General features: G+C 75.0%; 74 protein-coding genes and 5 tRNA genes. 36 read left to right on the top strand and 43 right to left on the bottom strand.

Going from position 1 to position 87,568, the window contains the following annotated elements; translation table 11 throughout:
- Positions 1-110: 110 nt before the first annotated feature.
- Entirely contained in the window at positions 111-716 is a 606-nt protein-coding gene (locus ABD345_RS25375; RefSeq protein WP_344554924.1) for a hypothetical protein, read from the bottom strand.
- Positions 717-1,146: 430 nt separating this feature from the next.
- Between ABD345_RS25375 and ABD345_RS25370 the strand changes: the two genes are divergently transcribed.
- The gene (locus ABD345_RS25370; RefSeq protein ID WP_033251932.1) at positions 1,147-1,356 is read left to right on the top strand and encodes a DUF5703 family protein; all 210 of its coding nucleotides are present in this window, start codon (positions 1,147-1,149) and stop codon (positions 1,354-1,356) included.
- 113 nt (positions 1,357-1,469) lie between these two features.
- Here the strand turns inward: ABD345_RS25370 and ABD345_RS25365 are convergent, their stop codons facing one another.
- The 3 genes from ABD345_RS25365 to ABD345_RS25355 all read right to left on the bottom strand — a co-directional run bounded on the left by ABD345_RS25365 (position 1,470) and on the right by ABD345_RS25355 (position 4,491).
- The gene (locus tag ABD345_RS25365) at positions 1,470-2,324 is read right to left on the bottom strand and encodes a chaplin (RefSeq protein ID WP_344554922.1); all 855 of its coding nucleotides are present in this window, start codon (positions 2,322-2,324) and stop codon (positions 1,470-1,472) included.
- A gap of 358 nt (positions 2,325-2,682) precedes the next feature.
- Positions 2,683-2,925: a chaplin gene (locus ABD345_RS25360; RefSeq protein WP_344554920.1), complete on the bottom strand. Its 243-nt coding sequence runs from the start codon at positions 2,923-2,925 to the stop codon at positions 2,683-2,685.
- A gap of 243 nt (positions 2,926-3,168) precedes the next feature.
- Positions 3,169-4,491 (bottom strand): M20/M25/M40 family metallo-hydrolase, encoded by a 1,323-nt coding sequence (locus ABD345_RS25355; protein ID WP_344554919.1) that lies wholly within the window; start codon positions 4,489-4,491, stop codon positions 3,169-3,171.
- 268 nt (positions 4,492-4,759) lie between these two features.
- Between ABD345_RS25355 and ABD345_RS25350 the strand changes: the two genes are divergently transcribed.
- The 5 genes from ABD345_RS25350 (at position 4,760) to ABD345_RS25330 (ending at position 14,062) form a co-directional block, all read left to right on the top strand.
- Positions 4,760-4,847 (top strand) — tRNA-Leu (locus ABD345_RS25350).
- Between the two features lie 184 nt (positions 4,848-5,031).
- Entirely contained in the window at positions 5,032-8,490 is a 3,459-nt protein-coding gene (locus ABD345_RS25345; protein WP_344554918.1) for a DUF4132 domain-containing protein, read from the top strand.
- Positions 8,491-8,593: 103 nt separating this feature from the next.
- Positions 8,594-10,165: a hypothetical protein gene (locus ABD345_RS25340; protein ID WP_344554917.1), complete on the top strand. Its 1,572-nt coding sequence runs from the start codon at positions 8,594-8,596 to the stop codon at positions 10,163-10,165.
- A 169-nt stretch (positions 10,166-10,334) separates the two neighbouring features.
- Entirely contained in the window at positions 10,335-12,206 is a 1,872-nt protein-coding gene (locus ABD345_RS25335) for a flavin monoamine oxidase family protein (RefSeq protein WP_344554915.1), read from the top strand.
- 206 nt (positions 12,207-12,412) lie between these two features.
- Entirely contained in the window at positions 12,413-14,062 is a 1,650-nt protein-coding gene (locus tag ABD345_RS25330; protein WP_344554913.1) for a translation initiation factor 2, read from the top strand.
- A 16-nt stretch (positions 14,063-14,078) separates the two neighbouring features.
- Here ABD345_RS25330 and ABD345_RS25325 read toward each other — a convergent pair whose 3' ends face one another.
- The 5 genes from ABD345_RS25325 to ABD345_RS25305 form a co-directional block, all read right to left on the bottom strand.
- Complete coding sequence (locus ABD345_RS25325; RefSeq protein ID WP_344554911.1) at positions 14,079-16,289, bottom strand: AAA family ATPase; 2,211 nt, start codon at positions 16,287-16,289, stop codon at positions 14,079-14,081.
- 60 nt (positions 16,290-16,349) lie between these two features.
- A complete protein-coding gene (locus ABD345_RS25320; RefSeq protein ID WP_344554909.1) occupies positions 16,350-17,270 on the bottom strand; it encodes a hypothetical protein in 921 nt (306 codons plus the stop codon).
- Positions 17,271-17,356: 86 nt separating this feature from the next.
- Positions 17,357-17,872: a SigE family RNA polymerase sigma factor gene (locus tag ABD345_RS25315; RefSeq protein ID WP_344554907.1), complete on the bottom strand. Its 516-nt coding sequence runs from the start codon at positions 17,870-17,872 to the stop codon at positions 17,357-17,359.
- Between the two features lie 143 nt (positions 17,873-18,015).
- Entirely contained in the window at positions 18,016-18,711 is a 696-nt protein-coding gene (locus ABD345_RS25310; RefSeq protein WP_344554906.1) for an SMI1/KNR4 family protein, read from the bottom strand.
- Between the two features lie 120 nt (positions 18,712-18,831).
- A complete protein-coding gene (locus ABD345_RS25305; RefSeq protein ID WP_344554905.1) occupies positions 18,832-20,283 on the bottom strand; it encodes an MFS transporter in 1,452 nt (483 codons plus the stop codon).
- Positions 20,284-20,458: 175 nt separating this feature from the next.
- Between ABD345_RS25305 and ABD345_RS25300 the strand changes: the two genes are divergently transcribed.
- A complete protein-coding gene (locus ABD345_RS25300) occupies positions 20,459-21,280 on the top strand; it encodes a TetR/AcrR family transcriptional regulator (RefSeq protein WP_344554904.1) in 822 nt (273 codons plus the stop codon).
- A 114-nt stretch (positions 21,281-21,394) separates the two neighbouring features.
- Here ABD345_RS25300 and ABD345_RS25295 read toward each other — a convergent pair whose 3' ends face one another.
- From ABD345_RS25295 to ABD345_RS25285, 3 genes are all read right to left on the bottom strand, one after another.
- Positions 21,395-22,810 carry a glycoside hydrolase family 16 protein gene (locus tag ABD345_RS25295; RefSeq protein ID WP_344554903.1) on the bottom strand — a complete coding sequence of 472 codons (1,416 nt, stop codon included), beginning with the start codon at positions 22,808-22,810 and terminating at the stop codon, positions 21,395-21,397.
- A 75-nt stretch (positions 22,811-22,885) separates the two neighbouring features.
- Positions 22,886-23,419, bottom strand: coding sequence for a hypothetical protein (locus ABD345_RS25290; protein ID WP_344554902.1), 534 nt, complete (start codon positions 23,417-23,419; stop codon positions 22,886-22,888).
- A 3-nt stretch (positions 23,420-23,422) separates the two neighbouring features.
- Positions 23,423-23,674 carry a hypothetical protein gene (locus tag ABD345_RS25285; RefSeq protein WP_344554901.1) on the bottom strand — a complete coding sequence of 84 codons (252 nt, stop codon included), beginning with the start codon at positions 23,672-23,674 and terminating at the stop codon, positions 23,423-23,425.
- Between the two features lie 319 nt (positions 23,675-23,993).
- On the opposite strand from ABD345_RS25285, the gene ABD345_RS25280 reads away from it, so the two are divergent.
- Positions 23,994-24,143, top strand: coding sequence for a hypothetical protein (locus ABD345_RS25280; protein ID WP_344554900.1), 150 nt, complete (start codon positions 23,994-23,996; stop codon positions 24,141-24,143).
- 19 nt (positions 24,144-24,162) lie between these two features.
- Here ABD345_RS25280 and ABD345_RS25275 read toward each other — a convergent pair whose 3' ends face one another.
- Entirely contained in the window at positions 24,163-24,759 is a 597-nt protein-coding gene (locus ABD345_RS25275; RefSeq protein WP_344554899.1) for a TetR/AcrR family transcriptional regulator, read from the bottom strand.
- Between the two features lie 201 nt (positions 24,760-24,960).
- Between ABD345_RS25275 and ABD345_RS25270 the strand changes: the two genes are divergently transcribed.
- Positions 24,961-26,103 carry an acyl-CoA dehydrogenase family protein gene (locus tag ABD345_RS25270; RefSeq protein ID WP_344554898.1) on the top strand — a complete coding sequence of 381 codons (1,143 nt, stop codon included), beginning with the start codon at positions 24,961-24,963 and terminating at the stop codon, positions 26,101-26,103.
- A 36-nt stretch (positions 26,104-26,139) separates the two neighbouring features.
- Positions 26,140-26,901: an SDR family NAD(P)-dependent oxidoreductase gene (locus ABD345_RS25265; RefSeq protein WP_344554897.1), complete on the top strand. Its 762-nt coding sequence runs from the start codon at positions 26,140-26,142 to the stop codon at positions 26,899-26,901.
- A 1-nt stretch (position 26,902) separates the two neighbouring features.
- On the opposite strand, the gene ABD345_RS25260 is transcribed toward ABD345_RS25265, so the two are convergent.
- The 6 genes from ABD345_RS25260 to ABD345_RS25235 all read right to left on the bottom strand — a co-directional run bounded on the left by ABD345_RS25260 (position 26,903) and on the right by ABD345_RS25235 (position 29,959).
- The gene (locus ABD345_RS25260; RefSeq protein WP_344554896.1) at positions 26,903-28,108 is read right to left on the bottom strand and encodes a leucine-rich repeat domain-containing protein; all 1,206 of its coding nucleotides are present in this window, start codon (positions 28,106-28,108) and stop codon (positions 26,903-26,905) included.
- A gap of 39 nt (positions 28,109-28,147) precedes the next feature.
- Positions 28,148-28,220 (bottom strand) — tRNA-Trp (locus ABD345_RS25255).
- A 12-nt stretch (positions 28,221-28,232) separates the two neighbouring features.
- Positions 28,233-28,305, bottom strand: a tRNA-Gly gene (locus tag ABD345_RS25250).
- Between the two features lie 25 nt (positions 28,306-28,330).
- Positions 28,331-29,755 carry an SDR family NAD(P)-dependent oxidoreductase gene (locus ABD345_RS25245; protein ID WP_344554895.1) on the bottom strand — a complete coding sequence of 475 codons (1,425 nt, stop codon included), beginning with the start codon at positions 29,753-29,755 and terminating at the stop codon, positions 28,331-28,333.
- 41 nt (positions 29,756-29,796) lie between these two features.
- Positions 29,797-29,873, bottom strand: a tRNA-Ser gene (locus tag ABD345_RS25240).
- Positions 29,874-29,884: 11 nt separating this feature from the next.
- Positions 29,885-29,959 (bottom strand) — tRNA-Val (locus ABD345_RS25235).
- 216 nt (positions 29,960-30,175) lie between these two features.
- Here ABD345_RS25235 and ABD345_RS25230 point away from each other — a divergent pair.
- Both ABD345_RS25230 and ABD345_RS25225 read left to right on the top strand, forming a co-directional pair.
- Complete coding sequence (locus tag ABD345_RS25230; protein WP_344554894.1) at positions 30,176-31,189, top strand: SDR family oxidoreductase; 1,014 nt, start codon at positions 30,176-30,178, stop codon at positions 31,187-31,189.
- A 58-nt stretch (positions 31,190-31,247) separates the two neighbouring features.
- Positions 31,248-31,619, top strand: coding sequence for a low affinity iron permease family protein (locus ABD345_RS25225; protein WP_344554893.1), 372 nt, complete (start codon positions 31,248-31,250; stop codon positions 31,617-31,619).
- A gap of 93 nt (positions 31,620-31,712) precedes the next feature.
- Here the strand turns inward: ABD345_RS25225 and ABD345_RS25220 are convergent, their stop codons facing one another.
- Together ABD345_RS25220 and ABD345_RS25215 are read right to left on the bottom strand one after the other, a co-directional pair.
- Positions 31,713-33,362, bottom strand: a complete 1,650-nt coding sequence (locus ABD345_RS25220; protein ID WP_344554892.1) for an alpha-amylase family protein — start codon at positions 33,360-33,362, stop codon at positions 31,713-31,715.
- Positions 33,359-35,272 (bottom strand): glycoside hydrolase family 13 protein, encoded by a 1,914-nt coding sequence (locus tag ABD345_RS25215; RefSeq protein ID WP_344554891.1) that lies wholly within the window; start codon positions 35,270-35,272, stop codon positions 33,359-33,361. Before ABD345_RS25215 ends, ABD345_RS25220 begins: the two co-directional genes overlap by 4 nt.
- 261 nt (positions 35,273-35,533) lie before the next feature.
- Between ABD345_RS25215 and ABD345_RS25210 the strand changes: the two genes are divergently transcribed.
- Complete coding sequence (locus ABD345_RS25210; RefSeq protein ID WP_344554890.1) at positions 35,534-37,330, top strand: AMP-binding protein; 1,797 nt, start codon at positions 35,534-35,536, stop codon at positions 37,328-37,330.
- Between the two features lie 79 nt (positions 37,331-37,409).
- Here ABD345_RS25210 and ABD345_RS25205 read toward each other — a convergent pair whose 3' ends face one another.
- The 4 genes from ABD345_RS25205 to ABD345_RS25190 form a co-directional block, all read right to left on the bottom strand.
- Positions 37,410-41,447 carry an SAV_2336 N-terminal domain-related protein gene (locus tag ABD345_RS25205; protein WP_344554889.1) on the bottom strand — a complete coding sequence of 1,346 codons (4,038 nt, stop codon included), beginning with the start codon at positions 41,445-41,447 and terminating at the stop codon, positions 37,410-37,412.
- Complete coding sequence (locus tag ABD345_RS25200; RefSeq protein WP_344554888.1) at positions 41,440-42,378, bottom strand: AAA family ATPase; 939 nt, start codon at positions 42,376-42,378, stop codon at positions 41,440-41,442. The genes ABD345_RS25205 and ABD345_RS25200 overlap by 8 nt, the downstream gene beginning before the upstream one ends.
- Positions 42,378-44,261, bottom strand: coding sequence for a vWA-MoxR associated conflict system protein (locus tag ABD345_RS25195; RefSeq protein WP_344554887.1), 1,884 nt, complete (start codon positions 44,259-44,261; stop codon positions 42,378-42,380). The genes ABD345_RS25200 and ABD345_RS25195 overlap by 1 nt, the downstream gene beginning before the upstream one ends.
- Positions 44,262-44,500: 239 nt before the next feature.
- On the bottom strand, positions 44,501-45,466 hold the full coding sequence (locus ABD345_RS25190; protein WP_344554886.1) for an alpha/beta hydrolase: 966 nt from the start codon (positions 45,464-45,466) through the stop codon (positions 44,501-44,503).
- Positions 45,467-46,121: 655 nt separating this feature from the next.
- Here ABD345_RS25190 and ABD345_RS25185 point away from each other — a divergent pair.
- On the top strand, positions 46,122-46,787 hold the full coding sequence (locus ABD345_RS25185) for an HD domain-containing protein (RefSeq protein ID WP_344554885.1): 666 nt from the start codon (positions 46,122-46,124) through the stop codon (positions 46,785-46,787).
- Positions 46,788-46,815: 28 nt separating this feature from the next.
- On the opposite strand, the gene ABD345_RS25180 is transcribed toward ABD345_RS25185, so the two are convergent.
- Positions 46,816-47,379, bottom strand: a complete 564-nt coding sequence (locus tag ABD345_RS25180) for a hypothetical protein (protein ID WP_344554884.1) — start codon at positions 47,377-47,379, stop codon at positions 46,816-46,818.
- A gap of 177 nt (positions 47,380-47,556) precedes the next feature.
- On the opposite strand from ABD345_RS25180, the gene ABD345_RS25175 reads away from it, so the two are divergent.
- Entirely contained in the window at positions 47,557-49,686 is a 2,130-nt protein-coding gene (locus ABD345_RS25175; protein WP_344554883.1) for a SpoIIE family protein phosphatase, read from the top strand.
- Between the two features lie 4 nt (positions 49,687-49,690).
- Here the strand turns inward: ABD345_RS25175 and murQ are convergent, their stop codons facing one another.
- Both murQ and ABD345_RS25165 read right to left on the bottom strand, forming a co-directional pair.
- On the bottom strand, positions 49,691-50,680 hold the full coding sequence (gene murQ, locus ABD345_RS25170; RefSeq protein WP_344554882.1) for an N-acetylmuramic acid 6-phosphate etherase: 990 nt from the start codon (positions 50,678-50,680) through the stop codon (positions 49,691-49,693).
- A 30-nt stretch (positions 50,681-50,710) separates the two neighbouring features.
- Positions 50,711-51,205, bottom strand: coding sequence for a hypothetical protein (locus ABD345_RS25165; protein WP_344554881.1), 495 nt, complete (start codon positions 51,203-51,205; stop codon positions 50,711-50,713).
- 160 nt (positions 51,206-51,365) lie between these two features.
- On the opposite strand from ABD345_RS25165, the gene ABD345_RS25160 reads away from it, so the two are divergent.
- From ABD345_RS25160 to ABD345_RS25150, 3 genes are all read left to right on the top strand, one after another.
- The gene (locus ABD345_RS25160; RefSeq protein WP_344554880.1) at positions 51,366-52,322 is read left to right on the top strand and encodes a hypothetical protein; all 957 of its coding nucleotides are present in this window, start codon (positions 51,366-51,368) and stop codon (positions 52,320-52,322) included.
- Positions 52,323-52,485: 163 nt separating this feature from the next.
- Positions 52,486-54,237, top strand: coding sequence for an arginine--tRNA ligase (gene argS, locus ABD345_RS25155; protein ID WP_344554879.1), 1,752 nt, complete (start codon positions 52,486-52,488; stop codon positions 54,235-54,237).
- Between the two features lie 274 nt (positions 54,238-54,511).
- Positions 54,512-56,065 (top strand): ArnT family glycosyltransferase, encoded by a 1,554-nt coding sequence (locus ABD345_RS25150; protein WP_344554878.1) that lies wholly within the window; start codon positions 54,512-54,514, stop codon positions 56,063-56,065.
- A 7-nt stretch (positions 56,066-56,072) separates the two neighbouring features.
- Here the strand turns inward: ABD345_RS25150 and ABD345_RS25145 are convergent, their stop codons facing one another.
- The 5 genes from ABD345_RS25145 to ABD345_RS25125 all read right to left on the bottom strand — a co-directional run bounded on the left by ABD345_RS25145 (position 56,073) and on the right by ABD345_RS25125 (position 59,459).
- Positions 56,073-57,023, bottom strand: a complete 951-nt coding sequence (locus ABD345_RS25145) for a DUF5996 family protein (RefSeq protein WP_344554877.1) — start codon at positions 57,021-57,023, stop codon at positions 56,073-56,075.
- A gap of 171 nt (positions 57,024-57,194) precedes the next feature.
- Positions 57,195-57,461: a DUF6193 family natural product biosynthesis protein gene (locus tag ABD345_RS25140; RefSeq protein WP_344554928.1), complete on the bottom strand. Its 267-nt coding sequence runs from the start codon at positions 57,459-57,461 to the stop codon at positions 57,195-57,197.
- A 24-nt stretch (positions 57,462-57,485) separates the two neighbouring features.
- A complete protein-coding gene (locus ABD345_RS25135) occupies positions 57,486-57,956 on the bottom strand; it encodes a hypothetical protein (protein WP_344554876.1) in 471 nt (156 codons plus the stop codon).
- Between the two features lie 131 nt (positions 57,957-58,087).
- A complete protein-coding gene (locus ABD345_RS25130; RefSeq protein ID WP_344554875.1) occupies positions 58,088-58,258 on the bottom strand; it encodes a hydrophobic protein in 171 nt (56 codons plus the stop codon).
- 115 nt (positions 58,259-58,373) lie between these two features.
- Positions 58,374-59,459: a cation diffusion facilitator family transporter gene (locus ABD345_RS25125; protein WP_380275566.1), complete on the bottom strand. Its 1,086-nt coding sequence runs from the start codon at positions 59,457-59,459 to the stop codon at positions 58,374-58,376.
- A gap of 207 nt (positions 59,460-59,666) precedes the next feature.
- On the opposite strand from ABD345_RS25125, the gene ABD345_RS25120 reads away from it, so the two are divergent.
- Positions 59,667-60,098, top strand: coding sequence for a hypothetical protein (locus ABD345_RS25120; protein WP_344554874.1), 432 nt, complete (start codon positions 59,667-59,669; stop codon positions 60,096-60,098).
- A gap of 42 nt (positions 60,099-60,140) precedes the next feature.
- Here the strand turns inward: ABD345_RS25120 and ABD345_RS25115 are convergent, their stop codons facing one another.
- The 6 genes from ABD345_RS25115 to ABD345_RS25090 form a co-directional block, all read right to left on the bottom strand.
- Positions 60,141-61,805: a condensation domain-containing protein gene (locus tag ABD345_RS25115; RefSeq protein ID WP_344554873.1), complete on the bottom strand. Its 1,665-nt coding sequence runs from the start codon at positions 61,803-61,805 to the stop codon at positions 60,141-60,143.
- Positions 61,806-61,809: 4 nt separating this feature from the next.
- Positions 61,810-62,709 (bottom strand): class-II aminoacyl-tRNA synthetase family protein, encoded by a 900-nt coding sequence (locus ABD345_RS25110; protein ID WP_344554872.1) that lies wholly within the window; start codon positions 62,707-62,709, stop codon positions 61,810-61,812.
- Between the two features lie 16 nt (positions 62,710-62,725).
- Positions 62,726-63,460: a 4'-phosphopantetheinyl transferase family protein gene (locus tag ABD345_RS25105; protein WP_344554871.1), complete on the bottom strand. Its 735-nt coding sequence runs from the start codon at positions 63,458-63,460 to the stop codon at positions 62,726-62,728.
- Positions 63,457-64,332 (bottom strand): hypothetical protein, encoded by an 876-nt coding sequence (locus ABD345_RS25100; protein WP_344554870.1) that lies wholly within the window; start codon positions 64,330-64,332, stop codon positions 63,457-63,459. Before ABD345_RS25100 ends, ABD345_RS25105 begins: the two co-directional genes overlap by 4 nt.
- Before the next feature lie 5 nt (positions 64,333-64,337).
- Positions 64,338-64,685: an acyl carrier protein gene (locus ABD345_RS25095; RefSeq protein ID WP_344554869.1), complete on the bottom strand. Its 348-nt coding sequence runs from the start codon at positions 64,683-64,685 to the stop codon at positions 64,338-64,340.
- A gap of 221 nt (positions 64,686-64,906) precedes the next feature.
- Positions 64,907-65,839 (bottom strand): 3-oxoacyl-[acyl-carrier-protein] synthase III C-terminal domain-containing protein, encoded by a 933-nt coding sequence (locus ABD345_RS25090; RefSeq protein ID WP_344554868.1) that lies wholly within the window; start codon positions 65,837-65,839, stop codon positions 64,907-64,909.
- Positions 65,840-66,012: 173 nt separating this feature from the next.
- Here ABD345_RS25090 and ABD345_RS25085 point away from each other — a divergent pair, with 173 nt between their 5' ends.
- The 3 genes from ABD345_RS25085 (at position 66,013) to ABD345_RS25075 (ending at position 69,232) form a co-directional block, all read left to right on the top strand.
- Positions 66,013-67,266: a glycosyltransferase gene (locus ABD345_RS25085; protein WP_344554867.1), complete on the top strand. Its 1,254-nt coding sequence runs from the start codon at positions 66,013-66,015 to the stop codon at positions 67,264-67,266.
- 203 nt (positions 67,267-67,469) lie between these two features.
- Positions 67,470-68,426, top strand: coding sequence for an ATP-binding cassette domain-containing protein (locus tag ABD345_RS25080; protein WP_344554926.1), 957 nt, complete (start codon positions 67,470-67,472; stop codon positions 68,424-68,426).
- A gap of 41 nt (positions 68,427-68,467) precedes the next feature.
- Positions 68,468-69,232, top strand: coding sequence for an ABC transporter permease (locus tag ABD345_RS25075; protein WP_344554866.1), 765 nt, complete (start codon positions 68,468-68,470; stop codon positions 69,230-69,232).
- 72 nt (positions 69,233-69,304) lie between these two features.
- Here ABD345_RS25075 and ABD345_RS25070 read toward each other — a convergent pair whose 3' ends face one another.
- Together ABD345_RS25070 and ABD345_RS25065 are read right to left on the bottom strand one after the other, a co-directional pair.
- Complete coding sequence (locus tag ABD345_RS25070) at positions 69,305-70,261, bottom strand: methyltransferase domain-containing protein (protein WP_344554865.1); 957 nt, start codon at positions 70,259-70,261, stop codon at positions 69,305-69,307.
- 69 nt (positions 70,262-70,330) lie between these two features.
- Complete coding sequence (locus ABD345_RS25065) at positions 70,331-71,473, bottom strand: alpha-hydroxy acid oxidase (protein WP_344554864.1); 1,143 nt, start codon at positions 71,471-71,473, stop codon at positions 70,331-70,333.
- A gap of 188 nt (positions 71,474-71,661) precedes the next feature.
- On the opposite strand from ABD345_RS25065, the gene ABD345_RS25060 reads away from it, so the two are divergent.
- The 12 genes from ABD345_RS25060 to ABD345_RS25005 all read left to right on the top strand — a co-directional run bounded on the left by ABD345_RS25060 (position 71,662) and on the right by ABD345_RS25005 (position 83,496).
- Positions 71,662-73,068, top strand: coding sequence for a class I adenylate-forming enzyme family protein (locus ABD345_RS25060; RefSeq protein ID WP_344554863.1), 1,407 nt, complete (start codon positions 71,662-71,664; stop codon positions 73,066-73,068).
- A 164-nt stretch (positions 73,069-73,232) separates the two neighbouring features.
- A complete protein-coding gene (locus ABD345_RS25055) occupies positions 73,233-73,499 on the top strand; it encodes an acyl carrier protein (RefSeq protein WP_344554862.1) in 267 nt (88 codons plus the stop codon).
- Positions 73,499-73,834 (top strand): acyl carrier protein, encoded by a 336-nt coding sequence (locus ABD345_RS25050; protein ID WP_344554861.1) that lies wholly within the window; start codon positions 73,499-73,501, stop codon positions 73,832-73,834. The genes ABD345_RS25055 and ABD345_RS25050 overlap by 1 nt, the downstream gene beginning before the upstream one ends.
- Positions 73,831-74,949 carry a beta-ketoacyl synthase N-terminal-like domain-containing protein gene (locus tag ABD345_RS25045; RefSeq protein ID WP_344554860.1) on the top strand — a complete coding sequence of 373 codons (1,119 nt, stop codon included), beginning with the start codon at positions 73,831-73,833 and terminating at the stop codon, positions 74,947-74,949. The genes ABD345_RS25050 and ABD345_RS25045 overlap by 4 nt, the downstream gene beginning before the upstream one ends.
- 138 nt (positions 74,950-75,087) lie before the next feature.
- The gene (locus tag ABD345_RS25040) at positions 75,088-75,693 is read left to right on the top strand and encodes a beta-ketoacyl-[acyl-carrier-protein] synthase family protein (RefSeq protein WP_344554859.1); all 606 of its coding nucleotides are present in this window, start codon (positions 75,088-75,090) and stop codon (positions 75,691-75,693) included.
- An 80-nt stretch (positions 75,694-75,773) separates the two neighbouring features.
- Positions 75,774-77,414 carry a class I adenylate-forming enzyme family protein gene (locus tag ABD345_RS25035; RefSeq protein WP_344554858.1) on the top strand — a complete coding sequence of 547 codons (1,641 nt, stop codon included), beginning with the start codon at positions 75,774-75,776 and terminating at the stop codon, positions 77,412-77,414.
- Positions 77,411-78,679: a beta-ketoacyl-[acyl-carrier-protein] synthase family protein gene (locus tag ABD345_RS25030; RefSeq protein ID WP_344554857.1), complete on the top strand. Its 1,269-nt coding sequence runs from the start codon at positions 77,411-77,413 to the stop codon at positions 78,677-78,679. The genes ABD345_RS25035 and ABD345_RS25030 overlap by 4 nt, the downstream gene beginning before the upstream one ends.
- The gene (locus tag ABD345_RS25025; protein ID WP_344554856.1) at positions 78,676-79,677 is read left to right on the top strand and encodes a VOC family protein; all 1,002 of its coding nucleotides are present in this window, start codon (positions 78,676-78,678) and stop codon (positions 79,675-79,677) included. Before ABD345_RS25030 ends, ABD345_RS25025 begins: the two co-directional genes overlap by 4 nt.
- Before the next feature lie 17 nt (positions 79,678-79,694).
- A complete protein-coding gene (locus tag ABD345_RS25020; RefSeq protein ID WP_344554855.1) occupies positions 79,695-80,672 on the top strand; it encodes a phytanoyl-CoA dioxygenase family protein in 978 nt (325 codons plus the stop codon).
- Complete coding sequence (locus tag ABD345_RS25015; RefSeq protein WP_344554854.1) at positions 80,669-81,637, top strand: thiamine pyrophosphate-dependent dehydrogenase E1 component subunit alpha; 969 nt, start codon at positions 80,669-80,671, stop codon at positions 81,635-81,637. The genes ABD345_RS25020 and ABD345_RS25015 overlap by 4 nt, the downstream gene beginning before the upstream one ends.
- Positions 81,634-82,596: an alpha-ketoacid dehydrogenase subunit beta gene (locus tag ABD345_RS25010; RefSeq protein ID WP_344554853.1), complete on the top strand. Its 963-nt coding sequence runs from the start codon at positions 81,634-81,636 to the stop codon at positions 82,594-82,596. Before ABD345_RS25015 ends, ABD345_RS25010 begins: the two co-directional genes overlap by 4 nt.
- Before the next feature lie 117 nt (positions 82,597-82,713).
- On the top strand, positions 82,714-83,496 hold the full coding sequence (locus ABD345_RS25005; protein ID WP_344554852.1) for a DUF3050 domain-containing protein: 783 nt from the start codon (positions 82,714-82,716) through the stop codon (positions 83,494-83,496).
- A gap of 120 nt (positions 83,497-83,616) precedes the next feature.
- On the opposite strand, the gene ABD345_RS25000 is transcribed toward ABD345_RS25005, so the two are convergent.
- Together ABD345_RS25000 and ABD345_RS24995 are read right to left on the bottom strand one after the other, a co-directional pair.
- A complete protein-coding gene (locus tag ABD345_RS25000; RefSeq protein ID WP_344554851.1) occupies positions 83,617-84,831 on the bottom strand; it encodes a globin domain-containing protein in 1,215 nt (404 codons plus the stop codon).
- Between the two features lie 149 nt (positions 84,832-84,980).
- Positions 84,981-85,526: an RrF2 family transcriptional regulator gene (locus ABD345_RS24995; protein WP_380275546.1), complete on the bottom strand. Its 546-nt coding sequence runs from the start codon at positions 85,524-85,526 to the stop codon at positions 84,981-84,983.
- Positions 85,527-85,760: 234 nt separating this feature from the next.
- Here ABD345_RS24995 and ABD345_RS24990 point away from each other — a divergent pair, with 234 nt between their 5' ends.
- Positions 85,761-87,287 (top strand): carboxyl transferase domain-containing protein, encoded by a 1,527-nt coding sequence (locus ABD345_RS24990; protein WP_344554850.1) that lies wholly within the window; start codon positions 85,761-85,763, stop codon positions 87,285-87,287.
- On the top strand, positions 87,284-87,538 hold the full coding sequence (locus ABD345_RS24985) for a hypothetical protein (protein WP_344554849.1): 255 nt from the start codon (positions 87,284-87,286) through the stop codon (positions 87,536-87,538). Before ABD345_RS24990 ends, ABD345_RS24985 begins: the two co-directional genes overlap by 4 nt.
- Positions 87,539-87,568: the final 30 nt, after the last annotated feature.

The raw sequence follows: 87,568 nt of genomic DNA, 5'->3' as shown, positions 1-87,568 counted from the left end.
CCTGGGCGGCCCGGGGCGGTGCTGGGCGGCCCCGGGCGGCTCGGGGCGGGTGCGGGGCGCGGCGGGGCCGGACGCGGGCCGCCGCCCGGGGCGGGCGGCGGCCGGGCGGCTCAGAGCTCGTCGATCTCGTCGTCGTAGACCTCGCTGACGTCGAAGCGGCAGATCAGCAGCTCCGGGTCGGCGCCGTCGAACGGTTCGGGCAGCCACTCGCCGGGGTCGGACGGGTCGGCGGCCGACACCCACAGCGTGGAGTCGCCCTCCTCCAGGCCGAACTCCTCGGCGCGGGCGGCGATCTCGTCCGGCTCGTACTCGCCGAACAGCACGCCGATCGCGGCCGTCACCTCGCCCTCGGCGCCCGCGCCGGGCGCGAGCGACTCGTCGACCCGTTCGGCCTGGGCGCGCAGCCGCTTCGGGTCGGCGATCAGGTAGTCCCGGCGGATCAGCACGCTGATCGCCTCGGGGTGCTCGGGGCCCTGGTAGCCGGACCCGGCGTCGTCGCCGGGGATCTCGAACGGGGTGACCTCGTCGTAGACCTCGTAGAGGATCTGGTCGTAGGCGATGGCTGCCGCCGCGAGCTCCTCGTACGCGTGGACGACGACCGGATCGCCGGGTTCGGTGGAGCTGGAGACGGCCTGCAGGTGGCGGTCGATGGCGGCCTTGACCGCCTCTGCGGCGGCCCGTACCTCGGTGATGGTCAGCTGCGCGGCATCAGACATGGTGCAGACGCTATCCCCACCCGGCGACGACACGCACAGCGGTTGTCACCTACAGCCGCTAAAACCGGGCAAGTTCACCCCCGATGTCCGTTCCGGGTGCTTCTGCGCCCACCGCCGCGGGGCGTTTCCCGACCCCGTCCCGACCGGGCTCCGCTCGGGTTCGCGCCCGTCCGGCTCCGGGGGGACGGGTTCCGCTTCGGCCCGCGCTCCGGCCCGGGCCGCCGCCGCGGGTCGCCGGACCGGGGTCGGGGGCGCGCATCGGCGCGGTCCGGCGCGGGTATCCCTTCCGGTAGCGGAAAACTGATTGACGATCAGCTCGGGCCGGGGCGAGGCTCGGACCGTCCGTGCGGACGGGCCGTACCCGAACCGGCCACCTGTCGGCGACGCGCCGTAGGCTTGCAGGCAGCACAGCAGCGGAGGAGACGCCTTGATCCCTACCAAAACGGTCCGGCTTCCGGAGTACGAGTACCAGTCGCTCCGCCTGCCGCGCGGCACCACCAGGAACGCCGCGCGCCAGCTCCTCACCGAGCACGCCGAGTACGGGAACTGGGAGCTGGACCGGCTCCGGCTGTTCCCCGACGGCAGCCGCACGGTCCGGCTGAAGCGGAAGATCATCCGGCAGGTCCGTTCCACCTGGTAGCGATCGCCCTCCGGGAGCCACCCGGGCCCGCGCCCGGGCACCCCACCGCCTTCCGTGCGGTGGGGTGCCCGGGCGCGGGCGTGCGGTGCTGCGGCCGTCCGGCGCCGCCGGTGTCAGCGGCGGGCGAGGGCCCGCGAGCGGCGGTAGAGCACGCCGCCGCCGAGCAGCAGCGCGATCCCGGCCGGGGCGATGACCTCCAGGCCGGACGCGCCGGTGGAGGCCAGCTGCGCCTGGCCCGCGACGGCGGGGGCGGCGGCCCGGGCCTGGGTCACGGTGGCCGGGGTGGCCGGGGTGTTCACCGTGGTCGTGGTGCCGGGGGTGGTCGGGGTGGAGGGCTGGTCGCCGTTGGGGCCGCCGTTGCGGTCGGTGGGCGGGGTGCCGTGCTCGCCGCCGGTCTGCTCGGGCGGGCAGTCGTGGCCGGGGGGCTGGGTGCTCGGCGGGGTGGTGGTGGGCGGGGTGGTCGGGTGCTGGTGCTGGTGCGGGGTGCCGGCGTTCGCGCAGTCGTTGCCGAACGCCGGGTTGCCGAGGCCGACCACGCTGACCGAGTTGCCGCAGGCGTCGACCGGCGCGGCGATCGGCACCTGCACGTTGTTGCCCGAGGCGACGCCGGGCGAACCGGCAGCGGTGCCGCTCGCGCCGGCCCCCGACCCCGCGTGGCCGCCACCGGTCTGCCCGCCGCCGGCCTGCCCGCCACCGGCGTGGCTACCGCCGGTGTGGCCGCCCGCGCTGACGTTGGAGCAGTCGTTGCCGTACGCCGGGTTGAGCAGGCCGATCAGGTTGATCGTGTTGCCGCAGGCGTTCACGGGGAGCTCCACCGGAACCTGCACCGCGTTCCCGGAACCCACGCCTGGCGAGTTGACCGCCGCACCGTGCGCGTCGGCGGTGGCGTGGGCGTAGCCCGCGGTCGAGGCCAGCACGCTGCCGGTGGCCATGGCCGTGAGGAGGCCCTTCCTGGCGACCTGTCGCATTGACTCCCCTTGGTTTCTCGCTCGATGGTCCGGACCCGATCGAACGGCGCCGGATTTCCGTTTCTCCGGAATCCGGGGCCGGACGTCGATCCGATAGTCGGAATTGCCCGCCGCGACGGCGGCAGCACTACTTCAACGACCCTTAACGGTGAAGGTTGAGCCATCTGCAGTCAGTTCATCCGATCGGGTGAGCTGCGGCTTTGCCCGGGAACCGCGCCGTTCACCCGACCGGGCGGCGAACGGGTCGGCGCCGCCCCGCGCGCCCCTCCGGACACGCGTCCGCCCCCGCGCGACACAGGGGTCGCGCGGGGGCGGGAACTCGGGGTCGAGCGGCCCGTCGGTCAGTGACGGGACCGGCTCAGACGTTCTGGCAGGCGTTGCCGAACGCGGGGTTGAGCAGGCCGATCACGCTGATGGTGTTGCCGCAGACGTTGATCGGGACGTGCACCGGGATCTGGATCAGGTTGCCGGAGAGCACGCCCGGGGAGGCGACCGCCGAACCGTCCGCACCGGCACCGCCGTGCGCCGAGGCGACACCGGCACCCGCGAGCACCAGGCCACTGGTGGCGGCGACAACGGCAGCGATCTTCTTGGCCTTCATCTGAACTGTTCCTCCTGGTCGTTTCCAGCCCGTTCCCCCGGGCTGCACACGGAAGAACGAAGCCTCCGGGGCCGGGACACGGGGCCGGAACCGCATTCACCCGTTGAAGTGATCAAGCGAACAGGTGATCGCCATTTCGGATGCTCGAAAGCTCTGATGCTGGACGGACTAATCCGACTTCCGCCGCCCCGCACCCCGTGTCCCGCCCCGGCGGGGCGCCGCGCCCCGGCGGGCGCCGCCCGGTCAGGCCAGGTCGATGAACCGGTCCAGCACCCGCACGCCGAACTTCAGGCCGTCCACCGGCACCCGCTCGTCCACGCCGTGGAACATCCCGGCGAAGTCCAGCTCCGGCGGGAGCTGGAGCGGCGCGAAGCCGAAGCAGCGGATGCCGAGGTCCTGGAAGGACTTGGCGTCGGTGCCGCCGGACAGGCAGTAGGGGACGGCCCGGGCGATCGGGTCCTCGGCGCGCAGCGCGGTCTGCATGGCCTCGACCAGGGGGCCGTCGAAGCTGGTCTCGATCGCCTTGTCGTGGTGCAGGCTCTCGCGCTTGACGCGCGGCCCGAGGACGCTGTCCAGCTCGGCCAGGAACTCCTCCTCGTAGCCGGGCAGGAAGCGGCCGTCCACGTGCGCGGTGGCCTGGCCGGGGATCACGTTCACCTTGTAGCCGGCGCCGAGCATGGTCGGCTGGGCGGTGTTGCGCAGGGTGGTGCCGATCATCTTGGCGATGCCGCCGAGGATCCGCAGCGTCTCGTCCATGTCCTCCGGGTCGAGCGGGACGCCCAGCGCGTCCGAGAGCTCGTCCAGGAAGGCCCGGACGGTCTTGGTGATCCGCAGCGGGAACTCGTGCCGGCCGAGCCGGGCCACCGCCTCGCACAGTTCGGTGATCGCGTTGTCGTTGTTCTCCATCGAGCCGTGCCCGGCCCGGCCCTCGACGGTCAGGCGCATCCAGTGCATGCCCTTCTCCGCCGTCTCCACCAGGTACAGCCGGGCCTGGTCGTTGACCGTGAAGGAGAAGCCGCCGACCTCGCCGATCGCCTCGGTGACGCCCTCGAACAGCTCGGGGTGCCGGTCCACCAGGAACCGGGCGCCGTAGGTGCCGCCGGCCTCCTCGTCCGCCAGGAACGCCAGCACCAGGTCGCGCGGGGGCTTGCGGCCGGTGCGCAGCCGGTCGCGGACCACCGCGAGGGTCATCGCGTCCATGTCCTTCATGTCGACGGCGCCGCGACCCCACACGCAGCCGTCGGTGATCTCCCCGGAGAACGGGTGCACCCGCCAGTCGTCGGCGTTGGCCGGGACCACGTCGGTGTGCCCGTGGATCAGCAGGCCCGGCCGCGACCGGTCCTCGCCCTCGATCCGCACCACCGTGGAGGCCCGGCCCTTGGCCGACTCGAAGATCTGCGGCTCCAGCCCGAACTCGGCGAGCTGCTCGGCCACGTACTCGGCCGCCTTCCGCTCCCCCGGACCGGATCCGTCGCCGTAGTTGCTGGTGTCGATCCGGATCAGGTCCCGGCAGATCTCCGCGACCTCCGACTCCGCCGTCACCACGCGCTCGCTGCCCACGCTCATCGCTCCCACCTCGTGTCTGCCCGCCCGGCGCGGCTGCGGCCCGCGCCGCCCCGACCCCAGCCGGGGGCCGCGGGCACCGTCCCGCCATCCTCCCCCCAGCACCCGCCCACTCCCAAGGGCGTGTCCCCCCGACACTCCTTACCGCCGCCCCCACCACCCGCTTTCGAAGCCCCGGCCGCCCCCGCGCCCCCGGTTTTGGGTCCGGCAGTCGATCTTTGCTACTGTTGTCCATGTCAGCGCGGGGAACACCCCACGCGGACGACACCCGGTCCGGGTGGCGGAATGGCAGACGCGCTAGCTTGAGGTGCTAGTGCCCTTTATCGGGCGTGGGGGTTCAAGTCCCCCCTCGGACACCAGCTGAGACCCCTGTTGATCAGGGGTCTTTCTGCGTTTCCGGCCGCACTGGCCGAGGGCGCGCGGGTCGTCCGCGTCCGCGCGCTTGCCGCTTCCTCGTTCCGGTGGGCGGGAGGGGGTGTCGGGGGGCGTCGCTAGGGTTCCGGCTGTCGATCATCGGATGGTCAGGGCGCGGAGGAGTGGGCTGTGCGGCGCTGGGAGCTCGTCGGGGACGGTTCTGCGGGGTTCGGGGAGGCGGCCGTCGAGGGCGCGGAGGTGCGGGAGGCCGGGGCCGCCGGGGACACGGTGCCGGTCGGGGCGGGCGAACTGCCGGACGAGGAGACCTTCGTGCTGCCCGCGGCCTGGCGGCGGGCGGTGCTGCCGCGGCGCGGGGGCCGGGTGCCGAAGGTGTCCCGGCCCGGGCCGGAGGCGCTGGAGCGGGAGCGGCGGCGGATCGCCGACCGCGGGGACTGGGTGGAGCGGGTGCTGGACGCCCCGGCCTCCGACCCGGAGCTGGTGCGGGCCGCGCGCGCCTACCTGGACGGTGCGCCGGACGCGGTGGGCGCGGCGGCGGTGGCGAGCATGCTGCCGACCCCGTGGGGGGCCGAGCCCGCGGAGCACGCGCTGTTCGGCGACGTCTGGACGGCCCGGCACGGGTTGGCCTTCGCGGTGCGCGCGCTGCTGGAGCGGGACTCGGTGGAGACCCACTACGAGCAGTCCGGGCACCGGACCTCGGACATCGCGCTGCGCCCGCGGACCGTTCACCGGCTCCACCACGAGAGGACGCACCTCCCGGCCGAGGAGCGGGTGCGCAGGCTGCTCGCCGCCGCTCCGGAGCCGGAGTACCGGGCGGCCCTCGCGGTCCTCGCCGAGCACCGGGGCACGCCCCGGCGCCGGGCGCTGGCCTCCTACCTCGCCCCCGGCGTGCCCGGCTGGCTGGACGAGTGCCTCGCCGACCTGCCCCACTACGGCGACGACAAGGGGCAGTTGCAGTTGCAGCTGCTGTACTCCCTGGACGACCCCGCGCAGGTGGAGGCGTTCGTCCAGGACCCCTGGACGACCTGGAACGGCTGGACGGCACAGCTGGTCGCGACCGTCGCCGACAGCGTCGGCACGGCCGCCGTCCCGCTGGTGGGCGAGGGGTTCAAGCTGGCGTACGGGACGGACAGGAACCGGGATCTCGCCGCCGCGCTGGCCGGGTTCCCGACCGACGAGGCTTTCCGGCTGCTGCTGGCCAGGCTGGACGACAGGGCCGTCCGTCCGGCGCTGCTGGAGGCCGCGCAGCGGTACCCGGTGCGGGCCGTCCGGCTGCTGGCCGAGTCGGCGGCGCGGGGCGGGCAGGACGGGGCGACCGCCCGGGCGCTGCTCACCACCCACGTGCTGCTGCACCGGGAGCTGCTGCCGCGGATCCTGCCGCTGCTCGACGACGCGACGGCCGCGCTGGTCGCGGAGCTGGACGGCGTCCGCCCGCAGGCCGCCGAGGCCGGTCCGGAGGCGCTGCCGCCGCTGCTGGTCTCGCCGCCGTGGACGCGGCCGCGCACCCGGCGCGAGGTGCGGGTGGTCGAGGGCCTGCGGCCGGACGAGGAGGTGCGGTTGGTCTGGCGGGCCGGTGAGCGGGAGCGCTGGGCCCGGACCGACATCACCGGGGGGCAGTACCCGGCGGACACCGACTGGGCCGCCGAGGCGAGGACGGTGCTGGGCGAGTCCCGCGGCCTCTGGTCCCCGGTCCGGCTGCTGACCCAGGGCCCGGCGGAGGTGCTCGCCCCGTTCGTCGCCGACTGGCGTCCGGCGGACCTGTGGCGCGGCGCGGAGTACCTGCCCGCGGTGGTCGCCGAGTACGGCCCGGCGGCGCTGCCGATGGCGCTGCACGTCGCCCGGGCCCAGCCCGCGAACCTCGCGCCGCTGCTGCTGCCGTTCCTTGAGGTGCGGGCGGCCCGGCAGCTGGCGGACGGCCTGGTGCGGCTCAAGTCGGTGCAGCCGACGGCCCGTTCGTGGTTCGCCCGGCACGGAACGGCGGGCGCGCTGCTGCTCGTCCCGGACGCGGTCGGTCCGACCGGGCGGGCCCGGGCGGGCGCCGAGCAGGCGCTGCGGTTGGTCGCCGCGGACGTCGGCGGGGCGGAGCTGCTGGCCGCCGTCACCGCCCGCTACGGGGATCCGGCGGCGGAGGCGGTCGCCGAGGTGCTGGCCGCCGACCCGCTGGAGATCGCGCTGCCGGCCCGGATGCCGGTGCTGCCGTCCTGGGCGCGGCCCGCCGTCCTGCCGCAACTGCTGCTGCGCGCACCGGTGGAAGGGTCGGAGGCCGCGCTGCCCGCCGAGGCGGCGGGGCACGTGCTGACGATGCTGGCGCTGTCCAAGCCCGGTGAGCCGTACCCGGGGCTGGCGGTGGTGGCGGAAGCCTGCCGGGCCGACGGGCTGGCCGCGTTCGGCTGGGCGCTGTTCGAGCAGTGGCAGCAGGCCGGGCTGCCCGCCAAGGAGAGCTGGGCGCTGCACGCGCTGGGGGTGCTGGGCGACGACACGACGGTGCGCCTGCTGACGCCGGTGGTGCGCGAGTGGCCGGGGCAGGGCGCGCACCAGCGGGCGGTGGAGGGGCTGGACGTGCTGGCCGCGATCGGCACCGACGCCGCGCTGCTGCACCTGCACGGGATCGCGCAGCGGGTGAAGTTCAAGGCGTTGAAGGCCCGTGCGCAGGAGAAGATCGCCGAGGTGGCGGAGGGCCTGGGCCTGACCGCCGAGCAGCTCGGCGACCGCCTGGTGCCCGACCTCGGCCTGGGCCCGGACGGCAGCACCGTCATCGACTACGGCAGCCGGACGTTCACCGTCGGCTTCGACGAGCAGCTGCGCCCGTACGTGAAGGACGCCGACGGCAAGCGCCGCAAGGACCTGCCGGTGCCCGGCGTCAAGGACGATCCGGAACTCGCCCCCGCCGAACGCAAGCGGTTCGCCGCCCTGAAGAAGGACGCCCGCACCCTGGCCGCCGACCAGATCCGCCGCCTGGAGGCCGCGATGGTCACCGAACGCACCTGGAGCACCGAGGAGTTCACCACGCTGTTCGTCGAGCACCCGCTGGTGTGGCACCTGGCCCGCCGACTGGTCTGGACCGTCGACGGCACCGCGTTCCGGGTCGCCGAGGACCGCACCTTCGCCGACGTCCACGACGAGCCGTTCGAGCTGCCCGCCGACGCGACCGTCCGGCTGGCCCACCCGCTGCTGCTGGGCGAGGAGCAGGTGGCGGTGTGGTCGGAGCTGTTCGCCGACTACGAGGTGCTCCAGCCGTTCCCGCAACTCGGCCGTCCCGTCCACCGGTTCACCCCGGAGGAGGCCGCCGCGAACCGGCTGCACCGCTTCGAGGGCCGCACCGTGCCGGTGGGCCGGCTGCTCGGGCTGACCAAGCGCGGCTGGGAGCGCGGCGCGCCGCAGGACGCCGGGGTGGAGTGCTGGTTCTCCAAACGGCTCGGCGAGGGCTGCCACCTGGTCATCGCGCTCGACGAGGGCATCGCGGTGGGCATGGTGGACGCGTTCCCCGATCAGACCTTCCAGACGGTCTGGCTGGACTCCTCGCCGGGCAGCTACTGGGGCAGCCGCGAGTACCCGCTGCGCTACGGCGACCTGGACCCGGTCACCGCCTCCGAGCTGCTCGCCGACCTGGAGGAGGTCACCGCCGGGTGACGCCCGGGGTGCGGGCCCCGGCGCGGGCCCGGGGCCCCGGCACGGGGCGAGCCGAGACGCTGCCGTGGCCGGGACGTGACGCGGCGTCGGGAGACTCGTGCCCATGCGAAACGACGGGGGGCGGGTGCTGCGCTGGGCGGGGCACCCGGGGACGTTGCTGGCGGTGCTGGTACTGGCGTTCAACGACCGGGTGGGTAAGCGGTGTTGGCCGGGGACGGTGACCGGCAAGGCCAGTGACGTGGCGTGGATGCTGGCCGTCCCGCCCGTCCTGGCGCTGCTGGCCTCGGCCGTGCCGCGGCTGCGCGGGGAGCCGGCGGCCCGGCTCGGGGTGGCCCTGACGGCGCTGGGCTTCGGGTGGGCCAAGTCCTCCGTCGCCGGGGCCGAACTGGCCTCCCGCGGCTGGTCGGCGCTGACCGGCGTGCCGAGCCGCACGGTCGCCGACCGGACCGACCTGCTGGCGCTGCCCGCGCTGGCGGTGGCCTGGTGGCTGTGGCGGCGCAGCGCGCACCGGCGGCCCGAGCTCCCTGAACGCCCCGGGCCCTCCGGCCGTCCCGACCGTGCCGTGCGTCCTGTGCGTCCCCGGCTCCGGCGGCCGTCGCGGCGGGCGCTGGCCCTGCTGACGGTGCCGCTGGCGGTGGCGTCGATGGTGGCGACCTCGGCGGCGGACCGGCCGCAGCCGCGGCTGTGGAGCGAGGACGGCAAACCGGTGGCGTACGACGGCCGGCGCTGGACCAGCGACGACGGCGGTCTGAGCTGGCGTTCCGACCCGGGCGGCGGGAAGTCCACCGAACCGCCCGCCGACGCCCCCGCCGCGGCGGACGGGCAGTGCCTTCCCGAGCAGCCGCAGGTCTGCTTCCGGCTGCTCGGGTACGGGCTGCCGGTGGAGATCAGCCGGGACGGCGGGGCGAGTTGGCAGGAGGACTACTTCCCGTCGACAGCGGTGCGCGTCCCGATGGCGGGGGCGCCGACCGCGGGGGCGCCGGGAGCGCCGTCCGCGGCACCGCCGACGCCGGGCGAGCTGGTGGTCGTGGCCGCCCCGGGCGGCGGGCACACGGTGGTCGTGGGCTACCCGCTGAACGGCCTGCTGGTGCGGAGCACGGACGGCCGGTGGAGCGAGGGCTCCCTGCCGCCGCGGCCCGAGGCGGACCGGGCGGACGGCGTGAGCCACCTGCTCGCGGGCGCGCTGGTGTCCTTCGTGGCGGGGCTGGCGGCGCTGCTCACCGGTCTGGGCGCGCGCCGCCTGCGCACCGCCGTCCGCCCGTTCGACCCGCCGCACCTGCCGTGGCTGCTGGCGCTGCGCGGCGCCCTGCCGTTCAGCTGGCTGTCCGCGGCGGCGGCGCTCCTCGGCCAGCACCGGCTGCCCTGGCCGCTGCCGGTGCTCTGGCCGCTGTCGGCGGCGGCGCTCGCGGCGACGGTCCTGCTGTGGCGGCGCCCGCCCGCCTCCGGCCGGGGCCCCGGGACCACGGTGGGCATGCTGGCGGTGGCCGCCCTGGTCTGCGTCACGACCTTCCTGAGCGCGTTCCTCCCCGACGGCTCCCGGCTGTCCTGGGCCGCCTCCTGCTGGTGGGCCACCTGCTACGCCCTCCTCGGCGGTCTGGCCACCGCCCTGATCGGCGTCCTGACCCGGCCCCCGCGCAGCCCGTACCCCCCGCTTCCCGGCTCGTTCGGCCGGTAGACGCGATGCCGGCCCACGCCGACGCCCCCGGGTGGACGCCGCTCCGGGAGGGGTGAGCGGGTGGGGCGCGCGCCGGGGTGTGCTTCGAGCGCCCCCGTGCGGGTGAGCGCGGGTCGTTCGTGGGCGGAGCTGGCGTGTCGGGCGGGTGGGCGCTGCCAGGGTGTGGCGGGTGATCTCTCGACGTGGATTGTTCCTCGCCTCCGGCGGTGCGATGACCGCCGCCGCCCTGGCCGGCCCCGGGGCCGGCCTCTCCCGGGCCGCCGGTGCGGCCGCCCCACCGCCCGACCCGGCCCGCCAGGAGGCGGCGCTGACCATGGCGCGCCGGATCCTGCTGACCGACGCGGACCACCGCGACCTGACGCTCGACTACCTGAAGCTGCTGACCGGCCGTCAGCGGCTGCGTCCCACCGCGTCGCGCGAGGTGCTGGTGGTGGGTGCGGGCGTGGCGGGCATGGTGTGCGCGCGGCTGCTGCAGGCGGCCGGGCACAAGGTGCGGGTGCTGGAGGCGAACCGGAGCCGGGTCGGCGGCCGGGTGAAAACCTTCCGCGGCGACCTGTGGCAGGACCCGCGGCTGCACGCGGAGGCGGGCGCGATGCGGATCCCGTCCAGCCACGTGCTGACCCTCGCGCTGGCCGACCACCTGAAGGTGCCGCGCCGCCCCTTCCACCTGGTGGACGTCCCGCCCGAGCCGGACCTGGTCTCCGGGGACGCCCGGGTGGTCTACAAGTCGTGGACCGGCGAGGAGTTCGCGACCGGCACCGCGCCCGCGTACACCGCGCCCAAGGGGCTCGGCGGCCGGCTGGTGCACGTGAACGGGCAGACCGTCAGCAAGGCGGCGTACGCGGCCGACCCGCGACCGGTGAACAAGAGCTTCGGCTGGGACAGCGACCAGACCACCGGCGCCGCCTTCGACCGCGCCCTGGACACCGCCCGCGCGTACACCATGGTGAAGAACGGCGACGGCTCCTGGAGCGACAAGCCGATCGAGCAGCGGGTGACCGGCATGGCGCAACTGCTGTACGACCTGGACGGCTACTCGCTGCTGCGCTACCTGCAGGAGAGCGAGGGCTGGAGCGACGCCCAGGTGCAGGCGGTGGGCACGCTGGAGAACCTGACCAGCCGGCTGTCGTACGGCTTCCTGCACTCGGTGTTCGACGCCTCGGACATCAACCCGGCGGTCACCTACTTCGAGTTCAGCGCGGGCACCGACGCGCTGACCGAGGCGCTCGCCAAGGGCCTGCCGATCGAGCGCGGCAAGGTGGTCACGCAGGTGCGCCTGGTCGACGGCGGGGTGACGGTGGTCGCCGAGCCGGAGACCGGTCCGGAGGACGAGGCGTGCGAGGGCGCGGTCGGCGGCGACCGCTGCGAGTACCGGGCGGACGCGGTGGTGCTGGCGGTGCCGTACGCGGCGCTGCGGCACGTCGACTTCGACCCGATCCTGCCGTACGGCAAGCGCCGGGCGATCGCCGAGCTCAAGCACGACACCGCGCACAAGGTGCTGGTCGAGTTCACCGAGCGCTGGTGGGAGTGGGACGAGGACGCCTGGCGGGCGAAGCTGGGCGCCGACTACCGGCCCGCCCCGCACGGGGACGCGGTGGCGGCGGTCGGCGGCGGCTGCGTCTCGGACGAGGCCAGCCGGTTCGTCTACTTCCCCTCGCACCCGAGCGACGACGGCGCGCCCGGCGGCATCGTGCTGGCCGCCTACAACTGGGCCGAGGACGCGCTGCGCTTCGACGCGCTGACCCCCGCCGACCGGCACACCGAGGCGCTGGACCACCTGGCGGGCCTGTTCGGCGAGCGGATCCGCCGCTACGCCACCGACCGGCACGTGTCGCAGTCCTGGCTGCGCAACCGCTGGGCGCTCGGCGAGGCCGTGATCGAGACCCCCGGCCAGCTGCTCAGCCTCGGCCCGCACGTCCCCGCCCCGGTCGACGGGCGGCTGTTCTTCGCGGGCGACCACTGCCAGCCGCGCTACCACGCGTGGATCTCCGGCGCGATCGCCTCCGGCACGGAGGCCGCCGTCCAGCTCACCTCCGGCTGACGGCTGACGGCTGACGGCTGGCTGCTGACGGCTGACGCCCGCTCAGGGCCCGCCCGACGGCCGTCCGCCGGGCGGGCCCTGACGCGCGTTCGGGCCGCACCGGCCCCGGCTCCCACGCGACCCGCACCGGCCCTGACGCGCGTTCGGCCCGTCCGGCGCCGGGCCCCGGACGGGCGGGCCGCCCGGGGCGCCGATAGCATCGGCCCATGCCTGACGCCGCCCGCCACCAGCGGTCCTCGGTGCTGCTGGCGTTCCGCTCCGCGGTGGCGCTGAACCGGCTGCTGGACGTGCTGCCGGTGTTCGAGGGCGACCCGCGGATCGACCGCTGGTTCACCCTGGTGCCCGGTTCCCGGTTCGGGACGGACGCGCTGGCCGCGCTGGACCGCTCCGGCGCCCGGGTGGTGGACTTCGACGAGGCCCGCGGCCGGCACTTCGACCTGATCCTCTCCACCAGCCCCAAGGGCGAACTGACCAGCCTCTCCGGCCGGGCCCGGGCGCTGCTGCCGCACGGCGCCGGGTTCAACAAGGCGCTGGCGGACGAGGGTTCGCCCCGGCTGCCGTCCGGCCTCGACCCGGCGTTCCTGCTCGCCGCGGGCGAGCCCTGGGCCGACCTGCACGGCCTCGGGCACCACGAGCAGCTCGCCCGGCTCACCGAGTTCTGCCCGCCCGCCGCCGCCCGCGCGGTCGTGGTCGGCGACCCGACGCTGGACCGGATGCGGGAGTCGACCGGCCGCCGCGACACCTACCGGGCCCGGCTCGGCGTCGGCGGGCGGACCCTGCTGGCGGTGCTGACCACCTGGGGCCCGGAGAGCCTGCTGGTGCGCCGGCACGGCCTGCCGCTGGAGCTGGCCCTGCACCTGCCGGTGGACGAGTACCGGGTCGCCCTGGTGGTGCACCCCAACGAGGTCAGCGCCCGCACCCCCTTCGACCTCGCCGAACAGCTCGGCCCGGCGCTGCGGGCCGGCCTGCTGCTGCCCGCCGCGCACCAGGAGTGGGCGTCCGTCCTGGTCGCCGCCGACGCGGTGCTCACCGACCACGGCTCGACCGCGCTGTACGCGGCGGCGCTCGGCCGCACCGTCGTCCTGGACGGCTACGACGGCGGCCGGGAACTGCTGCCCGGCACCCCGATGGCCCGGCTGCTGGCCGCCGCGCCGCGCTTCACCGGGGCCGCCGACCTGCCCGGCCTGCTGCGCGCGGCCGCCCCGCCCGACCCGTCCCGGGTCGCCGCCGACGCCTTCGCCCGCCCGGGCGAGGCGCTGCCGCTGCTGCGCGCCGAGCTGTACCGGCTGATCGGCCTGCCGCCCCCTGGCACGCCACTGGCGCCCGCACTGCTGCCGGACCCGGTGGCCTCCCGGCCACCGGACCGGGCGCTGGCGGTGCGCGCCGGGGTGGACGGGCGGCGGGTCCGGGTGGAGCGCTTCCCGGTGGCCACCGACCTGCCGGTGCACCACCGGGCCGCCCAGCACGGGGCGGCGGGCCTGACCGAGCAGCGCGGCGCCGAACTGCTGTGGCGGCGGCCGGGCACCGGCCGCTGGTCGGCGGCCGGCTGGGCCGCGCACGTCCTGGACGAACTGCCGTCCTGCCGGGCCGCCGCCGCCCTGCTCTCCCCCGGGCGCTGCCTGCTGGTGCACCGCCGGCTCGGCGCGTTCGCCCTGCGCGTCCCGCCGCACCGCGCGGACGGCCGGGTCGCCCGGGTCGACCCGGCCGCGGCGGCCTCCGCCGCGTACGCCTGGCTGGTCTCCCGGCCGCACCCGGCCGGTGAGCTCCCGGTGGAACTCACCTGCGCGGTGGGCCGGTCGACGGCCCGACTGGAGCTGACGGCGGCCGGGCCGGAGGAGCTGGACGCCGAGTTCTGACGACGGGCCCCGGGGGTCACGCCCCGGTCGGGTCGCCGCCGGTCGGGTCGCCGCCGTCCGGCTCCCCGCCGTGCTCGGCGCGCAGGGCCGCGGCACGGGCCCGGTACCGGGCGGCGGCTTCGGGGCGGCCGGTGCGGTCGGCGAGTTCGGCGTACTCGGTGCTGATCCGGGCCTCGTCGTGGCTGGAGCCGCGGGCCACCGCGTCGGCCAGGGCTTCGACGAGCAGGGGCTCGGCCTCCTGGTGGCGGCCGAGCCGCCGCAGCGCCCGGGCCAGGCCGAAGGCGGTGCGGGCGACCAGCCGGGCCCGGCCCGGCAGGGCCGCGAACTCGGTGCGGGCCTCGGCGAAGAGCGCGGCGGCGGCGGGCTGGTCGTCGGCGGCGGCCGCGGTCTTGGCGAGCTGGTAGGTCTGCAGGGCGGCGCCGTACGCGTTGCCGATGCCGAGCTGGATGCCGCGGGCGGTGGTGAAGTCGGTGCGGGCGGCGGCGAAGTCGGCGAGCGCGGCCGCCCGGTCGCCCTGCCGGAGGGCGGACTCGCCGCGGGCCAGGGCGAGTTGGCCGCGGAAGTCGATCGCGGAGCCGGCCAGCCTGCGGTGCGGGTGGGAGTCGTCGAGCAGGTCGGCCAGCGCGGCGGCCCGGTCCAGCGCGGCGGCGGCCTCCTCGAAGCAGCCCTGCTCCCACAGCGGGCGGGCCAGCATGCTGCGGGTGCGGACCCGGGACGGCAGGTGGCCGGTGCGGTCGGCGGCGGCGACGGCGGTGCGGAAGGCGTCCACCGCGTCCGAGCGGTGACCCTCGACCGGGCCGTCGGGGCCGTCGGCGCCCCCGGCGTGCCGGGGGTGGTCGAGGAAGTGCGTCCACAGCGATTCGGCGAGCGCGACGGCGTCCTCGTCGCGGCCGCTGTCGTGGGCGAGGCCGACCGCGCCGTACAGGGCGTGCCGGTTGGCCTCCATCCAGCGCAGCGCGTCGGTCCGGCCGGTGCCGAGGTCGGCGTCGGGGACGCCGGGCAGCGGCGGGAGTTCGTCCTGGACGGTGGCGCGGGGGCCGGCGGCCAGCAGGTCGGCGCGGGCGGTCTGGCGGCGCAGCCAGTGCAGCAGCCGGGCCCGGGCGGCGTCGCGTTCGGTGCCGGCCGGGTCGGCGGTGCGGCCGGTGCGGCGGGCGTGGGCGCGGACCAGGGGGTGCTGGCGGTAGCCGCCGGAGCGGTAGTCGAGCAGTCCGGCGGTGAGGAGTTCGGCGAGGGCGTCCTCGGTGTCGAACATCTCCCGGCCGAGCAGGGCGGCGGCGGTCGGCAGGATCACGAACGGGCCGGGGCACTCGGGCAGCAGCCGGTACAACCGGGCGGCGTCCGGGCCGAGTTCGGCGTAGGCGGCGTCCCAGACGGCTTCCACGGGCGTGTTCCCCCGCTCGTGCAGGTCGGCGGTGAGGCGTTCGGTGAGGGCGGCCAGGCCCCGGTGCGGGTACTTGCGGGCGAGTTCGCCGGCCACCTCGGCGGCCTTCGGCAGTCCGCCGCAGGCGGCGGCGAGCGCCCGGACGGCGGCCGGGTCGGCGGCGGCCGGGTGCCGGCCGTCGAAGAACAGGCCGAGCAGTTCGGCGGTCTGCTCGGTGCTGAGCGGGGCGAGCGCCAACTCCCCGGTGGCGGGGCCGAGGTCGTACAGCGGGCCGTGGCTGGTGACCAGGACCAGGCTGCGGGCGGAGGCGGGCAGCAGCGGTTCGGCCTCGGCGGCGCTGCGGGCGTTGTCGATCACCAGCAGCAGGCGCTTGTCGCGGGTGCGGTCCCAGAACTGGCGGACCAGGCCGCGGAAGTCGCGGCGCAGCCACTCGGGTTCGACGCCGAGCGAGCCCAGCAGGTCGATCAGGACGGCGGCGAGGTCGGTCAGTCCGTCGCGCCGGTACTCGTCCAGGTCGAGGTAGTGGGCGCCGTCCGGGTAGCGCGCGGCGAGCCGGTGGCCGGCCCGGACGCACAGGGCGGTCTTGCCGACGCCGCCCAGGCCGGTGACGGTGAGGATCCGGGGGCGGGTGCCGTCGCCGTCCGGGGCGGCCTCGGCGGTGGCGGTGATCCGGCGCTGCTCCTCGGCGCGGTCGACGAAGTGCGCCTTCTCCGGCGGGAGTTCGAAGGAGGGCCGGTGGACCAGCACCGGTGCCTGGTGGACGTGGACGGCGTCGATGCGGTGGGCCTGCACCAGGTGGTCCACCCGGGCCCCGCCACCGACCACGTTGTGCGTGTGCTCGCTCACCCGGCCCACCCTACGCGTTCGGGCGGGGGCCGACCGGTGGTCCGTGGAAGTCCGCCGGGCCTACGAGTGGTCGGCCTCGACCGGGCGGTAGTACTCCCAGCTCGGGCTCTCGGCGAGGGCGCGCCAGGTGTCGAGGGCGATGGGCGGCTGCAGCTGCCCGTTCCCGACGATCACCCCCCGGTTGTCGACCGTCCCGCAGTACTCGGTGAACCTGACGACCAGGCCGCTGGGGCGCCACACCGCGACGCGGTAGCCGTAGATGCCGTAGGCCGGGATGTCGTCCGCCTCGACCATCTCCCAACTGCCGTCGGGCAGGTAGCCGTAGGTGCAGATGCGCTGGCGGTTGCCGCTGACGGGGGTGGTCCGGTCGCACTGGAACTGGCTCTGCAGCGCGGAGAGCGGGGCGGCGGGCCCCGGGAAGGGCCGGTCGGCCCGGTGGAGCGTCAGCTCCAGGGCGCCCTCGCGGTGGTCGGCGTCCCGGTAGAGGAAGAGCGCCCCGGCGAAGGACGGCCAGCTGTGCCGGATCGCCGCGGCCGGGCCCGGGCTCATCTCCTCCAGGTTCTTCATCGCGCTGCTCTCGGTGAAGTCCTCGAGGTCCTCCTCGGCGAGCTTCCCGGTGGGAGCGGGCCGGCCGAGCGGGGCGAGCTCGGGCAGTTCCAGCGGCCCCCCGGTGCCGGCCCCGACACTGCCGGTGGCGCCGTCGGACGGCCCGCCGGACGCGGGGGCGGTCGGCGGGGCGGCCGGGGCGACGGCGGGGCGCGGGGCGGCCTCGATCAGCGGGAGGCCGAGGTCGGCTCCGACGAGGGTGACGGCGGCGACGGCCAGTGCCGTCCCGGCGATCCGCAGCCGCCGGGCCAGTCGGCGGCGGCGGCCGCGCCGGCCGCTCTCGGCGACGATCACCGCGACGGGCACGCACAGGTCCTCGACGCTCGTCTCCATGAGGGTGGAGAGCTCCAGGTCCAGGTCCGGGTCCGGGTCCAAGGTTCCGATGCCTTCCGTACGGGCAGGTGGGTGTCGCGCTGATCGGGCGGGCGGGCGCGGGGGTTCGGAGCGTAGTGGGCGGCGGGTCAGTCCTGGAGCAGCAGGGCCCGGTCGGGGCCGAGGATGGTGCGCAGGCGGTTCATCGATCTGGAGTTGAGGCTCTTGACCGCGCTGACGGTGAGGCCCATCGCCTCCGCGGTCTCCTCCAGGCTGTAGTCCTCCAGGTAGCGCAGCACCACGACCGCCCGGTTGCGGGGCGGCAGTTGGCGCAGCGCGGCGATCAGGGTGACCCGCAGGGCGGCCGAGCTGCCCTCCTGCGCGCCGATCGACGGCTCCTCGGGGAACTCGTCGACCGCGAGCTCGGTGGAGCGGCGCAGCCGCCGGTGCGAGAGGTAGCAGCGCAGCAGCACCTTGCGGGCGTACGCGTCCAGGCCCGCCGCGCCGTCGCGCTGCAGCCTCCCCCAGACCGGGTAGAGCTTGGACAGCGCGGTCTGCACCAGGTCCTGGGCCTGGTGCCAGTCCCCGCACATCAGGTACGCCAGGTGGAACAGGCGGCGTGCCCGGCCGGCCGCGAACTCGTCGAAGCCGAGTTCCTCGGTCATGTGGTCCCCCGGATGGAAAGGTGTTTCGTCGACGTCCTGAAGACACGTCGCGGGCGGCCGGGGGGTCGCGGGCCGGGGGTAAAGACTCGGTAACGATGATCGGCGACGGGGCCGGGCGGACCCGGCGTCAGCTGAACGGGGCGTCAGACCTCCTGGGCTCGGCGCCCGGTGGGCGCGGGCCGGACGTCGACGCTGATCCGGGAGCCGTCGGGCAGGTCGCGGGCGGCGTGGGCGAACGGGCCGCGCACGCGCATCGCGGCGGCGGCGTCCTCCGGGACCAGGTTGTCGTGGGCGTACTCGCCGCCGAGGGCGAAGAACCGGCGCGGGAGCAGCCGCTGGTCGACCGGGAGCGGGCCGTTGGCCTGCATGTAGGCGTGGGCGAAGGAGTGCGCGCCGCGGACGTCGGGGTCGGCGAGCAGCCAGTCGGCCCAGTCCTCCAGGCTGCCGCCGAGGTCGGTGACGGCGGCGGTCTCCGGGTCGAAGCGGACCACCCGGGTGCCGTCGAGGATGCCGAACTGGACGCCGAAGAGGTCCTGCCCGAAGCAGAACACCTGGTCGGCGAGGCCCTGGTAGCTGGACTTCCAGGCGTCCTCGCCGTTCCACTCCAGCAGTTCGGGGCCCAGTCCCTCGTCGCCGACCCGGTAGACCTGGATGCCGCCGTTGAAGGCGAAGAAGCCGTTCATCCGGCCGAGCAGCGCGGCGAGTTCGGCGAACGGGCCGTCGGCGGTGCCGAAGTCGAGGTCGACGCCGGGGCCCATCGGGCCGCGGGCGAGTTCCAGCAGCCGGTCGAGTGCGCCGCCCGGCGTGCCCGTGGTCCCCGTCGTGCCCGTGGTGCTCATGGTTCGGTCCGTGTCCGTTCCCCGGGGCCGCCCGCTGCGGCCGACGCCTGCGACGATACCGGGGAACGATCAAGTCCCCTGGCAGGAAACTCCGTTCGGCCCCGCGCGCGGACCGTGCGGTCAGGCGCCGCCCGGGCCGGTCCGGGCGCCGACGGGGCGGGTGACGGCGAACAGGCCGAGCAGCACCGCGAGGGCGCTGAACGCGGCGGCGGCCGTCACGGCGGTGGCCAGGCCGTGGGCGAGGTCGGCCCGGGCGGGGTGCGCGGTGCCGTGCACGGCGCGGCCGTAGCGGGTGACCAGGACGGCGACGCCCAGCGAGAGGCCGACCTGCTGGACGGCCTGGAGCAGGCCGGAGGCGGCGCCGGTGTCCCGGGGGGCGAGCCCGGCCAGGACGGTGGTGTTGAGCGGGACGAAGCCGAGGCCCAGGCCCGCGCCGAGCAGCAGCAGCGGTCCGAACAGGCCGCTCCAGTAGCCGTCGGCGGGGCCGGTGGAGGCCAGCCACAGGCTGTCGGCGAGCAGCAGCGCGGCGCCGGTGACGATCAGCGGCTTCGCCCCGAACACCGGGATCAGCCGGGGCGCGCTGCGGGCGGCGGCGAACTGGGCGAGCGCCAACGGCAGGAAGGCCGCCCCGGCGGCCGGCGGGCCCAGGCCCAGGCCGTCCTGGACGTACAGCGACAGCAGGAAGTAGCTGCCGCCCATCGCGGCGAACAGCAGCAGGAAGATCGCGTAGGCGGCGGAGCGGTCGCGCCGGGCGAACAGCCGGAGCGGGATCAGCGGGCGGGCGGCCCGGGCCTGGACCAGGACGAAGCCGGCCAGCAGGAGGGCGCCGAGCAGCAGCGGGACGACGGTGGCGGGCGCGGTCCAGCCGGCCGAGGAGGCGTGGATCAGGGCGTGGACGACGGCGGTGATGCCCGCGGTGGAGGTGAGCGCGCCCAGCAGGTCGGGGCGGCCGGGGTGCCGTTCGGTCTCCGGGAGGTGGCGGCGCGCCAGCAGGACGGCGGCCAGGCCGATCGGCACGTTGACGAGGAACACCAGCCGCCAGGAGAGCGTGGCGAGCAGTCCGCCGAGGACGAGTCCCAGGGTGATGCCGAGCCCGGCGACGGTGGAGAACACGCCCAGCGCGCGGTGGCGTTCGGGGCCCTCGGGGAAGGTCACGGCGATCAGCGAGAGCGCGGCGGGCGCGGCGAACGCGAAGCCGACGCCCTGCAGGGCGCGGGCGGCGATCAGCACCCCGGCGTTCGGGGCCAGGCCGCCGAGCAGCGAGGCGGCCACCGTGACCAGCAGCCCCGCGGCCAGCGTCCGGCGGCGGCCGAGCAGGTCGCCGGCCCGGCCGCCGAGCAGCAGCAGGCCGCCGAAGGCCAGCGAGTAGGCACTGAAGACCCAGGCCAGGCCGCCCGGGGAGAAGCCCAGCCCGGCCTGGATCCGGGGCAGTGCGATGTTCACGATGTTGCCGTCGACGGCGACCATCAACTGGCAGGCGACGATGACCGCCAGCGCGCGCCCGCCCGCCCCGGCGGGTCCGGGCGGCAGGGTTCGTTCGACTACGGAGGAATGTGGGCCTCGGACGGTCACGGCGGTCTCCCGGAGGGCAGGACGGGGGGAGCGCCGAGGGCCAGGCCGCGGTCGACGCTTGTAGACTTTTCGATGGTAGGGACGGCCGGAGAATTGGTCAACGAGCGTTGAAACACGGTCGCCACCGTGGCCCGCGCGACGACCGGAGCCGGGATGGGGCAGGACAGGAGACGACGTGACCACACCCGAGCGGCCCGGCGGCCGGGGCACCCGCACCCGGCAGGCGATCCTGGCGGCGGCCCGCGAGCTGTTCTCCGAACTCGGCTACGAGCAGACCACCGTGCGCACCGTGGCGCACCGGGCCGGGGTCGACCCGGCACTGGTGATGAAGTACTTCGGCTCCAAGGAGGGCCTGTTCGACGCGGTCTCCGAGCTCACCCTCTCCTTCGGCGGCGCGCTCTCCGGGCCCCCCGAGCAGCTCGGCGAGCGCCTGCTCGGGCACGTGCTGGCCGACCTCGACGGCCGCCCCGACCGCAGCCTGCCGGTGCTGCGCTCGATGCTGACCCACCCGCAGGCCGCCGAGGCGGTCCGCTGCGCGGTCGCCGACCCCGGCAACAGCCCGGTCGCCGACGCCCTCACCGGCGAGGACGCGCAGCTGCGCGCCACCCTGGTCGGCACCGTCGCGCTGGGCCTGCTGGTCTCCCGCTACCTGCTGCGCGTCCCCGAGGTCGAGCAGGCCCCCGCCGAGCAGCTCACCGCCCTGCTCGGCCCCTGCCTGCGTCCGCTGCTGACCCCGCCCGGCCCCGACGCCCCGGACGCCCCCGCCGCCCCTGCCGCCCCCGACTCCCCCGCCGCCCCGGCGGGCCCGCTGCGGGAGCTGGCCGCCGCCGAGGCCGAGCGGCGGGCCGCCGCCGAGCGCGTCGACCGGCTGGCCCGCGCGGCGCTCGCCGCGGGCGCCTCCTTCGCCGAGGTGGGCCAGCTCCTGGGCATCACCCGCCAGGCCGCCCGCAAGCGCTGGCCCCGCGAGGAGAGCACTCCCACTCTCACGACAACCTAGGTTGTCACTCTGCCCTCCTGCTGCCATGACAACCCGGGTTGTCGCAGGACGCGCGAGCGGGGCGGTACCCGGAGGAGTCCTCCGGCGTACCGCCCCGCTCGGAGCGTCGGTCGCTCAGACCTGGGGCCGCCAGACCCGCAGGTAGTCCGCGGCGGCGGTGATCGCGTTGTCGTCGGACGGCGAGGGGTGCCAGTAGCCCGCGCAGATCGACAGGTTGAGGATCAGGTAGGCGCTCCAGTTCGGGCCGGTGCCGGTGTGGTCGGAGAAGACCAGCTTGTGGTTGATGTACCAGTCGTTGTTGTACGCCCCGTAGTGGACGCCGATGCTGACCCAGGCGCCGGGGTAGATCTCGTCGGCGTCGGTGTAGTACGTGCCGGCGCTGTTGATCCGGTTGGAGAGCTCCAGCAGGTTCGGGTTGTCCGGGTGGTACTCGAAGGAGTCGATCTCGTTGCCGCCGTCCTTCCAGGTCCACAGCGCGGGCCAGGCGCCGTTGCCGCTGGGCAGTTGCAGCCGGACCTCCGCGTAGTCGCCGGGCCGGACCTGGAAGCCCTGCTGGGTGTACTCGGTGGTGAGCAGGCCGGTGTCCCAGGACTGCTTGCCGTTCTCCAGCCGGTTGGCGCCGGGGGTGGCGGTGAAGGTGTTGGCGCCGTTGGCGGTGCTCAGCGCACTGGGCTGCAGCCAGTCGAGCTTGTCGTCGTCCGGGTTGTGGTTGCCGTACTTGTACGCGCTGGTCCGGTCGTCCTCCCAGGTGGTGCCGAGCAGCGGCGGGTTGCTGAAGTTCTCGTCGAACACCAGGTTCCCGGCGGGGATCGGCGGCTCCGGCGGGGTGACCGACTTGCTGACGGTCAGGGTCTTGCTCGGCAGGTTGTGGTACTCGCTGCCGATCCGGTACCAGCCGAACTCGGTGTAGGTGCCCTCGGGGAAGCTCCGGGGGGCCGTGGTCAGGACGTAACCCTGCGGGCAGATCCGCACGTTGGCGGCGGTGCCGGGGAAGTCGAGCACCTGCTGGTCGGCGTCCCGGACGCCGATGCCGACCTCGTCGACGTCCAGACAGGCGGTGGAGTTGACCGCGAGCGTGCCGGTGACCTGGGTGTCGGCGACGGCCTTGGTCGGCACCAGGGCGAGCTGGCGGACGGTGGGCGCGGCGACGGTCAGGGTCTGGCTGGGCAGGTTGTAGTACGTCGAGCCGATCCGGTAGAAGCCGAACTCGCTGTACGTCCCGGCCGGGAAGCTGCGGGTCGCGGTGGTCAGGGTGTAGCCGCCGGGGCAGATCCGGGTGCGCCCGGCCGAGCCGGGGAAGTCGAGGTTCTGCTGGTTGGCGTCCCGGACGCCGACGCCGAGCTCGTCGACGGTGATGCAGGTGGAGAGCGAGCCGACCGAGAGCGTCGCCGCGACCGGCGTGTCCGGCAGGGCGCTGGTCGGGGTGAGGCTGCGCTGCTGGATCCGCGGCGCGGCGGAGGCCGGCGCGGCGGGCAGCAGCGGGACGACGAGCAGCAGCGACAACAGCGCTACGCGGCGGGGCAGGGACACGGAGCTCCGATCGGCCGTCGAAACGGGGGGTGCGGGAGGAGGGAGGGGGTGCGGGTGCGGTGACCGGGCACCGGACTACTCGACGTCGATGGTGAAGGCGCGGGTGGGGACGCTCCGGGTGGGCCGGTCCGGGTCCTGGACGGAGACCACGCCGCCGGAGAGCCGCTGGCCGGGCCGCACGTCGTCCGCGATCCGCAGCGGGAGGATCACCGTCGCGGTGCGGCGCAGCGACAGGCCCTTGCGGAAGTCGCAGGTCAACTCCCGTCGCGCGTCGTCGTACTGGCAGCTGTCGGGGAAGACCCTGCCCTCCACCGTGACGTGCTTGGGCAGCCTGACCGTGGCGTGGAAGTGGTCGCTGACCTCCTTCGGGCCGAGGTTGGCCACCAGGGCCCGCACCACGGTGAGGCCGCGCACCTTGGTGCGGTCCACCGACACGTTCACCACCTGCAGGCCGTCCTCGCTGTTCGGGGCCCGCTGCTCGTCCGCGCTGACCGCCGCGCGTCCGCCGAGCGGCGGCACGCCGGACGCCACCGCGGCGGTCCCCGTCCCGGCCACGCACAATGCGGCCGCGATGCCGATGCGCCACCAACCGCGCCGACCGATGCTCACCGTTCAACCACCTCCCGTCGTCGTCAACTCCCGGCAGGATCGGCCGTTCTCAGGGGTGACGGCGCGGCGACGCACCGCCGCCCGGGCACGAGAACCCGTGCGGCGGACATAGGTCGGACTATCCGAAAGGAGGATCCGGCGACGAGTTCGCCGCCGCGCCTTCCCGTCGGCGGCGATCGCGGTGGGGCCCTGTTCGGTGTGGCCGTGGCGGCGGCCGCCGTCCCGGGCGTAGCGGATGTCGTCGGCGAACAGCACGGCCGACGCGTCGCCGCTCCGGCGGTCGAAACCGGCGTCCGGGGAAGGGGGTTGCCAGTCGGTGGGGCTCCCGTCCGCGGTGTCGACCCCCCTGCAGGACATCCGTGTCGTGGAGGCGGACGACCGCCTGCCGCATCAGCCGGTCGCCGCCGGTGGGCACCGCGCGGCGTCCCCCGCCGGTCGGGGCGTTCGGGGCCGGCCGGTCCAGCGCAGCCGCCGGGCCCCCAGGTCGACCGTGTCCAGCACGGCCGGGGCCGGTCGCGGGGCCGCTGCCCCGGGCCGCTACCGGGGCGCGGCGGGGGCGGGGCACACTGGGGGCATGGAACCCACCGAGCCCGAGGGCGGCGAGCCCGCCTGCTTCCTGAACCTGGTCTGCGAGGAGTGCGGCAAGGTCCGCGAGCACGGCCGCTGCCCGCTGTGCGAGCCCGCCGTACCGGCGCCCGGGCCGGCGCCCGCGCCGGAGGGCTGACCGTCCGGGCCGGTGCGGCTCAGCGCAGCAGGCCGTGCAGCAGCAGTTCCGCCAGGTGCCCGTACGCCTCGGCGTCGGCCAGGCCGGTGGCCTCGGCGACCCGGCGCTGCTGGATGCGCACCATCACCGAGCTGATCACGTCCGCGGCGAAGGCCACGTGGGTCTCGCGGAAGGCGCCCGCCGCGACGCCGTCCTCGATCAGCTGCTGGACCTGGCGGGCGGCGGCCCGGGTGTTGCGGCCGTAGACCTCGGCGGCGGGTTCGAAGGCGGCCAGGTCGTCGAAGAACCGGGCCGAGCCGGGGGCGAGCTCGGCGGAGACGGCGCGCAGGTAGGCGGCCAGCCGGGCGGCCGGGTCGGTCTCGGCGGCCAGCGCGGCACCGACCCGGGCGGTGGCCTCCCGGAAGAAGTGCACCACGGCCGCGCGGACCAGCTGCTCCTTGGAGCCGGCCAGGCCGTACAGGGTCCGCTTGGAGCAGTGCAGCCGGGCGGCGAGGTCGTCCAGGGTGAACCGGGCGAAGCCCTCGGCCACGAACAGCGCCACCAGCTCCTCGAAGAGCGCACTGCGGCGTGCGGCACCCCGTCCGGTGGGCCGGGGGGCGACTGCGCGGTCGATCACCCCGCCAGTATGACAGTCGGGTCCGCCCCGGCTCCCGCCCGTCCACGCCCCGGGCACCGTTCTCGCCACCGTTCTCGCCACCGCTCCCGTCCGCCGCCCGGCGCCGCCGGGCCCGGCGCTCGGGGACTGCCCCTGCCGGTCCCCCTGCGCTACGCTGACCGGTACTGACGTACCGCTTTGCGTACCGCTTGGAGCCGGAACATGGCCGTGGATCGCTTGCTGCCCACCGAGGAAGCCGCCGACCTGATCGCGTTGACCCGTGATCTCGCCGACCGGGAGCTCGCGACCAGGGTCGCCTCCCACGAGAAGGAGGAGCGCTACCCGGAAGGGCTGTTCGCGCTGCTCGGGCAGGCGGGGCTGCTGGGCCTGCCCTACCCGGAGGAGTTCGGCGGCGGCGGGCAGCCGTACGAGGTGTACCTGCAGGTGCTGGAGGAGCTGGCGGCCCGCTGGGCGGCGGTCGCGGTGGCCACCAGCGTGCACACCCTGGCCTGCCACCCGCTGACCGCGTACGGCACGCCCGAGCAGCGGGAGCGCTGGCTGCCCCGGATGCTGGCCGGCGAACTGGTCGGCGGCTACAGCCTGTCCGAGCCGAACGCGGGCTCGGACGCGGCGGCGCTGACCTGCCGGGCCGAACCGGTGGAGCGGGGGTACCGGATCACCGGCACCAAGGCGTGGATCACCCACGGCGGCCGGGCCGACTTCTACGCGCTGTTCGCCCGCACCGCGCCCGGCCCGCACGGGGTGTCCTGCTTCCTGGCGCCCGGGCAGGTCGAGGGCCTGAGCTTCGGCCCGCCGGAGGAGAAGATGGGCCTGAACGCCGTGCCGACCACCGCCGCGTACTGGGACGGCGCGCTGCTGGAGCGCGAGCGGCTGATCGGCACCGAGGGCCAGGGCCTGCCGATCGCCTTCTCGGCCCTCGACTCGGGCCGGCTCGGCATCGCGGCCTGCGCCACCGGCCTGGCCCAGGCCGCGCTGGACCAGGCCGTGGCGTACGCCAACGAGCGCACCACCTTCGGCCGCCGGATCGTCGACCACCAGGGCCTGGGCTTCCTGCTCGCCGACATGGCGGCCGCCGTCGACTCGGCCCGCGCCACCTACCTGGACGCGGCCCGCCGCCGCGACCTGGGCCGCCCGTTCAGCCGGCAGGCCAGCGTGGCCAAGCTGGTCGCCACCGACGCCGCGATGAAGGTCACCACGGACGCCGTGCAGGTGCTCGGCGGCTACGGCTACACCCGGGACTTCCCGGTCGAGCGGTACATGCGCGAGGCCAAGATCATGCAGATCTTCGAGGGCACCAACCAGATCCAGCGCCTGGTGATCAGCCGCCAGTTCGCCGCCCGCTGACACCGAACTCCCCTCCACCGAAAGGGCTTTACCGCCATGCAGCTCTCCGGAACCGCCGCTCTGGTCACCGGCGCCGCCTCCGGCCTGGGCGCGGCCACCGCCGCCCACCTGGCCTCGCTCGGCGCCACCGTGTACGGCCTCGACCTGCCGAAGGCCGTGGAGTCCGCCCCCGCGCCGCCCGACGGCGTCACCCTGCTCGGGGCGGACGTCACCGAGGAGCAGCCGGTGCGCGCCGCGCTGGAGCGGATCGCCGCCGACGGCCGCCCGCTGCGGCTGGCGGTCAGCTGCGCGGGCGTCGCCCCGTCCGCCCGGGTGGTCGGTCGGCGCGGCCCGCACGACCTGGACCTGTTCCGCGGCGTGCTGAACGTCAACCTGGTCGGCACCTTCAACGTGATGCGGCTGGCCGCGGAGGCGATGTCCGGGCAGGAGCCGGACGCGGCCGGACAGCGCGGCCTGGTCGTCAACACCGCGTCGATCGCCGCCTTCGAGGGCCAGGTCGGGCAGATCGCCTACGCGGCGTCCAAGGCGGGCGTGGCCGGGATGACCATCACGGCCGCCCGCGACCTGGCCCAGTACGGCATCCGGGTGGTCACCGTCGCCCCCGGCATCGTCGACACCCCGATGATGGCGGGCTTCTCCGAGGAGGTCCGCTCCGGCCTGGCCGCGACCGTCACCTTCCCGCAGCGGCTGGCCCGCCCCGAGGAGTACGCCCGGCTGGTCGCGATGATCGCCGAGCACGACTACCTGAACGGCGAGACCATCCGGATGGACGGCGCGCTGCGGATGGCCGCCCGCTGACTCACCGCTCCGGCGCGGCGGCGGTGCGGTGGACGCTGAGCACCGCCGCCACGTCCGGCGCGGGCACGGGCGGCGGGACGGCCGCGCTGAGGGTGCCCAGCCGGTGCCGGACGGTGGCGGCGACTCCCTTGCCGAGCAGGTAGCGGGTGGGGGTGGCGGCGCCGGCCGCGTGGTCGAGCAGGCGGTGCGCCTCCCGGCTGCGGACGCCGGTGTGGCTGAGCACCAGGTGGTCGAGGCGGTGCGGGGCGGCGGCCAGCGCGGCGCCGATCCGGTCGGCGGCGGCCAGGTCGATCCGGTTGTCGGCGGCGCCCAGCACGTGGGCGGCCGGGACCCGGCCGAGGTCGAGCAGTTCCACCCCGGCGGCGGCCGCGGCGGTCGTCAACTCGGCTGCGGCGTCCGGCCCGAGGCCGGAGCTGGCCAGCGAGAGGCGGCGCAGCACGCCGTGCGGGGCGGTGCGCAGCGCGGCGGCGAGGGTGCGCGCGCCCGGGTCGCCGAGTCCGGCGGCGGAGGCGTACAGCTCGTCGGTGGCCCCGGCGGCGATCAGCCGGGCGAGCTGTTCGGCTCCGGCCGGGCCGAGCGGGTTGCCGCTGACGTACAGCCGCTGGAAGTGGCGGCCGCCGGCCAGCAGGGCGTCGGTGAGTTCGGTCAGGCCGGCCGGGTCGAGGCCGGTCTGCACCAGGTCGAGGGTGCGCAACCGCTCGGCGGCGGCGACGAGTTCGGCGGCGGCCCGGCCGGCCCGGATGCCGAGCGGGTTGCGCTTGAGCCAGAGCGCGCGGACGGTCTGCGGGGAGGCCCGCAGCCGGTCGGCGATCCGGCAGGCCCCGGCGGCGGTGATGCCGTTGCAGCCCAGGTACAGGGTGCGGACCGGGGTTCCGGCGGTGCGGACGGCGACCGCGTCGGCGCCGTCGTCGCCGAGGCCGTCGGTGCCGAGCAGCAGGTGCCGGACGGGGGCCTCGCCGTCCTCCGCGTCCTGCGCGCCCTGCGTGCCCTGGGCGGATTCGGCGAGGGCGTCGGCGACCAACTGGGCTCCCTGCGGGCCGAGTTGCTGCTTGCACAGGTCGAGTCGGCCGTCCGGGAGAGCGGTGCCGGCCGGGAAGTCGATCCGCCGGTCGGTGCCGGTGCCGGTGCGCAACCAGGCGATCAGCGGGGCGAGTTCGGCGGCCGGGCGGGGCACCACCGACGGGACTCCGGCGAACTCCTGGGCCATTCCCGCTCCTTGCGGCTCATCGCTGAACGTTCCCGGGAGTGGGGCCGGTCGGATTCGAACCGACGTCCTCCGGTTTTGGAGACCGGTGCGCCTGCCTCTGCGCTACGGCCCCACCCCTGGGCGACGGGGCCGGTCGGATTCGAACCGACGTCCTCCGCATTGGCAATGCGGCGCGCCTGCCGCTGCGCTACGGCCCCGTCGCGGTGATGCTAGACGCCGCGCTCACCACTCCGCCACCAGATAGTCCTTGAGGAAGACGCCCACGAACGGCTCCCCGGCCTCGCCCCGGACGATCGGGTCGTAGACCCGGGCCGCGCCGTCGATGATGTCCAGCGGGGTGCGGAAGCCGTGTCCGGCCAGTCGGGACTTCTTCGGGGCCGGGTTCTCGTCGGTGATCCAGCCGGTGTCGACCGCGCACATGTAGACGCCGCGGGTGGCGAGTTCGGCGGCGCTGGTGCGGGTGAGCATGTTGAGCGCGGCCTTGGCCATGTTGGTGTGCGGGTGCCCGGCCGTCTTGTTGCGCACCTCGAACCGGCCCTCCACCGCCGTGACGTTGACGATGTAGCGGGAGGGGTGCGGGGACGCCTCCAGCAGGGGCAGCAGCCGGTCGCAGAGCAGCGCCGGGGCGAGCGCGTTGACCAGTTGGGTCTCCAGCACCTCGGCCGGGTCGAGGCCGCCGAGCGTCGCCGACCAGGAGTTGTCCGGTGCGGTGTCGGGCAGCAGCCCGGCCTCGTCGACCGTCCCGGCGTCGAGCCCGACCGGCAGCAACGCGCCTGCGCCGGGGGCGAGTTCGGCGGCGGGCCAGGCAGCGGTGAGCGCGGGCATCGGGCGGAACCCGGGCGCGTGGCCGACCTGCGCGGGCACCGGGCCGTGCTCCCCGGCGGCCAGCAGGGCGTACGACTCGGGCGGGCGGCGCAGGGTCTGCGCGGCGTTGTTCACCAGGGCGTCCAACGGCCTTCCCTCGGACCGCAGTTGCTCGCACAGGCCGAGCACCTGGCGCGGGTCGCGCAGGTCGATGCCGACGATCCGCAGCCGGTGCAGCCACTGCTCGCTGCCCTCGGCGGCCCGGAAGCGGGTGAGGGTGTCGTGCGGGAAGCGGCTGGTGACGATCAGCTCGGCGCCGTCCCTGAGCATCATCAGGGCCAGTTGGAAGCCGATCTTGACCCGGCCGCCGGTGAGCAGCACCCGGCGGCCGGTCAGGTCGGTGCTGAGCGCGCGGCGGGCGGTGTGGTCGGCGGCGCAGTCGGGGCACAGCCGGTGGTAGAAGCCGTCGAGCTGCCGGTAGAGCCGCTTGCAGACGTAGCAGCGCTGGGGGCGGGCGAGTTCGCCGATCGGGACGTGCCCGTCGGCGGTGGGCAGCGGGGCGTCCTCGCGGCGGGCGGCGCCGCCGGTGGCGGTGGCGCCGACCAGGGCGGCGTCGGCCCGGGCGGCCTCGGTGCGGCGGGTGCGACGGCGGGCGTGCCGCCCGTCCCGGACGAAGGACTCGGCGCCGCGCTCGGCCCGCAGCCGCACCGGGTGGTCGGCGGGCAGCAGCCACAGCCGGCCCAGCGTCCGCTCGAAGGCGGCGAGTTCGGCCTCGTCCGGTGCCTGGGGCGCCCCGGGTGCCGATCCGTTCGGCTCCCGGGGGCCGGGCAGGGGCGTGCTCATCGGGCGGTCCTCCGGAAGTGGTGGTGCGGGGCGACGGGCGGTGGTGGGCCCGGCCGGATTCGAACCGGCGTGCTCCGCACGAGCAGTGCGGCGCGTCTGCCGCTGCGCTACGGGGCCCGTCGTGGGGCCTCCCGGGGGCCGGATTCGAACCGGCGTGGTCCGCGGTGTGATCGCGGCGCGTCTGCCTCTGCGCCCACGCCCGGGAGGTGACAGTGATCATAACGGCAGGCTGCGAGCGGGCGGAACCGGGTTTCCGCCACCCCTCGCGCTCCTCGTCGCCGCCCGTCGCGCCCGGTCGGGATCCGGTGGCGCGACGGCCGCCCGGAGAACGGCACGGACGGCGGCACGGACGGCGGCGCGGACGGCGGCGCGGACGGCCCGGCCGGTTTGCGGTGCGGAGGACCGGACACACCACAGGGCATGACCGCACCCACTTCACGCGTCGTGGTGATCACCGGCGCCAGTGCAGGAATCGGGCGGGCGTGCGTCGGGGCGTTCGCCGCGCGCGGCGACCGCCTCGCCCTGATCGCCCGGGGCAGCGCGGGGCTGGAAGCAGCCGCCGCCGAGGCCCGGAAGGCCGGTACGACGGCCGTCGTGATCGAGGCCGACGTCAGCGACCCGGAGGCCGTCGAAGCCGCCGCCGAACGCGTCGAGCGCGAGCTCGGCCCGATCGACGTCTGGGTGAACGACGCGTTCACCTCCGTCTTCGCGCCCTTCAGCGAGATCTCGGCGGAGGAGTTCCGCCGGGTCACCGAGGTGACCTACCTCGGCTACGTGTACGCCACCCGGGCCGCGCTGAGCCGCATGCTGCCCCGCGACCGGGGGACGCTCGTGCACGTCGGTTCCGCCCTCGCCTACCGGGGCATCCCGTACCAGAGCGCCTACAGCGGGGCCAAGCACGCCCTGCAGGGCTGGCACGAGGCGCTGCGCTGCGAGCTGCTGGCCGCCGGTTCGGGGGTGCGCACCACGATGGTGCAGATGCCGGCCGTGAACACCCCGCAGTTCGACTGGGTGCTCTCCCGGCTGCCGAAGCGCGCCCAGCCCGTCCCGCCGATCTACCAGCCCGAGGTGGCGGCCCGAGCGGTCGTCCACGCGGCGGACCACCCGGGGCGGCGCGAGTACTGGGTGGGCGGCAGCACGGCGGCCACCCTGATCGCCAACGCGGTGGTGCCGGGGCTGCTGGACCGCTACCTGGCCCGGACCGGGCTCAGCTCCCAGCAGACCGACCAGCCGCGCGGCGACGACGACCCGGCCAACCTGTGGGAGCCCGCGGACGACCGGGAGGACCACGGCGCGCGCGGCCGCTTCTCCGACCGGTCCACCGCCCGGAGCCCGCAGCTGTGGGCCACCACCCACCGGGGCGCCGTCGCCGGGGCCCTCGCCGCCACCGCGGCCGCCGTGGCCCTCGGCACGTACGCCGGGCGTCGGCGGTGACGGGCGCGCCCCGACGCGGGGCCGACGCACCGGCGAGCCGTCGGGCGGGGAGGGCGGCATGACCGTCTTCCCGCACCCCGCCGAGCGCACCGACGGCGGGCGGGGCCGGTTCGAGCGGCTGGCCGAGGCCGCGTCCAACCTGAGCAGTTCGCCGGTGTTCTCGGTGTTCTGCCTGCTGCTGGTGGCGGGTTTCTCCGTGGTGCACGCGCTGGGCCTGTCGACCGAGTGGCAGATCCTCGCCGGTGACGTGATGACCGCCGTCACCCTGGTGCTGCTGGCCCTGTTGAAGAACGCGGAGCGCCGCGCGGAGCACGCGCTGCAGCGCAAGCTGGACGCGATCGCCGCCGTCCTGCTGGAGCAGCACGCGGGCGACGGCGACGAGGCGCACCGGGAGCTGCGCGAGGCGATCCGGCTGGAGGAGCGGGTCTGAGCGGCGGCGCCGGGCCGGTTCCCCGGCCCGGCGCGTGCGTCAGGACTCCCCCGCCCGGCGCGTGCGTCAGGGCTCGCCGACCCGGCGCGTGCGTCAGGGCTCGCCGACCCGCAGCCAGCGGTAGCCGTACGGCGGCAGCTCGACGCGCGGCGCGCCCGCCGCCCGTTCGACGGTGGCCCCGGTGAGGATGTCGGTCAGCGGGCCGTCCGGCACTCCGGCGGCGGTGGCGGTGACCGTCCGGTCGGCGAAGTTGTGCAGCACCAGGACGGCGCCGTCGCCGGTGGAGCTGAGGTGGGCGAGGACGGCGGGGTCGCCCGGGTCGAGGATCTCGCAGTGGCCCCAGGCCAGTTCGGGGGCCTCGCGGTAGCCCTGGACGAAGGAGCGCATCCGGGCCAGCAGCGAGTGCGGGTCGTGGGCCTGGTCGCGGACGTTGACGTGTTCGGGGCCGAAGGCGCCCCCGGGCAGCGGCCGGGGGTAGCGGGCCGGGTCGGCGTCGGAGAAGCCCGCCGTCGGCTCGGGGGTCCACTGCATGGGGGTGCGGACGGCGAGCCGCCCGTCGGCCTCCAGGTTCTCGCCCATGCCGATCTCCTCGCCGTAGAAGAGCACCGGCGTGCCCGGCAGGGTGAACAGCAGGCTGTAGGCGAGTTCGATCCGGCGCCGGTCGCCGCCGACCATGGGGGGCAGCCGGCGGCGCAGGCCCCGGCCGTAGAGCTGCATGTCGGCCGCGGGGCCGAACGCGGCGAAGACCTCGTCGCGTTCGGACTTCGAGAGCTTGTCGAGGGTGAGTTCGTCGTGGTTGCGCACGAACGTCGCCCAGTGCGCGTTGCGGGGCGGCTGCGGGCGTTCGCGCAGCGCGCCGGCGAGCGGGGCGGCCTGCTGCCTGGCCATCGACAGGTACATCCGCTGCATGCCGATGAAGTCGAAGCACATCGTCAGCTCGTCGCCGCCCGAGGCGGGGTCGCCGAAGAACCGGAGCGTGTCGTCGTAGGGCAGGTTGACCTCGCCCAGCAGCATGGCCTCGCCGTTGCGGCGGCCGAGGAAGGCCCGCAGGTCGGCCAGGTAGGCGTGCGGGTCGGGCAAGTGGTCGGCGTCCACCTGCCCGGCGGTCTCCAGCAGGAACGGCACCGCGTCGACCCGGAACCCGGACAGGCCCAGCTGCGTCCAGAAGCCCATGATCCGCGCTATCTCGTCGCGCACCTCGGGGTTGGTGATGTTGAGGTCGGGCTGCTCCTTGTAGAAGCGGTGGAAGTAGTACTGGCCGGTGGGCTCGTGGTACTGCCACAGGCTCTGCTCGGCGTCGGGGAAGGTGATGTCCTTCGGGCCGTCCTCGGGCGGGGTGTCGCACCACACGTACCAGTCGCGCAGCCGGGCGTCCCGGCCGGAGCAGGCGTCCTGGAACCACGGGTGGTGGTCGGAGGTGTGGTTGACGACCAGGTCGGCGATGACCCGCAGGCCCCGGTCGCGGGCGGTGCGGACGAACTCGGCGAACTCGCCGAGGGTGCCCAGCCGGGGGTCGACGGCGTAGTAGTCGGTGATGTCGTAGCCGTCGTCGCGTTCGCGGGTCGGGTGGAAGGGCATCAGCCACAGGCAGGTCACGCCGAGCCGCACCAGGTGGTCGATCCGCTGGGTGAGGCCGGGGAAGTCGCCGACGCCGTCCCCGTTGCCGTCCTGGAAGGTCTCGACGTCCACGCAGTACACCACCGCGTTCTTCCACCACAGGTCGGCGGTCTCGGTCAGTCTCATCGGGTGTGCTCTCCTTCGGTGCCGGTGATGCGGTGGACGCGCGCCTCCCAGGGCGCCAGGACGGTGCTGGTGCCCGGCCCGGGGCCGTCGGAGCCGTCGGAGCCGTCGGGGCCGTCGGGGCCGTCGGGGCCGTCGGCGAGATCGGCGGGGTCGGCGGGGTCGCCCGGCTCGGGCAGGTTGCCGAGGACGAGTTCGGCTTCCCGCCAGCACGGCGGCAGGTCGACGGGCACCGGCTCGCCGGTGAAGTTCCCGAGGACGAGCAGGGTGGTGCCGCGGTGGTGGCGGGTGAACGCGTACACCCGCTCGTCCTCGGGCAGCAGCGGGGTGAAGTCGCCGTGCACGACGGCCGGTTCGCTGTGGCGCAGGGCGATCAGCCGCCGGTAGTGGTGGTAGACCGAGCCGGGGTCGCGCCGGGCGTCGGCGGCGTTGACGGTGGTGTGGTTCGGGTTGACCGGGATCCACGGGGTGCCGGTGGTGAAGCCGGCGCCGGGCGCGGCGTCCCACTGCATCGGGGTGCGGGCGTTGTCCCGGCCCATGGCGCGCAGCCCGCGCAGCACCCGCTCCGGGTCCTGCCCGGCCGCGAGCGCCTGCGCGTAGTGGTTGAGCGCCTCGATGTCGCGGAAGTCCCCGATCGAGGCGAACGGGGCGTTGGTCATGCCCAGTTCCTCGCCCTGGTAGACGTACGGGGTGCCGCGGTGCAGGTGCAGGACGGTGGCGAGCATCGTCGCGGAGCGGGCCCGGTGGCGGGGGCCGTCGTCGCCGAACCGGGAGACGATCCGGGGCTGGTCGTGGTTGTTCCAGTACAGGCTGTTCCAGCCGGTGTCGGCGAGGCCCTGCTGCCAGCGGGCCAGGGACGCCTTCAGGTCGGTGAGCCGCAGCGGCCGCGGGTCGAACTTCCCGCCGGGGCCGTGGTCCAGGCTGACGTGCTCGAACTGGAAGACCATGTCCAGCTCGGCCCGCGCCGGATCGGTGAACATCCGGGCCTGCTCGACCGTGACCCCCGGCATCTCCCCCACCGTCAGCAGCCGGCCCGGGTGGTGGGCGAACACCTCGCGGTGCATCTCCTGGAGGTACTCGTGCACCCGGGGGCCACAGAGGTAGGACGGCGAGCCGTCGCCGTACGGGCCGTCGCCGCGCAGCGGGCCGTCCGGCAGGGCCGGGTCCTTGGAGATCAGGTTGACGACGTCCATCCGGAAGCCGTCCACGCCGCGCTCCAGCCACCAGCGCATCATCGCGTACACGGCCTGGCGGACCTGCGGCTCCTCCCAGTTCAGGTCCGGTTGCCCGGGGGCGAACAGGTGCAGGTAGTACTCGCCGGACGCCCCGTCGTACGTCCAGGCCGGGCCGGAGAAGAACGACCCCCAGTTGTTGGGCTCGGTGCCGTGCGGCCGGGGGTCTCCCGGGTCGGTGGCCGCGCGCGGGGGGCGCCACCAGTACCAGGAGCGCTTGGGGCTCGCCGGGTCGCGGGACTCCTGGAACCACGGGTGCCGGTCCGAGGTGTGGTTCACCACCAGGTCCATCACCAGCCGCATGCCGCGGGCGTGCACCGCCGCCAGCAGCCGGTCGAACGCCGCCAGGTCGCCGAAGAGCGGGTCGACGTCCTGGTAGTCGCTGATGTCGTAGCCGTTGTCGGCCTGCGGCGACGGGTAGACGGGTGACAGCCACAGCACGTCGACGCCCAGTCCGACGAGGTGGTCGAGGTGCGAGGTGATGCCGTCCAGGTCGCCGATCCCGTCGCCGTTCGAATCGGCGAAGCTGCGGGGGTAGACCTGGTAGACGACCGCGGACTTCCACCAGGTCTCGTCCCCGTCCGTCCCCGTCCCTGTCCCCGCCGCGTTCCCGTCATCCCGGTCCACCGGACCGCCCTTGCCGTACGTGCCGCCCTTGTCGTCCTTGTCGTCCTCGGTCACCGTGCCCGTCCCCTCCGGTTCTCCGCGTCCGCCGCTCCGGTCACGGCCCCTCCTTCCCGCTGGCGCCGAATCCACCGACCCGCTTTCGCCCGGCCGGGGGCGGACACCGGAGGCGGGCGGGGGCGGGGGGCGGCGGGCGTACCCGGTGACATGCGGTGTTGCCCTTGACCGATGATCACAGGAGCTGGCAGCGTGCTGGTGTGCCCGCGGCCGGGCAACGAGGCGGCGGCCGGGGTCGAAGAGGCAGGGACGGACACACAGATGGCACCGGACACGGCCGCCCGACGGGGCTCGGACTCCGCCGCGCACCGCGACTTCCTCGCGGCGCGCGACCACCTGCTGGAGGCGCGCGGCGACCTCGACGCCGCCCGCGCCTTCCCGCGCCCCACCGGCGAGCACTTCAACTGGGCGCTGGACTGGTTCGACGTCCTGGCGGCGGGCAACGAGGCGGTCGGCCTGCGGGTCGTCGACCTGGACGCGGACGGCACGCCGCGGCAGGAGACGGCGCTGACCTTCGCCGAGCTGAGCGCGCGCTCCGACCGCACGGCCGGCTGGCTGCGCGAGCAGGGCGTCGCCCGCGGGGACCGGATCCTGCTGCTGCTGGGCAACCAGGTGGCGCTGTGGGAGGTGATGCTCGCGGCGATCAAGCTGGGCGCGGTGGTCATCCCGGCCAGCACCCTGCTGACGGCGGACGACCTGGCCGACCGGCTGTCCCGGGGCAGGGTGCGGCACGTGGTCGCCGAGTCCGCGCTCACCGGCGGCTTCGCCGGGCAGGAGGGCGACTGGCGCGGGATCGCGGTCGGCGAGCCCGTCCCCGGCTGGACGGACTACGCGGGGGCGGCCGAGCACACCGGCGGCTTCGTCCCGGACGGGCCGACCCGGGCCGAGGACCCGCTGCTGCTCTACTTCACCTCCGGCACCACCAGCCGCCCCAAGCTGGTGCAGCACACCCACCGCTCGTACCCGGTCGGGCACCTGTCGACGATGTACTGGATCGGCCTGCGACCGGGCGACGTCCACCTCAACGTGTCCTCGCCGGGCTGGGCCAAGCACGCCTGGAGCAACTTCTTCGCGCCGTGGAACGCCGGTGCCGAGATCCTGATCGTCAACCAGCCGCGCTTCTCGGCCCGCCCGCTGCTGGACGCGCTGGTCCGCCACCGGGTGACCTCCTTCTGCGCGCCGCCCACGGTGTGGCGGATGCTGCTGCTGGAGGACCTGGGGCAGTGGCAGCCGCCGCTGCGCGAACTGGTCGGCGCGGGCGAGCCGCTCAACCCCGAGGTGGTCGAGCGGATCGAGCGGGCCTGGGGCGTCGCGCTGCGCGACGGCTACGGGCAGACCGAGACCACCGCGCAGATCGGCAACACCCCCGGCCAGCCGGTCAAGCCCGGCTCGATGGGCCGTCCGCTGCCCGGCTACGACGTCGTCCTGGTCGACCCGGTCACCGGCGAGGAGGTCACCGGCACCGGCGTGGACGGCGAGCTGTGCCTGCCGCTGGCGTCCGCGCCGCTCGGGCTGATGGCGGGCTACCAGGGCGACCCGGAGCGGCACGCCGAGTCGATGGCGGGCGGCCGCTACCACACCGGGGACGTCGCGCAGCGCGACGCCGACGGCTACTACACCTTCGTCGGGCGCGCGGACGACGTGTTCAAGAGCAGCGACTACCGGCTGTCGCCGTTCGAGCTGGAGAGCGTGCTGATCGAGCACCCGGCGGTGGCCGAGGCGGCGGTCGTCCCCTCCCCGGACCCGCTGCGGCTCTCCGTGCCCAAGGCGTACGTGATCCTGGCCCCCGGCCACGAGCCCGACGCCGCGACCGCCCGCTCGGTCCTGGCGTTCGCCCGCGAGCGGCTCGCCCCCTACAAGCGGATCCGCCGCCTGGAGTTCGCCGACCTGCCGAAGACCATCTCCGGCAAGATCCGGCGGATCGAACTGCGCCGCCTGGAGGAGGAGCGCCACGCGGCGGCCGCCGGCGCCGCCACCGGCCTCGGCGCCCCCGGCAGCCCGGTCCGGGGCGAACGCGAGTTCTGGGAGGAGGACTTCCCCGGGCTCAAGGACGCCTGATCCGCCGTCGCGCCGCCCCGACGTCGCACCGCACCGCCCCGGCCGGACGCATGCTCCCGCCAGGCTCCGAAGTGCCCGCTCAGCCGTGGAGGCTCAGCCACTTGTGAACGGCGTCCACCCCTCCTCGAACCGATGTCACCGCCGCTGGCACGCCTGCCACGCGGCCGCTGACGGAGTCTTCGGCCAGCACCTCCTCAAGGCCGGGGTCGTCCAGGGCGGGGTGGGCCGTTGTGGTGAAGCGCAGCCAGGTGCGGTTGCTTCCGTCCTCGTCCTCGACCACACACGAGTCGGCCTTGAGCACTTGGCCGGGCTCCCCGTACGGCGGCAGACGCCAGGCCAGGCAGTGCCGTAGCGGTACTCCCAGCAACAGGGCCTGTGCCCCCGTCAGGTAGAGCCGGTGGACCGGTGAGCCCTCACCGAACGGCGCCTCGAGCGGATGCTGTTCCACCAGTCCCACGGCGCGCGGTCCGATCGCGACGATCGAGTGCCGCGGGTGGGAGCTGCGCGCACTGTCCGGGCACCGGCGGAGGGCTTCGGCCAGCCGACCGGCCGTCGGCGCGGTCAGCGGGTGGAAAGCCGGCATCAGCTCCTGGTACGCATCGATCGCAGTCGGTGTCAGGTCCGCTAGCGCGGCTCGGGTCACCGACGAGTGGAGGGAGCTCTCGGGCGTGGCGGCCGACATGGCTAAGGTCCCGTCCGGTCCCAGTACGAGCAGCAGCGCGGCCAGCAGATCGTCCGGATCGGCGGCCGGTGCGAGTGCGTCCTCGTCCGCCTGCACGAACAGCACTCCGCCCGGGCGAACGCCCAGCCCACGCAGTTCGGCCGCCAGGTCGTCGACGGCGTTCGGCGTCCGGCGTCCCTCACTCGTCGCCCGGCCCGGTCCGCCTCGGTGCAGCAACCTGATCACCTCCCTGCCACCACGGCCGGTCAGGCCAAGCCAGTTCTGCGTCCGGCGGTCGTGTTTCGGCTGCGCCATGACAGGCACCAGTTGTGCCACGAAGGCGGCGTGGCCGCTGCGCACCAGTTCTTGGTGTACCTCGTCGGACACGATGACGGCCGTGTCACAGTCGGGGTCGGCGTCCAGGGCCCGGCGCACCTCCGGCAGGTCGCACATGGCGATGGCGGTCGCCTGCCGGGTTTTCCAGCCTTCTCCGCCGTCCGAGGCGGATTTCGCGAGGGCGAGCACCAGTTGGAGCCTCGTCGGTGCAGGGGTAGCCTCGCGGCATTCGCGGGTCAGAGCGGGCAGAGCGGCGGCGAAGGCGAACACCCTCGACCACTCGGTCGGCACGAGCCACGTCACGGATTCTCCGGCGTGGTGTGCCTGGTGCCAGCCGTAGCGGCCGGTCGTCGAGGCGCAGAGCTTCGTGAGCCGCCGAAAGAGGTTCCCCGGAATCGCTCCGGTGCCAGGGACGGCGGTGACCGCCGTGACCAGCGGGATGTCCAGAACCGGGTCCTCCTCCAGCGGCCGGACCGGGACGCGGAGGAACACGATGCACCCGGCCGGGCCTGTCCGGACGTAGTACTCCCTGCCCCGGTCCGCCGAACCGGCGGCTCCGTCGAGCACCAGCGCGAACGTGAACGGTGCTCGTCGGTGGCCCCTGGCCATCATGGACAATGGCGGTGGCGGACTGCTGGTGAGTACTGTCACCTCAATCGGCACGGGGACGCCTCCGCCGTCCCGCCTGAGGCAGAGGAAGTCGGCCTGACCGACCCCGCCGGCCTGTCGGATGACCAGTTCGGGGGCCAGGAAGTTCCTGAGGTCCCCTTCCAGGACATACTCCAGTTCCCTCCAGCCCCTGGCCTGCTCGCTCCCCGGATCCCACTCGTAGGTGAAGGAGAGGAGCGCGAGCAGGACGGGGGGCAACTCGGCCGGGACCGTGTCGCACGCGTCGAGTGCCCTGAGGATTTCGTCGAACGCGTTCCGGACCACCGGGTCGGCCCACTCCGGGACACAGCGGTTGCGCATCACTGCGAGGCGGCCGACGGAACCGCCGACCGCGAGACGGGTGCCGGGCCCGCCCGTGCGGTACAGCCACTCGAAGACCGTGCCGAGGTCCAGCACTGCCGGGCCACCCGGAAGGCCGGTGCGGTGCAAGGCCGTCAGCAGGGCGGGCAGGCTGTCGCCGTGCCGTACCGCGCCCCGTTCGGGCACGTCGACCGTCAGCGTGCCTCGCTGCCGTCCCTGCCTGAAGTCGGCCTCCCAGGCCGTGCCGTTGGCTCCCCGCAGGCTCGTCAGCAGCACCGTGGCGCCGTTCCGATACTGGTCCAGGATGCTCACGACGCGACGGACCAGTCCGTTTTCAACCGGCCCCTGGACGTACACCAGTAGTGCGTCGGGCGAGTCCCGGGTGGCTTTGACGAGCGCGTTCAGCACCCCTTCCGACGCGTCCGGGAGGTGGAGCACGATCCGACACCGCGAGGGATGCAGGTCCCAACCCGCCGGTGAGGTGAGGACCGACATCAGCGCGCGGAGGTCCGTCTGGAGTTCGTGGGGGGTGGCCGTGCCGTCGGGGAGCCCGATGAGGAGGGCGGAACTGCGGGCCGGAGCCGGGAAGTCGGGCTCCGGCCCGCCGACCGGTTCCGTAGCCGGGCGTGGGCGGGGCGGTGCGAGGAGGGCGAGGAGGTCTGCGGAGGCGCGGGCGAACGGACGCAGATCGGGCGGGAGGTCGGTGGTCTCACTGTCGGCGGGAAGGGCGTGCACCGGGAGAACGCGGCCGGTGCGGGGACGGCGAGCGGCGATGTGGCGGGTGATGGCGGATTGCACGGCGTGGGCATCGTGGCGGTTGAGCAGCGGGGCGAGGGCACTGCGGGCCTCGGGGTGGAAGGCGAGGGCGCCGGGGACCCGGGTGTCGAGGAGGCCGCTGGTGATGATGTCGGCGAGGTCCTCGATGGTGGCCTCGGGGACCACCTCCTGGTGGACGAGGCGCAGGAGCGGCAGGCTCATTCGGTGGAACGGACTGCACAGGGCGGCGAGTCGGCGTGCAGCAGGGGTGGCGGTGTGCAGGAAAGCGGCGGTCCGGTCGGCGGGCCCAGGGGTGTCCTCGTCGCTGGGGTCGAAGGGCGAGACGAGGGTGCCGGCAGCGGGGACGAGGACGGCGTCGTAGCCGGCCGGGGCGGTGCGCATCAGACCGTCGGCCCAGCGGCGGAGGGTGAGCGGGGCGAAGGTGAGGGCGGGTAGGGGGATCCAGCCGGTGTCGGGGCCGAAGGCGGCGGTGAGCATCGGGGGCACGGCGTAAGCAAGCTCGGTGTTGCGGGTGGCCGGGCTGCGGTGGCGGGCCCGGACGGCCGGGAGGTCGAGCCCGGTGCGTTTCCAGAGCCGGCTCGGCAACGGGTTGAGCAGGGCGGCAGGTCCGGCGGTTCCCCAGGCGTGGAGGAGTTGCCAGACGGCAGGGTCGTGCCAGTGCGGTCCGGCGCAGTCGGAGATGAGGAGAACGATGCGGCGCCGTTCCGGGAGGTGGCGGGGGTCGACGAGGCGGCCGAGCGCGTCGGTGACGGTGGGCCGGGGGTCCAGGTCCATTCGGAGGGTCCGGACCCGGCGGAAAGCGCCGAGTCCGGTGAGCAGGGTGGTGAATTCGGCGATGGTGTCGTGCCAGAGTTCCATGGTGGGGCTGTGCTCGACGAGGAGCAGGACTTCGAACCAACGTTCTGGTTCGGGGCGGAGGACGGGCAGGAGCTCGCCGGTGCGGGTGTAGGCGTCGACGGTCGCTCCGAGGTCGACGGCGCGCCGGGGGCCGTCCGGGTAGCGGCATTTGAAGGACCTCAGCGAACGGCCGACGTCAAGGGCGCGCGGGAGGGCGCGGGCGGCAGCGATTTCGACGGGAGCGGCAGGGGTGAAGTCCTGCCTGGGGTGATCGGGCGGTTGGTCGTAGAGCAGGGCGTCGGCTGCGGGAGCCGGCTCCCGGTCGGCCGCCGGCACGGGGCCGGGTTCGGGCGGTGGGCCGGGTTCGACGGCCGCTGCGGGCGACGGAGCGGACGCGGACGTGGGTCCGGCGGGCGCCGGACCGTCGGCGAGGGCCGCGGCTGCGAGCCAGAGCGCGTCGGCGACCGCCGCGGCATCGGTAGCGGGCGGTAGGACGGCGGCCAGTGCCGCGATCAGGTCAGCGGTGCGGTCAGGCACCGGACAGGTCCCGGAGCATCAGGTCGAGCAACCGCCTGCGCTGTTCGCCGGTGGGTGCGCCGGCGTCGGTCACCAGGCGGACGGCGTTGAGGAGTTGGTCGACCGCCAGGGTCTCGCCGCGGGCGATCCGATCGGCGAACTCGGTGACCAGCGCGGCCGCTTCGGCGGCGAGCGGTGCGCCGTCCAGGCCCAGGTGAGCGGCGACGGCGCGGTGCAGGGCGGGGGCGTCGGGCCGCGGCATGTCGTAGCGGATGCAGCGTCGCAGGAAGGGGGCGGGGAAGTCGCGTTCGCCGTTGCTGGTCATGACGATGAACGGGAAGGCGTCGCACTGGACCAGGCCGGCCTCGATCTCGGCGGTGCCGGTGGATTCCCAGGTGCGCACGTGCACGGTGTCGCGGGTGTGCCGGACGAGTTCCGGGATCTCGAAGGTGCCGTTCTCCAGGACGTCCAGCAGGTCTGCGGGGAGGTCGATGTCACTTTTGTCGATCTCGTCGATCAACAGTGCGCGCGGGCGCCTCCCCGGTAGCAGGGCGGTGCCCAGCGGGCCGAGCCGGAGGAAGGCGTCAATGTCCGCCGGGGCGGCGCCCCGGGCCTCGCTCACCCGCAGCGCGTGGATGTGGGCGAGCGCGTCGTAGCGACACAGCGCCTCGGGGAGGGTGCTGCGGGAGGTGACGTGCCACTTCAGGACGGGCCCGAGGCGCAACTCGACGGCGACCTGTTCGATGACCGTCGACTTGCCGGTGCCGGCCCCACCGGTGATCAGCAGGGGCCGGTGCAGGTACAGCGCGGCGTTGACGGCGTCGGTAAGGCCCGCGGGCGGGAGGAAGGCGCGGTGGGGTTCCAGGCCGCCGAGGCGCCGCCAGGGCGGCGGGGGCGCGAGGGTCACGTCGCGGGGGCGGCCGTCGCCCCGATAGTAGCTGTTCCAGGACATCAGGTGCTCCTCGGTGCGGGGACGACGGCTCGGGGGGCCGGGTGCCGGTGGTAACCGGCGCAGAAGTCCAGCCAGGGCAGGTCGTGCCAGGCGGTGCTCAGGGCGGCCAGCCGGAGCAGGTGGGCGTCGGTGACGGGGTCGGGAGGATCACCGAAGGGGTCGGGCCCGCCGAGTGCGCGACGGTAGGCGTCGCTGAAGCGGGCGGGCAGGCCGGCCCATAGGTGGGTGAGGCACCAGTGCCACTCCTCTTCGGAGGACGGGTGGTCGGTGCGCGGCCACAGCAGGATCGGGGCGTGCGGCAGCAGAATGTCGACCACCTCGCGCAGGACGGTGGGGGCACCGCGGTTGGTGAGGCCGATCGGGCGCCGGTACTGGCCGCGCCGCAGGTCGGTTCGGAGACGGTCCAGGGTGGTGGCGGCGGGGTCCATCCAGTCGACGGGCGCGACCGGCCCGAACGGGCTGCCGTCGAGGGCTTCGAGTTGTCTGCGGGCTTGCCGGTTCATTCCGCGGAAGTGGCCGGGTTCGACGAGCCGACCGGCCCAGCGGAGCGTGACCTCGTAGTCGACACCGAGGCATCGGATCCCGACGACCGTTTCCTCGGGGTGCCAGTCGAGCAGCACGGGGGCGGTCACCACGAAGTCGACGGCCCGGATCCCGCCTGTTTCGGACGCCAGTTCCTCGGCCCATTCGAGCACTTCGGGCAGTTCCCCTTCGACACCGGCCCGGTCGGGCCGGCAGTCGAAGTTCCGGTGTGCGACACAGTCGGCGCTGTCGCGCAGGCACACGGAGAGGACGTCCGGCCAGTCGACGAGCGCGGCGTCCAGGCTGATCACCAGCCGCCGGCCGGCGTCGCGCGCGGTGTGCTCGGCGTACTGGGCGGCGGCGTCGTTGAGCGCCATCTCGGCTCCGGCGACGCGGGCCCAGCGCAGGATCCTCTCGTGGTGCGGTTCCAGGCCGCAGGCGTGGGCAGCCGCGACCAGGTACCAGGCGAGCATGCTGTAGGGGGCGGCGGCAGGGGCTCGTAGGACGGCGTCTTCGAGCAGGTGGCTCAGCAGGGCGCGGTCGCTGAGCCCGGCGGGCGGCTGGACGGGGCCGGTGGTGCGGCCGCTCCACTGGCGGTTGAACTCGTTCACCATCCGGTGCAAGTGGCGAGTGGTCAGCCCGGCGCCGGTGACCTCGACGACGGCTGTGACCGCATCCAGTGCGACCAGCAGGTCGGTGCAGGCGGATCGCGTCCACTCGATCCCGGCGGCGGCAGCCCGTTCGGCGAGCGCGGCCAGTTCCTGGCGGGTTCGGGGGAGAGGGCCGGTCGGGGCCTCCGGCCAGTCTCCTAGCGCTCGGCCGAGGGCTTCGATGCCGAGCGGGCCGAGGCATCCGTTCGACGGCGGACCGGAACGGGACCGGTTGCGGCCGAGCCAGACGGAACGGGCAGCGTCCGTTCCGCCGTAGTAGTCGAACGCCCTGGGTGCCTGGTGGACGGCGAGTTCTCCCTCCACGGTCCCGTGGATGTCCGCGACCCCGAGGTACTCCCCCCGCCCTGCCATGCCCTCGCTCAGTCGGGCCGTCACCTGGCGGCTGAGCAGCAGCTTGAACGCCTGTTCCTCGGCGCTGCAAGCAGCCAGCAGCGCCACCTGCTTGGTACCGTTGCGAAACCCGCCGACCAGGCCGTCGACGCTCGGGGTGCCGGCCGCGGCGTGGCAGGTGTCGATCAGCGCGACGACCCCGGCCACGCCCGGGTGGTCGGCGGCCAGGTGGATCATTTCACCGATGTTGACGCAGTGCAGGCTCTCCTGGTCCTTGCTGTCGGCGGCCATGTACCAGAGCGTGGTCGGGTCGTGGGACTGGCCGTGGCCGAGGAACGCGAAGACGAGAGTCGCGCCCACGGCCCCCGCGGACTCCACCGCCGTCCGGACGGCGGTATCGATCTCCTGCCTGCGGACCCGGCCAGAGCGCAGGTGCTTGTCGTCCAGACCGGGGCTGGGAATGCACCCGCCCACCTCCTCGTCCGTGAGAACCGCGAACAGGTCTTCGGCTGCCGATTCCAAGTCGTCCAGCGGGCCGGTGGCACCGTCGGACTGAGTGGCGATCAACAGCAGGTGCCGTTCCGGGGGACGTCGTAGTCTCATCCCCAGGCGGCCAGGGCCGTCAAGGTGCGCAGCACCGGTTCGGCCACCTCGCGTCGGCGCAGGTAGCGCTCGGCTCCGTGCGGAAAGAACACGACCGAATCCATCCGCTGCGAGACCGGTTGCACACCCCGGCCGTTCGGCCGGATCGCTTTGACGAGCCGACGCTTCGGAACCACCGGGTCGTCGCCATCGCGGAAGTCCGCCCAGTCGTCGACGGTCTCGGGCGTGGCTGGCGGGCGGGGCCGCAGCAACGGCCAGACGAAAGCGCGGGTGGTGATCGGGGAGCCGAGGGTGACAAACAGCGCTGTCCGACCGGGGTATTCGGAGAGTGCTTCGAGCGCGACCACGGTACCGAGCGAGTGCGCGACCACGACAGCGGGACGGGCAGGATCAAGGCAGGCGTGCACCCGGTCACGGATCCGCTGGTCGAGGGTCAGGCCGGTGGCGTCCGGTGCTCCCCGGTGCAGATAGCGGCCCGGCTGCGACAGCATGCCCAGCAGTTCCATTCGACTGAGCGCTCGAGAGGCGAGGTTGGCTCCCGGAACGGCCAGCAGGGCGGTCACCGCGGCACTCACCACCCGTACTACATTCAGGACGCCCTGGGCCCCTTCCCCGGAAGCGAGTTGGGTGCGGCAACGGCGGAGCAAGGGGTTGCCGCTCTGATCGGGCAGTTCGAGTACGTCGTCCAAAAGTTCGACCATCAGGACGCGGGTGATCTCGATCTCTTCCGCACTCGCCCCTCCCGGCGCACCACCCTGGGCCCCGGCAGTGGCGAACAGGTCGGCGTAGCAGGCGAAGGAGCAGCTGACGGACTTATCCAGGAATTTGGCGGCCGCAGGATGAGTGTCTGCGGCCCCCTCGGCCAAAGCACCCTTCCAGTCGGCGAGTTCCTGCTCCGGGTCGCGCGATCCGCCGATCCCGTGGACGAACACCAGTTGCGGCTTCACCTGATCGACCGTCATGCCTCTGCTCCCGATCCAGCCGGACACTCGACCCGCATTGGGGTGCAGAGGCTAGCAACCATCTGGCACAGCACGAAAATTGATGCTGCGCCAGCTACATTCATCCGGCCAGGGAGTGCCCATGGAAGACCTGGCGTGGAGCGCTTCAGCCCTCGGTCCGTACGATGGCGTCGGCCGACCGCAGCCCGCTCAAGGAGCGTCCGCCACAACCTGGCCCGAGTCGCTGGGGAACGCACGGAGACCGACCTGTGGGGCCGGGGCAGCCGACCGGCGGTGCGGTCGACGAGGTGTTCGCGAGTGTCCGGACGGCCGTACCCGAGACGCCGCTGTGCTCGGTATCGCACTCGAAGGCACAGCCGCCCCTCTGCTTGTCACAGACCGACCAGTCCCTGACCGGTCCAGTTCGCAGTGCGCGATGTACACCGGCCGGGAGGCTAGCCGACGGTGCGTCGCCGGCCACGATGACGGCCTCCGCCGCGATTCGGCACCGGTCGAAGCTCCCGGTCGCGCCGTCCGGTGGACCGAGCTGCACCGCTGGGAGGAGGAACGCCACGCGGCAGCCGGTCCGGGGGCGGTTCACGTATCCTGGCACGGCGCACACGAACTTGACGTCCCGAGTCTGGTGGATCGTCGGAAACCTTTCCAGGGAGGCCCCGTGCCCAGCGACGACCAGGCCCCGACGCTCGCCGCGTCCGTGCCGCAGCCCGACGGAACGCCCGAACGGCTGCGCCGCCAGATCGAGTTCATCATCGAGGTGGACCAGCTCAAGAACGTCTTCCGGCAGAGCCCGCTGCTGGCCGCCGACCGGCGGGAGAACGACGCCGAGCACTCCTGGCACCTCGCCCTGATGACGCTGCTGCTCGCCGAGTACGCGGACGAGCCGATCGACCGGTCCAAGGTGCTCGCCATGGTCGTCCTGCACGACCTGGTCGAGATCTACGCCGGGGACACCTTCCTCTACGACACCGCGGCCTCCGCCGACCAGGAGGAGCGCGAACGCGCGGCCGCCGACCGGCTGTTCGCGATCCTGCCGAACGACCAGCGCGACCACTTCCGGGCGCTCTGGGACGAGTTCGAGGAACGCGCCAGCGCGGAGGCCCGGTTCGCCAAGGCGATGGACCGGCTCCAGCCGCTGCTGCTCAACTACGGCAACCGCGGCGGAACTTGGCGCACCCCCGGGGTCACCGACGCCGACGTGCTGGCCCGCAAGTCCGTCATCGGCGACGCCTCCGCCGAACTGTGGAGCTACGCCCGGACCCTGATCCGCACCGGCGCCGACCACGGCTGGGTGCCCCGCGCCGAAGCGGGGCCGCGGTCGTGACCGGCTGAGCCCGACCCCGCCCGGGCGCTCAGCCGTGGGTGCGCACCAGGTGGTCGGCGAGCGCGGCGAGATAGGCGTCGCGGTCGCCGACCAGGGCGGTGCTGGTGACGGTCAGGCCGTCGCGGACCGGCCGGAACAGCGGGCCGGCGACCGGCAGGGCGAGGACCAGCAGCCGGAACGCCGGGAGCCGGACGCCCGTCCGCCCGGTCCGTTCGCGGAGGGCGTCGGCCAGCCGGGGGCGGCCGGGGGCGGGGCGGGAGCGGGCGGCCAACTCCCGCTTGCGGGCCGAGCTCCAGCGGAGCAGTTCGGTGCCGTGCTCCCGGACGAACGCACCCAGCGGGCCGTCGAGTTCCGCGAACGCCCCCGAGCCGTGCCGCGCCTCCGTCAGCGCGCCGTCCCACCAGGCCGGCCACTGCGCCGCCGGGCCGGGGCCGGTGGGGTGCGCGAGGGACGCGAGGGCGAGGGGCGGGTCGACCGGCGGCAGGCCGAGCGGATCGGTGAGGCCGAGCGCGTCGCGGACGGCGAGGGCGAGGGCCGCGTCGTGCGAGTAGTCGAGGGTGACCGTCCACGGTGCGTCCACCGTTGCCGCCATGGGTACCGCTCCTCGGTCGTCGTCCGTCCGCCACCCGCTGGCCTGCCCACCGCCGGGGCTCGTCAACCGGCCCGGCCGGGCGGTCGTACGGCGTGGCGGTTTGGGGCGTCCACGCCGGGGGGCGATGCTGGGAGGGACGGCCTGGCGGTTGCTGCCTCCGAGAGGGGATGGACGGACATGGCGACTAGGGTTCCGGGCCGGGCGGCGACCGCGACGGCGGACGGCGGCGGGCTGGTCACCGGCTGGTCCGCGGCGGCCGAGCGGCTGACCGGGTTCGGCGCCGGCCGGGTGCTCGGGCGTCCGGCGGTCGAACTGCTGGCGGGCCGGGTGCCGGTCGCCTTGCTGCGCGCGGTGGTTGGGCACCGGCCGTTCGACGGGATGGTGCGGCTGTCCCGGTCGGAGGACGATCCGGTGGCGGTCGAGCTGGCCGTGGTCCCGGTGCGGACGGCGCGCGGCGAACCGACCTGGGTGCTGTCCGCCCAACCCTTGCAGCCGCTCCAGCCGTTGCGGCCGTTGACCGCGGCGGCGGCCGCGCCGGCGCCCGCCCCCGTCGCGAAGTCAGCCTCGGAGCCCTCGGCTTCCGCGGCTTCCGCGGCTTCCGCGGCCTCCTCGGCGGAGCGGGCCCGGCAGCGACTGGCGCTGCTCGGCGAGGCCGGCCTGCGGATCGGCTCGACCCTCGAAGTGGAGCGCACCGCGCAGGAGTTGGCGGACGTGGCGGTCGAGGGCTTCGCGGACTTCGTGGGCGTCGACCTGCTCGACTCGGTGTTCGGCGGCGCCCCGCCGTCGGAGGCGGGGCTGGTGTTCTACCGGGTCGCCCAGCGCTCGGTGCTGCCGGGCAGCCCGGAGTCCGCGGTGGTGTCCGGCCGCGGGGACGTGATCGCGGCGGACTCGCCGATGGCCCGGGTACTGGCCTCGGGGCGTCCGCTGCACACCGACTACCGGGATCCGGCGATCCGCTCCTGGCTCGCCCAGGAGCCCGAACGGGAGCGGCTGGCACAGGAGTTCGGCATCCACTCGGCGCTGCTGGTGCCGCTGACCGCGCGCGGGACGACGCTCGGCGTGGCGATCTTCCTGCGGCACCGCTCGCCGGAGCCGTTCGACGAGGACGACCTGCTGCTGGCCACCGAGCTGACGGCGCGCGCCGCGCTCTCCGTCGACAACGCCCGCCAGTACACCCAACAGCGCGACACCGCACTGGCGTTGCAGCGTTCCCTGCTGCCCAGCCGGACGCCCCGGCAGGCCGCCGTGGAGGTCGCCTTCCGCTACCTCCCGGCGGGCGGCCGGGAGGGCGTCGGCGGCGACTGGTTCGACGTGATCCCGCTGTCCGGCGCCCGGGTGGCCCTGGTGGTGGGCGACGTGGTGGGCCACGGCGTGCCCGCCTCGGCCGCGATGGGCCGGCTGCGCACGGCGGTGCGCACGCTGGCCGACATCGACATGCCGCCGGACGAACTCCTCACCCACCTCGACGACTTGGTGCTGCGGGTGGATCTGGACGAGCTGCCCGAGGGCGGCACCGCCTGGGCCGGGAGCAGCGTCGGCGCGACCTGCCTGTACGCGGTGTACGACCCGGTGAACCGGTCCTGCTCACTGGCCCGGGCCGGGCATCCGGGGCCGGCCCTGGTCGGCCCGGACAACACGGTGTCCTTCCCCGAACTGCCGGCCGGTCCGCCGCTGGGCCTGGGCGGACTCCCGTTCGAGGCGGCCGAGTTGGAGGTGCCGGAGGGCAGCGTGCTGGCCCTGTACACCGACGGCCTGCTGCGCGCCTCCGAGTTGCGCGGCGATCCCGAACTCGGGCTCGGCCGACTCGGGTCGGCGCTCGCCGCCCCGGCCGGTTCGCTGGAGGACCTGTGCGACCAGGTGCTCTCCTCGACCCTCGGCCCGGACGCCCCGACCGACGACGTCGCACTGCTGCTGGCCCGCACCCGGGCCCTGCACACCCAGGACGTCGCCGACTGGCCGCTGCGCCACGACCCGTCCGAGGTGGCCCGGGCCCGCAAGCTGGCGACCTCGAAGCTGGCCGACTGGGGGATCGAAGAGGCGTCCTTCGTCACCGAGTTGGTGGTCAGCGAGCTGATCACCAACGCGGTCCGCTACGGGCGGCCGCCGATCGGCTTCCGGCTGATCCGGGACGGCGGGGTGCTGATCTGCGAGGTCTCCGACGGCAGCAGCACCGCCCCGCACCTGCGCCGCGCCCACAACGACGACGAGGGCGGGCGCGGCCTGCTGCTGGTGGCCCAACTGTGCCGCAACTGGGGGACGCGGCACACCCCGCGCGGCAAGACCATCTGGGCCGAGCAGGAGCTCTGACCCCTCAACCCAGGGCTTCCCGGAGGGCGTTGCGCAGGACGCCGTCGTGGCGCGCCAGCAGTGCGGCGGCGGTGGGCGCGTCCACCCCGGCGAGCAGCAGCAGGATCGCGTCCTTGACCCGGCCGCCGGTGGCGGCCAGTGCGGCGTCGGCGTCGGCCGGTCCGGTGTCGGTGGCGAGGGCGACGATCCGGCGGGAGCGGGCGCGCAGCTTGTCGTTGGTCGCGCGGACGTCGACCATCAGGTCTCCGTAGGTCTTGCCGAGCCGGACCATCACCAGCGTCGAGACCGTGTTGAGCACCAGCTTCTGCGCCGTCCCGGCCTTCAACCGGGTGGAGCCGGCCAGCAGTTCGGGACCGGTGACCACCTCGATCCGGTGCTCGGCGGCGGCCCCGAGCACCGAGCCGCGGTTGCCCGTCAGGGCGACGGTGAGCGCCCCGAGCGCGCGGGCGTGCTCGACGGCGGCCAGCGCGTACGGGGTGCGGCCGGAGGCGGAGACGCCGATCACGGTGTCGGCGGGGGTCGGGTCGAGCGCGTCCAGGTCGGCGACGGCGGCGGCCCGGTCGTCCTCGGCGGCCTCGACGGCGGAGGTGAGCGCGGCGGGGCCGCCCGCGATCAGTCCGACCACCTGTCCGGGCGCGGTGCCGAAGGTCGGCGGGCACTCGCCGGCGTCCAGCACCCCGAGCCGTCCGGCCGTCCCGGCCCCGGCGTACACCAACCGGCCGCCGCGGCGCATCCGTTCGACGATCGCGTCCACCGCGGCGGCGATCGCCGGGAGTTCGGCGGCCACCGCCTCCGGCACCGTCCGGTCCTCGGCGTTCATCAGCCGGGCGAGTTCCAGCGTCGGCAGCAGGTCGATCTCGGCGCCGCCGGGCCGCCGGGCCTCGGTCGCCAGGGCGGCCAAGACGTCCGGGGTGCCGGGGTCGCTCGGGGTGCCGGGGTCGCTCGGGGTCGGTCCGGCCGGCTGCGGGGTCGGTGCGTGCGGGGTCGGTGCCATGTCCGCCAGCGTAGGCGCGGCGGCGGGCGTTCAGGGCGGCGGCGCGGGCGCGGCGCAGGGCGCGGCGGCGTGCGCGGCGGGCAGCAGGCCCGGGGTCGGCTCCGGCAGCAGGTCGGGCAGGCCGAGCGCGGGGCGGCCCAGCAGGGCGGTCAGGGCGTGCCGCTGGCGGTCGGTCAGGGCGGGGAGGAAGACGGCCGCCGCGGCGCCGGTCCGTTCGCAGGCCCGGGCCACCTCGCGGGCCTTGCCGGTACTGAGCAGGGTGCGTTCGGAGTGCGGCAGGCCCATCCTGCGGGCGCCGCCCGCCGAGACGCCGCGCCGCTGCACCAGCCGGTCCACCACCCGGATCCCGCGGGCCTCCAGGGCGGCGGCGGCCGCGTCCATCACCGCCGCGAAGTCCCGTCGGCGGGCGGGGAAGTGGCCGACCAGCACCACCCGGTCCCCCTCGGCCGCGGTCCACCGGGGGCGGCCCGCGTTCCCCGCCCCGCGCCGGGGCGGGCGCCGGTCGCGCCTGCGGGACTGCTGCACGGCCCCAGGCTAGCGCGTCGCCGCGGCGGCCGGTTCCGGGCCTGTTCGCCGACAGTTGACCCGGCTTTGGTGGCTTCGTTGCCGCTCTCCTGGCTACGCTGCGCGCGTCGGCGCGGGACCGGTCCAACAGTGCCCGCGCCTCTCGGACTCGGGGGGTCCCATGGTGGCGGCGCGGCGCGTCGTGCGGGTGGTGGTGCTGTCGGTGCTCGCGCTGCTGGGCGCGGTGCTCGGTGCCCCGGGGGTGGCTGCGGCGGCACCGGGCAGCGGGTCGGTGGCGACCGTGATCGGCGGTGTTCCGGCCCGGGTGGCGGACGGGGGCGGGTTCACGGCGGTCTTCACGGTGCGGTCGACGTCGCGCTACCGGATCCTGGTGGACTCGCTGTTCCTGCGGGTCGCGTCGGCGGACGACCCGTCCGGGCCGGCGGACGGCGTCTCGGTGGAGTGGCAGGATCCTGCCACCGGCACCTGGCGGACTTCCGACACGCACGGCGGGACGGGCTGGGGGCTGACGCTCTCCCCGCCACCGGCCGTCGAGCCGCGCGGGACGCTGACCTTCCGGGCCCGGATCGGGCTGGACGCGGCGCTGCCCGGCGGCGGGTACGCGGTGGAGACCGACGGGGTCGCGGACTACCGGCTGCTCGACGCCGCGGGACGGGACGCGGGCACGCTGGACGGACGGACGCAGGCCCGGGCCGCCTTCCGGTACGACGCCGCCGCGCCCTCGCCCTCCGCACCGCCCTCGCCCTCGCCCTCCGCGTCCGCGTCCCCGTCCGCCACGGCGTCGGCGTCCGTCCCGGCGGAGGCGACCCCGGAGGCCGTGGCCCTCCCCTCCGACGCCCCGCCTCCCCCGCCGTCCGCCACGCCCTCCGAGGCTCCCTCCGCGGACGCCGAAAGCACCCCGCCGACGACGCCCGAACCGGAATCCGACTCCCCCGCCCCCGCCCTGGCCGGGGCCGCCCCCTCGGCGGGACCGCCCGGACTGGCCGTCCCCGACCTCTCCGGCAGCGGGCCGGGCCACGGGCCGGTCAGCCCGTCGCTGGTGCTCGGCCTGGTCTCGATCCTGGCCGGTTTCCTGCTGGGCGGCTCGCTGCTGGTGCGACGGGGCACCGGCTCCTGAGCCCTGTCCGGCGCGAGCCGGGTCGGCTCGGCGGCGCGGGGCCCGTTCCGGATCGCGGCGGGACCGCGGCCCGCCGATAATCCGCAGCCACGGTACGTCCGGGCCACTACCCTTTGCGCAAGTTGGCGGCGGGCCCGGGGTCCGCGCCGGAGAGGGAATTCCCGTGACCGAGGTACTTGCAGCGATGGTCCTTGCGCAGAACGCCGTGACGGGGGCCATGGCCCGCGTCCTGCCGCGCCGGCTGTCCGAGCGGGACCCGCTGGTCCGACCCTCCGAGCACGCCGACTTCCAGTCCAACGTCGCCCTGTCCCTGGCGAAGGCGACCGGGCAGCCGCCGCAGGAGCTGGCCCGGGCGCTCCAGCAGGAGCTGGCGGGCGGTGCGGTGTCCTCCACGCTCTCCGGGCCCGGCTTCCTCAACCTGTCGGTGGACGACGCGCAGCTGTGGCGGCAGGTCGGGGCCCGGCTTGCGGACGACCGGCTCGGAGTGGGCGAGCCGCTGGCCGGCACCCGGACGGTGATCGACTACTCGGGTCCGAACATCGCCAAGGAGATGCACGTCGGGCACCTGCGGACCACGGTGATCGGCGACTGCCTGGTGCGGGTGCTGTCGTTCCTGGGCGGGGACGTCGTGCGGCAGAACCACCTGGGTGACTGGGGCACGCAGTTCGGGATGCTGATCCAGTACATCGACGAGCACCCCGAGGCGCGGTGGCGGGGCGCCGACCCGGGCGAGCAGGTCTCGGTCCTGGACGGCCTGTACCGGGCGGCCCGGCAGGTCTTCGACGCCGATCCCGCGTTCGTCGAGCGGGCCCGGCTGCGGGTGGTGGCACTGCAGTCGGGCGACGGGGCGACGCTGGCGGTGTGGCGCGAGCTGGTCGCGGCGTCCACGGCGGCGTTCCAGCAGCTGTACGACCGGCTGGGCGTGCTGCTGACGCCGGAGGACTCGGCGGGCGAGTCGACGTACAACCCGGTCCTGGCGGAGGTGGTGCGGGAGCTGGCCGACGCGGGCATCGCGGTGGACAGCGACGGGGCGCTGTGCGTGTTCTTCGACGACGTCACCGGCCCGGACGGGGAGCCCGCCCCGCTGATCGTCCGCAAGAAGGACGGCGGGTACGGCTACGCCGCCACCGACCTGGCCACGCTCCGGCACCGGATCAGGGAGCTGGAGGCGGACCGCATCCTGTACGTGGTCGACGCCCGGCAGGCCCTGCACTTCCGGATGGTCTTCGCCACCGCCCGCCGGGCCGGCTGGCTCACCGACGGGGTCGAGGCGGTGCACGTCCCCTTCGGGACGGTGATGGGCCCGGGCGGCACCCCGTTCAAGACCCGCTCCGGCGGGACGGTGCGCCTGTCCGAGCTGCTGGACGCGGCGGTCGAGGGGGCCCGGGAGGCCATCGCCGACAAGCCGCACGACCTGGACGGCGAGGCCCTGGAGCGGGTCGTCCGGGCGGCCGGGATCGGCGCGGTGAAGTACGCCGACCTGGCCACGTCCCGGGCGAAGAACTACGTCTTCGACATCGCCCAGATGGTCGCGCTCCAGGGCAACACCGGCGTCTACCTGCAGTACGCGCACGCCCGGGTGCGGACCATCCTGGGCAAGGCGCCGCAGGAGGCCCTCGACACCCCGGTGGACACCTCGCTGGCGCTGCACCCGGCCGAGCGGGCGCTGGTCCTGGCGCTCGACGGCTTCGACGCGACGCTGCGCGAGGTCGCGGCGGAACTGGAGCCGCACCGGCTGTGCGGGTACCTGTTCTCGCTGGCGAAGGCGCTGACCGACTTCTACGGGGCGTGCCCCGTCCTGAAGGCCGACTCCGCGGGCGTCCGGGCGAACCGGCTGGCGCTGTGCCGGCTGACCGCCCGGACGCTGGCCCGGGGCCTGGACCTGCTCGGCCTGCAGGCCCCGGACCGGATGTAGCCGTCGGGGGCGGCGGCGGGTCCGGCGACGCGCCCGCCGCCCGCGCCACCCGGACAGCGGAGAACGCGGCCGCCGCCGAACTCGCCCTCACCCCGGCCGACTCGGCCGCCGTCGACGAGATCCTGCCGACCGGCGGCTTCGGTGCCCGCTACCGGAAGCGTGCCCTGCCGGCCTGGTCCCGAGCGGACAACACCCGTCCTTTGAACAATTCTTGACGATCCTTCAGGGTCATCCCGGATGGGCACGGACGACCCGCGCTGCCACACTCCCCGGTATGGACACACGGGGGAACGCGTCCAGCACCGCCGACGGCTCCGGGGCGGGCCGACCAACTGCCTTGGCCCGCTTCGCGGTCGGCCCGGTGCTCGGTGTGGCGTCCGGGTTCGCGGCGGTGCAGGCGGCCCTGGCGGGGCGGTACGGCTTCCACCGGGACGAGCTCTACTTCCTGGCCGCCGGACGGCACTTGGCCTGGGGGTACGTCGACCAGCCGCCGCTGACACCGCTGCTGGCGCGGCTGTCGACGGCCGCGTTCGGTGCCGGCCCGGCGGGGCTGCGGGCGGTCGCGGTGCTGCTCGGCGCGGCCACCGTCGTGCTGGTCGCCTTCGCCGCAAAGGAGTTGGGGGCGCGCCGGGCCGGCCAGGTGCTGGCGGCGGCCGGGGCGGCGGTCTCGGCGCTGGTGCTGGCGCTCGGCCACCTGCTGAGCACCGCGAGCTTCGACCTGTTCGTCTGGACGCTGCTGGGCGTGCTGGTGCTGCGCCTGCTGCGCACCGGTGACCGGCGCTGGTGGCTCGCGGTCGGCGCGGTGAGCGGGATCGCCCTGCTGAACAAGGACCTGGTGCTGCTGCTCGCCGCCGCGCTGCTGCCGTCGATCGCCTGCGCCGGGCCCGCCGCGCGCGCGGTGCTGCGCGGCCGGTGGCTGCCCGCGGGCGCGCTGCTGGCGCTGCTGGTGGCGGCGCCGAACCTGTACTGGGAGGCGGCGCACGGCTGGCCGCAGCTCACCGTCGCCTCCGGCATCAGCGGCAAGGACGGCCTGACCAACCGACTGACCTTCGTCCCGATGCAGCTGGTCTACCTCTCCCCCGTGCTGATCCCGGTCTGGCTGGCCGGGTTCCGCCGCCTGCGCGACGACGGACGGGTGCGCTGGGCGAGGCCGTTGGGGTACGCGTACCTGGCGCTGTGCGCGCTGGTGCTGGTGCTCGGCGGGAAGCCGTACTACGCGCTGCCGCCGCTGCTGCTGCTGGTGATGGCCGCCGGGTGCGGGCCGGTCGCGGAGCGGCTGTGGCGGCCCGGGCCGGAGCACCGGCGCGGCCGGGTCCGGCTGGTGGGGCTGCTGCTGGTCGCCGCGCTGGTCAACTCGCTGATCACGCTGCCCGTCCTGGCGCCCCGGCAGCTCTCGGTGCTGTCGGCGCTCTACCCGGAGTCCGCCGAGCAGGTGGGGTGGCCCGAGCTGACGGCGGCGGTCGCGGCGGGCTGGGCGGCCGTCCCCCCGGAGCAGCGCGGGCGGGCGGTGGTGTTCGCCACCGACTACGGCGAGGCCGGGGCCCTGGTGCACTACGGGGCCCGCTACGGCCTGCCCGCCTCGTACTCGGGCCACATGTCCTTCTACGACTGGGGCCCGCCCCCGGACTCGGCGACCGGCCCCGTCGTCCTGGTCCGCCCCGAGCCGTACCCGGCGGTCGAACGGGCCTTCACCGGCTGCCGCCAGGTCGCCGAGGTCGACAACGGCCACCGGCTGGCCAACGAGGAGCAGCACGCCCCGGTCCTGCTGTGCACGGGGACGGTCGCCCCGTGGTCCCGACTGTGGCCCCGGCTGCGGCACTTCTACTAGGGCCGCGTCACCGGCGGTCGGCGCCGGGCAGGGTGCGCAGTTCGCTGTCGGTGATGCCGCCGGGGCACTCGCGGGTGCGGCCCCAGCCGGCCAGGTCGGCTCCGGCGCGGTAGGCGGAGTCGAGGAACTCCAGGACGGTGTTCCAGGGGTCGGCGGCCGCGCGGGCCTCGTCGTACATCAGCAGGGCGAGGTGGCTGCCGCGGTTGGGGGACCAGCGGGCGGTGTCGGGGCGCAGCGGGCGGGCGTCCAGGCCGGGGGGTTCGGGGGCGGTGTAGGAGTAGAAGGCGGGGGCGGGGACGTTGTCGTCGCCGAACCAGAAGCCGGCGCTGATGACCTCGCGGGAGTACGCCTCGCGGGTGACGCTGTCGGCGGCGGGCTGGTCGATCTCGCGGTCGGAGAAGCGGGTGACGGCGAGGTCGAAGGTGTGCCAGAAGTGGTGGACCGGGCTGGTCTTGCCGGAGTACCCGGCGGCGTACTCCTCCAGCAGCAGGGCGACCTGGCTCAGGACGTGCCAGTAGGTGGTGACGGCGGCCGGGTCGTAGCTGCGGTGCTCGTGGTCGTCGGCGAACGGGCGGTGCGCGTCGGGCAGGTCGTAGGGGTAGGGGTGCTCGGGCAGGACGTCGATGTCGAGGTGGACGAGGGCGCGCAGGGTGTCGCGGTAGAAGTCGCCGACGGAGCGTCCGGCGAGCGGGAAGGAGTCCTCGGCGCCGTCGAGGGTGCGGACGTACAGGCGGTGGTCGGTGAAGTCGAAGTCGATGGTGAAGGCGTCGCCGCCGCGGGTCGGGCCGGTGGGGCGGGTGGTGATGCCGCGTCCGGTGAGGTGGAAGGGGACGTTCCACCAGTGGTTGCGGCGGGCGCTGCCGGCCAGCCGGATCTTGCCGATCACCTGGGCGAAGCGGTGCAGCGTCTCCTTGGTGTCCCGCCAGGACTCCAGGGGCAGGGGCGGGAACAGCTCCATGGTGCACTCCGGCGTGAGGGAGGGGTCGGGGGCCGCTGCCCATCCTCACCGCCCCCGGCCCGGCCCCGGGGGCGCGACGCGCCCGGGCGGGGGTACGGCTGCTCCGTCCGGGCGTCGGGGCCGGAGCGGGCCCGCCCGTGCGGTTCTCCGTGCGGATCCCGGCGCGGTCCGTCAGTGCGGTCCGGGGGGCAGGACGGCCGCGGCGAGGGCGGCGGCCTCGGCGGGGGTGTCGACGGTGACCGGTTCGGGGAGCGCGTCGGCCACCGGGCCGTCCGCCCGCCACGGCCGGACGGTGCAGCTCCCGTCGGGGTGCGGTTCGACGGCCACGCCGACGTTCTCGAACGGGAAGTGCGGCCGGGTGGAGAACCACAGCGTGTAGTGGCTGCTGACCGGTAGCAGCCGGCGCAGCCGGGGCTCGGCGAACGCCGCCCGCCACAGGTCCCGGACGTGGTCGGGGTTGGGCTAGCAGCCGTGGTCGAAGTGCTGCAGGCGGGTCCGCCACTCCAGTTCGGCGGCGGTGAGCGGTACCCGTTCGTGGGCCAGTGCCCAGTCCTCGACGTGCAGGAACGGTGCGGTGCGCCGGATCTCCGGCAGCCGGGCGCCCGCCAGCCAGCGCACGGCCGCCCGGAGGGCCTCGGCGAGGTCCGGTGTGCGGCCCAGGGCGAGGGTCACCCAGCCGCGGCTCAGGTACAGGTACGGGGTGGTGCCGTCCTGCTTCCGGTAGAGGACGGCCCGGTCGGGCACCGATTCGCCGGGGCGCCCGGAACCGACCGGGTGCTTGTGCTCCCCTTCGAACTCGGCTCTGAACCAAGCCAGTTCGCTGGGCACGGGCAGTGGGAGGCCCTTCTCGGCGGCGATCCGGGCCAGTTCGGCGCCGAACTCGGCGGCGGCGGCGTCCCGTTCGGCCTGGGTCTCGTAGGCGGGGGATGACATGGCGGGGAGTGTAGTTCGGGTGGGGGCGGTCCGGTCGGCCGGGCTGGACGGGGAAACGGCGGGGCCCGCGGACAGGTGGTGTCCGCGGGCCCCGCCGGAGTTCGGTGCGCCGGTCGGCGCGGCCGTCCGCCTTACCAGCGGTACCAGCGGTGGCGGCCGCCGGAGGGGTGGGTGCCGCGGGCCACGAAGCCGATCAGCCAGACCGCCAGGACGAGGATGGCGACCCACCACAGCACCTTCACCGCGAAACCGGCGCCGAACAGCAGCAGGGCGAGGAGCAGGACCAGCAACAGGGGAACCATCGTGACCTCCTGGGATTCGTTGTCGCGGCCTCTGCTGCCCCGGGAGCCGGCAGATATGCGGAGGAATTTTCCGCTGTCGCGAACCGGCCTCCCGTCAGGGTGCCGGGGCGGGCGTTCAGTTGCCGGCGGCCGCCTGCCGCCGCACCGTCTCGCGCAGCCTGCGGCGGCGTTCGGCCGCCCGGCGGCGTTCGTCCTCGTCGGCCGCGGTGATGTCGAGGAAGACCTGGTCGATGTCGGGGCAGGTGGCCCTGATCCGCTGCTTGAGCCGGACGCAGAGTTCCTCGACCCCGCTGCTGTCCAGTCCGTCGACCAGGTCGATCCGGGCGGCCAACAGGGCGGAACCGGGGCCGAGTTGCATGGTCAGCAACCGGGTCACGGTGTCGACCTCGGGCCGTTCGGTGAGCACGTCCAGCGCTTTCTGCTGGACGGCCGGGTCGACGGCCTGACCGACCAGGCGGTCCTTGGCGTCGCGGCCGAGCCGGTAGGCGACGTACATCAGCAGTGCCGCGATGGCCAGGGCCGCGGCGGCCTCCCACTGGGGCCGACCGGTCCACTGGTGCAGCCCGGCGCCCACCAGGGCCAGCAGGACGCCGAGCACCGCGGCCGCGTCCTCCGCGAACACCGTCCGCACCGTGGGGTCGTCGCCCCGTCGCAGTTGGGCCGCCAGGCCGCGTCCGGCCTGCCGGGCCTGTCGGCGCACCTGGAGCACGGCCCTGGTCAGCGAGGCGCCCTCGGCGACCAGCGACACCAGCAGCACCAGGTAGACGACGAGGTAACCGCCGGTCTCCTCGCCCTCCGGGTTCAGCAGGGTGTGCAGGCCCTGGTAGCAGGAGAAGCAGCCGCCGGTGACGAAGATGCCGACGGCGGCCAGCATCGACCAGAAGAACCGTTCCTTGCCGTAGCCGAAGGGGTGGCGGGCGTCCGGGCGGCGGCGGCTGCGGCTCAGCGAGGCCAGCAGGAACACCTCGTTGAGGCTGTCGGCGACGGAGTGCGCCGCCTCGGACAGCAGTGCGGGTGAGGCGGCGACCAGGCCGCCCGCGATCTTCGCCAGGGCGATCACCAGGTTGGCCACCAGGGCGATCAGCACCGTCCCCCTGGTCTCGCCGTCGTCCCCCGGGCCGTCCGTCCGCACCGTCCGCGCGCCGCGCGTTTCGTCCTTCGTCATGTCGGGCCGCGCGTCGCGCGTTTCGTCCTTCGTCATGCCCGGCCGTGTGCCCCCGGCCCGGTGGCGCAACCGCCCGGTCGTTCGGGCGTGCTTTCCCTTCCGCGCGGGGGGAGTTGAACGGCCCGGGGCGGGCACCCGGCGGGCATGACGTACACAGACGCACGGCGGACGGGCGGGTCGTGGCCGGCGCAGCCACGGGTGTGGGCGGTGGCGGTGGTGGCCGGGACGGCCTGGAGTGCCGCCATGTACCTGACGAGCAGCAGGTCGTGGCCGGTCGCGGTCTGCTCCGGGGTGCTCTGCACCCTGCTGCTCCTGCCGATCGTCCACTGGGGGCAGCGCCGCCGGGCCCGGAGGCTGGGCCTGCGGGACGCCTCCGACCTGGTGGAGCTGAGCCGCGCCGTCAAGGAGGAGCGGATCCCCGAGGACCCGGCGCGGTTGGCGGCGCTGCGCACGGTGATCCGGGCCGACCGGGAGCAGCGGCGGCGCGGGTGGCTGGTGTGGGTGGTGATCTGCGTGTCCGAGCTGTGGCTGGCGGCTTCCTCCTGGGTGCGGCACGGCCCGCTGGTGGGGACGGTCGTGCTGGTGCTCCTGCTGGGCTGGCTCCCGACGATGCTCGTCCTGGACCGCCGGCAGCGGGACCGGCTGCGCCGGCTGGAGTCCCGGCTCGCCGGGTGAACGGGCGGGCACCGGGCCGGGCGGTCCGGTGCCCGGGAGGGCTCAGTCGCGTCCGGTGCCGGTGCCGGCCGGCAGGACGTAGCGCTGCGGGGCCATCAGGGTGTCGCGCCAGGAGAGCGCGTCGACCACGGCGGTGTGCGCCTCGGTCGGGGTGAGGGTGCAGCCTTCGCGCACCACGGCCGTCAACTCCTCGTTCTGCCACGTCACTTCGACGTCCTTGACGTCCAGGACGGTGCGCAGCCGGTCGGCCAGGGCGTCCAGGTCGACCCAGTTGGTGCCGACCTGCTGCCAGCGGCCCTTCTCTCGGCGGCCGACGGGCAGGTTGCTGAGGGCGGCGAGTTCGCCGTCGGGGCCGAGGGTGACGTTGCGCTGTCCGGCGAGGTCGATCAGGCGGAGCAGGGCGCGGGCGAAGTGCTCGGTCTCCTCGCGGTCGAGGACGTCGGGGTGGGCGTGCAGGCTGATCTCCAGGCAGCCGCTGGTCCGCCAGATGTTGATCATCAGCCGGGTGGGGAGCGGTTCGGTGGGGTACCAGCTCAGGTCGGGGTCGGCGGCGGGGTCGGGACGCAGCGCGGCGATCTCCTCGGGGACGGTGCCGCTGACGTCGTTGAGCACGACGTCCCGCACGAAGCGGGCGCCGCGGCCGAGCGAGGAGTCGTCGAGGATCTTCCAGAGTCGCTCGGTCTCGAAGGTGGCGTGCCAGTAGCCGGAGAGCGCCTGGGCCTGGGTGCGGGCGATCAGGGTGTCGAGGTCGGGGCAGTCGGTGTCCAGGACGAGCAGCGCGTCCTGGGCGAGGGTGCCGATGTGCTCGGCGAGGACGGAGCGGTGCCGGTTGGCGGACAGCGCGGCCATCACCACGGTGGAGCGGGCCGCGCGGTGGGCCGCGAGGGCGGCGTAACAGGCGGTCAGGACGGCGGACTTGGAGCTGGCGGTGCGCCGGACGGCCCGGTCCAGGGCGGCGGCGCCGGCCGGGGTGCGGATGCCGAGGGTGTGCAGCAGGTTCTCGGCGGAGCGGACCCGGTCGTCGGCGAAGACGGCGGAGGGCTCCTCCGCCAGGATGCGTTCCCAGTGGCGCAGGGCGGCGCGGCCGCGGCGCCGTCCGCTGCTGGAGCGCTCCTGTTCGGCGACCTCGATCGGGGTGGGCCCGGCGGGCGGCGGCAGTTCGTCGCCGGAGGTCAGCGCCATCCACTCCTTGAACAGCAGTCCCGTTGCCACGCCGTCGAGTTGGGCGTGGCTGACGACCACGGCGAGCAGCACCGGGCGGCCGTCGCGGGTCAGCAGGCCGAGCCGGAGCGGGAATTCGGCGGTGAGGTCGAACGGGTGGCAGCGCTCGTCCCAGCAGAACGCCTCGGCCCGGGCGGCGGGGTCCTCGTCCGGGTCGAGGGCGATCACCTGGACGGTGAACTCCCCGTCCACGTTCTGCCGTTGGGTCTCGGGGAGCCGGTCGCCGCCGGCGCCGGGGAAGACCGTGCGCAGGGCGGCGTGCCGTTCGGCGAGGGTGCGCAGGGCGTCGAGGCAGCGGGTCTCGTCGGCGCCGTCGGGGATGATCCAGGTCGCCTGCTTGTTCAGCGAGGAGGGTTCGTTCTTCTCCCGCGAGGGCTGCTCGTTGCGCAGGCAGCGGAGCACGTTGTCCTGGCCGAGGGTGACCGGCCCTTCGGCTCCGGGCGCCTCGGCCAGGAATCGCAGCGTGACGGCTCGGGTGTTCGACACGTCGTCAGTCTCCGTTCGGGGCGGTGCCGTTGTGCAGGGCGTTGCCGATCTGCTCGGGCCAGTCGGCGGGGCGGGTGCCGTGGGCGTGCAGCAGGGCGAGCGCGATCCGGTCGAGGCCGAAGGCGGTGCAGGCGGTGTGGCCGGTCGCGCCGTCGGCGGTGAACTCGAAGACCTCGCCGAAGTGGTCCTTGTGGATGTTGGCGGAGGCGATCGCCTGGACCAGTCCGTCGGCCACCGGGACGCGCAGTTCGAACTTCAACTCCTGGGCGCGCTGGGCGGCTTGGTAGAGCTTGCGGCCGCCGCCGAAGAACGGGTCGTCGGCGAGTTCGACCGCGGCCTTGAGGCCGAGGCCGTCCAGCCAGTCGGCGACCTTCCGCAGCCAGTGCTCGCGCCAGTCCTGGCAGTGCTCGGGGGTGCCCGCGGTGACGAGTTCGGCCATCCGGAAGCTGCGCAGCCGCCCGGGTTCGGCGGTGGCCTCCTGCCGGAAGCACTGCGCCTCGACGCTGTAGCGGACGGGCTCGGCCAGCTCCCGTCCGGCCAGGCCCGCGTACACGGGGTAGCAGGCGGCGGGGAGCAGCACCAGGTCGGAGATCTCCTGCCGGGCGTGCCAGGGGCCGTCCTCGGCGATCAGCGGGGAGAGCCGGCGCCACTCGGCGGGGCTGCCGCCGTAGCTGTGCACGGTGCCGAGCAGCTGCGGGAAGGAGGCGGCGAATCCGGCGCGTTCGATGGTGGCGCGGGAGATCACCGGCGGGACGACCAGCCGTTCGAAGGGTTCGTCGGCGGCCAGCCGGGCGATCGACCCGCGCAGCGCGTCGAGCAGCTTCTCGTAGGCGGCGGGCTGGAGTTGGACGCCGGGCGCGGCGGTGGGCAGCGGGGTGGCGTCCTCGGGGTGGCGGGTGTTCATGGCTCGGTTGCCTCAGTCAGGGTCGGGGTCGGCGGTCGGCGGCGGGTCGCACCGCGTCCGGTTCCGGGCGCGGGCGCGGGTCCGGGTAGGGGCGCAGCCGCGGCCGGAACGGGTGGGTGCCGGTGCGGGCGACGGCGGCCCGGTAGCCGGGGGGTGCGGGCAGGTCGTGGACGGTGCACGGGCCGAGCGGGCCGTGCATCCGGTGCGGGCCGGGCGGTTCGGACGGGTCGCCGGGCGGGCCGGCGTGGGTGCGCAGCCCGTCGGCGAGGCGTCCGCCGTGGGCCTTGGTGTACGCCTCCTTGCGGGTCCAGCGGAGGGTGAACTCCTCGGCGTCGCAAACGGATTCGGCTTCCGGGTAGTAGCGGGCGGCGAGCCGGGCGGCGGCCCGGTCGGTGGGGACGGGTTCCAGGTCGACGCCGATCGCGCCGTTCCGTTCCCCGTCCTCGCCGCCGTCCCGGTGCCGCACGGCGAACAGCGCCCAGGGCCCGGCGGTGCTCAGGTTGACGCTCAACTCGGCCTGGAGGCCCTCGGGTTCGGGGCGTCCGTGCGGTCCGCGGCGCCAGCGGATCCGTTCCGGAGGGAGGCCGGCGGCTTCGGCGGTGAGCAGCCGGGCGACGGCGTGCGCGGTGACGAAGCGGTGGCGCTGGGGTCCTTCGGGGTGGCGGGCGGCGCGGGCGCGTTCCTCCGGGTCGAGCAGGGCGGGGCTCCGGGGCAGCAGGATGTCGGTGCGGATCAGCCAGACGTCGGTCACCGGGCGGGCTCCGCGGCGGCCCAGTGGGCGAGGTCGATCCGGCCGGTCTCCGGTTCGCGGTCGGCGAGCGCGAGCGGCCGGTCGGCGTACCGGGGGTCGGCGAGGGCGGCGGCGAGCGCGGCCCAGCCACCGGTGTACGGGTTGCCGGGGCGGGCGGTGCGGCCGTCGGGCGGGCGGGCGCCGGCCACTCCGGCCAGCCCCGGGCCGAGCAGCAGCAGCGCGTCCGCGGGCAGCTCGGCGCACAACTCCTTGAGCACGTGAGCGACTTGGTCGTCGGTCGTACCGGATCTGCTGTCGGTGCCGAGCAGCGGCCGGCCGCCGCCGTCGGCCTCCCAGAGCAGGGCGGCGGCGGAGTGCCGGTCGGGGAGCCGGGCCGGGCGGTGCGGGCGGTGGTGCAGGTCGGCCTGTTCGACGGCGATCAGCAGGGCGCGCCGGGCGCCCGCGGTGCGGGCGTAGGCGTCGGCGATCAGCAGGGCGCTGAACGCGGCGCCGGCGCCCTCGTCGCAGATCGCGAAGGACAGCGGTTCGCCCGGGCAGCTCTCGGCGAGGCGCAGCGCGACGGCCTGCCCGGGGCGGACGTCGGGCACGGCGTACACCAGGATCAGCAGGTCGACCGGGCGGGCCGGGTCGGTCAGGGCGCGGATGGCGTGTTCGGCCAGCGCGTCGTAGGAGTGGCCGCGGGCCCCGGCCAGCGCGTCCTCGTCGAGTTCGACCCCGTACGGGCGGGCCAGGTCGGCGGTGAAGGTGCGCAGGTCGGGGTCGGCGGCGAGCGGGGAGTGGCCGGGCAGGTCGAGGGCGTGGGCGGCGGTCAGGCGCAGCGGGGAGGCGGTGCGCGGCAGGGTGGTGGCGGGGAGCGGTCCGCGGACGCGCACGGTCGTCAGTCCTCGGCGATCACGTGTCCGGCGACGAAGCCGGCGAGGGTGCCGATCGAGCGCAGGTCCTCCGGGTCGATGCCCTCGACGTCGATCTGCACGTCGAGGTGGTCCTCCAGTTCGAGGATGAGTTCCAGGGTGGCGGCGGAGGTCAGCCCGACCTCGTCGAACAGGCAGGCGTTCTCGCCGACTTGGGGCAGCTCGCGCTTGAGCACCCGGGGCAGCAGCAGCATGATCCCGTCGAGGGCGCGGCCGCGCAGTTCGGGGTCGACCACGGCGGTGCCGGCGGCGCCGGCGTGATCGGCGTGATCGGGGTGATCGGCGGTGTTCTCGGGCAGGGCGGAGTCGGTCATGGCGATCCCCTGGTCTGGCCCGCGCCCCGGCGGCGGCCGGGGCGGGGCGGGTGGGCTGGAAGGCGGCGCGGCGCGGCCCGGCACCGTAGGGCCCGGTGCGGGGGCGCGGCGCGGCGCGGTTCGGTGCGACGGGGTGCGGCTGGGTGCGGCGCGGTCGGGCGCGGCGCCGTGCGGCGCGACGCGCCGGGTCGCGGTGCCGGAGCACCGGGCGCCGGTGGGCGTCAGTGCTGGAGCACCATGGCCGCGAAGGTCGCGCCGATCCCGGACGCGGCGACCAGGTAGCGGTCGCCGCGGCGGAGCAGGCCGCGGGTGGTGGCGGTGTGGTGGTTGAGCAGGATGTCGGCGGCGAAGCTGTGCCCCACCGCCGGGACGTTGTCCAGCACCACGCGTTCGGGCGGGTACCCGGTTTGGCGGCAGATCCGTTGCCAGGAGATCCGGTTGACGTTGTGCGGGAGCAGCAGCCGGATGGAGTCCCAGCTCTCGCCGGCCTCCTCCAGTGCGGCCTCCATCACGGCCACCATCAGCTCCGGGTAGCTGCGCTGGTAGCGCTGCATCAGCTCCGGGTCCTCGGCGAGTCGCCCGTCGAACTCGCCGCGCTGGTCGACCGCGTAGGACAGCACGCGGTCGCGTTCGCCTCCGGCCCGCACCAGGCAGGCCGCCGCCCCTTCGCCGAAGAGGGCGGTGTCCGGGACGATGCGGGCGTCCCGGGTGAAGGTCTTCTCGCCCGCCAGGATCAACGCCATCGCCTCGGGGTCGGGGTCTGCCGCCAGCAGCCGACCGGCCACGTCCAGCGCCAGCAGGGAGCCGGCGCAGGCGTGGTGGGTGATGGTGAAGGCACGGGCGTGCGTCAGCCCCAGACGGCCGAGCGCGTCGTGCAGCGGGTTGTGCGGGTAGGGCGCCGCGATCGGCAGGCTGCGCGCGTGCAGCACGTACTTCACCCGGGGTTCGTTTCCGCGCAGCGGGGCCAGGGCCTTCGCTGCGGCGATGAGCAGATCGGTCAGGTCTCCGTCGGGGTCCACCCTGACCCGTTCCAGTCCGTGGAAGCGGCGGAACAGCTTGATCTGACGGTCCGTCAGGCCCAGGCGTTCACCGACCAGTTCGATCGGTTCGGCGAGGGGTGGCAGGTGGACGGCGACTGCTTCCAGAGCGGTCACGCGGGCTAGTATTCCGTCGCCTCACCGGCCCGCACAAGAGATCGCCGACGCTTCCTTCGCGATATCCCCTTGTGGTCTGTACCACTCCTCCCTCGTCTGCCCACGATCCGTACGGGCCCGCGGCCGGTGCCGCCCCGATTCCCCGCGTCCGACCCCGCTCCAGGAGGACACCCGTGCCCGCACCCGTATCCGCGACCGCACCCGCACCCGCCCCCGTCGATGCTCCCCCGCTGCGCCTGCTGATCGTGGTGCCGCCGCTGGCCGGGCACCTGCTGCCGGCCCGGGCACTGGCCGCGGCCTGGGCCGCGCGCGGGCACGAGGTGGCCTGGGTGGGGCCGGAGGCGGCGCTGCGGCCGCTGCTCGGGCCGGACGCGGTGGTGCACCCGACCGGCGCCCGGCTGTTCCGCGAGCAGGCGGTGGGCGGGGCGGCGGCCGTGCGTTCGCTCTGGGAGGGCTTCGTGGTGCCGCACACCCGGTTCACCCTGGGCGCGGTGCGGCGGGCGGTCGGGCAGTGGCGGCCGGACCTGGTGCTGGTCGACCAGCACGCCCCGGCCGGCGCGCTGGCCGCGCACGGCGCGGGCGTGCGGTGGGCGAGCTTCGCCCCGTCCTCGCTGGAGACCGGCGATCCGCTGGGCGGCGACGGCGAGTTGACGGCCTGGCGGGACGGGGTGCTGCGCGGCCTGTGGGAGCGGGCCGGGCTGCCCGCCGCCGAGTACGCCGACCCGCGGTTCTCCGCCGGCCTGGTGGTCGCCCCGAGCTGCGCCGAACTGCTCGGCCTGGAGCGGGAGTCCGTCCCGGCCGAGTACGCGCTGGTCGGGCCGCTGCTGGAGCGGCGGCTGTTCGACGGGCCGCTGCTCGACGGGCGGCCGGTCGACGGGCGGGCCGGGGAGCCGTTCCCCTGGGCGGAGTTGGCCCCGGGCCGGCGCCGGGTGCTGGTCACCATGGGCACGCTGTCCGCCGAGGTGGCGGGCGACTTCCTCGGCCGGGCGGCCGCCGCGCTGGCCGGACTCCCGGACGTGCAGGCGGTGGTGGCGGCCCCCGGGGAGGTGGAGCTGCCGCCGGGGGCGATCGGGTGCGCACGCGTCCCGGTGCTGGAACTGCTTGAGCGCGGGGCGGTGGACGCCGTACTGTGCCACGGCGGGATGAACACCGTCGGCGAGTCCCTCGTCCACGGGCGGCCGTTGGTGGTCGCCCCGATCCGCCACGACCAGCCGGTGACCGCCGGACGACTGGCCGCGCTGGGCGCGGCCGTCCGGGTCGACTTCGCCACCGTCGCGCCCGAGCAGCTGCGCGCGGCGCTGCGCGCCGTCCTCGACGACCCCGGGTACCGCGCCGCCGCCGAACTGGTGGGACGTCAACTCCGGGACGGCGGCGGTGCGGTGGCGGCCGCCGAACGGCTGGAGCGGTTCGCGCGCGCACCGCGCTGAGCCCGTCCCGCCGTCTGGTCCAGACCATTGTCGGGGAGCCGGGTCGGGCCCTAGGGTCTGCTCCGGCGCCCGTCCGCCGCCTCTCCCCCTCCCCCGCCCCTCCCGTTTTCCGTACCCTCCCCCAGCCTTCCCCACCCTTCCCGCCGCCCTTCCGGGCGGCCGTCCGCACACCCACTTACCCACCACAGGAGTCCGGGTTGATCGTGACCAAGGGGCTGCGCAAGTCCTTCCGGCCCCGCCGCGGCGCCGCCACCGTCGACGCGGTGCGCGGCATCGACCTGAACGTCGCGGAGGGCGAGATCTACGGCCTCCTCGGCCCGAACGGCGCAGGCAAGACCACCACGCTGCGCATGCTCGCCACCCTGCTCGTCCCCGACGGCGGCGCCGCCACCGTGGCCGGCGCCGACCTGCGCGCCGAGCCCGGCGAGGTCCGCCGCCGGATCGGCTACGTCGCCCAGGGCGGCGGCACCACCGACCAGGCCACCGCCCGCGAGGAACTCGTCATGCAGGCCCGGATGTACGGCGTCCGCAAGGCCGAGGCCGTCCAGCGCGCCGAACAGGGCCTGGCTGCCTTCGACCTGACCGAGTTCGGCGACCGGGTCTGCAAGACGTACTCGGGCGGCCAGCGCCGCCGCCTCGACCTGGCGCTCGGCGTCGTCCACCGGCCGAAGCTGCTGTTCCTGGACGAGCCGACCGTCGGCCTCGACCCGCGCAGCCGCTCCCAGGTGTGGGCCGAGGTCCGCCGGCTGCGCGAGCAGGGCATGACGGTACTGCTGACCACCCACTACCTGGACGAGGCCGACGCCCTGTGCGACCGGATCGGCATCGTCGACAACGGCGGCATCGTCACCGAGGGCACCCCCGAGGAGCTCAAGCAGAAGATCTCCGGCGACTCCGTCACCATCGCCCTGCCGGACGCCCGGACCACCACCGGGGCCGAGCGCGCCCTCGCCGAACTCCCGTGCGTCCAGCGCCTGGAGGCCCTGCCCGACGAGGACGGGCTGCGCCTGCACGTGGACTCGGCGGCCACCGCGATCCCGCAACTGCTGCGCACCCTGGCCGCGGCCGGCATCGAGCCGGAGCGCGTCCAGCTGCAACGCCCCAGCCTGGACGACGTGTTCCTGGCCCTGACCGGCCGCGCGCTGGTCCACAGCGGCTGACCCCCTCCCCCCTTTCCGGCCCCGAAGCCCCCGAGGTCCCCGTGAAGCTCGCCCGCGACACCTGGCTGGTCTACCAGCGCCAACTCCTCCTGATGGCCCGCTCCCCCGTGTGGATCGCCGTCGGACTGCTCCAACCCCTGTGCTACCTGCTGCTGTTCGCCCCGCTGCTGACCTCCGCGCTGGCCGCGTCCGGCGCGCACAGCACCGCCGACGCCTACCGGATCTACGTACCGGGACTGCTGTCCGCGCTGGCCCTGATGGGCGGCCTGTTCACCGGCTTCACCCTGCTGGGCGAACTGCACGCGGGCGTGATCGAGCGCTCCCGGGTGACGCCGGTCAGCCGGGTCGCCCTGCTGCTGGGCCGGGCCCTGCGGGAGACCACCGCGCTGCTGATCCAGTCGGTGCTGATCGCCGTGCTGGCCATCCCGTTCGGCCTGACCGTGGGCCTGGCCGACCTGCTGCTGGCGCTGGCGATGCTGGCGCTGATGGCGCTGATGGCCTCCTCGGTCTCCTACGGCCTGGCCCTGCTGGTGCCCACCGACGCCGCGCTCGGCCCGGTGGTCAACACCATCGCGCAGCCGCTGGCGCTGATCTCCGGCACCCTGCTGCCGATCGCGCTGGCCCCGGCCTGGCTGCGCACCGCCGCCTCCTGGAACCCCTGCTACTGGGCCGTGGAGGGCATGCGCGCCCTGTTCGCCGGGCACCTGGACGCGCCCGAGGTGTGGCGCGGCCTGCTGCTGACCGGCCTGCTGATGGCCGTCGCGGTGGCCTGGTCGGCCCGGCTGTTCGCCCAGCGGATCCGCTGACCGGCAGCGGCACCGGCGCACGACCGAGCGGGGCCCGGCGGCAGGAGTGCCGGGCCCCGCTCGGTCGTGCGCTCAACCGCCCTGCGCCCCTCCGGCGCCCCGTGTCCCTCCGGGGGCGGCGTCGGCTGCGAGACCGGGAGCGGGAGCGGCGTCGGTGGCGGAACCCGGGGCGAGCGCCTCCAGGTAGATCGACTCGTCCTTGCGGAAGGCGGTGTCGAGGTCGGCGACGTCGGGCCGGGCGCCGGTCTGGAACTCCTGCCGGGTGACGGTGAACCCGCCGTACCCGGCGCGGTCCAGGACGTGGCGCAGCTCGGCCTCGTCGTAGATCCAGCGGTGGCCGAAGTGGTAGAAGATCTGGTTCAGCATGAAGGCCCGGCGCTCGGGCATCGGCGGGCCGACCCGCATGGTGCGCAGGCGGCGGCGGTGGCGGCGGAAGAACTGCTCGCGGTCGTCGAGGTACCCGGCGACGTACTTGGCCAGGTCCGGGGTGGTGAGCCGGAGCAGGCCGCCGGGGCGCAGCACCCGGCGCACCTCGGCGAGCCAGAACACCGCGGTGCCGAGCGGGACGTGCTCGATCAGGTGCTCGGCGTACACCCAGTCCACGCTGCGGTCGGCGAACGGGAGCGGCCGGGTGATGTCCAGGCTGGTGTACAGGCTGCCGCCGTCGATCCGGTAGACCGGGCCGGGGCGGGTGGCGTCGGTGCCGTTGTGCAGGCCGACCAGGTCGGTGCCGAGGCCCTGCGGGTGGCGGGTGCGGAACGCGGCGAACTCGATGCCGGTCACCCCGAGCTCCTGGAACTCCTGGTGCGTGTACGGCACTTCGGGGCGCACCTGCTCGATCGTGGCGCACCGGGCGAGGTCCTCGGTGAAGGCGTCGGTGCGGGCCTCGAGGCCCTCGGGGTCCTCCCAGTCCCAGTCCGCGAACAGCTCCGCGACGGGGGGTCCGGCGGAGGGTCCGGCAAGGGGCTGGGCGGGGGGCTGGGCGGGGGGCTGGGCGGGGGGCTGAGCGGGGGGTTCGGTCGTCGTCATGCGTGTCATTCCGTTCTCTTTGTCGGTGCTCCGTCATGGGCCCCTATATATAAGGAGAGCGACGGGCACTCAGCGGTGCGCGGGAGCGGCCTCCGGGGCCGCCGGCGGGGCGGTCGGCGGGGCGGTCGGCGGCCAGGGCGCGAGGGCGCTGCGGTCGAGGTCGGCGAGGGTGGGGCGGCCGGACAGCACCATGGTGTCGAGCAGCTCCTCGCGCAGCAGGTCGAGCACCGCCCGGGCGCCGTCCGCGCCGCCGTGCGCCAGGCCCCACAGCACGGGCCGGCCGACCAGCGCGGCGCGGGCCCCGAGGGCGAGCGCCCGGGCGAGGTCGGCGCCGTGCCGCAGGCCGCCGTCGACCAGCACGGGCAGGTCGGCGGGGACGGCGTCCACCACCTCGGCCAGCACGTCCGACGCGGGCGGGGTGCCGTCGAGCTGGCGGCCGCCGTGGTTGGAGACCACCAGGCCGTCCACACCGTGCTCGACGGCGAGCCGGGCGTCCTCGGCGGTGAGCACGCCCTTGAGCAGCAGCGGCAGCGAGGTGCGGCGGCGCAGCCAGGCCAGGTCGGCCCAGGTGACGGTCGGGTCGAACTGCTCCCGGGAGTGCTCCTCGATGCCGGAGCGGCCCGCCCGGGACCGCGCGGCGCCGCTGGTGAGCCGGGCCGCCAGGTTGGCGGCGGTCATGCCGGGCGGCAGCGCGAAGGCGTTGCGCAGGTCGCGCAGCCGGCGGCCGACCTTGGGCGCGTCGACGGTGAGCACCAGCGCCCGGTACCCGGCCGTCTCGGCCCGGGCGACCAGGGCGGCGAGCGCCTCGCGGTCGCGCAGCCAGTACAGCTGGAGCCAGCGCGTCCCGTCCGGCGCGGCCTCGGCGATCTGCTCCAGGGTGCGCCCGGCGAAGATGCTGACGACCAGCAGCGCGCCCGCCCCGGCGGCGGCCCGGGCGGTGGCGCACTCCGCGTCGGGGTGCGCCAGCCCGTGGTAGGCCATCGGGGCGACGCCGTACGGGGCGGCCAGCCGGTCGCCGAACAGCTCGGTGGTGCAGTCGGGGGCCGAGACGTCGACCAGGACGCGCGGGCGCAGCACGTGGCGGCGCCAGGCGTCCGGATTGGCGCGGGCGGTCCACTCGGCTCCGGCCGCGCCCTCGAAAAAGTCCCAGATCACGGCGGGCAGTCGGGCCTCGGCCAGCGCACCGTGCTCCGCCAGGGTGAGCGGAACCATCGCGTCCGAACCTCCTGATGATCCGTCAACTCGTGCGAAAACGAGGGACAGCGTAGGGGGCGACCGGTCACTGGTATAGACCTTGACCCTTGATGCGGTCCCGTGCAAAGGTCGGCACCGACGGGGGATCCACACTGAAGCATCACAACTTCCGAACCTTGCTTCCCACACGAGCGCGTGGAGTTGCGTTGACGCTTACCCCAATCCCGGTGCGCGGCCGCACGGTTGCCGCGGACTGGGTGGACGAGCAGTTACTCGCCGGACCGGACGGCGAACCGTGTCTGCGCTTCGGCGCTCCGGTGGCCAGGGGGACCTTGCGGGCCCTGGTGGCCGAACGGCAGCGGCAGTTGGCCGCCGCCGGCCTCGGCGAACACGGGACGGTGGCGCTGCGGATGCCGCCGTCCGCGGAGTTCGTCGCGGTCCTGCTGGCCGCGTGGCGCTCCGGCGCGCAGGCGGTCCTGCTGGACCACCGGCTGACCACCGTCGAGGTGGACCGCGCGGTGGACCGGCTGCACCCCCGGGTGCTGGTCGAACTCGCCGACGGGCGGCCTGCGTTCAGGTCGCTCCCGGACGGCGGGGCGGCCGGCTCCGAGCACGCCCTGGTCCAGCTCAGTTCGGGCTCGACCGGGCCGTCCAAGGTGATCGCCCGGACGGCCGCCGACCTGCTGCGCGAACTCGACTGCTACGCGAGGCTGCCGGAGTTCCCGACCCGCGGCGAGCGCACCGTGCTGCTGTCCTCGACGGTGCACGTGCTCGGCCTGGTCGGCGGACTGCTGCACGCCCTGCACGCGGGCGTGGAGCTGGTGGTGCCGCAGCGGATGACCCCCGCGGGCATCCTGGCCGCCGTCGCGGAGGGCAGCGCCCCGACCACGGTGATCGGGGTGCCGTTCCACGCCGAGCTGCTGGCCGCGGCCGCCGCGCCACCCGGACTGCCGCAGCTGCGGCGGATGGTGGTGGCCGGTGAACTCGTCCGCCCGGAGCTGCCCGCGGCGTTCCGCGAACGCTTCGGGGTGCCGCTGGGCACCATGTACGGGATGACCGAGACCGGCGTGATCGCCACCGACCTGACCGGGCGCAACCACCCGGCGGTCGAACCCGTCCACGGAATGGAACTCTCCGTGGCCGGGGGCGAGTTGCACATCGCCCGGGAGCAGTCCCCGTACCTGGGCCCGACCGACCCGACCCGCTGGTCGGACGGTCTGCTGCACACCCGGGACGCCGCCCTGATCGAGGTCGGCACCGGCCTGGTCACCGTCCTCGGGCGGCGCGACTCCCAGATCTCCATCGGCGGCCTCAAGGTCGACCTCAACGAGGTCGAGCAGGCCCTCACCGGGCTCCCCGGTGTGGTCGAGGCCGTGGTGCTGTTCGCCGACGGCGCGATCGAGGCGTACGCCGCGACCGCCGACGGCGTCACCTCCTCGCCGTCCGAACGGAGCGGCCCCGCCGAGCAGTTGCGCGAACTGCTCGGCACGGAACTGGCGGGCTACAAGCTGCCCCGCCGACTGCACCTGATGCCGCGGCTGCCCCGGACCGCCACCGGGAAGCTGCTGCGGGACGCCGCCGCCCTGCGCCGACAGGCCGACGCCGCCCGCTGACCCCTCTCGCTCCTCCACTCCTCCGCCCCTATCGCTCCCCCTGTTCCGGTGCGGTGCGCCCGGCCCGGTGGACGGCTCCAGACACCGTCCGCCCGTCCGTCGGTGCGCCCTGCCCGGGAACACCCCTCTCCCCTTCCCCTCCCGATTGCGCTGGAGATCCTTCCATGCAGGAACAGATCCGCTCGTTCATCCTGACCACCCTGGCCGCGATGAACTACGACGTCTCGAACGTCACTTCGGAGACCGACCTCGGCCCGGCCGGCCTCGACCTGGAGTCGCTGGCGCTGGCCGACCTCGCGGTGCAGGTCGAGGAGGAGTTCGGCGTCCGCTTCGAGCTGGACGACATGGAGTCCACCGCGCTGATGACCATCGACGAGTTCAGCGCCGAGGTCGCCGCCCGGATCGCCAAGACCTCGGTGAGCACCGCCTGATGAGCACCGGCACCGGAACCCGCTTCGGCCGCGCCGAGGCCCTGGAGATGCTGGCCCGCTACGGCGACCGCTCGCCCGAGCAGGTCGACGAGCACCTGGGCTCGCTGGAACTGACCTGGCTGATCGCCCAGGCCGAACAGGTCTACGGGGTGCAGCTCGACCTGGACGACGAACGGCTGGACGCCATCCGCACGGTGGACGACGCGGTGGCCGCGCTCGGCTCCCTGATCGACACCGCCGCCGACGCCGCCGCCGACGCCACCGGCAGCGGCACCGGCGGTGGCGGTGGCGGTGGCGGTGGCAGTGGCACGGACGCGGGGGCCGCCGCGCCATGACACCGACCGCGCTCCGGAACGGTCCGCCGCGGCGCGCCGTCCTGGTCGGCGGGATCGGGGTGCGCTCGGCGTTCGGCGCGGGGCTCGCGGCGCTCACCGACGGCGTGCTCGCGGGCCGGCCCGCGTTCACCCCGGTGGAGCGCTTCGGCACCGCCGGGCACCGCACCGACCGGGCCGCCACCGGCCCGGGATCGCCCCGGCTGGCCGACCAGTTGGTCGCGGTGCTCGCCGAGGCGGGCGCGCTCTCCGACCCGGCCGACCGCCAACCGGCCGACGGCCCGGAGGAGTTGCTGCTCGCCCTGCACGGCGACCGGCGGGCCGGACCGGTCGCCGCCGAGGTCGCCGAACGCACCGGGCTGCGCCCGCGGGTGTACACCGGCGCGTGCGTCGCCGCGTCCGGCGCGGTCGCCGACGCCGCCGCGCTGATCGCCTCCGGCCGCCGCGAGCGCGTGCTGGTCGCGGCCGGCTACCTGGTCGAGCCGGACACCTTCGCGGTGTTCGACGCCGGCCGGGCGCTGGCCCCGGACGGCGCGGTCCGCCCGTTCAGCCTGGGACGGCAGGGCATGCTGCTCGGCGACGCGGCGGTGGCCGTGGTCCTGGAGTCCGCACCGGCCCTGCGCCGGCGCGGCGGCCGGGCGCTCGCCGAGATCGCCGGCTGGGCCAGGACCGGGGACGCCTTCCACGTCTGCCGTCCGCACCCCGCCGGCACCGGCCTGGCCAGGGCGGTGCACGGCGCGCTGGCCCGGGCCGGCGCGACACCGGCCGCGATCGGCTACGTCAACGCCAACGGCGCGGGCTCCAAGCTCGGCGACCTGGCCGAGGCCGCCGCGCTGCGCAGCGTCTTCCCGTCCGGCACCCCGCCGGTCAGCTCCACCAAGTCCGTGCACGGCCACGCCCTGGAAGCCTCCGCGCTGCTCGAACTCGCCGCCACCGTGGGCGCGTTGGGCGCGGGCGCGCTGCCGGTCAACGCGGGCTGGCAGCGCCCGGACCCGGACTGCCCGCTCGACCTGGTCCTCGACCGCCCCCGTCCGGCCGCCCCCGCAGCCGCCCTGGCCCTGACCCTCAACGCCGCCTTCGGCGGCGCCAACACCGCGCTGCTGGTGGCCCCGGCCTGACCGGAAGCGCCGATCTTCCGCCAACTCGCTTTCTGCATAGGAGATTTGTTCTTCAGCTGCGTCCTGTCCCACCCCGCTCCATCCGCCCTGCCCGCTTCCGCCCGGCCGCTCCCGGCCCGTCCTCCTGGTGGCTCCCGCATGACCGCCCCGACCTCCGTCCCCGTTCTCGTTCTCGTCACCGACCCGCCGACCGCGCCCCCGGTCACGGCACCCGCTGCGCCGCCGACCGCACCGCCCGTCGTGGCACCCCGCGTGCTCGGCGGGCCGCTGCGGGTGCTGGCCTCCGCCCGGTGGCCGGAGCGTCCGGGGGACGAACTGCCCGCCATCGCGGGCTTCGTGGAGTCCTCGTTCAGCCCGCTGGTGGCCGAGACCGCCGAGCGCTGCCTGCGCGCCCGCTACGGTCCGCCGCCGGCCGCCGGGGCGCCGCGCACCGCGCTGCTGCTGGTCAGTCCGAGCGGCGACACCGGCACCGCCGACGCGCTCGCCCGGGCCACCGCCGACGGGCGGCGGGTCGCCCCGCTGCTGTTCTTCCAGTCCAACCCGAACGCCGTCCTCGGCCACGTCGCCGCCCGCTGGCAACTGGACGGCCCGGTGGTCGCGCTCGGCCCCGGCTTCGACGGCGAACGCGAACCGCACGACCGGGCCGCCCTGTTGATCGAGGACGGCGACGCCGACCAGGTCCTGGTGGTGACCGCCGTCCAGGGCCCGCCCGACCACGCCACCGCCGTCCTGCTCGCCCCCTGAGCACCGTCCCCGCCCCGCCCCTCGGCGCACCGCGGCCCGCCGGGGGTCCCCCTTCCCGCACCACGACAAGAACGGGACCGATGAGCCTCCCCAGCCTGCGCGCCACGCTGTCCGCCGACAGCTCCGTCGGCGCCGGAAACGTCCTGACCACCCGGGTCGAGCAGGGCCTCGGCCTCGATTCGCCGACCCTGACCTTCGACACCCCCGTCGACGGCCACCCGGCGCACACCGCCCTGACGCTGCGCGAGCTCGACCGCGCGGTGCGGGCCCGGGCCGCCGCGCTGCACGCCCGCGGGGTGCGCCGCCGCGACCCGGTCGCCGTGCAGGCGTCCGCCGCGGCCGACCAGGTGCTGTCCTTCCTGGCGCTGACCCGGCTCGGCGCGATCCCGGCCCTGCTCAACCCGGCGCTGGACGCGGACACTTCGGCCCGCTACCTGCGCCGGCTGAACGCGACCGGGCTGCTCGCCGACACCGCGCACGCCAAGGCCCTGGCCGGCCTCGACTGCGGTGCGCCGCTGCTCGCCGACACCGCCGAACTCGCCGACGGCGACCCGGAGTCGGCGCCCGCCCCGTACCGGCACTGGCCCACCGATCCGGTGGCGATCACCCACTCCTCGGGCACCACCGGCCTGCCCAAGGCGGTGCTGCACTCGCACCAGAGCCTGTACGCGGCGATCCGCCACCGCCTGCTGCTGCCCCGCCCGCAGGGCATCGACCGGGTGCTCAGCGCGCTGCCGGCCGCGCACGCCGCGACGCTGATCGCGGTCAACCTGGCGCTCAGCTTCGACGCCCAGCTGTACCTGATCTCCCGGCAGACCGGCCCGGCCGTGCTGGACGCGATCGAGGGCTGGCGGCCGCAGGGCGTGTACGGCTTCGCCACCACCTGGGCGGACCTGGCCCGGCAGGACCTCGCCGCCCGCGACCTGTCCTCGGTCGGCCTGTGGTGGAACACCGGCGACTGCGCGCACGAGGCGCACATCCGCCGCCTGGTCGCCCAGGGGTCCCGGGTGACCGCCACCCGGCAGGGCCGGATCCGCACCCCCGGCTCGGTGTTCATCGACGGCCTGGGCTCGTCCGAGATGGGTCACTCGCACTTCCACATCACCCACACCGTCGACTCCGAGCGCTACGACCGCTGCGTGGGCCGTCCGCACGCGTTCGTCGACTGCGCGGTCCTCGACCCGGACGGCAACGAGCTCGGCCCGGGCGAGGTCGGCGAGCTGGGCACCCGCTCCCCCACCCTGTCGCCCGGCTACTGGAACGACTCGGTCACCACCCACCGCACCCGGGTGCGGGACTACTTCCTCACCGGCGACCTGATGTACCGGGACGAGGACGGCTACTACTACCACGTGGACCGCGCCGTCGACACCGTCGACCTCGGCGACGGCCGCCGCCTGCACACCGCCGCCAGCGAGGAGCGCGTCCTGGCCGCCTGCCCGGACGTGCACGACTGCACCGTGGTCGCCTTCCGCGCCGGCGAGCGGACCGTCGCCGACGTGCTGCTGCAGCTCGACCCGGCCGCCGACCAGGACGCCGACCGCACCGCCGAGGTGCTCGCCGCGCTGGAGCCGCACGTGGCCGCCGTGGTCCGCACCGTGCTGGCCGTCCCGGACGGGCGGATCCCGCTCGGACCGACCGGCAAGGTCCGCAAGGTGCTGCTGCGCCAGCGCCACCTGGCCGAGCACGCCGCGGCCGCCTCCGCGGTCGAGGCCCGATGAACACGGTCGCCGCGCAGGTCACCGGCATCGGCTGGGTGACGCCGCTGGGCCGCGCCGTCCCGGAGGTGTTCGCCGCGCTGGCGGCCGGCCGTTCCGGGCTGAGCGCCCCGCCGGAGGACCACCCGGCGGCGGGGTGGCTGCGGGTGGCGGGCATCGCCCCGCACGTCCCGGCCACCGAGGTGCTGCCGCCGACCGAGACCCGGGTCGCCGACCGGTACCTGCTGCTCGCCCTGGCCGCCGCCGCGGACGCCCTCGCGGACGCGAAGCTGACGATCCGTCAGGACACCGACCCGGAGCGGGTCGCGGTGGTGCTGGGCACCGGCGGCGGCGGGCTGGAGAGCTACGAGTCGCAGGCCGTCGGGCGGCGCGAGCGCGGCCGGGCCGCGGTCAGCCCGTACCTGCTGCCGGGCATGCTCTCCAACATGGCGGCCGCCCGGATCGCCATCACGCACGGCATCCGCGGCTACAGCTCCGCCGTGATCACCGCCTGCGCGGCGGGCGCCCAGGCGATCGCCGAGGGGCTGCGGCTGATCCGCGGCGGCGAGGCGGACGTGGTGGTGTGCGGCGGCGCGGAGGCCCCGCTGCACCCGACGATCTCCGCCGCCTTCGACAACTCCCGTGCGCTGGCCGCCGGTTGGGACGACCCGACGCAGGCGTCCCGGCCGTTCGACGCCCGCCGCAACGGCTTCGTGCTGGGCGAGGGCAGCGCCGTCCTGGTGCTGGAGAGCGTCGCGCACGCCGAGGCCCGCGGCGCCGGCGGCTACGCGTCGCTGGCCGGCTGGGGTGCGGCCACCGACGCCCACCACCCGACCATGCCGCGCCCGGACGGCGCGGGCGCGGTCTCCGCGATGCGGGCCGCGCTGCGCTCGGCGGGCCTGGAGCCGTCCGCCGTGGACTACGTCAACGCCCACGGCACCGGCACCAGGCTGGGCGACCGGGCGGAGGCGGCGGCGCTGCGCGAGGTGTTCGGCGCGCACGACCCGTGGGTCAGCTCGACCAAGGGCGCGACCGGCCACCTGCTGGGCGCCTCGGGGGCGGTGGAGGCGGCGGTGTCGGCGCTGGCCGTCGCCGAGGGCCTGATCCCGCCCACCCGCAACCTCGAACAGCCGGACGGGAGCTGCGGGTTGCGGCACGTCCGCGGCGCGGCCGAACACGGCGCCGTGCGCCACGCCCTGTCCAACTCGATCGCGTTCGGCGGCCACAACCTGAGCCTGCTGTTCGGGCCGCCGAGCGTCACGGCCAAGCACCTCGGAGGGACCTCATGACCGTGCCGGGCATCGCGTACACCGAACTGTACGTGGAGGACGCCCACAAGTACGCCGCGCGGCTGCGCGACGACTGGGGCTTCACGCTGAGCGAGCCGGCCGGGGCCGCGCCGGGCACCACCCGGCTGGTGGCGCACCAGGGTTCGATCCGGGTGCTGCTGACCTCCGCGGTGGAGGCCGAGCACCCGGTCGCGGCCTGGGTGCGGCGGCACGGCGACGGCGTCGCGGTGATCGCGCTGCGGCACGCCGACGCGGTGGCGGCGGCCGCGGCGGCCGAGCGGGCGCTGGACGCGGGCGGCGGCTGCCTGGACGGGGCGGGCACGGTCTCCGGCTTCGGTGATCTGGCGCTGCGCTTCGTCGGCGCGGAGGACCTGCTCCCGGCGGGTGAACTCCCGGGCGAGGGAGCACTGTTGTCGCTGGACCACGTGGCGGTGGTGGTGCCGGGCGGGCAGTTGGAACCCGCGGTGGAGTGGGCGGTGCGCGGACTGGGCTTCCGGGAGGTCTTCCGGGAGTACGTGGAGGTCGGCGACCAGGCGATGGACTCCCGGGTGGTGCAGAGCCCGTGCGGGACGGTCACCTTCACCCTGCTGGAGCCGGACACCTCGCGGGCCGCCGGCCAGATCGACGGTTTCCTGGAGTCGCACGGCGGCGCGGGCGTCCAGCACCTGGCGTACGCGACGGAGTCGATCACCGCCGCGGTGCGGGAGCTGGCGGCGCGCGGGGTGGCGTTCCTGAGCACGCCGGGCGCCTACTACGAGCAGTTGGAGTCGCGGCTCGGGCCGACCGCCATCCCGGTGGCCGAACTGCGGGACACCCACGTACTGGTGGACCGGGACCACGGCGGCGAGCTGTTCCAGATCTTCGCCCGTTCCACCCATCCGCGCCGGACCTTCTTCCTGGAACTGGTGGAGCGGCGCGGCGCGGGCAGCTTCGGCACCGCGAACATCAAGGCCCTGTACGAGGCGGTGGAGCGCGAGCGCGCCACCGCGGACAGCTGAGCAGAGGGGAGAGGGAAGTGACCAGCGCCATCGAGCAGTTCGCGTTGACCGAGGAGGAGGCGGCGCTGCTGCCGAGCGTCGAGGAGGTGCTGCAGTACGCGGAGCGCGGCTGGTACCTGTCCCGGCGGCTGTTCTCCGACGCCGAGTTGGACGCGCTGCAGGCCGCCACCGAGCGCTACTACGCGGGTGAGCGGGACCGCGCACTCCCGGCCCGGCCGCCGCACCTGGCGTCCTGGCAGCCCGCGGACGGGCCGGTGCAGCGGCACAACGACTACGTGCACTACGAGCACGGGGAGATCGGCCGGATCCTGCGCAAGCCGCTGCTGGGCGCGGTCGCGGCCCGCCTGGCGCAGGCGGAGGAGATCCGGCTGTTCCAGTCGACGCTGATCTACAAGCCGCCGGTGCCGGGCGAGCCGAGCAACGTGGTGCCGTGGCACTTCGACAAGCACTACTGGCAGACCTCCACCTCGCAGCGGATGCTGACGGCGTTCCTGCCGTTCCACGACTGCACCGAGGAGATGGGCACCATCACCATGGTGGACGGCAGCCACCGCTGGGAGGAGCGGCCGGGCGGCGACGACTCGACCCGGCACTTCGCCGCCCGGGACCGCTCGGAGCTGGAGCAACTGCTGCACGAGAACGCCGAGTTCAACGGGACCGAGGTGCACACCGTGCCGGTCGAGATCCCGCGCGGGCATGTCTCCTTCCACCACTGCCGCACCTACCACGGCTCGGGCCCGAACCGGTCCGCGCAGCCGCGCCGGGCGGTGTCGCTGCACCTGCAGGACGGGTCGAACCGGTACCGCCCGTTCCTGCGGCCGGACGGCTCGCCGGTGGTGTACAACCACGACGCGGTGGTGCGGCGGGACGCGAACGGCCTGCCGGACTACGCGGACCCGGAGTTCTGCCCGGTGCTGTGGCGGTCGGAGCCGGGGAAGTCGGAACCGCGGCGGTCGGAGCCGTGGCGGGCCGAGCCGGGGCGGTCGGGCCGGTGAGCCTGCCGCACCTGGCGGACCCGGCGGGCCGCTACCGGACGATGCGGCTGATCCGCTCGTTCGAGGAACTGGCCCTGGAGTGGGTGCGCTCGGGGCTGGTGGTCGGCGGCACCCACCCGTACAGCGGGCAGGAGGCGGTGGCGGTCGGCGTGTGCGCCGCGCTCGACCCGGCCGACCGGCTGACCTCCACCCACCGCGGGCACGGCCACGTGCTGGCCAAGGGCGCCGACCCGGGCCGGCTGCTGGCCGAACTGCTGGGCCGGGTGGACGGGTTGAACGGGGGCCGGGGCGGTTCGATGCACGCCGCGGACTTCTCGTTGGGCATCCTGGGCGCCAACGGCATCGTCGGCGCGGGCGCGCCGATCGCGGTCGGCGCGGCCTGGGCGGCGCAGCGGCGCGGTGAACCGACCGTGGTGGCCTCGTTCTTCGGCGACGGCGCGCTCAACCAGGGCGTGCTGCTGGAGTCGTTGAACCTGGCTTCGATCTGGCGGGCGCCGGTGGTGTTCGTCTGCGAGAACAACGGTTACGCGACGACGCTGCCGGCCGCTTCGGCGGTGGGCGGTTCGGCGTGCGGCCGGGCGGCGGCGTTCGGCATCCCGGCCGAGACGGTGGACGGGATGGACGTGGAGGCGGTCCGGGCGGCGGCCGAACGGGCAGTTCGGCGAGCGCGTTCGGGCGGTGGTCCGTCGTTCCTGGAGTGCCTGACGTACCGGTTCGAGGCGCACCACACGATGGAGCGGCGCTTCAAGCTGGCCTACCGGACGGCCGAGGAGGTGGCGTCCTGGCGGGAGCGCGACCCGCTGGCGACCGGCCTGCCGGCGGCTGCGGCGATCGACCTGGAAGTGGCCGAACTCCTTTCCAGGGCAGCCGAGTTCGCGCTAGCCTCAGCGGAGCCGGATCCGGCGACGGCCACTGACCACCTGTACGCGAGCGGGCTGCGGCCCCGGTCGGGAGCGGCCCTGTGACGCTGTTGTCGTACGCCAAGGCGATGAATCGGGCGCTGGCGGACGCGCTGGCGGCGGATCCGGCGGTCTGCGTGTTCGGCGAGGACGTCGGCGCGGGCCTGGCCGGGCTGACCCTGGGCCTGCAGCAGCGCTTCGGCGCCGAGCGGGTGGTGGACGTGCCGCTGTCGGAGCAGGCGTTCACCTCGGCCGGCATCGGGGCGGCGCTGACCGGGATGCGTCCGGTGGTCGAGTTGCAGATCCCGTCGCTGCTGTTCCTGGTGTTCGAGCAACTCGCCAACCAGGCGCACAAGTTCTCGCTGATGACGGGCGGGCAGGCCCGGGTGCCGCTGACCGTGGTGGTACCGGGTTCGGGTTCCCGCAGCGGCTGGGCGGGGCAGCACTCCGACCACCCGTACGGCCTGTTCGCGCACGTCGGCATCAAGACGCTGGCGCCCGCGACGCCCACCGACGCGTACGGGCTGCTGAGTTCGGCGATCCGGGACGACGACCCGGTGGTGCTGTTCGCCCCGGCGGGCGCGCTGGGAGTGCGCGAGGACGTGACGGCGCCGCTCGTCCCGGTACCGCTCGGCGAGGCCCGGATCCACCGTGCGGGCACCGACGTGACGGTGGTCGCGGTCGGCCACCTGGTGCACCAAGCCCTGGCGGTGGCCGAGGAGTTGGCGGACGAGGTGTCGGTGGAGGTGCTCGATCCGCGCACCCTGTACCCGCTGGACCGGGCGGCCCTGGTGGAGTCGCTGCACCGTACCGGCCGGCTGGTGGTGGCCGACGACTCCAACCGCTTCGCCGGTTTCGCCGCCGAGGTGCTGGCCGTCGCCGCCGAGGAGGGCCGCCTGCTCGCCCCGCCCCGCCGGGTCACCCGCCCGGACGGCGCGGTGCTGCCGTTCGCCCTGGCCCTGGACCGGGCCCTGCAGCCGAGCGCCGAGCAGCTGCGGGACGCGGTCCGGGCCGTCCTGAAGTAGCCGCCCCGAAGTGACTGCCTCTTCGGGCAGTCGTTCTCCGAGACGTACCACCGCTGCGTCCACCCGCGTAGTGTCCACCCCCGCCCCGCCCTGCCACACCACACGAGGAGAGCAGTCATGAGCGACCGCTACCACTGGGACCGCAGCCACCCCGGCCTGACCGCCCTGCGCGAGTCGATCGAGGAGGTCCGCCGCGAGGTGGTCTCCCACCCGATGTACCTGTCGCTGGACACCCTGGAGAAGGTGCGGACCTTCCAGCAGACCCACGTGTTCGCCGTCTGGGACTTCATGTCCCTGCTCAAGTGCCTCCAGCGGCAGCTCACTTGCGTGAGCCTGCCCTGGCTGCCGGACGGCCCGACCGCGAGCCGCCGCCTGATCAACGAGATCGTGCTGGTCGAGGAGAGCGACGAGCTCGGCGAGGGCTACACCAGCCACTTCGAGCTGTACCTGGACGGCATGGCCCGGGCGGGCGCCGACACCGCCCCGGTCGAGGCGTTCCTGGCCGCGCTGCGCTCCGGCCTGCCGGTCGCGCAGGCCGCGAAGGAGGCCGGGATCCCGGAGGCGGCGGCCGCGTTCACCGCCGTCACCTTCTCGATCATCGAGGACGCGCCGGTGCACTGCCAGGCCGCGGCGTTCGCGTTCGGCCGGGAGGACCTGATCCCGGAGATGTTCGAGCAGGTGGTCCGGATCGACGACGCCGAGGGCAGGTTGAGCGTCTTCAAGGACTACCTGGCCCGGCACATCGAGGTGGACGGCGAGCAGCACACCCCGATGGCGATGCAGATGCTGATCGACCTGTGCGGCGACGACGCCGAGCGCTGGGAGGAGTGCGGGGCGACGGTCCGCGCCGCGCTACGGGCCCGGGTCGCGCTGTGGGACGCGATCACGGCCGCGCTGTGACGCGGTGACGCGCACGGCGCGGGGCCCGGCCCCCGGAGCGGTTCCCACTGCTCCGGGGGCCGGGTCCGGCGTGTCATCCACCGCTTCCCGCGCGGCAGTTGACGCCCTCGGGGCCGGCGGTCAGCCCTGGCCGAGCCACAGGTCGGGGCCGAAGACCTCGTAGTGGATGTCGGCGGCGGGCACGCCCGCGGCGAGCAGCTGGGTGCGGACGGCGCGCATGAACGGCAGCGGGCCGCACAGGTAGGCGACGGCGTCGGCGGGGACGTCCAGCGCGGTCAGGTCGACCAGGCCGGTGCGCCCGGCGGGCCACTCGCCCTCGGGGCGCTCGTACCAGACGTGCGCCTCGCCGCCGGGGAGCTTGTCGACCAGCTGGACGAACTCGTCCCGGAAGGCGTGCGCGGACTCCTGCCGGTCGCCGTGCACCGCGATCACCTTGCGGGCGGCGCCGGTCTCGGCGAGGTGGGTGAGCATGCCGACGATCGGGGTGCAGCCGATGCCGGCCGAGGCGAGCACCACCGGCCGGTCGCCGTCGGCCAGTTGCACGTCGCCGAACGGGGCACTGATCAGCAGGGTGGCGCCCTCGTCGACGTGCTGGTGCAGGTGGTGGGAGACCTCGCCGGCCGGGTCGCCGGCCACCTTCTTGACGGTGATCCGCAGGCCGCCCTCGGGCCGGCCGGACAGGCTGTACTGGCGGATCTGGTGGGCGCCGTCGGGGAGTTCGACCTGCACCGAGACGTACTGGCCGGGCTTGTGCGCCGGGACGGGGCCGCCGTCGGCGGGGCGCAGCAGGAAGGTCGCCACGTCGGCGGTCTCGGCGGTGCGGGCGACCACCGTGTAGGGGCGGCGCTCGCCGCGGGTGCCGCTCTCCTCGTACAGGCGGGCCTCGATGGCGATCAGCGCGTTGGCCATCAGCCAGTAGACCTCGTCCCAGGCGGCGGCGACCTCGGGGGTGACGGCGTCGCCGAGCACCTCGACGATGGCCGCGAACAGGTGGGTGTGGACCACCTGGTACTGCTCGGGGGCGATGCCGAGCGAGGCGTGCTTGTGGGCGATCCGGGCGAGCATGGCGTCCGGGCGCTGGTCGGGGTGCTCGACCAGGGCGGTGGCGAAGGCGGCTATCGAGCCGGCCAGCGCCTGGCGCTGGCTGCCGTCGGCCTGGTTGCCCCGGTTGAACAGGTCGCGCAGCAGTTCGGGGTGGGCCGCGAAGAGCCGCTCGTAGAACGAGCCGGTGATCTCCCCGATCGCCGCACCCACTGCGGGGAGGGTGGCGCGCACGGTCTCCGCGGACTTCTCGGACAGCATCCGAAACTCCAAACTCGCATCCAAGATGCGCATTTAACGGTGTGGAAAACCCACTACTGGACTTGCTGCTGCTGGCCTGGCCGTTGCTGGCCTGGCCGTTGCTGGGCCTGCCATTGCTGGACCTGCCCGCCACCGGGCCCGCCGCTCGCCGGCGCCCGCCCCGATGCTCGTCCGGCGGACGGCTACGCGGAAGGGCCGAACGGCCCCGGCCCCGGTGGGCCGGACGGACCGAGCGGATCGAGCGGGCCGAGCGGGCCGGACGGAGCGGGCAGGCTCGGCAGGCCGAGCAGGACCGGACCGCCGGATTCGCCCGCCCCTCCCGCTCCGCCCTCGCCGCCGACCAGGTCGTCCACGGTCAGCGGGTCGAGCGAGGCGTAGAACGCCTCCTGCGCCCGGCGCAGCGCCCCGCGCAGCCGGCAGGAGTGGCGCAGCGGGCAGGGCGGCTCGTCCTCGCAGCCGACCACGTCGCCGACGCCCTCCAGCTCCCGGACGATCCGCCCGAGCGATCCGGTGCGCCCGGCGGCGGTCAGGGCGAGCCCTCCGCCGCGGCCGCGCCGGGCCTCGACGACGCCGAGGTGCTGGAGGCGGCTGACCACCTTCGCCGCGTGGTGGTAGGGGACGCCGACCGCCTCGGCCACCTCGCGGGTGGTCGGGCTCTGGTCCTCGTCCAGCACCGCCAGGCGCATGGCGATGCGCAGCGCGATGTCAGTGCTCTTGGTCAACCTCACGGGCCTGACTCTAGCCAATTGCGCATCTTGGATACCAATTACACCGCTGTCTGCTGCGTCACGCTCCGCCGCACTCCCGCCGCACCGCGTACCGGTGATCCTGCTCACCCCCGTGCGGCGCACCGGCCGGCGGTCGTACCGCCCCGCTAGCCTCGGGTGACGCCCGGCCGTTCTCCCCGCGACCGGGGCCGCGCCCTTCCCGCTCCCCCCGCTCCCCTTCCGACGGAGGCCCTGGTGACGGCACGCCAACTCCTCGACCTGCTGGTCGATCCCGGCACCTTCCGCGGCTGGGACGAGCCGGTCACCGCCGAGCACGCCGACCCCGGCTACCGGGACGCGCTGGCCCGGGCCCGCGAGCGCACCGGCCTGGACGAGGCCGTGCTGACCGGACGCGCCCTGTTGGACGGGCGCCCGATCGCGCTGGTCGCCTGCGAGTTCGCCTTCCTCGGCGGCTCGATCGGCGTGGCCACCGCCGAACGGATCACCCGCGCCGTGGAGCGCGCCACCGCCGAACGCCTGCCGCTGCTCGCCCTGCCGGTCTCCGGCGGCACCCGGATGCAGGAGGGTTCGGCCGCGTTCCTGTGCATGGTCCGGGTCACCGCCGCCGTCCACGCCCACCGCAGTGCGGGCCTGCCCTACCTGACCTACCTGCGCAACCCCACCATGGGCGGGGTGTTCGCCTCCTGGGGCACCCTCGGCCACCTGGTGCTGGCCGAACCGGGCGCCCGGCTCGGCTTCCTCGGCCCCCGGGTGTACGAGGAACTGCGCGGCGAGCCGCTGCCGCCCGCCGTCCAGCGCGCCGAGACGCTGGCCGCACACGGCAGACTGGACGCGATCGTCCCGCCCGAGCGGCTGCGCGCCTTCCTGGCCCGCGCCCTCACCGTCCTCACCGCCCGCCCGACCGCCCGTCCGACCGCCCCCGTTCCCGCGCCCGCACCCGTCGCCGTTTCCGCGGCCCCGACTGCGGCCGCGTCCGGGGTTTCCGCGGCCCCCGAAGTCCCGGACGCCTGGGAGTCGGTGCTGCTCAGCCGCCGCCCCGACCGGCTGTCCGCACTCGAACTCCTGCACCACACCGCCGAGTCGCTCCTCCCGCTGGACGGCGACAGCGCACTGGTCCGGGCCCTGGCGCTGATCGGTGGACGCCCCGTGATGGTCGTCGCCCAGCAGCGCCAGGGCCCGGACCAGCCCCAACTCCCGTTCACCGCAGCCGATCTGCGGGCCGTCCGGCGCCAGGCGCAGATCGCCGAGGAGCTCGGCATGCCGCTGCTGACCGTGGTCGACACCACCGGCGCGGAACTCTCGATCGAGGCCGAACTCGACGGCGTGGCCCTGGAGATCGCGCACTGCCTGACCACCCTGGTCGGGCTGCGCACCCCCGTACTGGCCGTACTGCTCGGCCAGGGCAGCGGCGGCGGCGCGCTCGCCCTGCTGCCCGCCGACCGGGTGATCGCCGCCCAGCACGCCTGGCTGGCCCCGCTGCCGCCCGAGGGCGCCTCGGCGATCGTCCACCGCGACGGCGAGCACGCGCCCCAACTCGCCCGCGCCCAGGGCATCACGGCCGCCGAACTGACCGCCACCGGCCTGGTCGACCTGGTCGTCCCCGAGAGCGCCGACCCGGCCGACCTGCGCGAACGCCTCGGCGCCGCCGTCACCGCCGCGCTGGCCGAACTCGCCGAACTCCCGGACGCCGAACGCCTGGCCGCCCGGGCCACCCGCAACCGCCGCCTCGGCGGCCCCGGTTCAGGAGACACCCCGCGATGAACACCACCGACCCGCTGGTCCCCGCCCTGGCCGGCGTGCTCGCCGACCTGCTGCGCTTCCTCGACGAGTGCGAGGACGACGAGGTCGCCGACGACACCGCCGTCGGGCTGCTGGAGAACGTCGCCGGAGAGCTGAACAGCCTCCCTCCGGCCCAACGCGAGCGCCTGACCGCCGTGTTCACCGACCTAGGGCTCGTATTCTGTTGTGATCATTCTGGGAAGTTGCCCTCGCGGCGCGGCCTGATCCGGTAGACCGTGTTCCGTGACGCGAGTGCAACTTTC

Origin of the sequence: Kitasatospora saccharophila (genome assembly GCF_039529925.1) — a bacterium.
Taxonomy (GTDB): domain Bacteria; phylum Actinomycetota; class Actinomycetes; order Streptomycetales; family Streptomycetaceae; genus Kitasatospora; species Kitasatospora saccharophila.
This window is presented reverse-complemented; position numbering and strand designations above follow the sequence as displayed.

Bases quoted from the DNA above. Each gene is read 5' to 3' on its own strand.
- ABD345_RS25280 (WP_344554900.1), top strand. From the start codon at position 23,994: ATGGAACCCACCGAGCCCGAGGGCGGCGAGCCCGCCTGCTTCCTGAAC.
- ABD345_RS25160 (WP_344554880.1), top strand. From the start codon at position 51,366: ATGGTGGCGGCGCGGCGCGTCGTGCGGGTGGTGGTGCTGTCGGTGCTC.
- ABD345_RS25225 (WP_344554893.1), top strand. From the start codon at position 31,248: ATGACCGTCTTCCCGCACCCCGCCGAGCGCACCGACGGCGGGCGGGGC.
- ABD345_RS25095 (WP_344554869.1), bottom strand. From the start codon at position 64,685: ATGACCGACTCCGCCCTGCCCGAGAACACCGCCGATCACCCCGATCAC.
- ABD345_RS25375 (WP_344554924.1), bottom strand. From the start codon at position 716: ATGTCTGATGCCGCGCAGCTGACCATCACCGAGGTACGGGCCGCCGCA.
- ABD345_RS25040 (WP_344554859.1), top strand. From the start codon at position 75,088: ATGACCGCCCCGACCTCCGTCCCCGTTCTCGTTCTCGTCACCGACCCG.
- ABD345_RS25030 (WP_344554857.1), top strand. From the start codon at position 77,411: ATGAACACGGTCGCCGCGCAGGTCACCGGCATCGGCTGGGTGACGCCG.
- ABD345_RS25055 (WP_344554862.1), top strand. From the start codon at position 73,233: ATGCAGGAACAGATCCGCTCGTTCATCCTGACCACCCTGGCCGCGATG.
- ABD345_RS25110 (WP_344554872.1), bottom strand. From the start codon at position 62,709: ATGAACACCCGCCACCCCGAGGACGCCACCCCGCTGCCCACCGCCGCG.
- ABD345_RS25175 (WP_344554883.1), top strand. From the start codon at position 47,557: ATGGCGACTAGGGTTCCGGGCCGGGCGGCGACCGCGACGGCGGACGGC.
- ABD345_RS25035 (WP_344554858.1), top strand. From the start codon at position 75,774: ATGAGCCTCCCCAGCCTGCGCGCCACGCTGTCCGCCGACAGCTCCGTC.
- ABD345_RS25150 (WP_344554878.1), top strand. From the start codon at position 54,512: ATGGACACACGGGGGAACGCGTCCAGCACCGCCGACGGCTCCGGGGCG.
- ABD345_RS25220 (WP_344554892.1), bottom strand. From the start codon at position 33,362: ATGAGACTGACCGAGACCGCCGACCTGTGGTGGAAGAACGCGGTGGTG.
- ABD345_RS25355 (WP_344554919.1), bottom strand. From the start codon at position 4,491: ATGAGCGTGGGCAGCGAGCGCGTGGTGACGGCGGAGTCGGAGGTCGCG.
- ABD345_RS25190 (WP_344554886.1), bottom strand. From the start codon at position 45,466: ATGACGGTCGATCAGGTGAAGCCGCAACTGGTGTTCGTCCACGGGATC.
- ABD345_RS25230 (WP_344554894.1), top strand. From the start codon at position 30,176: ATGACCGCACCCACTTCACGCGTCGTGGTGATCACCGGCGCCAGTGCA.
- murQ (WP_344554882.1), bottom strand. From the start codon at position 50,680: ATGGCACCGACCCCGCACGCACCGACCCCGCAGCCGGCCGGACCGACC.
- ABD345_RS25365 (WP_344554922.1), bottom strand. From the start codon at position 2,324: ATGCGACAGGTCGCCAGGAAGGGCCTCCTCACGGCCATGGCCACCGGC.
- ABD345_RS25200 (WP_344554888.1), bottom strand. From the start codon at position 42,378: ATGTCCTGGAACAGCTACTATCGGGGCGACGGCCGCCCCCGCGACGTG.
- ABD345_RS25125 (WP_380275566.1), bottom strand. From the start codon at position 59,459: ATGACGAAGGACGAAACGCGCGACGCGCGGCCCGACATGACGAAGGAC.
- ABD345_RS25005 (WP_344554852.1), top strand. From the start codon at position 82,714: ATGAGCGACCGCTACCACTGGGACCGCAGCCACCCCGGCCTGACCGCC.
- ABD345_RS25270 (WP_344554898.1), top strand. From the start codon at position 24,961: ATGGCCGTGGATCGCTTGCTGCCCACCGAGGAAGCCGCCGACCTGATC.
- ABD345_RS25180 (WP_344554884.1), bottom strand. From the start codon at position 47,379: ATGGCGGCAACGGTGGACGCACCGTGGACGGTCACCCTCGACTACTCG.
- ABD345_RS24985 (WP_344554849.1), top strand. From the start codon at position 87,284: ATGAACACCACCGACCCGCTGGTCCCCGCCCTGGCCGGCGTGCTCGCC.
- ABD345_RS25330 (WP_344554913.1), top strand. From the start codon at position 12,413: ATGCCTGACGCCGCCCGCCACCAGCGGTCCTCGGTGCTGCTGGCGTTC.
- ABD345_RS25315 (WP_344554907.1), bottom strand. From the start codon at position 17,872: ATGACCGAGGAACTCGGCTTCGACGAGTTCGCGGCCGGCCGGGCACGC.
- ABD345_RS25340 (WP_344554917.1), top strand. From the start codon at position 8,594: ATGCGAAACGACGGGGGGCGGGTGCTGCGCTGGGCGGGGCACCCGGGG.
- ABD345_RS25025 (WP_344554856.1), top strand. From the start codon at position 78,676: ATGACCGTGCCGGGCATCGCGTACACCGAACTGTACGTGGAGGACGCC.
- ABD345_RS25070 (WP_344554865.1), bottom strand. From the start codon at position 70,261: ATGACGACGACCGAACCCCCCGCTCAGCCCCCCGCCCAGCCCCCCGCC.
- ABD345_RS25245 (WP_344554895.1), bottom strand. From the start codon at position 29,755: ATGAGCACGCCCCTGCCCGGCCCCCGGGAGCCGAACGGATCGGCACCC.
- ABD345_RS25045 (WP_344554860.1), top strand. From the start codon at position 73,831: ATGACACCGACCGCGCTCCGGAACGGTCCGCCGCGGCGCGCCGTCCTG.
- ABD345_RS25065 (WP_344554864.1), bottom strand. From the start codon at position 71,473: ATGGTTCCGCTCACCCTGGCGGAGCACGGTGCGCTGGCCGAGGCCCGA.
- ABD345_RS25050 (WP_344554861.1), top strand. From the start codon at position 73,499: ATGAGCACCGGCACCGGAACCCGCTTCGGCCGCGCCGAGGCCCTGGAG.
- ABD345_RS25135 (WP_344554876.1), bottom strand. From the start codon at position 57,956: ATGTCATCCCCCGCCTACGAGACCCAGGCCGAACGGGACGCCGCCGCC.
- ABD345_RS25360 (WP_344554920.1), bottom strand. From the start codon at position 2,925: ATGAAGGCCAAGAAGATCGCTGCCGTTGTCGCCGCCACCAGTGGCCTG.
- ABD345_RS25000 (WP_344554851.1), bottom strand. From the start codon at position 84,831: ATGCGCATCTTGGATGCGAGTTTGGAGTTTCGGATGCTGTCCGAGAAG.
- ABD345_RS25210 (WP_344554890.1), top strand. From the start codon at position 35,534: ATGGCACCGGACACGGCCGCCCGACGGGGCTCGGACTCCGCCGCGCAC.
- ABD345_RS25130 (WP_344554875.1), bottom strand. From the start codon at position 58,258: ATGGTTCCCCTGTTGCTGGTCCTGCTCCTCGCCCTGCTGCTGTTCGGC.
- ABD345_RS25265 (WP_344554897.1), top strand. From the start codon at position 26,140: ATGCAGCTCTCCGGAACCGCCGCTCTGGTCACCGGCGCCGCCTCCGGC.
- ABD345_RS25310 (WP_344554906.1), bottom strand. From the start codon at position 18,711: ATGAGCACCACGGGCACGACGGGGACCACGGGCACGCCGGGCGGCGCA.
- ABD345_RS25260 (WP_344554896.1), bottom strand. From the start codon at position 28,108: ATGGCCCAGGAGTTCGCCGGAGTCCCGTCGGTGGTGCCCCGCCCGGCC.
- ABD345_RS25120 (WP_344554874.1), top strand. From the start codon at position 59,667: ATGTACCTGACGAGCAGCAGGTCGTGGCCGGTCGCGGTCTGCTCCGGG.
- ABD345_RS25145 (WP_344554877.1), bottom strand. From the start codon at position 57,023: ATGGAGCTGTTCCCGCCCCTGCCCCTGGAGTCCTGGCGGGACACCAAG.